The following is a 115,343-nucleotide window of genomic DNA, read 5'->3' on the forward strand; positions in this document are numbered from 1 at the left end:
TAAAGAGGATAATAAGAGTTTAGTTTTTGATGATGTTTTGGTCGAAGGGGTTAAAAATTATCAATCACACAACGGGAATACTGTAAATGGGAAAATTACATCGGAGCATATTGCAGAAATGAATATTCCGGTATCTGACAGGATTAAAACCATAATTGCTAATATGGAGCGTTGTAGATGGATTGATCCTGAACTCGAAAAAGGAAAAGAATATATAGAAGTTAATATTCCGGAGTTTAAATTGTATTTAATTCGTGATAACGAAATTGCGTTTGTATCGGCTGTTGTTGTAGGGAAAATGATGACTCAAACTGTTATTTTTAGCGGAATGATGAGTTATATTGTTTTTAGTCCGTATTGGAATGTCCCTACAAGTATCATTAATTCAGAAATAAAACCAGGAATGGCTAAAGACAAAAATTATTTGGCAAAGAAAAATCTGGAATGGAATAATGGAGCTGTTCGTCAGTTACCAGGAAAAAATAATTCGCTTGGTTTAGTGAAGTTTTTATTTCCAAACTCAAATAATATTTATTTGCATGACACTCCTGCAAAAAGTTTGTTCGAAAGAGAAAATAGAGCTTTTAGTCATGGTTGTGTGCGTGTAGCAAAACCAAGAGAGTTTGCAATTGAGTTATTAAAACAAGATCCTAAATGGACTCCTGAGCGAATTGATAAAGCAATGCATACAGGTAAAGAAAGTTGGTATACGCTAAAGAAGAAAATCCCTGTTTATATTGGTTATTTTACCGCTTGGGTAGATCGTGATGGGAATTTGAATTTTTATAAAGACATTTATAAAAGAGATGAAAGTCTTATAAAGCTACTTACAGAAGAATAAGGTTTTGTGTAGAATAGAACGCGAATCTGTGTCATCCGCGTTCTATTCTAGGCAATCCTAAATTAACACAATTTAATTAGGGAAGATTTGCAACAAAAACTTTATTTAGGCAATACATTAATACACTTATAAAAACGTTTGCTATAATGATCGGAGTCCAAATTACTAATGGTTACACTACCAGCTTTGCCAGAAGAGGCATGTATGAATTTTGATTTCATGCCATTGGCTTCACAAATAATCCCTACATGACCAACTATAGTTTTATTCCTGTAACCGTAAAAAACTAAAACGTCTCCAATTTTAAAGTCTTCGGCTTTTTTAGTAATTCCCAGACTTTTATAACCGCTTGAACTCCGCGGTACGCTCACATCAAAATGTTTAAAAACATAATTAACAAAACCGGAGCAATCAAAACCTTTATTTGGATTATTCCCTGCATATAAGTAAGGTGTTCCCAGATATTGTTTAGAATATGTAATAATAGAATCTCTATCTATTGCGGTTTGTATTTTCTCAACTTGATTTATTCTAATTTTTTCTTCTTTCTTTATAGTAAAAGAAGAGAATAAAATAGCTGCTGCAAATAATATATAAATTGGGGATTTCATTTTTTTGAGAGGGAAGTAATTTAATTTATAAAGATATGTGGTTACTTTTTAATATCAAAGAAATGCTAGATCAAAGGGTTGGAAAGCATTTTTTGAATAGGATTTATAAACTTATTTAAGAGAAGAATTAAAGGCTGCTTTATGAGTTATTTTTTACAAATAGGGGTTTTTATTTCTTATCTTTGAGAGACTTCGTAATAAAATAGCTTAAATATGGCTACTTTATGATGAGGTTAACCATTAAAGGTAAGCTGAAAACTTTATAGAGTAGGCGTGATTTAAAAATATACTTATGGAAAATTCTTTATTTAAAAAAGTAAAAAAAGCTATTGATTACTGGTACATTCCATTATTAGTGGGGTTGCTTTTTGTGGGAATCGGAATTTGGTCTTTTATAACTCCCTTAGCAGCTTATTTAACCCTTGCGTTTATCTTTAGTATCTCGTTTTTGGGAAGTGGAATTTTTGAAATTATTTTTGCACTTTCTAACAGAAAAAAAATTGATAATTGGGGTTGGACATTGGCTTCAGGAATTTTAGGATTAGTTGTAGGGATATTATTAATCTCTAATCCGTTAATTTCTATTACTATACTTCCGTTATATGTAGGATTTGTTATTTTATTCCGATCTATAATGGCAATAGTTATTGCTTTTGATTTAAAGAGTTATGCCGTACCTGATTGGGGGAACCTTTTGGCTTTAGGAATACTAGGGATTATATTTTCATTTATATTATTGTGGAATCCTATTTTTGCAGGACTTTCGCTAGTATATTGGACCGCTTTTGCTTTTATAGCAATTGGTGTTTTTTATATTTATTTCTCTTTCAAGTTGAAAAGAATACATGATATTCCTGAAAGGTTACATGATTTAGAAGATAAAATCAATTCATAGAGGATATTAAAAAGAAGCTAAGACAAAAGTTTTGGATAGAAATAACTAATAAATTTCTAAAATCATTAACTCATTATTTGATATAAATGATTTTATAATTTCCTTTTTTGAAATAAGAATTTCAGCAATTTGCTTAGTGTTCTTATTGAATGTTTTTAAAATTATTACTTTTGGAGGAACTCCCTTTAAGAGTAATAATTTTTCAAAATCATCATCGTGTGTGAGTATGGTAAAGCTATTTTTCCTTGCGTATTCCCAAATTTCTATATCTTTTGCAGGTTGATTTACGCTAGTAATATCTTTTGAATGAAATGTGCCTGAAAAATCATTCTCAACAAGTTTAAGAATTCTCCATGAAATATTTGCATCAAGAAGTAATTTCATTAAGCTGCAATTATTTTGGTGATGTTTTCTCTATTTGCGGCAAAAGCTAGCGCAGCAAGAATATGCTCTTTTTTTAATTCAGGAAAATCTTCAATGATTTCATCATACGACATTCCGTTAGCAAGCCACGAAAGAATATCAGAAACACAAATTCGAGTTCCGGTAATTATAGGCTTGCCAAATCGAATATCTGAATTTATTGAAATTAAATTTTGCCAGTTAGTATCCATAATTATTATATTTATACAAATTTACAAAAATAATACGCTAATTTGCTTTAAAATAAGTTTGATTGGTTTATAAGGAATTATATCAATAAAAAGAGTAAAATGGAATATAATAGATGCGGAAAAAGCGGATTGTTATTGCCGCAAATTTCTTTGGGATTATGGCATAATTTCGGTTCGGTAGATAATTTTGAAAATGGTGAAAGTATTATCAAAGAGGCTTTTGATAAAGGAATTACGCATTTTGATTTAGCTAATAATTACGGGCCAGTTCCTGGTTCTGCTGAAGAAAATTTCGGGAAAATATTGTGGCACAATTTTCAAGGAAACATGCGCGATCAAATCGTAGTTTCTACCAAGGCTGGTTATACAATGTGGGACGGACCTTATGGCGATTGGGGTTCTCGTAAATATTTGCTATCAAGTTTAGATCAGAGTTTAAAGCGGATGAAACTCGATTATGTAGATATTTTTTACTCCCACCGTTTTGATCCTGAGACTCCTCTGGAAGAAACGATGATGGCTTTGGATTATGCAGTAAGAAGCGGAAAAGCATTGTACGCTGGAATATCTAATTATAATGCGGAACAAACTCGAGAAGCAACATCAATTTTAAAACAATTAGGTACGCCTTGTTTAATACATCAGGTAAAATATTCGATGTTTGTACGTGAAGCCGAAGCTGGTTTACTTGATGTTCTCGAAGAAAAAGGAGTAGGTTGTATCGCGTTTTCCCCTTTGGCACAGGGGCTTTTAACGGATAAATACCTGAAAGGAATTCCAGAGAACTCCAGAGCATCAAATCCGAATGGACATTTGCAACTCGAGGAAGTATCAGAGCAAAAAGTACAAAAGATAATTGCTCTAAATGAAATTGCTCAAAACAGAAATCAGTCTTTGGCACAAATGGCATTGGCTTGGTTATTAAAAGATAATCGAATTACATCAGTTTTAATTGGCGCAAGCTCAGTAGGACAGTTAAATAACAATATAGATAGTTTACAAAATCTGGATTTTTCTCAAGAGGAATTAAAAGCAATTGAAACTATTTTAGGATAGGAGTACTGTAGAGGATGTATAATTTTTTAGTATTCAGTTGCAGTTTTCAATCTAAAATTAAAAGCAAAAATCCCAATCTAAAAATTTTCAGATTGGGATTTTTTATTGGTTTTTGGCTTAAGCCAAATTAAATTATTTCTTTTTTGCAGGTTTTGCAGGCACATCAAAAATACCCGGAATTGCAGTTAACTCAGCAATTTTTACAATAACATCAGTTGCTTTTTGCATGCTTTCTACAGGAACGTATTCGTATTTACCATGAAAGTTGTGACCACCAGCAAAAATATTAGGGCAAGGCAATCCTTTGTATGATAATTGAGAACCATCAGTTCCGCCTCTAATAGGTTTTATTAATGGTTTTATATCTAATTCTCTCATTGCTTTCTCTGCAATATCAACAATATGTTTTACAGGCAAGACCTTTTCTTTCATATTGTAGTATTGATCATTTATTTCGGCAATTACGATTGGTTCTCCGAATTTTTTGGCAAATTTATGATTGATTTTTTTCGTAATTCTCTCAATCAATTTTTTACGTCTTTCAAATCTTTTTGCGCTATGATCTCTAATGATAAGCTCCAGAACAGTTTCTTCAATACTTCCGGTTAAGTGGTGTACGTGAAAAAATCCTTCATAACCTTTAGTTTCTTGAGGTGTTTCTCCTTTTGGTAATTCATTAATAAACTCATTAGCAATAAGCATCGAGTTAATCATTTTTCCTTTGGCATAACCAGGATGTACGCTTTTACCTTTAAAAGTAATTTTTGCACCAGCAGCATTAAAGTTTTCATATTCAAGTTCACCAATTTGGCTTCCGTCCATGGTGTAAGCCCATTCGGCACCAAACTTATCTACGTCAAAATGATGTGCTCCACGACCAATTTCTTCATCGGGTGTAAAACCAACTCTAATTTTTCCGTGTTTAATGTCTGGGTTTTTAATTAGGAATTCCATTGCCGAAACAATTTCTGTAATTCCTGCTTTATCATCGGCACCTAATAAAGTAGTTCCGTCGGTTGTTATTAAGGTTTGTCCTTTATATTGTAATAAATCTTTAAAGTAACTTGGAGATAGAATTATGTTTTGCTCAGCGTTTAATACAATGTCTTTACCGTCATAATTAGGAATAATTTGAGGTTTTACATTAGCTCCCGAAAAATCTGGAGAAGTATCAAAATGTGAGATGAAACCAATAGTAGGAACTGTATGTTCTACATTGCTTGGTAAAGTTGCCATTATATAAGCCTTGTCATCTATAGTAACATCTTGCATACCGATGTTTTTTAGCTCTTCGACAAGTTTATTAGCAAGATCCCATTGTTTTGGAGTACTTGGTGTAGTTTGTGAATTTGGATCAGACTCTGTATCAATTGTTACATAACTAATAAATCGATCTATAATATGTTGCATTTTTATTTTTTTAAGCAACAAATATAGACATTTTTTTTAGCTGTCTTATTTTAGATTAAAACATCCTATTACAAACAAAAAAGGATTCTATTTAAGTAGAATCCTTTTCGTGTTAATTTTAATTTTTAAATGCTTTTAACGCATCTAAACCCAAGATGATTTGCTGCAGATCGTACTTCGCCTTTTCCTCTTGTGCCTACCATATAGCGAGTACAATATTGGTCGGTACATAAAAATGAACCACCACGATGTACTTTTTTTAGCTGTCCTGGTTCAGATGGGTCATTGCTTGCAGTTGGTCCCTGAGGATTTTTAGCAACATTGCCATTTTCTGATAATGATTTGTAATAATCTACGCTATACCAGTCATTAACCCATTCCCATACATTTCCTGCCATATCGTATAATCCATATGCATTTGGGGCAAATTGTGCTGTTGGCGCAATTCCTTTAAAGCCATCTTCGCCAGTATCACCATCCTTAATAGGGAAATGACCTTGATATATATTAGCTTGGAACTTTCCTTTAGGTTTTAAAGTGTTTCCCCAAGCATATAATTCTCCTGTTTTGCCGCCTCTTGCGGCAAATTCCCATTCAGCTTCGCTAGGAAGTCTTTTTCCTGCCCATTTTGCGTAAGCAGTAGCATCTTCATAAGCGATTTGTACAACAGGGTATTTTTCTTTTCCTTTTATAGTACTTTCTGGTCCTTGAGGATGTCTCCAATCTGTTCCGCCTACGTAAGACCACCATTGCAGGAAGTTGTTTAAGTTTACAGATGTTGGAGTAGGAGTAAATACAACAGATCCAGTAATTAAATCTTCTTCGTTAGCGGTAGGAAATTCTTCTTTCGTAGGTTTTTGTTCGGCAACGGTTATATAGCCAGTTGCTTTTACAAACTGCTCAAATTGTTCATTAGTAACCTCAGTTTCATCCATCCAATACCCATCTACATATACACGATGTATTGGGGCAGCGTCTTTGGTAACTCCTTTTATACTACACAAACTTTCGTCAGCAACATTACTTCCCATCGAGAATTCTCCGCCCGGAATCCAAACCATGCCTTTTGGAGCTTTGGATGGAGCTGCTTTTTTATTAACGATTGTAGGTTCAAATTTAGATTCTGATGAAACCATTTGAACTTCATTACAATCCTGAGTTGTTTTTTCTGTAGTTGGCTTTATAAATTTTGCATAGCCAAAGCTAATAAATAGAATACCAGCGGCTATTGTTCCAAATAACCAATATTTGTTTATTTTTTTCATTAATTCGACTGTTTTTGTATAGTTTGTGTTTTCAACAATAAAAATACAATAAAAAGTTAAAACAGATCAAATTAAGAAGTTGTTTTTTTATATAAATTGGGTGCATTTTAGCATATAATAGCTAAATTTGCACCCACAAAAACAACAACACACTTATGTACAAATTGCTTATTCGTCCGATACTTTTTAGGTTTGATCCAGAAGAAGTTCATTATTTTACTTTTTCATTTGTTAGATTTATTTCAAAAATACCAGGAGTTTCATCGATTATAAAAGCAATTTATAAAGAAAATGACCCTCGATTAGAGCGAGAAGTTTTCGGGATAAAATTTAGTAATCCCGTTGGTCTTGCAGCAGGATTTGATAAAGATGCTAAACTATATAAAGAACTTTCAGATTTTGGTTTCGGATTTATAGAAATAGGAACTGTAACACCAGTAGGACAAGAAGGAAATCCTAAAAAGAGATTATTTCGTTTAAAAGAAGATCAGGCAATTATTAACCGTATGGGATTTAATAATGGTGGTGTTATCGAAGCTGTAGAACGCTTGAAGCAAAATAAAGGAGTTTTAATTGGTGGAAACATTGGGAAAAACAAAATAACCCCAAATGAAAATGCAGTCGATGATTACATCATTTGTTTTGATGCCTTATTTAGTCATGTAGATTATTTTGTGGTGAATGTAAGTTCTCCAAACACGCCAAACTTAAGAGCGTTACAAGATAAAGAACCATTGACGCAATTATTGCAAACGTTACAAAATAAAAATCTAACGCATGCAAAACCAAAACCGATATTATTAAAAATTGCTCCAGATTTAACCGATGAGCAATTATTGGATATTATCGATATTATAAAAACGACTCAAATTGCTGGTGTAATCGCAACCAACACTACTATTTCCAGAGATGGATTACAATCGGTAAATAAAGAAGAAATGGGAGGTTTGTCGGGTAAACCGTTAACCCAAAGATCAACCGAAGTAATTCGTTTTCTTTCTGAAAAAAGCAACAAAGCATTTCCTATTATAGGAGTAGGAGGAATTCATACTGCACAAGATGCTATCGAAAAATTAAATGCAGGTGCAAGTCTGGTTCAGTTATACACAGGTTTTATTTACGAAGGCCCAGCTTTGATTAAAGAAATAAACAAAGAGATTTTAAAAGGTTTGTAATAACATAACTTGAGCGATCAAGCCAGTAAGTAATGCAATACCAAAGCTTAAAAGAGTTCCTATAAGAACATATTCTGTTAGTTTACGATCTTTGGCTTCTTTCAAATCGCCAAACCTGAAAATAGATTTTGCTGCCAGTAAAAAACCAATGGCTTCAAAATGTCCAGTGATTATAAAACAAAATACAAATAGACGTTCTAGTATGCCAATGTAATTTCCTGCATTGGCAAGAGAATCGTCGGTTCCATTTTTATTTTCGGGAGTCCAAATCGAGATCAGGTTTCTGATGCAAATAGAAGTTGGTTTTGTTAAAAATAAAACCCCCGTTACTATAATCCAGAATTGACTGTTAAGCCAATGCAAGTATATTCTTTGCTGACTGTATAAAAATGCAATGGCTATCAAAACTATCAAATGTGCAATTTGGTCACCAATAAACCAAGCTCTTTTGGTAGTATCTTTTTGGAAATGAAGTTTTAAAAAATCAATAAAACCATGTGTTATTGCTAATAATAGCGCATACCACCCAAAGGACAATTCACCAACCAGAATCCAGGCTATAATACCATGCAAGGCTATATGTATATATAGGTAAATGCTTTTTTGTTTTTTGGTTTCTTTATCAATAACCCACAAATTAGGCTGAAATATAAAGTCACCAAGTAAATGTGCCAAAAATAATTTTACAAATAGTATCATAAAGTAAATTCTTTTATTTGTGATCTAAAATATTGGTCTAGATCCATCATTAAATCATATTGTGCACGTTTCTGTCTTCGACTTACGGCTGCTTGGTTAATGCCTAATTTTATCCCGATTCCTTCCTGTGATAATGTCGGATTTTGAATTGCAATTACTATAAATTTAGCAGCAGGAACCAGCCAGTTATCCATAAAAGTAAGACTTAAACGTAACATTAAATTGAGTTTTGTATCAAAATCAAGATTTCCTGATTTTAATGCCAAAGTTGTTTTTTGTTTTTTCAAAGTTTCAAAAAGTTCTCCGGAATTTACAAAAGCAGTTCCGTTACTTTCGGATATTTTCTTTGCTGTATAGGTCTTGTCTCCAAAACCAATACTCATTCTGGCATCCAGTTTTATAGATCTCAAATAGGCTTTTATCAATAAAGTTGCTAATAGAGCTTCTTCAGGATTTTTAATTTCTATCTGGAATTCATCACCACGATAAATCTCCCATTCGCTCGGATTTTTGCCGAATTGAGAAAATAGTTTTTTTAAATTCTCAATCCAATCTTTGGATTTTAGTTGTCTGGAACCTATAATATCCCCTGTGATTACGCTTATCATATTCAAATATAATTAAAAATTAAATAGCTTTTTTGTTTCAATTGGCTACATTTCTTTGGTTTACCTATTATAAAATGTCCCTTCGACTCCGCTCAGCAAGACATATAAAAGTTTGTCAGGCTGAGCGTCCCGATCCCGAAACTTCGGGAGGGGAGAAGTCCACATTTATTATAAATGCTCAAATCGATTAACTTTTACTCATAGGAGTTTTAATATTACAAATATAAGGAATATTATTTATTATTACGTTTTTATGTAATATTTGTAATTATTACTTTTTTATGTAATAAAATAAACGAGGAAGATATTTTTTATTTATATAAAAAAGACAGTAACTTAGCATTCAGAAACAGAACTGCTTTGAGTAAAGAAATTAAGATTATCGAATGTCCGCGAGATGCTATGCAAGGCATCAAAACATTTATTCCTACCAAGAATAAAGTTTCTTATATCCAGTCTTTATTGCGAGTAGGTTTTGATACCATTGATTTTGGGAGTTTTGTTTCTCCAAAAGCAATTCCGCAAATGCAAGATACTGCTGAGGTTTTGGCACAACTAGATTTGTCTCAAACTACCAGTAAATTATTAGCAATTATTGCCAATACACAAGGAGCAGAAATAGCTTCGGAGCATAAAGAGATTCAGTATTTAGGATTTCCATTTTCGATTTCCGAGAATTTCCAAATGAGAAATACACATAAAACTATAGCCGAATCTATAATTACGCTTCAGGAAATATTAGAAATTGCTGATAAAAAGAACAAAGAAGTGATTACCTATCTTTCGATGGGATTCGGGAATCCGTATGGAGACCCTTGGAACGTTGAGATTGTTGGGGAGTGGACAGAGAAATTATCCAAAATGGGTGTGAAAACACTCTCACTTTCTGATACCGTAGGAAGTTCAACTCCAGATATTATTACGTATTTGTTTTCGAATTTAATTGCACAATATCCTCAGATCGAGTTTGGCGCACATTTGCATACCACACCCAATACTTGGTTCGAAAAAATAGATGCTGCTTTCCTTGCAGGTTGTCGCCGTTTTGATGGAGCGATTCAAGGTTTTGGAGGATGCCCAATGGCAACCGATAAACTAACAGGGAATATGCCAACAGAAAAAATGGTATCGTATTTTACAGCACAAAAACAAGATACCAATGTAAGAGCTATGAGTTTTGAAAGTGCTTATAATGAAGCATCTAAATTGTTTGGAGCATATCATTAAATCATTAATGTCTTTTTCTTTTAATTACAACAATTAATCAAAATCGTTGTTCTCATTACATCAAATTAAAATAATTTTGCAATGAAATTATATCAATATAATATGTTTTTCAGGCTCATAATCGTTGCGTTATTGTTTTGTTCGTGCGCTAGTGATTTAGATTTTGACCAAACCAAAGATCTTAAATTAGAGCCCGTTTTTGTTGCCAATTTAACCTATTTTGATGTTAAAGCAAATACATTTGTTGATAATGGAGAAGAACAAGATGTTGTTTTTAACGTGCAGGATTTCGATGTGTTTAGAGATAGTTTTTTTAGAGACAATTTAAAGAAAGCCGAGTTCAATTTCGAAATTGATAATACGATAGCTAGAGCCTACATAGTTAATTTTGTTTTTCTTGATGTCGATAATCAGGTGGTTCATCATACCGAAATAGATGTTCCAGCTTATGCAAATACACCAAATATTGTAAAGTATACAGATGTTTTTGAAAATGAGACATTAGATTTATTAAAAAAATCAGTTAAACTAGAAATAGGAATTACCATGCTGCCAGGAACTCCATTAACTCCAGATAGCCCAGGAAGATTAAAATTACGTTCGGGAGCAACTGTTTACTTCGAAATAAAATGAGAAAAATCTATTTAATTTTCTTGTTGGCAATGACTATTTCAGGATTAGCACAGAACAAACAAGTGTTGTATAATTTCTCTTCAATTCCGCAATCGTTGCTTGTAAATCCAGGAACAGATATTTCGTATAAGTATTATTTTGGAGTCCCGTTGTTATCTGGTATTTCGGCAAATCTTGGTTCAAGCAGTTTTTCGGCTTACGATTTGTTTGCAAATAACGGAGTCGACTTTAATACCAAGTTAAGAAATGCAGTAAACAAAGCATCCAAAAATGATAAGGTTTCTGTTAATCAGCAAGTCGAATTGTTTTCAGGAGGATTCAAGGTTGGAGGTAGAGAAAGTAAAGCTTACGTTTCATTTGGAGTGTATCAAGAAGCCGATTTTTTTATGTATGTACCTAAAGATTTAGCATTATTAGCATTAGATGGAAACAAAAATTATATCGGAAAATCGTTTGATTTAAGTCAGTTAACCGCCAAGGCCGAAGTAATTTCTGTTTTTCATGTTGGATATCATAAAAAAGTAAGTGATAAATTAGTTTTAGGAGGTAGAGCAAAGTTGTATTCTAGCGGATTAAATGCGACTACTACCAAGAATTCAGGATATATTTATACAGGAAACTCTAATTCAACAATGTATAATCAAATTATATCTTCTAATTTAGAACTAAAAACCTCAGGAATTGCCGAATTTCGTAAAGATGATTATAATGGAAGCGTAGCTTCGGATATTGCAAAAAACACTTTTTTGGGTGGAAATTTAGGACTTGGTTTTGATGCAGGAATAACCTATTATCCTAAAAAAAATATTCAGCTCACAGCAAGTGTAATCGATGTTGGTTTTATTCGCCACAGCAAAGATGTCGAAACGATTACTTATAAGGGGTATTATCAATATGAAGGAGTAAATCCTAATTTTACCAATCCCGAAAAACCAGAAAATGTATTCGATGAGTTCGAAGCAGCAATTCCGCGTGACACAGTTTATGGTAAATACACTACTTGGCGACCAGTAAAATTTAATGCATCATTTCAGTATTCTTTCGGTGAATCCAGATCCGACGAAGAATGTAATTGTGTGTCAAAAGGAGAAACTGAATATCTTAATGGGGTAGGAGCGCAATTATTTGCAATGTCTACACCAAGAACACCATTGGTAGCTTTAACGGCTTTTTATAGACGTACTCTTTTTGAAAATCTTCAAGTAAAAGCAACTTACACCATAGATTCTTTTTCTTCAAAAAACATAGGATTTGGACTTTCAACAAATCTGGGTAAGTTCAATTTATACGCCATGGTCGATAATATTCTGGAATACAAGGATATCACAAAAGCCAATAGTGCTACGTTTCAATTTGGACTTAATTTTATTTTCAAAGAAAATTCTGAATACTATTAAGTTATTTTTTATAAGAAGCTAATCCGGCTATTCGCTATAATCTTTATTGTTTTAAAGGAAAACAATAAAGGATTTCCGCTGCTATCCGGGCTAGGAACGAGGTAGATTTCAGGAGCTTTTTTTAATAGAGATTAACTATAGGAATTTATCCCGAAGCGTCGGGACTAAAAATTTCTGAATAGTATAATGTAAAAGTTTTCAATTTATTCACTATATTTGCACGCAATTCAACTAGAAATTGCACCATGATAGCACACAACTCCAAGATTATCGGCGAAGGTTTAACTTACGACGATGTATTATTAGTACCTAACTACTCGAATGTGCTTCCTCGCGAAGTGAGTATCCAATCAAAATTTTCTCGAAACATAACGCTAAACGTTCCAATCGTATCTGCTGCTATGGATACCGTTACCGAAAGTTCAATGGCAATTGCTATGGCGCAAGAAGGTGGAATTGGTGTTTTGCATAAAAACATGACCATCGAGCAACAAGCTGCCAAAGTACGTAAAGTAAAGCGTGCAGAGTCAGGAATGATTATCGATCCAGTTACATTACCATTAAGTTCTACAATTGCAGATGCTAAAATGGCAATGAAAGAATTCGGAATTGGTGGAATCCCAATCGTTGACGAAAACAGAATCCTTAAAGGAATTGTTACCAACCGTGACTTACGTTTCGAAAAAAATGGAACAAGACCAATTGTTGAAGTTATGACAAGTCAAAACTTGGTAACTGTAGCCGAAGGAACTTCACTAGAACAAGCCGAAGTAGTTTTACAAGGTCATAAAATAGAAAAATTACCAGTTGTTAATGCAAACTATGAACTAGTTGGATTAATTACTTTTAGAGATATTACTAAACTTACACAAAAACCAATTGCTAATAAAGATGTTTTTGGTCGTTTAAGAGTAGCTGCCGCAATTGGAGTTACTGGTGATGCAGTTCAAAGAGCAGAAGCATTAGTTGCTGCAGGAGTAGATGCCATTATCATTGATACCGCTCACGGACATACAGAAGGTGTTGTAAATACCTTAAAAGAAGTAAAATCAAAATTCCCACAAATAGATGTAATTGTTGGAAACATTGCAACTCCAGAAGCTGCTAAATATTTAGTAGAAAATGGTGCCGATGGTGTAAAAGTAGGAATCGGACCTGGTTCAATCTGTACAACACGTATCGTAGCAGGAGTTGGATTCCCTCAATTCTCGGCAGTATTAGAAGTTGCTGCAGCAATAAAAGGATCTGGTGTACCAGTAATTGCCGATGGAGGAATACGTTATACAGGAGATATTCCTAAGGCTATTGCTGCTGGAGCCGATTGTGTAATGTTAGGTTCATTACTAGCAGGAACAAAAGAATCTCCAGGTGAAACGATTATCTTCGAAGGAAGAAAATTCAAATCTTACCGCGGAATGGGTTCTGTTGAAGCTATGCAAACGGGATCAAAAGATCGATATTTTCAAGATGTTGAAGATGATGTTAAGAAACTAGTTCCAGAAGGAATTGTAGGTCGTGTTCCTTACAAAGGAGAATTAAACGAAAGTATGCTTCAGTTTATTGGAGGACTTCGTGCAGGAATGGGATATTGCGGTTCAAAAGATATTCCGACATTACAAGAGTCAGGACGTTTTGTTAGAATCACTTCTAGCGGAATCACAGAGAGTCATCCTCACAACGTTACAATTACTAAAGAAGCTCCAAATTACTCAAGATAATCAAGAGATTTCTATATAAAACAAAAGGCATAAGATTTAGTTTCTTATGCCTTTTTTGCGTTTGATGGTTTTTATTAAAAAATAAATAAATCATTGTTTATCATTTTCGTAAAGAAAATTAAAGAGCTTTACAAAGAATTATTTTACTGCAAAACATCCACAATGGTGTCTTTCTGACGCAGGAAGACACGAGTTTTCAATGTCATTAAGTTAAGTTTTTGAGTTATTTTTTTTAAAAGAAGTAAAGATTAAACATAATATTGTCATCTCGACGGAGGAGAAATCTCAATAAGTAACTCCGCAATGAGAATCCAATCTTTGTAGAGTTTCTCGCGGAAATTTCTCCTCAGTCGAAAAGACAAACCTTTGCTCCCGAAGCCTTAGGATTGCATCTTTGTGAGAGATTTATTTGGTAAAGTATTACAATTGTTTCCCTAGCTTAATGACATTGCACAAGCGCTAGCTTCTGACTAAGATTCTTTCTGGGTCAGAAAGACAAGTTGATGACGGCTACTCTACAGGTTTTAGGATTGACCTCTTTTATTTTAAAAAAGCAACTATTATATCTTAATCTAGGTATTAACAAATTCTAGGTAATTGTTCCCCAATTAATGGAGATAAAACCCTTTTACCGCCAAATGCACTCTCAGTGATAATTTTTAAAGGATGGTCCTCGGTTATAAAACCTATGCAAGAAGCATGAGGATTCGTTTTTTGTAAAATTGCTAAAGCTCCGTCTTTAATTTCAGCATCAACAATACACACAAATATGCCTTCATTGGCAACATACAAGGGATCTAAACCCAGTAATTCACAGGCACTATTTACTTGATTTTCTACTTTTATATTTTCATCATAAAGATTCACTCCAAAATTGCATTCAGTTACAATTTCGTGTAATACCGATGCTAGACCTCCACGTGTTGCATCTCTTAGAAAATGAATTTTAGCACCATATTTTTCTATTAATTCAAGTGTAATTTCGTTTAAGTTTGTGGTGTCACTCAATATATCACTGTCAAACTGAAGACCTTCTCGTTCAGACATGATTGCCATTCCGTGTGATGCTATAGGACCATTTATAAGTATAGCATCGTTTTTAAGAATATTCCCAATTTTTATATTTGCTTTTTCATGTACAATTCCAACTCCAGAAGTATTGATGTAAATTTTATCTCCTTTTCCTCTTTCGACTACTTTAGTGTCTCCGGTAACAATAAAAACACCAGCTTTGTCGGCAGCCGATTTTATAGATTTAATAATCTGGGTAAATTCGTCTAAATTAAAACCTTCTTCAATTATTAATGATAAAGAGAGATATTTAGGAATTGCTCCACACATAGAGAGGTCATTTACGGTTCCGTTTACAGCAAGCTCTCCAATGTTTCCTCCTTTAAAGAAAATGGGAGAAATAACATAACTATCGGTAGAAAAGGCTAAATTTCCTTGTAAATTTATAAAGGCACCATCATGTCGAACATCTAAAATATCGTTTTTTAAAATCTTTAAAATAACATCATTTAATAATTGCGTCATGTGTTCTCCACCGCTTCCGTGATGTAGATAAATTGCTTCTGAATTTTTAGAATTATTCATTTTTAGAATTTAAATTTCTTCCCCCATTTCCTTTAAAATTGCCATAGTACGTTTGGCTTCTTCTTCGTCTATAATACCTATAGCAGCACCAACATGTACTAAAACATAATCGCCTTCTTTTGCTTCGGGAACAAGCGTTAGATTGACTTCTTTAATAATTCCTTCAAATGAAACGTTTCCAATTCTAAAAGTTTCATCGAGTTGCATTGTTACTTTTTTAAGTTGACCAGGGACTGCTAAACACATACTATTATTGGTTTATTGATTGAGTTAAATAGGTATACCATGCTTCTAACCCTTCTCCAGATGTGGCCGAAACTTCAAAGAATTCTAATTGAGGATTTACTTTTCTGGCATATTCTTTTAATTTTTCTAAATCAAATTTTAAATATGGTAATAAATCTATTTTATTGATAATGCATATTTGCGAACCATAGAACATATCAGGATATTTTAAGGGTTTGTCCTCACCTTCGGTCACAGATATAATTACAATACGTTTAGATTCTCCTAAATCAAACATCGCTGGACAAACTAGATTTCCAACATTTTCAATCATCATAATCGAATCTTGTTTAGGTTTCAATTCTTTAACAGCTCTTGAGATCATTTCGCTATCAAGATGACATCCTTTTCCAGTATTTATTTGAATTACAGGCACATTAAGTTTGTGAATCCTGTCAGCATCATTTGTGGTTTGTTGATCCCCTTCGATAACTGAAAAAGTTATTTTACTTTTTAAATCAGTAATTGTTCGTTCCAGTAATGATGTTTTTCCTGATCCGGGAGAACTCACCAAGTTGATTGAGAAAATATTTAAAGCTTCAAAGAAACCTCTGTTTCTCTCGGCAGTTAATTGGTTTTTATGTAAAATATCTTTTTCTAATTGTATCACACTTATCTCGTGACTATGATCATGACTATGACTATGATGATGGCTGTGGTTATGATTATGGTCATGAGTATGTTCGTGGTCATGTTCATGATCATGTTGTAGTTCATTATCATGATGGTGATGATGAAAATTACTATTGTTAGAATGATTCTGTTTTTCGCCCATTTTAGTATATCTTATTTCATTCTCATCAGAGCTACATCCGCAGGTGGTACACATAATTTTCTATTTTATAATTAATTTTTTAATTTTTAGTTCTTTCCCTTCTAAAATTTCTTTAAAAGGACTGTTGCAATTGGGGCAGGAATCAAATATTTTTTTGATAATAAAGGTGTGATTACATTCTGCACATTTTGCCCTCCCGACAGGTTCTTCAACAAATAATTTGGAACCATCCAGCACACTGTTATTAGTGCACAATGGCCATACGAAATGAAAAGAATCCATCTCGACGCCAGATAATTTTCCTATTTCGAGATAAATTTCTAAGACCTTTTTTCCTTTTATTTTCTCTACTTCTTGATGAGCAGTTTTTACAATAGAGGAAACAATAGAAAGTTCATGCATATTGAGTTTGCTTTTAGGACAAAATTTAGGGGTCAATTTAAGTTTATTAAACCTTTCAGAACATGATAATTATCATAAAATTGTAGGAAAAATAAAATAAAATTTGAAGTATTGATATTTAATGAAACTATTGGTCTGCAATGTTGAGTATTCTAAATCAAATAGGCCATGAAGTGTTTTAAAAACTAACTTAAGGATGGAGGATAAAGTCAAAAAGAATGAGACCTATTATAATAGTATCGAAAGACAAGGTTATAGTAGGAGAGATTTTTTAAAATTTGTAGCATATATAGGGGCTTATATGGGTGTAGAAAGTTCTGCAATAGGACAAATCACAAAAGCATTAGAAAGGACACCCAGATTACCTGTTATTTGGGAACATTTTCAGGAATGTACCTGTTGTAGTGAGTCGTTTATTCGTTCGGATCATCCTATTGTTGCCGATATTATTTTAGACAAAATATCATTAGATTATACGCTAACACTAATGGCTGCTTCTGGGCATCAAGCCGAAGCAGCTAAACAAGCAACAATGAATAAATACAAAGGAGAATACATTCTTTGTGTTGAAGGCTCTATACCTCTTGGTGCCGACGGAAATTATTGTTGTATAGGAGGCCGTAGCGCTGTTGATATACTAAAAGAATCTGCTGCAGGGGCAAAAGCGATAATTGCTTGGGGAAGTTGTGCAACATCTGGTTGTGTACAAGCAGCAAAACCGAATCCTACAGGAGCAGTACCTATAAACAAAATCATTACCGACAAACCAATTATCAATGTTCCGGGATGCCCTCCTATAGGAGAGGTAATGGCTGGTATTATTGTGCATATTGTTGCTTTTGGGAAATTACCAGAACTAGATAATGCAGGTAGACCAAAAGCATTTTATTCTAAAAGAGTCCATGATAGTTGTTATCGCCGACCTTATTTTGATGCAGGGTTATTTGTCGAAAATTTTGATGATGAGAATGCAAAAAAAGGATATTGCTTATACAAAGTTGGTTGTAAAGGACCTAGTACCTACAATGCTTGCGGTAATATGAAATGGAATGGAGGGGTAAGCTACCCAATTCAATCCGGACATGGCTGTTTAGGCTGTAGTGCCAAAGATTTCTGGGACGCAGGAAGTTTTTATTCAAGGGACTCTTCTGTATCAGCGGGAGATATAGAAGCAAATGCCGATACAATAGGTAAAATTGCCCTTGGTGGAGTTGCTGCAGGTATTGGGGTTCATGCCATCCTCTCTAATGTATCAAAACGAAAAGAGCTAAATCAAAGAATTAATCAGGCAACTGAAAACGAAAAACACTTAGACGATTTATAATCTATAAAAAAATAAAGAATGGCAGAGAGAATAGTGGTAGACCCAATTACTAGAATAGAAGGACATCTTAGAGCCGAAGTAGAAATTTCGGATGGAACTATACAAGAAGCTTTTTTATCTTCGACTATGGTTAGAGGTCTTGAAAACATTGTAAAAGACAGGAATCCAAAAGACGTTTGGGCTTTTGTACAACGTACTTGTGGGGTTTGTACAGCTTCCCATGCTACCGCATCAATACGGGCTGTCGAAGATGCACTTGGAATTGTAGTTCCTCCAAATGCAGAAATGGTTCGTAATATTATGCTAGGAGCTTTATACTTACATGATCACGTAGTTCATTTTTATCATCTCCACGCATTTGATTGGGTAGATGTAATAAGTGGCTTGAATGCAGATCCTGTAAAAACTTCTCATATAGCACAATCTATTTCAAATTGGCCAAAAAGTTCACCAGGTTATTTTTCGGATTTACAAAAAAGATTGAAAAAATTTGTAGAGAGTGGTCAATTAGGAATTTTTGCTAATGGTTATTGGGGACATCCACAAATGAAACTACCACCCGAAGTTAATTTAATGGCAACTGCACATTATTTGGAAGCCTTAGAGTGGCAAAAAGAAATTGTGAAAGTGCATGCTATTTTTGGCGGTAAAAATCCACACCCCAATTTTTTAGTTGGAGGAATGGCTTGCTCTATTAACCTTGATGATGCAAGTGGATTAAATGCCGAAAGACTTGCCCACGTAAGACAACTTTTAGAAGAAGGAAAACAATTTGTAGAACAAGTATATGTTCCAGATGTTCTTGCCATTGCAGGATACTATAAAGACTGGGGGGCTATTGGAGGGTTTCATAATTTTATGTCTTCTAGAGAATTTCCAATGCAGGGGCATAATAATACAAACGATATTAATTTTAAATTCCCGTCGGGAGTTATTTTGAATAAAGATTTATCTAAACTTCATGACTTAGATTTAAGAGATTTAAAAACAGTAGAAGAGTATGTAAATAATTCCTGGTATGATTATGAAGGAGATGGTAATTTAGGAAGACAACCGTGGAGCGGAGAAACCAAAATAAATTACACAGGTCCTAAACCACCTTATACACATTTGAATGTTGATGAAAAATACAGTTTTATCAAAACACCAAGATGGAAAGGTCATGCGATGGAAGTAGGTCCGCTTGCTAGAATGTTAGTTGGATATGCGTCCGGAAGAGAAGAATTTAAAGAGACTATTGATTCTACATTATCAAAATTGCAAGTTCCAGCCGCAGCACTATTCTCGACTTTAGGAAGAACTGCTGCTAGGGCTTTAGAATCAAAATTAGTGGCAAACTGGAATCTGGAATTTTTTGATACTTTAATTGAGAATATTAAAAAAGGAGATACCAATATCGCAAATACAGAAAAATGGGAAACATCTACCTGGCCAAAAGAGGCTAAAGGAGTAGGTATTGTCGAAGCACCACGAGGCGCTTTGAGCCATTGGATTGTTATAAAAGATGCAAAAGTGGCTAATTATCAACAAGTAGTTCCATCGACATGGAACGCTTCTCCCAGAGATCCAAAAGGGCAACGATCTCCTTACGAAAGTAGTTTGCTAAATACACCAGTTGCAAATCCAGAATTACCATTAGAAATCATTAGAACGATACATTCATTTGATCCTTGTATCGCTTGTGCAGTTCATTTATACGATGAAAATGGAGACATTATTAAAGAAGTAAACGATATCACAATTTGTAATTCTTAATTTAAATTGTAAAGCATGCCAACAAAAACCAACGATTATAAAAGAGCTTATATATGGCAATTACCCGTGCGTATTTTTCATTGGGTAAATGCTTGGGCTATTACAGGATTAGTCGCAACAGGATTTATTATTGCAAATCCGCCCGGAATTATCTCCAGCAAAGAAGCTACAGAACAATTTTGGTTTGGCTACGTTCGTGAAATCCATTTTATATGTGCCTATCTATTGGTAGCAGTGATGATTTTGAGGGTTTATTTTGCTTTCAAAGGGAATAAATACGCTAATTGGCGTGTATTTCTTCCTTTTAAGAAAGAAGGATTTAAAAGGATGTGGCACGTTATTAAATACGATATTTTTTTGCAAAATGAAGAAACAAATAATTCTCCTACAGGAGCTGTAGGTCATAATAGTGTCGCTGCAGCTTCTTATTTGGTTATGTTTTTTATGGGACTTGTTATGATAGCGACAGGGTTTGCAATGTATGCTCCGACATCGACCTGGTTTTTACCAAAGATGTTTGGTTGGGTAGTAAACTTGTTAGGAGGAGATTTTAATGTTAGGACTATTCATCATATTACTACCTGGGCTTTTATCTTGTTTGCAATCGTTCATGTTTATTTGGTATTCTTTCATGATTGGTTGGAAGGATTAGGTGAGACATCGGCTATGGTAAGTGGATATAAATTTGTACGAACCGAAAGGGTTAGAAAAGATGAAATTGCCAACGATGTAAAAGAAGTTGTGATAAATACTGGAAATCAAGAAGAAAATAAAAAAATATAAAAGCAAAGATGATTACAGAAAAAGTCAATATGCCATATAAATATGATGAGTTTCACTCTAATGGAAATGAAATTTTAGTACTTGGTATTGGTAATTATTTAATGGGGGATGAGGGTGTTGGAGTACATTTTATTAACAGGATTGAGAAGACCGATTTCCCCGAAAATATCTCTTTTATTGATGGAGGAACAGGAGGATTTACATTAATTCCATGCATTGAGAACCATAAAAAAGTAATTATTGTAGATGCAACAATGGATGGAAAAGAAGAAGGGACTATTACACTCTTAACACCCAGATTTTCTAATGATTTTCCGATTTCTTTAAGTGGTCATAATTTTGGATTAAAGGACATGGTCGAAATTTTGACTATGCTTGATACGATGCCCGAAATTTATTTGTACACAATTACGATTTCTAAAATGGAACCAATGCTTATGGAGCTTTCTCCAAAAGTCGATGGTGCGATAAAAGAAGTAACAGAAAAAATTATTCAATTAATTGAAAATTTTAATAAAAACTAAACCTTGAATCATTCTTTTCAAATAATCATTTCTGGACGTGTACAAGGTGTTGGTTTCCGCCCTTTTGTTTATAATTTAGCTACTGAATTTGGACTGACTGGTTATGTTTCAAATAATGAATTGGGAGTGATTATAATAGCAAGTGGAGAGCCCGAAAGAGTATTTGAATTTCACAAAACGATTAAAAAAAAATATCCTAAGAATGCTAAAATAACAGCGATTAAGGTTTCAGAATTTACTACAAAAGAAAAATTTGAAATTTTTTATATAAAACCAACAGCAGAAAATATTTCGGCAAATTTACCTTTAACACCAGATTTTGCAATTTGCGAAAGTTGTAAAGATGAGGTTATAGATTCTGAGAACAAACGTTATTTTTACCCTTTTACTACTTGTACACAATGTGGTCCTCGTTACGCTATCACCAGGAAATTCCCTTTTGAAAGAGAAAATACGAGCATGAATGAATTCCGAATGTGCCAAGCATGTTCTGAAGAATATCGTAATCCCAAAGATATTCGTTTTCATTCGCAAACAAGTTCATGTCCCGATTGCGGGGTTCAACTTTCTTTTACTGATAAAGAAAATCAGAAAATTATAGGTACAAATTTGCAAATTTTCAAACGTATTTCAGATGAATTAAAAAAAGGGAAAATTATAGCTGTAAAAAATATTTCGGGATATTTATTACTATGCGATGGTAGGAACTCAGAGGCTATAATGGAATTAAGAAGTCGGAAAAGACGTTTAAAAAAACCTTTTGCAGTTTTATTTCCAAATTTCAGTCAGGTTGTTGCTAATTTGAATTGTAATAAAATAGAAGAGAAACAATTAAAATCTGTTGAAGCACCTATTGTTATTTTAAATTTAAAAGATCAAAGCAATCTGGCAGTAGGTGAAATTGCTCCAGAAATGAGAACAATTGGAGCGCTGCTTCCTAATTCAGGCATTTTGCAATTAATTTCATTTGTTTTTAATGCTCCTTTAATAGCTACTAGTGGTAATTTTCACGGGGCACCAATTTGCACAAACGAAAAAGAGGCTACGACTATTTTAAAACCTATTGCAGATTTTTTTCTCCATCATAATTTAGAGATAGAACATCCTCAAGATGATAGTGTAATTAAATTTTCGGAAAAGAACAAAGTAAAAATAATCCTGAGACGATCCAGAGGTTTTGCTCCAAATTTTAAAACAGATTTTTGTAATGATACCAATCAAAAAATAGTTTGCTTAGGCGGAGATTTGAAAAATACTATTACTATTAGTCCTAACAATCAATGTTATGTTAGCGAATATAATGGAGATTTAAGTAATTATGATGCTTATGAACGATTTGATAAAAAAATAAAAAAGTATCTGCAAATTTTTGATTTCTTGCCAGAGGTTATCATTTGTGATAAACATCCAAATTATCATAACAGTCAAATTATTAGTGATTTTACAGATGCGAAAAATCAAAAAGAAATTCTGAAAGTTCAGCATCATGAAGCTCATTTTACAGCAATTTTAGGAGAGAAAAAGCTATGGGGGAGAAAGAATATTTTAGGTGTTATTTGGGACGGAATGGGTTTTGGAAATGAAAATGAAATTTATGGAGGAGAGTTTCTACGCTACAATGCTAATAAGATTAAAAGAGTTGGTCATTTAGAATATTACCCATGGATTATGGGAGATAAAATGTCAAAAAATCCAAAAATTGCTGCATTTTCTATAAGTGGGAATAATACTTTTTTACGAAATTTTTTTGATGAAAACGAATTGAAAATTTATAAAAATGAGATAGGGCTCGCAAAAATAAAAACATCTTCTATGGGGAGATTATTCGATGCTGTTGCCTTTACTTTAGGCTTTCTGGATAATATATCATTTGAAGGAGAAGCAGGTTTATATCTTGAAAATTTGGCCCAAAGAGGATATAACAAACCTGTTTTAGGATTAGAAGATTATTTAAAAAATGAAATAATTACCAACCTGGTTCCTGTAAGAAGAATTTTACTGCAAATTATTACAGCTCGTAAAAAGAATGTTGATCTAGAAATTATCGCTCTTAATTTTCATTATACTTTGGTGAAATGTATTGAAAAAGTTGCAAAATTTTCAAAAGCAAAAGAATTAGCATTTAGCGGAGGAGTTTTCCAAAACTCAGTACTTATAGATTTGATTGTTGATCATTTAAAACCAAAATATAAACTTCATTTTCATAAAATAGTTTCTCCCAATGACGAAAATATTTCATTTGGACAACTCAATTACTATTTACATATAAAAAAATAAATCATGGATATTTTAGAATTATTAGGGCATGTTGGTAAAACAGAAGAGAAAGATAAAATCTCTTATTCTGCGGGAGTGGTGATGGCATTAAGTCTAAAAGATATAGGTTTTGACGAAATAAAATACGAAGATTTTGTAGACGGAATGCAATCTGTATTTGGAAAAGCAAGTTCGAAGATTTCTCCTAAACGATCTATCGAGATCTTTAATAATTATGTAGCACTTTTACAAGAAGAATTGAAGATTACGAATGCAGAAATTGGAAAAGAATTTTTGGATAAAAATTCTAAAAAGGCAGGAATAATTTCGCTTTCAAGTGGATTGCAATACGAAGTTTTAGTTGAAGGAAATGGAAGTATTCCTAAAAGAACAGATACTGTAAATGTTATTTATGAAGGCTATTTGCTGAATAAGAATGTTTTTGATTCGACTAAAGAAACTGGTGCGCAGAAAATTAAATTATTGCAGACTATACAAGGTTGGCAAGAAGCATTGCAATTAATGCCAGAAGGCTCTCGCTGGAAAGTTTATATCCCACATCATTTGGCATACGCCGAAATTGGAGCACCTCCGATGATTCAGCCCAATTCAACCTTAGTTTTTATAATTGAACTTTTAAATATTGTTTGACATGAAGTATCTCTCAGAGTATAGAAATCCTGAATTGGTAAAACAGTATATTACCGAATTGCATAAAATAACCACAAAGCCTTGGAATATAATGGAAATTTGTGGTGGACAAACGCATTCATTAGTAAAAAACGGTTTGTTGGATTTATTGCCTTCAAACATAAGAATGATTCATGGGCCTGGTTGCCCTGTATGTGTAACTCCAATTTCTTTAATAGATAAGGCAATAGAATTGATGAAGCAAGATGTAATTTTGTGTTCATTTGGGGATATGACCCGAGTACCAGGTTCTTCTCAAAGTCTGTTGCAAGCTAAGGCAGAAGGGGGAGATTTACGTATTCTATATTCCCCACTGGAGGCGGTAAATATAGCTGCACAAAACCCTGATAGGGAAATTGTATTTTTTGCAGTAGGATTTGAAACGACAGCTCCAAGTATTGCTTTAGCAGTAATTCATGCTCAAAAATTAGACTTGGATAATTTTAGTTTATTAGTCTCGCATGTACTTGTTCCGCCTGCTATGGAGACTATTTTATCTGATGAGTTTTGTACTATTGATGCTTTTTTGGGAGCCGGACATGTATGTACAATAGTAGGGCTGGAAGAATATTATCCCATTTCTGCAAAATATAAAATTCCGATTGTAATTTCTGGATTTGAACCTGCCGATTTGCTTCGGGCTATTTATCATGCTGTACTACAATTAGAAGAAGGAAAATTTGAAGTTGAGAATCAATATACCCGACTAGTAAAAGAAGAAGGGAATGTAAAAGCTAAAGAGGTTGTAGACACTGTTTTTACAATTGGAGATCAAGAGTGGAGAAGTATTGGCGTAATCGAAAATAGTGGATTGGTGATGAGAGAAAACTATAGAAAATATGATGCTAATTCTCGATTTTCGATTAACAGTAGTAATAAAAAGACTGACCAAAATTGTATTGCAGGAGAAATTTTAAGAGGAACTAAAAAACCAAACCAATGCCCCGAATTTGGGAAAAAATGCAAACCGTCTAATCCATTAGGAGCACCAATGGTTTCTTCCGAAGGGGCTTGTGCTGCATATTATAATTATTTGTAGTTGTTATGATTGGAATAATAATAACACTTTATGCCGGATTAGAACATGCTCTTGAAATGGATCATTTATTGGCTGTTAATAGTTTAGTAACTAATAGAAAAAATATAAAGAAAGCTGCCAAAGATGGGATGTATTGGGGAATAGGACATACCCTTACCATTTTTGTGATAGGTGTTGTTATGATTGGTTTTAAGGTAATTATAAAGGAGAGTGTTTTTAGTTATCTTGAAGGAACTGTTGGTTTAATGTTGATTATACTAGGTGTTTTTCGTTTGTTTAAGTTATTTAAAAAAAATACCCATACTCATACCTACACGCACTCACATGAACATACCCATAGTAATGGCGTTACTCACACCCATTTGCATTCTCATACATATACCCATTCTCATCCCATAGATTTGTTTGAGCATGAACATCCAGATGAATCTAAGGGATATCGGGCAGCATTTGGTGTAGGATTAATTCACGGATTGGCGGGTAGTGGCGCTTTGGTCGTATTAGTAATCTCTCAGATGAAAACGGTTTTAGAAGGATTAATGTATATCTTAGTTTTTGGATTGGGTTCAATTTTCGGGATGTTTTTAGCCTCTGGATTGTTCAGTATTCCTTTTGCTAAAAATGTACTCAAATCTCAAAAACTACAATATGTATTAATTATAATTTCCTCGCTGCTTTGTATTGCTTATGGATTTAAAGTAGTGTATGAAAACTTTTTTGCATAAGGAGCAAATATTAAATTAATCCTTTTATCTTGGCGTGTTGCAATAATAAAATTGTTTTGGCATCTTTTATTTCTCCAGTTGCAATCATATTATAAGCTTCGTCAAAAGTCATTTCTAGTACTTCGATATTTTCATTTTCGATATCCAGTCCTCCGCCTTCACTAACTTTCATGCTTTCGTCATATTCTCCTGTAAACAAATATAGAATTTCGGTTACCGATCCTGGTGACATATAGGTTTCGATTACTTTATCTACATTCTTTAATCGATATCCGGTTTCTTCTTCCGTTTCACGGATGATACATTCTTTAGGATTGTCTTTGTCTAAAAGTCCAGCACAAACCTCAATCATCATTCCAGATTCATTTCCGTTAAGATAAGTTGGCATGCGAAACTGTCTTGTAAGGACTACAGTTTTCTTTTCAGAATTATAAAGTAATATTGCTGCGCCATTCCCTCTGTCATATACTTCTCGAGAATGGATTTCCTGCTTTCCGTTATTCTTTTGATAATCAAACGTTACTTTGTTTAATACATACCAATTATCAGATAATAATTTAGTCTCAGTTATATTTATTTTAGGATTGCTCATGTGTAAAATATTTTTTTGGCAAAAAAAACGCCCTGGATTTCAGAGCGTTTAATGTTTTTATTTAAGTATCGTTTGTTTTCTGTCTGGACCTACAGAAACAATCTTGATAGGCACTTCGACTTCTTTCTCGATAAATTCGATATATTCTTTTAATTCAATTGGTAATTGATCATAAGTTGTCATTCCAGTTAAATCAGCTTGCCATCCTTTAAACTCTTTGTAAACAGGAGTTACATTTTCTGGCTCTATATTATAAGGGAAATGAGAAATGTTTTGTCCTTTGTAGTTGTATTCAGTACACACTTTTAAAGTTTCGAATCCAGAAAGTACGTCACCTTTCATCATCATTAATTGTGTAACACCATTTACTTGAACAGCATATTTTAAAGCTACTAAGTCTAACCATCCACAACGTCTTTGTCTTCCTGTAACAGATCCAAATTCGTTTCCGATTTTTGCCATTGTAGCTCCAACTTCGTCAAAAAGCTCAGTTGGGAAAGGACCGCTACCTACACGAGTAACGTATGCTTTAAAAATACCGTAAACTTCTTTAATTTTGTTTGGCGCAATACCTAAACCAGTACAAGCTCCTGCAGCAGTAGTATTAGATGAGGTAACAAATGGATATGTTCCAAAATCTACATCAAGTAAAGATCCCTGAGCACCTTCGCATAAAATAGATTTACCAGCTTTTTGAGCTTGGTACATATATTCTTCACTATCAATAAAATCTAATTTTTTTAGTTCTTCGATAGCTTCAAAGAATTCTTTTTCAAGTTCTGCTAAGTTGTATTGAATAGCAACATCATAAAAAGCAATCATGGCTTCATGCTTGTCTGCCAATGCTCTGTAACGCTCTGTAAAATCTTCTAATTCGATATCACCAACACGTAAACCGTTTCTACCAGTTTTGTCCATGTAAGTTGGACCAATTCCTTTTAATGTAGAACCAATTTTTGCTTTTCCTTTTGATGCTTCAGAAGCTGCATCAAGTAAACGGTGTGTTGGTAAAATTAAGTGTGCTTTTCTAGATATAATTAATTTGCTTTTGATGTCTAAATTAAATTTCTCTAGACCTTCAATTTCTTTTTGGAAAACCACTGGGTCAATTACAACTCCATTACCAATAATGTTAATAGACTTTTCATGAAAAATCCCTGATGGAATTGTTCTTAAAACGTGTTTTATTCCGTCGAATTCTAAAGTATGTCCTGCATTTGGTCCACCTTGAAAACGAGCAATAATGTCATAATTAGAGGTAAGAACGTCTACAATTTTCCCTTTACCTTCATCTCCCCATTGTAATCCTAGTAATAAATCTACGGTCATTCTGTTTTTAATTTTAATGTCGAGGCAGTTTTTACCGCCTGCTCAGATTAATTTGTTATCTATTTTTATTTAAATATTTTCGAGAACAATCTTTTTTAACGATTGTCTATTTCTGTTTTTTGTTTCCGTAAAAATATAAGGAATGATTCGTGATTTCGATATCAAATATTTCTTCGATTGTTTTTTTTATGGTCTGAATTCTAGGGTCGCAAAATTCGATTACCTCACCAGAATCAGTCATAATGATATGATCGTGTTGCTTGTCAAAATACGATTTTTCGTAGTAGGCTTGATTTTGCCCAAATTGATGTTTACGAACCAAAGCACAATCTAATAATAATTCGATTGTATTATATAAAGTGGCTCTACTTACACGATAATTTTTGTTTTTCATTTTGATATACAAGTTTTCAATATCAAAATGTTCTTCACTATCGTATATTTCCTGAAGTATTGCGTAGCGCTCAGGTGTTTTACGATGCCCTTTTTGTTCAAGATATAATGTAAAAACATTTTTTACAATTTCTTGATTTTTGTTGTTGTCAGTTGAAATGAGTGTCATATCCTGCAAAGATAATTTATTATTTTTAAATGAATAAAAGTTTCCTGTTTAAAGTTTCACGTTCAAATGTTTAATCGTGAAAATTCAGACACTTATGTTCTATATTCTCTGGTTACTTTATCTACACCATCAATTTTTTTGATATTATTAATCATTTTCTTTAGTATAGAATTATTTCGTACGATTACTGCAATCTGACCATGAAAAATTCCTGCATCGGTACTCAAAGAGATGCTTTGAATGTTCACGTTCATATTGTTGGAGATCACTTTTGTTAATTGGTTTGTAAGTCCTAAAACATCCATTCCTGTAATATTGATGATGGCTTTAAATTCTTCTTGAGATGAATCAATCCATTTAGCAGTCATTATACGATACGCATAGTTGGATTGCATTCCAATAGCGTTTGGACAGTCTTTCTTATGAACTTTTATCCCTTCGTTTATCGTTACAAATCCAAAAACATCATCTCCAGGAATTGGGTTACAGCATGGAGATAATTTATAATCTAGTTTATCGTGCTCAGTTCCAAAAACCAACATATCATAATTACTGCTGATTTCAGGTTTATGAATATCAGTATCAGCTGTATTGCTGTTATTACGTTTTATTTTGTTTTTGAAGAAATTAATAAACGTGTTACCTTTTTGGGCAGCATAGTCTTTTAATTGTTGATTTTCGATTGCGCCAACACCAACTCTGTAAAATAAATCTAAACTCGTTTTAAGTTTAAAGAAGTTAACCAACTCGTTTATAACTTGTTCGCTAATCGTAATTTTTAAGTGTTTAAGTTTGCGAGTAAGTAATTCTTTTCCTTCTTCGGCAATCTTTTTGGTGTTTTCGTTTAAAACGTTTTTAATTTTATTTTTAGCTCGGGATGTGGTAACATAATCCAGCCAGTTGACGGTTGGCTTTTGGTTTTGAGAAGTAATAACTTCTACCTGATCACCACTTTTTAATTCGTAGTTAAGAGGAACTAATCGTCCGTTAACACGAGTTCCACGAGTTTTTATTCCTATTTCGGAGTGAATACTAAAAGCAAAATCTAATGAGGTTGCACCTTTTGGCAATGATTTAATTTCTCCTTTTGGAGTAAATACAAAGATTTCTTTTGAATATAAATTCATTTTAAAATCCTCAACAAAATCTACCGCATTGGTTTCGGAATTTTCTAAAGCTTCACGAAGTAAGTTTAGCCAAACATCCAGACCACTTTCTTCGGTGGCTCCGTTTTTATATTTGTAATGTGCTGCATATCCTTTTTCTGCAATTTCATCCATACGTTCGCTTCGAACTTGTACTTCGACCCAGCGTCCTTTTGGTCCCATTACTGTTATGTGCAAAGCTTCGTATCCAGTAGATTTTGGTGATGAAATCCAGTCGCGTAATCGGCTAGGGCTTGGTCTGTAATGATCTGTTACGATAGAATATATTTTCCAGGCAAGAAATTTCTCGTCATGAGGGTTGGATTTATAGACGATTCGAAGTGCAAACTTGTCATAAACTTCGTCGAAGCTTACGTTTTGCGCACGCATTTTTCTTCGAATAGAATAAATAGATTTCGGACGACCTTTTATAATATAATCGATTCCTTCTTCGTCCATAGATTTTTTAAGAACATCAGAAATATCTTTGATATAAGCATCTTGTTCTTCTTTGGTTTCGCGAATTTTGCTTACAATATCATTGTAAACTTCAGGTTCAGTATATTTTAATCCTAAATCTTCAAGTTTAGTTTTAATGTTGTACAATCCCAATCGATGTGCAAGTGGAGCATAAATGTATAATGTTTCGGATGCAATTTTGGTTTGTTTGTATTCAGCCATCGAATCCATAGTCTGCATATTATGCAAACGGTCGGCTAATTTTATCAAAATAACACGAACATCATCATTTAAGGTAAGGATCATCTTGCGGAAGTTTTCCGCTTGCATTGATGCATTTAAATCCCTTTGAACCATCGAAATTTTAGTTAATCCCTCTACAAGTTGTGCAACTTTAGGATTAAATAAACGCTCAATGTCCTGAACAGTCAGTGGAGTATCTTCGACAACATCATGCAATAAGGCAGCAGCAATCGAGGTGGCTCCCAAACCAATTTCGGAAGCTACAATTTTTGCAACAGCAATAGGATGGAAGATATATGCCTCGCCTGATTTTCGTCGTTGTTCTTTATGAGCATCAACAGCAACATCAAAAGCCTTTCGGATTAGTTTTTTATCTGTAGGACTTAAAGTCTGATAACTAATTCGAAGTAATTCTTTGTATTCCTGTGCAATTGCTTTATTCTCTTTTTCAATATCTATCTCTATCATATATTCGCCTGGTTCAATTCCCTAAAAATAAGAATAAGTTTCAATATACACAAGGGAATGGGGTATTGATTTTAGATTTCTGACTTTAGATTTTAGAAGGAGAGATTGACGATTTTATCTAAAAAAATGATTATTTCAAAGTTTCAGAAAGAGACGCCAAATTCTGCAAAGTTTTTCCCCTTTGCTCCTTTATACCTTTGTTCCTCTGAACCTATAAAATTTACGGAATTTTAATAAAGTCTAAGTCTTGAAAATCGTAACTAAAATCAGTTAATTCTGAGATTGCTTGCATTTTTAAATTAGTAGCTTTTCCGTTAGAATCATATTTAAAGAAAAGGTGTGCGTCTGCATGAAAATAGGCATTATCCCATTTTACTACATAATTTCCATCTTTATAAAAGAATGCTTCACCTACTAATTGTGGAGAACGTTTTGAAGCAAAATATACCTTTCCTTTTTTTTCTGTAATGGTAACTTCTCCAAACCAATTGTCTTTGTAAGTTCCAGTAATTTTGGTAAAATCAGTTTTTAGTTTATCTTTTTTATTTTTAGCAACAACAGCCCAAACTTCATCGGTTACTTTGTCTGCTGTTTCTTCATTTGCTTTCATTTTGCTGCTGTATAATGCAACATAATCTTCAGATTTAATGCCTAAATAGCTGTCTTTTATAGTATTTGTAATTGCAGTAAATGCTGCACCAGATTGCTGATTTGTTAAGACGATAATTCCTAATTGTAGCTCGGGAATTAAAGTTACCTGAGTTACAATGCCCTCTAATCCACCAGTATGAGTAACCTGTTTGTATCCTTTTACATCGCTAAGGAACCAGCCTAAACCATATCCGCTAAAATGAGTATTGTATGGGGCTCTGGTTCTTGCAGGAATAATAGTTTGCAATTGCCACATCTCGTCATGTTCTTTTTCTGAAAATAATTGTTTATTGTCAGATCCATATTTACCGTTATTCATTTGCATAATTGCCCATTTGCTCAAGTCATTTACGCTTGAATAAATACCAGCAGCTGCATCAAAAAGTTGATTTTTATATCTGCTAATCACTTTTAATTTTCCGTCAATAGGTACGTGTGGAGCAATAATATTTGTGGAGTCTTTTAAACGCAAAAATGAAGCTGCACTATGATTCATTTCTAATGGTTTCATGATGCGTTCTTCAATAAAATCGCACCAGCTTTTTCCGCTTACTACATGCACAATTTCGCCGGCAACGATATACAATAAATTGTCATAATCGTATTTGGTTCTAAAGCCTGAAACAGGTTTTAAATACTGTAAGTTTTGGGTAATATCTTGTGCAGTAAAGTCACTACCGTCAGGCCAAATCATTAAATCTCCTGCTCCAAGACCAAGCCCGCTACGGTGAGTTAATAAATCACGAATCGTAAATTCTTGCGTCACGTATTCATTGTACATCTTAAAATTTGGAAGATATTTTATCACTTTATCATCCCATTTTATCTTTCCTTCATCAACTAACATTGCAAGGGCAGCACTTGTAAAAGCTTTACTGTTAGACGCAATTCCGAAAAGGGTATTTGCATCAACTTTTTCTTTTGTTATGATAGATTTTACACCATAACCTTGAGCCTGAACGATTTTTCCATCTTTAATAATAGCAACAGCAATTCCAGGAACGTTAAATGTTTTTAGAGTATTTTCTACCAGTGCATCAACTTCTTGATTGGTGATTTGTGCAGAAACCGTAAAACCGAATAATAGTGTTAAAAGTGATAATTTATAGTTCATACTTTAAATTTTATAATTGATTAAAACCTCGTTGTCTTTTTGCTTCAAAAATTAATATGGCTGCTGCAACCGAAACATTCATGCTGTCTATTTCACCTTCCATCGGAATAATGATATTTTGTGTCGCTGCATCTCTCCATTCCTGTGTTAGTCCAGTGGCTTCAGTACCAACAACCAAAGCGGTTGGAGTAGTGAAATCCTGTGTGTGATATGAAGTTGAGTTTTGTAATGTAGCACAGTAAAAATTGATTTTATTTTCTTTTAAAAAAGTAATAATTTCAGAAGTTGTTCCCGTTGCAATCTGGTTGGTAAATAAGCAACCTACACTTGAGCGAACAATGTTTGGGTTGTATAAATCACTTTTTGGGTTGGCGATAATGACTGCATTCAAATTTGCTGCATCGGCAGTACGTAATAATGCTCCAATGTTTCCTGGTTTTTCCGGAGCTTCGGCAACAAGAATTAACGGATTATCAGATAACTTTAAATCAGATAATTGCAACGATTTGGTTTTGGCTATAGCCAAAACACCTTCGGTTGTGTCTCGATAAGCTAGCTTTTGATAAACTTCTTTATTGATTTCGATTAAATTAACTTGTTTACCAGTTAATTTATTGATTTCATTTTCAGAAATTAATTCGGGTAAAAACAAAATCGTTTCTATCTCATAACCGCCTTTTATGGCCAATGAAATCTCGCGTTTTCCTTCAATTAAAAACGTTCCGGTTTGTTTACGTGCTTTTGCTTTTTCTTGCAATAACACTAATGATTTTATAAATGGGTTTTGTATCGAAGTAATTTGTTTCAAGGGAAAAAGTGCTGAGTTTGTAAGTGGCTAAGGTAATAAGATTTTTTAAATTTTAAATTCAATACTATTTTTTCAAAATGGCTACAATTTATTAATTGGGGTTAGCACCTATTTATAATGGGGATTTCTTTATTTTTGTCAGAATACTAGAATTTCATTTCATTTTAAAAGCATATAAATGTTTAGCTTATTAGATATCATTGGGACAATGGCATTTGCAATGTCTGGCGCGTTGACGGCAATGAATAAAAGATTGGATCCGTTTGGGGTTTTTATAATTGCCTTTGTTACTGCAGTAGGTGGGGGAACAGTGCGTGATGTCTTAATTGGGAGAACACCTGTGGGTTGGATGCTTGATTTAAAGTATGTGTATGTTATTATTTTAGGATTTATTTTATCTGTTATTTTCAGAAAAAAGTTTGATAAACTAAGAACATCATTGTTTTTATTTGATACTATTGGCTTAGGAGTTTTTACGTTAATAGGTTTGGAAAGAGGAATAATTACAGGTTTACACCCTATAATTTGTATTGCACTAGGTACTATGACAGCATGTTTTGGGGGTGTAACTCGAGATATTTTGTGCAATGAGATTCCAGTGATTTTCAGAAGAGAAATTTATGCCACCATTTGTATTTTGGGCGGAATTGTTTTTTTTGCATTGAAAAAATTGAATCTCAATGATGATATTTTGTACCTCGTAACTTGCGTTGTTATTATTATCGTTCGATTAATGGCTGTAAAGTATAAATGGTATTTGCCAGCTTTAGAGCATAAACGCTAAATGATTTCTCTAATGAATTCCAATAATAAATCGTGAAAAACTATACCGTAAAATTATATCAGGAAACAGATTATGAAAAGTGGAATGACTTTATCGGTCAAGCCAAAAATGCTACTTTCTTGTTTCATCGTGATTTTATGGAATATCATAAAGACCGATTCGAAGATTTTTCTTTATTAGTTTTTGAAAATGAAAAATTAGTTTCAATTTTACCTGCAAATAAAGTTAATGATACCGTTTATTCTCATCAAGGATTGACTTATGGTGGTTTGGTTTATTTAAAAAAAATAAAAGGAACAGAAGTAGAATTGATTTTAGATAGTCTTTTATCTTTTTTGAAGCATAATAAAATAAAAACATTCTATTATAAACCAATTCCAACTTTTTATCTTCCAGATGGAAATAGTGAAGTTGATTTTTTTATTTTTAAGAGAGGCGCTTTGTTAGAAAAGATAGAAATGAACTTAGCGATAAATATGTCAGTTCCATTAGATATTTCAAAAAGTAAACTAAAGCATTTTAGGAGAATCCAGGAAATGGATTTAGATATTATAGAAGAAAAAGATTTTAAACCTTTCTGGGAATTGGTTCTTGAGCCAAGATTATCAGAAAAATATAATGTGAAGCCTGTACATAATTGTACAGAAATCACTTTGCTAAAGCAAAAATTCCCAAAAAATATAAAGCAATATTCAGCGTATTATGAAGATGAAATCATTGCAGGAATAACCATTTTTGAAACCGATACGGTTGTGAAATCACAATATGGAGCAACAACAAAAAAAGGAGAAGAATTAAGAGCATTAGATTTTTTGTTTATCAGCTTGATACAGAAATATAAAGAAGAAGGAAAGTATTTTTTTGATATGGGAATTGTGGGTGATGATAATGAAAAAGGATACAATTCTGGGCTTTTAAAGCAAAAAGAAGAGTTAGGATGCTCAGTTTATAATCAGGATTTTTATAAAATAATACTATGATTTCTTTTTTAGATTTAAAGAAAATAAACGAACCATATAAAAAAGCATTTCAGGAAAAAACTGAAACTGTTTTAAATAATGGTTGGTATATTCTAGGAAAAGAGGTTAAGGTATTTGAAGCGTCTTTTGCAGATTACTGTGGTGTAAAATATTGTATTGGAGTAGGAAATGGTCTAGATGCATTAACCTTAATTTTTAAAGCATACATTCAGTTAGGGAAACTACAAAAAGGAGATGAAGTCATTGTTCCAGCAAATACATATATCGCGAGCATTCTAGCTATTTTACAAGCAGATTTAGTTCCTGTTTTGGTCGAACCAAAATTAGAAACATACAATATTGCCCCTGATTTGATTCAGGAAAAAATCACATCTAAAACTAAAGCTATTTTAGTAGTTCATTTATACGGACAATTAGCCGAAATGGATGCAATAAATAATATTGCAGCTCAAAATAATCTTTTAATTGTTGAAGACGCTGCGCAATCGCATGGAGCCGTCAGCAATGAGCTTTCAGCGATGAGCGATCAGAATTCAGCTGTAGCGTACAGTTTTTATCCTGGGAAGAATTTAGGTGCTTTGGGAGATGGTGGAGCAATTACGACCAATGATTCTGAGTTGGCTAAGATTCTGTTTTCGCTTCGTAATTATGGTTCCGAGACAAAATATTATAATGATTTTATAGGTGTAAATTCGAGACTGGATGAATTGCAAGCAGCATTCTTGAATGTAAAATTACCAAATCTGGATGCAGAAAATGAACGACGCAGAATTATTGCTAAACGATATTTGATTGAAATTAAAAATAAGAAAATAATTCTACCATTTTGGGATTTCTCAGATAATCATGTATTTCATTTATTTGTTATTAGAACTCAGGACAGGAATGATTTGCAAACTTATTTATTAGAGAATGATATTCAAGCCATGATTCACTATCCTGTTCCGCCACATAAGCAAAAAGCATTCCCACAATGGAATAATTTGTCTTTTCCTATTACCGAAAAAATACATAACGAAATTTTAAGTCTACCAATAAGTCCAGTTTTGACAGATGAGGAAGTCAGTTTTATTATTGAGATTTTAAATAAATACTAATCTTGAATTTCGTTAAAAAATATGCTCAAACGGATCTATTTAAAATTACTTCTTTAAATAGCTTGAGTGTAATATTGAAAATTTGTATTGGACTAATTACATCAAAATTATTAGCAGTTTTTATTGGGCCAAGTGGGATGGCATTGGTTGGGAATCTTCGTAATTTTATGACTTTACTGGAGAGTATTTCAACGTTGGGTTTTCAAAGCGGAATTGTAAAATACGTTGCTGAAAATGATAAAAATAAAGCGGAACTTCAAAAAATAATAGCCACAGTTTTTATCTCACTACTTGTTATTGCTGTTGTTTTAAGCGGACTTTTGTTTTTTTTAGCTTCATTTTGGAACAGTAGAATTTTTGGAAGTAATTTAAAATATGAATTAGTATTCAGGATATTAGCTTTGGCTTTGCCTTGGTACGCTATTTCAGTTTTTTTGCTTGCTGTAATTAATGGTTTGGGGAAATTTAAAAAAGTAATTTGGATTAATTGTATTGGTAATATTATAGGATTATTAGTTTCGTTGCTTTTAATCGTTCAATTAAAAACTTTAGGGGCTTTATTGGCTGTTGTAAGTTCCCCTGCATTGTTGTTCTTTGCGACGCTTTATCTTGTGAATAAAGAGATAGTTTTTTTTGAGATAATAAGATTTGGTCAGTTCGATTTTAAAATCATAAAAAATTTGTCTTCATACTCTTTAATGGCTTTGGTTTCATCAGTTTTCGGGCCTTTAGTTTTCTTGGCAATCCGAAATAATGTGATAGGGAATCTTGGAATAAATCAAGCAGGTTATTGGGAAACTATGACTCGTATTTCAACTTATTATATGATGTTTGTTTCGACTATTTTAAGTGTTTATTTTTTGCCGAGATTAGCAATTGCCAAAAATAATCAAGAAACGAAATCAATATTCTGGAGTTATTATAAAACGATTTTACCTATTTTTATTATTGGAGTTACGGTGATTTATTTTTTGCGTTTCTTTATAATAAAATTACTTTTTACATCAGATTTTCTTCCTGTAGAGAGTTTGTTCTTCTGGCAATTATTAGGTGATGTTTTTAAGGTTTGTTCTCTTATTTTGGGCTTTCAGTTTTTTGCAAAAAAAATGACAACTGCGTTTATAGTTACTGAGTTATTATCATTAATGACTTTGTATTTTTTAAGCTTATGCTTTATTGATATTTTTGGGATGGAGGGAATAGTTATGGCGCAGGCTTTGGGTAGTTTTCTTTATTTATTGGTGCTTTGTGTGTATTTTAGGAAAAGTTTGGTTTAATAAATTGATGTAATGAAAAAAACAATAAAAATTTTCTCTCTTATATTTATAATTCTATATGTTTTTAATAGTTTTTTCTTTGAGAAGATGATTGTAGGGACTTATTTTAATCGAAATTATGAAAATGGTTTCATAACGGATAATCCTCATGTTTCTGATAAGTTAGTTCTTTTGGATAATGGCACATTTATTAGTGGATATTATGGAAAAGGAAAGTATGAATTGTATCATTCTTTAGGCGGAACAGAAATTTCATTAAATCCTAATAGTAGTTTAATTATGCCATTTCGAACATCTGTTAATCGATTATATTTTTTAGGGAATATTAAAATTGATTTATATAAGGATTTAAAGCAATATTATGAGAGAATAGATTAGTAATCCTTTTAAATTTTTATATGTACACTGGTTTTATTGTAAGTGAAGGATTTAGTTTAATAAATTAAAAATATGTTATTTAATACTTTAAGTTTTGCACTTTTTTTTTCTGTAGTCTTTGTGTTATACTGGTTTGTGTTTTATAAAAGCTTAAAGTTGCAAAATCTGTTTTTATTGTTAGCTAGTTTGTTTTTTTATAGTTGCTGGGACTGGAGATTTACTTTCTTATTAGCTTTCTCTATAGGTTTAGATTTTTATATAGGAAAAAAAATATATGATAATGTAAGTGATACTTCTATAAAAAAGCGTTGGCTTTGGTTAAGTATAATTCTTAATTTGAGTTTCTTAGGTTTATTTAAATATTATAATTTTTTCATCGATAATTTTTCGGAACTTTTTTCAGTCTTAGGACTTAAGATTAATACTTGGACATTGCAAATAATATTACCAGTTGGAATTTCATTTTATACCTTTCATGGGTTATCATATGTAATTGATATTTATAATAACAAAATTAAACCAGTAAAAAGTATAATTGATTATTCTTTATTTGTTAGTTTTTTTCCTTTATTGGTTGCAGGTCCGATAGAAAGAGCCACGCATCTTTTGCCACAAATCCAAAAAAAGAGAAGTTTTAATTATGAAAATATTGTTTGTGGATTAAGGCAAATTTTATGGGGATTAGTGAAAAAGGTAATTATTGCAGATAATTGTGCAGAATATGTTAACCTAATTTTTGATAATCCGTCTAATTTTTCAGGAAGTACATTGGTTATTGGAGCAATTTTATTCTCATTCCAAATCTATGGGGATTTTTCTGGTTATACAGATATTGCTATCGGAACTGCTAGATTATTAGGAATTGAATTATTACAAAATTTTTCTTATCCGTATTTTTCAAGAGATATAGCTGAATTTTGGCGAAGATGGCATATTTCTTTATCAAGTTGGTTTAGAGATTATGTTTATATACCACTAGGAGGTTCTCGCGGTTCTAAATGGGAGCAGGTAAGGAATGTTTTTATCGTTTTTATGTTAATAGGTTTTTGGCATGGAGCTAACTGGACTTTTATAGTTTATGGTTTTATTAATTTTTTATACATTCTACCTTTGGTATTACTCCATCAAAACAGAAAAAATATTGAAATAGTTTCAACTAATGGTTTTATTGTAAATAGTAAAGTCTTTTTTAATATTATTTTGACTTTTGGATTAGTTTCATTTGCGAGGATTTTCTTTAGATCCAATACTATAGAGGATGCTTTTTTTTATATATCTAAAATATTTTCTCATACATTGTTTACTTTTCCTGAAATATTTCCTAAAACAATAATTGGATTTTTATTTTTATTTATGTGTATTGAATGGAGAGGAAGAAAAGATTATTTTGCAATTGAAAAATTTGGATTGACTTGGATGAAACCAATTAGAATAGGATTTTATTATGTTTTGGTAATGTTGGTTTTATATTATTCTGGTAAGGATTTACAATTTATATATTTTCAATTTTGATGAAAAAGTTAATCAAAAACCTAATGTTTTTTTTATTACCAATACTATTGGTATTGTCTCTTATAGAATGTTTTTATAGATTAGTTCCAAATAATTATACTTTAAAAAATACAAATATTCAAAAGATATATGATACAACTGAGGTATTAATTTTAGGAAACTCTCATACTTTTTATGGATTGAATCCATCTTTTTTTGATAAACAGACATTTAATTTGTCTAATATTAGTCAAACATTGTATTTTGATCAGCTTTTATTTGAAAAGCATATTAATAAATTTAAAAAACTAAAATATGTTATCTTAAATATTGAGTATACAAGTTTGAGTCAATTAAAAGATACTGAAGAAGATAGTTGGAGGAAATATTATTATAAGAGTTATATGGATTTAAATGTTCCAATAATTTCTAAGTTTGATTATGGTAATTATTTTTTATCATCTACAAGACCATTTAATAAAAATATAAAATTAGTAAATAGCTATTTTATCGAAGGGACAGTTATTGATTGTGATGTAAATGGTTTTGGGATTAATTATACTAAAGAAAAACGATTTTTAAATATAGATAAAATTGCGCCTAATACAATAAGAAAGCATGAGGATAATTTATTTGATTTTTCTGAAAATATTTCCAGAATTGAATCAATTATCCGCCAATGTAAAGAAAAAGAGATTGAAGTGATTTTAGTAACAATGCCAGTTTCTAAGGCATATTCTGTAAGGGTGAATAAGTTTAAATTAGATAAGATCGTTAAAACAGCTAAATTATTTGAAAACAAAAATTCAAATGTCAGATACTTGAATTTATTTAATGATTTTAAATTTACAAATAATGATTTTTATGACCCAGATCATTTACATACCGAGGGAGCAGAGAAGTGTTCTTTAATTGTAAGTACTTTTTTAGATAATAATTAAAATACACTAATAATTAGTTATATAAAAAATGGTTTAATTTTTATTCCAAATTTCCAGATATTTTTCAGCTATTTTTATGTAGTTGTGTTCTTTCTCTATGAAAGCTCTGGCTCGTTTTCCTATAGCTATTATTTCTTCGGGATTTTCAATTAAAAAAGATAATTCATCTACCAAATAATTTACATCGGGTAGTGCATTTATAGCAACACGTTCTCCAAGATTATAGTACTCTATGAATTCTTTTTCGGCTCCTGTAAAAACAACTTTCCCTTTGGCCATTGCTTCAAGAGCATTGTAACCTTGATCATATCCGTAAACTTGATCTAATACAACATGTGCTTTGTTATATAGGGTAATGTATTCATTATAAGGAACGCTTTCTACAGTAATGATTTCTATTTTAGCCTTATATTTTTCTTTGATAATTTCAAGGGCTTCTTCAAAAAAAAGACTTCCTTTTTTTATATAACTCCCTTTGTTTATTCCTATAAAAATGATAATTCTTTCATTAATAATTAGAGATTCAAAAGAGATTTTAGTTGTATTTATAGGGTTTGGAATTAATTTTTTTTCAGGTAAAGGAATTTTATAGTCTAAGTCGGAAACAATTATTTCTAAAACATTTAAGCTAACAAAATCAAACAGATTTCGATAGCTATCTTTCATGTATTTTAATGAAAATCTATAATCAGATTTTAATTTTGAATTTTTTAAGAGAGGAGTCATAATTGAATATTTCAATGTATCTCTCATTAAAAAATCAATTATAGGAGTATCTTCACCACAGACAAGAAGAAAGCTTTTTCCATTTTGTTTGAATGTTTTTTTTAATAAGTATGTTGATAGGAAAGGATAGGTTTCAATTGCATTTGAGTTAATCAATTGTACAATATCGTAATTTTTTAGTTTTGGTAAGAAAAACCAAAACCGAATACCTTTTTCTAGTAATTGTAAATCAATGTGAAAGATTTTGAATAGAACTTTATTTAAAAAAACACAAAATCTATTTGAGAGGAAATATTTTGGGGAAATAGAATAATCTACAGGAAATTGTTTGAAATTATCACCTGTGCCTATAATTTTAACTTCATGATTAAATGACTCTAATCCTTCTTTTAAGGAATTATGTAATCGACTATATTCACCTATTAAGAGTATTCTCATTATTATTAATAGAAATATTTATATTTACCTAAATATATATGAAAATGTCAGATATTTTTTCGGAAAATGACTTAGAGATTTTAATTGCTACCAAAGATAGGTGCAATTTTGATTTTTTGCTTAAAATGTTTCCTTTTAAACATTTTTCTAATTTTAATTTATTAATAGTTAATCAATCTAAAACTGAAATTTTACTATCAGAATATAATTCAGTAAGGGTAATAAATAGTAACGAAAGTGGCTTATCAAAAAGCAGAAATATTGCAATTAAAAATGCGGTAAAAAAGATTTGTCTTATTTCTGACGATGATGTGGTTTTTTCTGATACTTTAGAAAAATCTGTTTTAGATGCTTTTATGTTATATCAAGAAGCGTCGATTATTACCTTTAACCACATAAGAGTAGGTAATTCTTATCCAGAAAAAAAACTTAATAAAAAATTTGAGCATAATTTTAAAAGTATTTGGAATGTTAGTTCTATTGAAATAGCTTTTAAAGTGGATGATATTAGAAAAAATGAGATTTATTTTGATGAAAATTTTGGATTAAGTTCATTCTTTGAAACTGCAGAGGAATTCTTGTTTTTGAGGAGTTCTTTGATACAAAAAATAAAAGTGATTTATAGTCCCGAAATAATTGTTTCCCATCCTCAAGTATCTTCAGGAAAAGATGCTGGCGCTGATAATTTAATTTTTGCAAGAGGTGCTTTGTATTATAAAGTTAAAGGGAATTTTGCATATTTATGGTTACTCAAGTATATGTTGTTTTTGATATCGAATAACTATATCAATAAAGCGGATTTTATTAAAAAATATAAAAAGGGACTAGCAGGAATTTATAAATATAAAGAATTAACAAATGCATAAAGTAACAGCCAATTCTGATGTTCAATTAATTGAAATTCCTAAAATTCAAGACAGGAGAGGGAATCTTTCGGTTATTGAAGGAGAAACTATTCCATTTAATTTTAAAAGAGTGTATTATTTATATGATGTTCCTAGTGGGAGTAAGCGAGGAGGCCATGCACATAAAGAGCAACAAGCATTTTTGATAGCCTTAAGCGGTAGTTTTGATGTAGTTTTGAAAGATGGAAAATCAATAAAAACGGTAACGCTTAATAAACCTAATGTCGGTTTACTTATTGTTCCTGGAATTTGGAGAGAATTACGAAATTTTTCTTCTGGATCAGTTTGTTTGGTATTATCTTCTGATGAGTTTAACGAAGATGATTATATTCGGGAATATAAAAAGTTTAGGTTATTTAAAAACAGATGAACCTACACCTAAATGTGCAAGTTTTGTTTTTAGATTAATCAGCTTAACTAGTTCTGAAGCAGGTAATTTTAGTAAAACTCTTTTTCTTAAATTTAAATTTTGCAAATTAATGTCTTCGCAGTGTTTTTTGAAGAGAATATCTTCCTTTGCAATCTTACTTTTTATAGCTAAAGAAAACCGATTTAAATCAAGAAATTTTTTTAAGTCAGAATTTGATTTTTCATACTCTAAAAATTTTGTAAAATCCATTTTGCTAGCAATAAAATTTGTGTTTTTAGAAAGACTGTTTTCATCGTATACATAACGTGCTAATACTTTCCATGTAAATAAGACAGGATATTTTAGTCCAATTCTAACCCATAAATCAGTGTCTTGGCCGCTTTTTATATTAGTGTCAAAATTTCCTATTTCTGTAAAAATGCTTCTGTCAAACACAGCGCATGAAGTAAATATTACACTTTCTTTTAAACTTGCTTTAAAATAATTCACGATTTCATAATCGCCAGTTTTTATAATAGAATATTGTGATGGAATTACTTTTTTTGAAGTGTCTACTTCAATAGCAGCTGAGAATACTTTATAATCTGAGAGATTTGTAATATTTTCATACATCACTTTTAAAAAATCGGGGTACCAGTAATCATCTGCATCTATGAAAGTAATATAATTAGCAGAAGCTTTTTCTATTCCTAAATTTCTTGCACTTGATACGCCTGCATTTTCTTTGTGATAATACTGAATTCTGGAATCTTGAAATTGAATTAATTTTTCTTCACTTCTATCAGTAGATCCATCGTTCACAACAATAATTTCAAAATCTTGAAAAGTTTGATTCAAGATACTTTGCATCGTTTTTTCGATAAAATTTTCTTTGTTGTATAACGGAATAATTACTGAAAAAAATGCCATATTTTTTATTTTTTCAAAGTGAAATAATAACCCAATCGATATAGATCAAAGATAAAAAGTGACGGATTATCACTCAATAATTTTTTTTTTAGCGATGATTTAAATATTGAAAATAGCTTCTCTAAAAAAAGAGAGAGCTTATACTTTTTTACTATTTGGTAATAATACGAAAGTTTTACATATTCTACACCTATCAGTTTTTCGTCGACTAAGTATTTTAAACCTATAACTGATTCTTCCGATTTCTTTAAAAACGTTTTACTACTCTCAATACCTAAATGATAAACAGGGTTTTCAATGTGGATAACCTCAATCTTATTTTGCTTTAATTCAAAAGAAAACAAAGTGTCTTCATGCCTTAAATTTGGAATTTCTTCATTAAAACATACCTTTTTAAAAATTGATTTTTTTATCAGAAAGTTTAATGTTAATAACGAAAGATATGGGTTTATTTGCCTTTTTTCTACCGATAATGCTTCTCTGGATTTACCGTAAATCCATCTTAGAATTTCAGATTTTCTTGGTTCTTCTTTTTGGTATTGAATTCCGCCATAAATGACTTTTTCGTCTTTATTTATCTGAAGAATATAATTAGTAATAAAATTAGAATGAATTGGTAACGTATCAGCATCCAGAAAAAGCAAATCCTCGAAGTTGGCTTTCTGAGCTAATAAATTCCGGATAGCACTTCTTCCAATATTCTTATCTAAAATAGCATAAGAACAGTTTGTTAATTGATTTATTTTTTGATTTTCAGTTAAAAACTGAGAGGAAGCATCATCCAAACAAATAATTTCAAATTCGATTCCAGATTGTAAACATTGTTTATGTAGCTCAGTGATAAGAGAGCAAACATCATAATTGTATACTGGAATAAGAATAGAAAGCATTAATTGTCGTTTTTTAAAATATATTTGTAAAGAAAATACTTTTTATTAAGAAAATCTCTTTGTCGATAAAAATGATATCAAGTTTGTAAAAAAAAGTAAAACATTAAAAAATGAATTTAAGATCTGTTTATTATTTTATCTCTCCAAAATCAAGGCTTGTTGTTCGGAAAATTTATTATGCGCCCATTGATTTTTTAAATTCGATAAGTGGACGTAAAAATAAATTGATTCCTAATAAAGGAGATATTTTTATAGGTTCAGGTGATTTTGTAGAGCAAGGAAAGCATCATCTTAAACTCTTAATAGAATATGTAAAATTAAAACCCAATCATTCAGTTCTGGATATTGGTTGTGGTATTGGTAGAGTAGCGGTTCCGCTTACTAATTATTTATTAACCGATAGTAGATATGAAGGATTTGACTTGGTTAAGAAAGGTATTAATTGGTGTAAAAATAATATCACAAGTAGCTTTCCTAATTTCAATTTTCAACATATTCCTTTAAGTAATGATTTGTATAGTTTAACAAATCAAAAAGCCGAAAATTTTGTGTTTCCTTATAAAGACGATTCTTTTGAAACGGTTTTTTTGTTTTCTGTTTTTACACACATGCAACCATTAGAGGTTCAGAATTACCTTAATGAAATTTATAGAGTATTAAAACCAGGAGGAAAATGCCTAGCTACTTTTTTTGTGTATAATGAAAAAAATGAAGATATAATTTCAAAAGATAATGGAACCTATATTTTTCCATTCAAAAAAGAAGGATATAGATTGATGAATCAAAAAGTTCCTTCCGCTAATATTGCCTTTGATGAAGAATCTCTAAATAAAATGGTAGATTTGAGTAACTTAAAAGTTGAAAATAAAATATACGGAACCTGGTCTAAAAGAGGAAATAAACCTCTAGTAGACTTTCAAGATATCTTAGTTTTTGAGAAATAAAAATAATTACACCGTTCTCTGAACCACTTCAAAAATCCTGGCATCTTCACATTTTAATGTTTTCGAAGGGAATTTCATTAGTAAAGCATAATCATGAGTTGCCATGATAACAGTTTTTCCAAGTGCGTTGATGTTTCTTAAAACTTCAAGAACTTCTGAACTTGTTTGTGGGTCTAAGTTTCCTGTAGGTTCATCGGCAAGGATAAATTCAGGGTCGTTTAATAAAGCTCTTGCAATTGCAACACGTTGTTGCTCACCACCAGAAAGTTGGTGTGGCATTTTTTGAGTAAACTCTTTCATACCAACTTTATCAAGAACTTCGTCAATTTTACGTTCCATACCTTCTTTGTCAACCCATCCAGTTGCTTTTAGTACAAAAAGCATATTGTCTTTTACAGTACGGTCTGGAAGTAATTTGAAATCTTGGAATACGATTCCGATTTTACGTCTCAAATATGGAATCTCACTCTCTTTTAAAGTTGCCAAATCAAAATCAACAATATGACCTTCCCCTTCAGTTAAGGGTAAGTCACCATATAAAGTTTTCATGAAACTACTTTTTCCTGAACCTGTTTTTCCGATGATATAAAGAAACTCACCGTGTTTAACTTCTAAATTTACGTGAGATAAAATTTTTCTTCCTTCTTGATAAATAGTTACATCTTTAAGAGACAGTACGGTTTGTGACATGATAAAATTAATTTGAATGGTAAAAGTAATAAGTTAACGGCTGTATTCAAAATAAATTTTCCTCATTTAAGGAAATAGTCCTTTATATGTCTTTATTTAAGACAATAAGTGTGTGGTTGTTGGGTTTTATAAGTGTGTTAAATCATGATAGTTGGTTTTTTGTTCATAATAAATACCAAAATGGTTCCGTTATACCCAGTAGAAAATGATACATTTGAATATTAAATTAAAATAACAATGCATAAACTTTCACGGTTAATTTTTATACTAGTCCTTCTTTTATCGATTAAGGTTTCGGCACAAAAGTCGGCTATTTACACCTACGATCTAAAGGATTTCGACAAAGCACTTTCCTTATATAATGACAAACAATATAAATCGGCTCAGATTATTTTTGAAAAAGTAAAAGAAAAAGAGACGAGAGAAGAGGTAAAGGCAGACTGTGCTTATTACATCGCCAATTGCGCTATAAGAACCAATCAGCCAAATGCCGATGAACTTATGGAGCGTTTTGTTGAAGATTACCCAATAAGTACCAAGCAAAATCAAGCATATATAGAAGTTGCTCATTATTTTTTCGATCAGGCCAATTACCCAAAAGCATTGCAATGGTTTGATCGTGTAGATGAGAACTATATGAGTAAAAGTGATTTGGATAAATTCAACTTCCAAAAAGGATATAGTTACTTTAATTCTAAAAAGAAAAAAGAAGCTACAACCTATTTTAATAAAGTGGTAAATTCTCCCGAATATGGTTCACAAGCCAAGTATTATTTAGGCTTTATGGCTTATGAAGGTGATGATTACAAAGAAGCTACTAAATATTTTGATGAGGTTTCGGGCGAAGAAAAATACAAAGAGAAACTTTCGTATTATCAAGCTGATATGAACTTTAAATTAGGTAATTTCCAAAAAGCAATCGATTTGGGACAAAAAGCAATGCCTAAATCTAATGAAATCGAAAAATCGGAACTGAATAAGATTATCGGAGAAAGTTATTTTAATTTAAAAGCGTATGATAAAGCGATTCCGTTTTTAGTACAATATAAAGGTAAGAAGGGAAAATGGAATAATACCGATTTTTATCAATTAGGATATGCTTATTATCAGCAAAAAGATTATGAAAATGCTATTTCACAATTCAATAAAATCATTGAAGGAAAAGATTTCGTGGCGCAAAATGCATATTACCACTTAGGTCAGAGTTATTTAAATACCGATAAAAAGCAACAAGCATTAAATGCATTTAAAAATGCTGCCGAAATGGATTTTGATAAAGCAATTCAAGAAGATGCAAGTTTAAATTATGCTAAGCTGAGTTACGAAATCGGGAATTCATACCAAACTGTACCAGCAGTTTTGCTTGATTTCTTAAAGAAATATCCAAATAACTCCAGTAAATCTGAAGTTGAAAAATTATTAATAGACTCTTATATTTCTTCGAAAAACTACAGTGAAGCACTAACTTTATTAGAGAAAAATAAATCTCCAGAAAATAGATTGGCATACCAAAAAGTGCTTTTTTACAGAGGTTTAGAACTGTATAATGATAACAATTATCAGGAAGCTTCTAAGATGTTTATTAAGTCTCTTAACGAACAAAAAAGCCTGGAGTTTACAGCTCGTGCAACTTTCTGGAAAGGAGAAACGGAATATCTTAATGAAGATTTTAAAAACGCATTAATCAGTTATAAGCAATTTGCAGGTTTGGCAGCAGCCAAAACAACTCCTGAGTTTAAAAACGTGAATTATAATATCGCTTACACTTATTTTAAATTAAAAGAATATGATAATGCAGCAAATTCATTTCAGGCTCAAATCGATAATACCAAAGATGATGCTTCAAGATTACATGATTCATATTTAAGATTAGCCGATTGTCGATTTGTAACTTCTAAGTATACTTCGGCGATGGAAGCTTATACTAAAGTTATGACATTCAAAGGTGTCGATGCTGATTATGCCTATTTTCAAAAAGCCATTTGTTATGGTTTTATGAATAAAAATGATAAAAAAATCGAAGAACTTAACGGGTTTCTTCAGATGTACAAAAAATCTGAATATCGTGACGATGTCATGTTTGAGCTTGCAAATACGTATGCTGCCGAGAAAAAAACAGAGCAGGCAATTAAAACTTATGATCAATTGGTTGCAGAATTCAAGAATGGAGCTTTCACTGCGAAATCTATTTTGCGTGAGGGATTAATTTACTATAACTCCGATAGAGACCAATTGGCTTTGGTGAAATTTAAAAAAGTAGCTGCCGATTTCCCTAGAACTCCAGAAGCTCTTGAAGCAGTTTCTACAGCGAGATTAATTTATGTAGATAACGGAAAAGTAGATGAATATGCTACTTGGGTACGTACGCTGGATTTTGTTGCAGTTACAGATGCCGATTTAGATAATGATACTTTCGAAGGCGCAATAAAACAATATGAGCAAAATAATAACAAACAAGCTATTGCAGGTTTTAGTAATTATGTAAGCAAATTTCCTAAAGGGATTCATGCACTTGAAGCGAATTTTAAATTAGCACAAGCATATACTACAGAAGGTTCCGAGAATAAATCGATTCCTAATTATCAATATGTAATCGATCAGCCTCGTAGTGAGTACACAGAGCAATCATTGATGCGTTTGGCTCAGATATTCCTAAAAGCTAAAGATTGTGATAAAGCGATTCCTGTTTTATCCCGTATAGAAAACGAAGGAGATTCTTCGCAAAATAAAACATTTGCACAAGCTAACCTGATGAAATGTTATTATGATAAAAACGATTATAGTAACTCGGTTGTGTATGCAGAGAAAGTATTGCAAAACCCAAAAACAGATGAAAATGTAAAAAGCGATGCGCAAATTATTGTGGCAAGAGCAGCAATTAAATCAGGAGATGAGGATAAAGCTAAAACTGCTTACGCAAAATTAGCTACAACATCCAAAGGAGAATTGGCAGCAGAATCATTGTATTATGATGCTTACTTTAAAAATAAAGAAAATAAATACGATGCTTCAAATGCAGCTGTACAAAAACTAGCCAAAAACTATTCGTCATTTAAGTATTTCGGAGCAAAGGGATTGGTGTTAATGGCGAAAAATTTCTATGGATTAAAAGATAGCTATCAGGCGACTTATATTTTAGAGAATGTAATTCAGAATTTCACCGCTTATCCAGATGTAGTTTCTGAAGCCGAAAAAGAATTAAGTGCTATAAAAGCAGAAGAGTCTAAAACCAATTCATCGATTACAAAGTAGAAAATAGAACAAAGAATGTAGAATAAAGAGAATAGATATTGAAATCTATTTTCTATCCTCTTTTCTCTATTTTCTCTAAAATGATAAATATGAAAATCAATTTCCAAAATAAACATATCGCCTTTCTTTTGCTGCTAACTTCTCAGTTGGCTTTAGCGCAGAAAAAAGACGAAACAAAAAAGAAAGAAGAAACGATTGGTACTGAGGAAGTAAATGTGGTAAAAGCATATTCGCCTACAATCTCGGATGCCTTTAAAGTAAAAGAGATTCCATCATTAAATGATGAAGGGAATGCTGCAAAAGAAACGATTAAATACACCATTTTTTCTTTTCCTGTAGCTTCTACTTTTACACCTTCAAAAGGAAATGCTCAACTGGTTGATAAAGCTAAAAAAGAACATTTATTTACTAATTATGCTACTGCAGGAGTTGGTAATTACGGTAATTTAAATGCCGAATTATTTGTAGCACAGGAATTAGGAAACAATGATTATGTAGCAGGGATGTTCAAGCATCAATCTTCGCAAGGAGGTATTAAGGGCATAGATTTAAATGATAAATTTTACGACACCTCACTGGATTTAATTTATGGAGTAAAAAACAGAGATATGTCCTGGAATATTGATTTAGGATATCAAAACCAGATTTATAATTGGTATGGTTTGCCAGTAGATTTTGGATCTACCTTAACTCCGCAAGATCGCGGGATATTAATTAATAGTATAAGTCCAAAGCATTCGTATAACGGAATTAATCTTGGCGGAAATATCGATTTTAGCGATGGGATTTTTACCAAGGCTAGTATGAAATACAGTCATTTTTCGGATAATTTAAAATCTTCTGAAAATAGATTTTACATAAAGCCATCTTTTAAAGTCGAAATAATGGATCAGTCTATAAATACAGATGTAATTGTAGATTATGTTGGTGGAAGTTTTGAAAATAATTATGAAAAAACAAACTTACAGCCTATAAAATACGGATTTACTAATTTTGGACTATCACCAAGTTTTGTAATGCAGCAAGATGATTGGACGCTTAATTTAGGAGCTAAATTATTTTATAGTTTAGATAATGAAAATAGTAATAGTAAGATTTTAGTGTATCCAAATGTAACTGCTTCGTATAAAGTAGTTGGAGATTTAATGATTTTTTACGCTGGAGCGGAAGGGAATTTGGAACAAAATACTTATATGGATTTTGTAGATCAAAACCCGTTTTTATCACCAACACTAAATATTAATCCAACGGATATGCAATTCAATATTTTTGCTGGATTAAAAGGAAAATTAGCAAATAATGTAAGTTATAAAGTTCAGGGATCTTATGTAAACGAAAGAAACAAAGCTTTGTTTAAGAGTAATGACTATACAGAAGATATAACTAATGAAAATTACGCTTTCGGAAACTCTTTTCAAGTTGTATATGATGATATGACAACAATGCGTTTTTACGGAGAGTTAAAAGCTGATTTCTCAGAGAATGTTTCTTTTGGAATCAACGGAACTTTTAATAGCTACAGCAATGATCATCAAAGCGAGGCTTGGAATTTGCCAACAATGAAATTAAGTGCTAATCTTGATTTTAATATTACCAAACAATGGTACGCAGGATTCAATTTGTTTTATGTAGGAGAAAGAAAAGACGAACAAGTAAATACAAGTTTAGCTATTGATGCAAGTCCGATTACGCTAAAAAGTTATTTTGATTTAAATGCACATGTAGGATATAAGTACAGCGATAGATTAACATTTTATTTAAAAGCAAATAATATTACTAATCAAGCCTACCAGAGATGGTTAAATTACCCAGTTCAAGGTTTTCAGATTATGGGTGGAGCTAATTATAAATTCGATTTTTAGGTTTGTTTAACTGCAAAACTGTTTAACTGCAAAGAATGTAAAGTTTTACACAAAGTTCGCTAAGTCTGTTTAAGGATTTAGCGAACTTTGTTTTTTTAGCAATTGCTAAAATTTATTTCAATTAAGTGAGGCATTTTTTACGCACTTTATAGTTAATTCTCTAAAAATCTATATCGGATAGATAAATTCTTTTTTGCGACCTTTGCGTAAAACCTCGCGCACTTTGCGGTTAATATTTTATTATGACTTTCAAGCAAAAAATACACGCCTATTATTTACAAATGGTTCAGGATCGAATTGATGTTTTTAAAGACATGATTTCGGCATTGACCGAGGATTCTAAAAATGATGCCAAAGGTTCGGCGGGAGATAAGCATGAAACGGCTTTATCGATGATGCATATAGAGCAGGAAAAGCTAACCAATAAATTAAAAGAAGCGATTAGTCAAAAAGCTATTTTGGATCGAATAGATGCTGAGTCTGTGGCTTCGACTATTATTGTAGGGAGTTTGGTTAAGGCAAACGGTATTTATTTGTATCTAAGTGTTGCTCTGCCAAAAATAACTATCGATGGTATTAATGTAATTGCATTATCTCCTCAATCTCCACTTGGGAGTAAATTAATGGGGAATGCTGTAGGTTTTGAATTTGATATTAATACAACTCATTACATAATAGAGAGTATTTGCTAAGCTTAAACGCTTCAATTATTTATGACTTACTTTGGTTTAATGGGCTCAAATTAAAATCTATAACCAGCATTCTGTTTTTTGTATATCAAAAATTACATTTTTATTGTAAATAATTCATTTTGGTTTTAATTTATAACTAAAACAGCTATTTGTGTTTTGTATATGTAACTGTTATCGCATATTTGCCTTATCAAAATAAATAAAACATCAAAAATATATAGTTATGTGCGGAATAGTATGTGCCTTTGACCTAAAACAAAAAGCAGAAACCTTAAGACCTCAAGTATTAGAAATGTCTAAAATCATTCGCCACCGCGGACCAGATTGGAGTGGTATTTATAGTAATGATAAAGCAATTTTGTCGCATGAGCGTTTGGCAATTGTAGATCCTGCTTCAGGAAAACAGCCTTTGTTTACTGAAGATAAGAAATTAGTTCTGGCTGCAAATGGCGAAATATACAACCATAGAGAATTACGTAAACAATTCGAAGGGAAATATAACTTTCAAACAGAAAGTGATTGCGAAGTTATCTTAGCACTTTATAAAGAAAAAGGACCTCATTTTTTAGACGAAATGAATGGTATTTTCGGATTTGCAATATATGATGTAGAAAAAGATGAGTATTTTATCGCTCGTGATCATATGGGAATTATTCCGTTATATATTGGATGGGATCAACACGGAACTTTTTACGTAGCTTCAGAATTGAAAGCTTTAGAAGGATATTGTACAAAAATACAGTTGTTTCCTCCAGGACATTATATGACAAGCAAAGACGGCGAATTTGTACAATGGTACAAAAGAGACTGGATGGAGTATGATGCAGTAAAAGACAACGAGACTAGTATTCCTGCGATTAAAGAAGCGTTAGAAGCTGCGGTTCACAGACAATTAATGAGTGATGTTCCTTACGGAGTTTTACTTTCAGGAGGTTTAGATTCGTCTATTACTTCGGCTGTAGCCAAAAAATTTGCGCAAAAACGTATAGAGTCTGATGATACTACAGATGCTTGGTATCCGCAATTACACTCTTTCTCAGTAGGATTAGATGGTTCTCCTGATTTAGCAGCGGCTCAAATCGTAGCAAAACACATCGGAACAATTCACCACGAAATTAAATTCACCATTCAAGAAGGCTTAGATGCAGTTCGTGATGTGATTTATAACCTAGAAACGTATGATGTAACTACAGTCAGAGCATCAACTCCAATGTGGCTAATGGCAAGAGTTATTAAGTCAATGGGGATTAAAATGGTATTGTCTGGTGAAGGTGCAGATGAATTATTTGGAGGGTATTTGTATTTTCATAAAGCGCCAAATGCGAAAGAGTTTCATGAAGAAAACGTTCGTAAACTAGGTAAATTGCATATGTATGACTGTTTGCGCGCAAACAAAAGTTTAGCAGCCTGGGGAATTGAAGGACGTGTACCATTCTTAGATAAAGAATTCATGGATGTTGCCATGCGTATTAATCCACAAGATAAAATGATCAATAAAGAACATCCTATGGAAAAATGGGTTGTTCGTAAAGCTTTTGAAGATATGTTGCCGGAAAGTGTTGCTTGGAGACAAAAAGAGCAGTTTTCTGATGGAGTAGGCTATAGCTGGATTGATACTTTGAAAGAAGTGGTAGCAAAAGAAGTTTCGGATGAACAATTGGCAAATGCGAAATACAAATTCCCTTTGCAAACACCAACTTCTAAAGAAGAGTATTATTACCGATCTATTTTTGCAGAACATTTCCCGAGTGATGCTGCGGCTTTATGTGTACCTCAGGAAGCAAGTGTGGCTTGTAGTACAAAAATTGCATTAGAATGGGATGAAGCATTTAAAAACATGAACGATCCTTCAGGTAGAGCAGTTGCAAGTGTTCATGATGATGCTTATGTTAAAGCATAAAAAGGAGCAATTGTTTTAGAGTGAAATAATATAAAAGAAAACGCTCTCAATTTTGAGGACGTTTTCTTTGTGAATATAAAACTATTGATTCAATGGGGTGAAAAGAAATTTTAACCATATTTGTTATCGCAAAATTTTAAAAGTATTAAAAAGATATAGTTATGTGTGGAATATTAACCATTATTGGAAAAGGAAAAGACCCGCAACTTGTAAAAGAACTTTCGGAAAGAATGTCACATCGTGGTCCAGATGAAAGTGATTTGCATATAATGGAAAAAGGGCATATCATGAGTCATGAACGTCTTTCTATTATAGATTTACATTCGGGAAAACAGCCTATTCAGGGAACATCTTCTGCTTGGATGGTTCATAATGGTGAAATATACAATCATCAGGCTTTAAGAGATGGTGTTTTAAAAGGGCATACTTTTAGAACAAAATCAGATTCAGAAGTAATTGTTCATTTGTATGAAGAGTTTGGTTATGATTTTTGTAACATGCTGGATGGAGATTGGGCTTTTGTAGTGATCGATGGAGATGATTTTATTGCAGGAAGAGATCCGTTAGGAGTAAAGCCTTTGTATTATGGGTTGGATGAAAGAGGAAGAATCTATTTTTCATCAGAAATGAAACCTATTGCAGATCAATGTAAGTCATTTTCGACGTTTCCTCCAGGACATTATTACACACCAAAAACTGGATTTGTAAAATACTATCAACCAGAATATGAAGATTATTTAAAGGCAGATCAAAATTTAGATTTAGACTTAATCAGAGAAACTTTAACAGAGGCAACTCGTAAGCGTTTAATGAGTGATGTACCAATCGGAGTATTACTTTCAGGAGGGTTAGATTCATCTTTAACATCGGCAATTGCTTCAAGATTATTGGCTGAAAGGGGTGAGAAACTACATTCGTTTTCTATCGGATTAGATGCTGATGCTCCAGATGCAAAAGCAGCTAAAAAAGTGGCTGAGTTTTTAGGAACTGAGCACCACGAAATACATTTTACGATAGAGCAAGGGATTGAAATCCTCGATAAATTAGTTTGGCATCTGGAAACTTACGATGTAACATCAATTCGTGCAAGTACGCCAATGTATTTCTTGTCTAAAGCAATTGCTGATATGGGAATAAAAGTAGTGCTTTCAGGGGAAGGAGCAGATGAGATTTTTGGAGGATATTTATATTTTAGAAATGCTCCATCTGCTGAAGAATTTCAAAAAGAAACAATCGAAAGAGTTCAGAAATTATTTACTGCCGATTTGTTAAGAGCAGATAAGTCAACAATGGCTCACGGATTAGAGGCTAGAGTTCCGTTTTTAGACAAAGCTTTCCTTGATGTGGCAGTTCGTGTCAAACCAGAAGAAAAACAGCCTAAAACGTACAATGGTAGAGAAAAATATATTTTAAGAAAAGCTTTTGATACACCAGAAGATCCATATTTGCCTGCAGAAGTATTGTGGAGACAAAAAGAACAATTTTCTGATGGAGTAGGTTACAACTGGATTGATCAATTAATAGAGTATTGTTCATCTAAAGTTACAGACGAACAATTGGCTGGAGCAGCGGTTGAGTTTACTTATAACTCACCAACTACAAAAGAAGCTTATTTTTACAGATCAATATTTCATAAATACTACCCACAGGTTAGCGCAGCGCAAACTGTTAGAAAATGGATTCCAAAATGGCAAGAAAACCAGGATCCAAGTGGTAGAGCAAATGAAGCACACGTTAAAGCAGATACAGAAATTGCTAAATCGGGAGTTGCAGTTTAGTAAAACGAGTTTCATTTTGAGTTAGAAATATTAATTAAGTCAATTAGCAAAATTTCAAAACAACATTTTTAATGTGCGTTTTGGAATTTTGTCGTTTATAAGAGTTAGGGTTTTTGTTTTTTATGCTTTTAAAAACTTGATTTTTTAATAATATGTTAATAACTTAAGTGCTTTAAATGGTATTTTAACGGATATATAATTTGCGTTTTTATATATTTGCGTGTTAGACAAATATTACATTTTTTAGAATAAATTATATGAGCGAAGAAATCAAGAAGAGCAATTATTCAGCAGATAGTATTCAGGCATTAGAGGGAATGGAGCATGTAAGAATGCGTCCATCGATGTATATTGGAGATGTGGGTGTTCGAGGACTACATCATTTGGTTTATGAAGTAGTAGATAACTCTATTGATGAGGCCATGGGAGGGCATTGTGATACCATAGGTGTTGCGATAAACGAAGATGGATCTGTAAGTGTAGAAGATAATGGTCGTGGTATCCCAGTAGATATACATAAAAAAGAAGGTGTATCGGCATTAGAAGTTGTAATGACTAAAATTGGTGCTGGAGGTAAATTTGATAAAGATTCATATAAAGTTTCTGGAGGTTTGCACGGTGTTGGGGTTTCGGTAGTAAATGCCTTGTCAAATCATCTACGTGCAACTGTTCACAGTAGTGACGGAAAGGTATATGAGCAAGAATATGAGAAAGGAAAAGCTTTATATCCAGTTAAACAAATTGGAGAAACTACAAAAAGAGGAACTATTGTAACCTTTTATCCTGACGAAACAATTTTTACACAAACTACAGAGTTCTCATATGATACTTTGTCAGCTCGTATGCGTGAGCTTTCTTTCTTAAACAAAGGAATCACAATTACATTTACTGATAAAAGAGAAGTTGATGAAAAAGGCGAGTTTAAAACAGAAATATTCCATTCTGACGAAGGATTAAAGGAATATATTCGTTATCTGGATGGAAATCGTGAGCCGATTATTGCACACGTTATTTCTATGGATCATGAAAAAGGAGAAATCCCTGTAGAAGTAGCTTTAATTTACAATACAAGTTATACAGAGAATATTTTCTCTTATGTAAATAATATTAATACACACGAAGGAGGAACGCACCTGCAAGGTTTTAGAACTGGATTAACCAGATCGTTAAAGAAATATGCAGATGCTTCTGGAATGTTAGACAAATTAAAGTTTGATATTTCTGGAGATGACTTCCGTGAAGGACTTACAGCAATTATTTCGGTAAAAGTAGCTGAACCACAATTTGAGGGGCAAACAAAAACTAAACTAGGAAATAGAGAAGTTGTTTCGCCAGTAAGTCAGGCTGTGAGTGAAATGATTGAGAATTATTTGGAAGAAAATCCAAATGATGCTAGAATCATCGTTCAGAAAGTAATTCTTGCTGCTCAAGCACGTCACGCTGCTAAGAAAGCACGTGAAATGGTACAGCGTAAAACCGTAATGGGTGGAGGCGGATTGCCAGGAAAACTTTCAGATTGTTCTGAGCAAGATCCAGCACGTTGCGAAGTATATCTTGTCGAGGGAGATTCGGCGGGTGGAACTGCAAAACAAGGTCGTGATCGTGCATTTCAGGCAATTTTGCCATTACGTGGTAAGATCTTGAATGTTGAAAAAGCGATGCATCATAAAGTGTTCGAAAACGAAGAGATTCGTAACATATTTACAGCTTTAGGAGTTACAGTGGGTACTGCTGAAGATAGTAAAGCATTGAATTTAGAAAAACTACGTTACCATAAAGTAATTATTATGTGTGATGCCGATGTCGATGGTAGCCACATTTCTACTTTAATATTAACATTCTTCTTCCGTTTTATGAAAGAGCTAATAGAGGAAGGGCATGTATATATTGCTGCTCCACCTTTATACTTGGTTAAAAAAGGAAATAAAAAAGAATACGCATGGAATGATGTTCAACGTGATCAAGCTAACGAAAGAATGGGCGGAAGTGCAGCAATTCAACGTTATAAAGGTCTTGGGGAGATGAACGCAGAGCAATTGTGGGAAACTACAATGGATCCAAGTTTCAGAACATTACGTCAGGTAACAATTGATAGTTTAGCAGAAGCTGATAGAGTTTTCTCTATGTTAATGGGGGATGAGGTTCCGCCACGTAGAGAGTTTATCGAGAAAAATGCAGTTTATGCAAAAATTGATGCTTAAAAAAGTTTAATTGTTATATTTGTTTAATTGACTGTTGCTTATATTAGCAGCTAAGTAAATTGATTTAGAGTAAACAATTAACCCGAAAAAAAATTAACTAATAACCGAATAAATTTTAAAATATGAAAGTTACCATTGTAGGAGCAGGAAACGTTGGAGCCACTTGTGCAGACGTTATTTCTTATAGAGGAATTGCAAGCGAAGTAGTATTGTTGGATATCAAAGAAGGTTTTGCTGAAGGTAAAGCTTTGGATATTATGCAATGTGCTACAAATACAGGTTTTAATACCAAAGTATCTGGGGTAACAAATGATTATTCTAAAACCGCAGGTAGTGATGTAGTAGTAATTACATCAGGAATTCCTAGAAAACCAGGAATGACACGCGAAGAATTAATTGGAATCAATGCTGGAATTGTGAAAACAGTTGCAGAAAATGTATTGAAACATTCGCCAAATACTATTATTGTTGTAGTTTCAAATCCTATGGATACAATGACTTATTTAGCATTGAAATCAACAGGATTACCAAAAAATAGAATTATAGGTATGGGAGGAGCGCTTGATAGTTCTCGTTTTAGAACCTATTTATCTTTAGCTCTGGATAAACCAGCCAATGATATTTCGGCTATGGTAATTGGAGGTCATGGTGATACAACTATGATTCCGTTAACACGTTTGGCTTCATATAACGGGATTCCAGTAACGGAATTCCTTTCAGAAGAAGTTTTACAAAAAGTAGCTGCCGATACTATGGTAGGAGGAGCTACACTTACTGGACTTTTAGGAACATCGGCTTGGTATGCGCCGGGTGCTTCTGTTGCTTATTTGGTTGATAGTATTTTAAATGACCAAAAGAAAATGATTGCATGTTCTGTTTTTGTTGAAGGCGAGTACGGACAAAATGATATTTGCATTGGTGTACCATGTATTATTGGTAAGAATGGTGTAGAAGAAATTTTAGACATCAAATTAAATGATCAAGAAAAAGCATTATTTGCTAAGAGCGCCGATGCGGTTAGAGGAATGAATGACGCTTTAAAATCGATTTTAGTATAAGATTTACGAGTAAATAGGAAAAGACTGCACTTTTGCAGTCTTTTTTTTGAGATTAATTAATAAATAAATTGGTTAATCTTTTCGTTAATTATATATTTGCTCGGTTTAAAAAAAATAATGTAATTCGTGATTCCGTTATTTAGATATAAAAAACAGCTTAACGGCTTGATTTTGTGGAATTTAAAACAAAACAAACTATAAAACATAATTAATTTTTAGTAATAATGCAGAATAAAGGACTTATTAAATTTTTCGCAATTCTATTTGCATTGGTAAGTATTTACCAACTTTCCTTCACTTTTGTCGCTGATAAAGTAAAAAGTGATGCGAAATCTTTTGCAGGAGATAATCCTGATAAAGAATTAAAATATTTGGATTCTATTGGTAAAGAAAAAGTTTTCAATCTAGGATTTACTAGTTTTACTTTTAATGAAGTAAAAGAAAAGCAAATCAATAAAGGTCTTGACTTAGAGGGAGGAATCAACGTTATTCTTCAAATCTCTGTTAAAGATGTTTTAAAAGGATTGGCTAATAATTCTAAAAATCCAGTTTTTAATAAGTCATTAGCTGATGCAACTGCAAATCTAAAAGGAAATCAAACGTATTTAGATGCGTTTTTTGAAGCTTTTGAGGCAAACTCAAATGGAACAGTAAAATTAGCTTCTCCAGAAATTTTTGCTAACAGAAGTTTGCAAGGTGAAGGTGGTATCGATTTTCAAATGAGTGATGCTCAGGTGAAAAAAGTTATCAAAAGAAAAGTTGATGAGTCTGTAGAAAGTGCTTTTGGAGTACTAAGAAAACGTATCGATAAATTTGGTGTAACTCAACCTAATATTCAAAAAATTGGAGAAACAGGAAGAATTCTTGTTGAACTTCCAGGTGCGAAAGATGTTGATAGAATCAAGAAATTATTGCAAAGTACTGCTCAATTAGAGTTTTGGGAAACTTACAAAATTGAAGAATTGGGTAATTTCTTAATGGCTGCTAATGATGCCTTAAAGAAAACCGAAGTTAATAAAGTTGAAACTAAAGCTGTAGTAAAAGATTCATTAAATGATTTACTTACAGGTGGTAAAGATTCACTTGCTACTAAAAAAGGAAACAATCCTTTATTTGACAAAATGTTAGGTCAGGGTGGAGGACCAGTTTTAGGTCTTTTCTCTCCAAAAGATACTGCTGTTGTAAACGGTTATTTAAAAAGACCAGATATCAGAGTATTATTAGGTGCTGATCAACATTATGCAAAATTTGTTTGGGGAAAACCAACAGATATTAAAGATGCAAAAGGTAAAGAAATTGAAGCTGTAGAATTATATGCTTTAAAAGGAAATAGAGATAACATTGCTGCAATGGGCGGTGGTGTTGTAACTGATGCTAAAGATACTTTTGACCAAATGGGTAAACCAGCTGTTTCTATGCAAATGAACAGTCAAGGTGCAAGAGCTTGGGAAGAATTAACAGGTAGAGCTTATACTCAAAAAAGTAATATTGCTATCGTTCTTGATGATATCGTATATTCAGCTCCAGGAGTTTCTAGTGGTCCAATTTCAGGAGGAAGATCTGAGATTTCAGGTGTATTTGATGTTACAGAAACTAAAGATTTAGCTAACGTATTAAGAGCTGGTAAATTACCTGCTGCTGCAGATATTGTTCAGTCAGAAGTTGTAGGACCATCCCTAGGACAAGAGGCTATTGATAATGGAACAACATCGGCTATTGTAGGATTACTTTTAGTATCTCTTTGGATGATGATTTATTATGGTAAAGCTGGTTGGTATGCAAACCTTGCGTTAGCAGTTAACTTACTTTTCTTATTCGGTATTTTGGCAAGTTTAGGTGCAGTTCTAACTTTACCTGGTATTGCAGGTATCGTATTAACAATGGGTACAGCAGTAGATGCGAACATTATTATATATGAAAGAGCAAAAGAAGAATTGCGAGCAGGTAAAACACTTGATGAAGCAATTAAAACTTCTTATAGCTGGAGAGGTGCAATGTCATCTATTACAGATGCAAACGTTACACATATTTTAACAGGAGCGGTATTATTTATATTTGGTTCAGGACCAATTAAAGGATTTGCTACTACATTGTTAATTGGTATTATAACCTCTTTATTTACTTCTATTTTTATCGCTAGAATATTTATTGATAGAAATATTAGCGGAAAGAATGATTTAACTTTCGTTACTAATTTCTCTAAAAATATGTTTAACAACTTCCATTTTAATTTCTTAGGAGCTAAAAAATGGACGTATTTATTCTCAAGTATCGTTGTTGTAGTGAGTATTACATCATTATGTATTAACGGACTTGATCAAGGTGTGGATTTCGTTGGAGGAAGAACATTCCAAATACGTTTTGAAAAACCAGTAGAGGCAGAAGTTGTTAAAGATGAATTAGCAGTAGTTTTTGGTAGTGCCGAAGCAAAAGTTTTTGGTAGTGATAACCAATTAAAAATTACTACTAAATATAAAGTAGAAGAGCACGGTATTAAAGCTGACGAGGAAGTAAACAAATTATTGTTTGAAAACTTGAAAAAGCACTATTCTGAAGGATTAACTTATGATAAGTTTGTTAACTCTTTCGAAGGTAATGGAGGTAAGAAACTTGGTATCTTACAAGCTTCTAAAGTTGGACCTACTGTTGCAGAGGATATTAAAACAAATGCATATTGGGCTGTACTTGGAGCAATGGCAATTGTGTTCTTATACTTAATGATTAGTTTTAGAAAATGGCAATTTAGTTTAGGTGCGATTGCAGCTATTGCTCATGATGTTATCTTCGTATTAGGTATTTATTCATTATGTTACAAATTCATGCCGTTTGGTATGGAAGTAGATCAGCACTTTATTGCGGCGATCCTTACTGTAATTGGATACTCGATGAATGATACTGTAATTGTATTTGACAGGGTTCGTGAATTCTTAGCAGGGAAAACAAAAGGTTCTTTTGAACAAATTGTAAATGACTCTATTAATACAACAATGTCAAGAACAATCAATACTTCATTAACAATGATTGTGGTATTATTAATCATGTTCATTTTTGGTGGAGAATCAATTAGAGGATTTATCTTCGCTATGTTGGTAGGTATTATCGTAGGAACATATTCTTCGTTATTTATTGCAACTCCAGTATTGGTAGATTCTATTTCTGCAGCTGATAAATTATCAATTGAAGAAAGACATAAAAACGCATAACAGTTTTTATAACTATATATTTAAAAAGGATTCAATGAAAATTGAATCCTTTTTTTTTGTGAAAAAAATATAGTTTCAAAGGGGTAAAGAGATAAAAGATTAGTGATGTATGAGTAGCAAAGGTTAAAGGTCACAAAGGATTAAGAGGTTGGGTAAAGAATAATTAATATTTGAAATAGTAAAAAGCCTTGAGCTTTTGAGTAGTATGGAATGCTAATTTCATTCATAATACAACTCAATCTTATCTTTCTGCAGGAAGAATCTTTGCAAGTAGCTCGTTAATAGAAAAGGCATGTGCTTTCTTAGGGGGAATTAAAAGACAGCTTATCTGGCGAAGTCGTTGAGAGTAAAATTCAAAATAGGAGGAATGCTAAGTTTCTGAAATGGGTAATTAATGCTGAAGTAAAAAAAAAGACCCGATACATTCATATGAAAGTATCGGGTCTTCTTATTGAGTATATTTTATTTAGCTTTTTAAGGCTTTTTTATTGGCTCTAATCATAAAGTAAGCTCCAACTATTATAAAGGGAATACTTAGCCATTGTCCTGTTGAAAACAAGCCTAATTCGTTTTCAAAACCGCCTTGACTTCCTTTTACAAATTCGACTATAAAACGAACTACAAATAAAAGAACTAGAAACAAACCGAATAAAAATCCAGGTTTTTGGCTTGCATTTGTTTTCCAGTATAAATAGTAAAGGATTGCAAACACAAAGATGTAGCAAAAACCTTCATATAATTGTGCTGGATGTTTTACGGGAACTTGTGCTAATAAGTCGGCAAATTTTGGATCTGTAGCAATAGCAGTATATGCGTCTTTTGGATTGGCAATCTGAGTTTTGTTTACTGCATCATTTTTGCTGAAATATTCATGCAAAAAACGAATTCCAAAAATAGAGTCGGTCTCATTTCCTGTAATTTCTGAATTAAAGAAATTACCTAAACGTACAAATATTGCTCCACTGGCAACAGGAATTACCACCCTGTCTAATATCCATAACAAAGGACGTTTTAATATTTTTTTGCTGTAATAGTACATTGCAATTATAATTGCGATTGCTGCACCATGACTAGCTAATCCTTGGTATCCTGTAAACTCAAAATTTGGACTAAAGCGGAATGGTAAAAAGATTTCAGAAATATGATTTCTATAATATTCCCAATCGTAAAATAATACGTGACCTAAACGTGCTCCAATTAAAGTAGCTAAAACAGTCCAGATAAATAAAGAATCTAATTTGTCGATTGGTTCATTTTCACGTTCGAAAATTTGTTTCATTATGTACCATCCTAATCCAAAAGCAATTACGAACATTAGGCTGTAATAACGAATCATAAAAAAACCTAAATCAATTCCCTCCGAAGGATTCCAAACAATGTTTAAAGCGTGTATCATGTAGTAATATATTTTTATTTTGTAAAAATAAATATTTAAAGTAAAGTTATACTTTATAAAAAGTTAATGTTTGTGATTGCATTTCTTTTCAGGAACAGGATCGTAGCCACTTCTTCCCCACGGATGGCAACTCAATATTCGCTTGATGCCTAAATACCCGCCATAAAATAAACCATGGGTTTGTAATGCTTCAATCATATAACTCGAACAGGTTGGCTCAAAACGACAAGCTGCCGGAGTGAATGGAGAAATAGCATTCTGGTAAAACCGAACGAGTAAAACAAATGGATATATTAATATTTTTGATATCATATGCTCAGTAATTCAGTGTCGCTATTAAAAATATCAATACAAGACTATTTTCTAATGTTCATATGCAGAGTACTAAAAACTCTTTATTGAACACTAAATAAAGTTCCATCTTTACCATCTTTCAATTGAATACCTAGTTCAATCAATTGATCCCTGATTTGATCAGAAAGAGCAAAGTTTTTATCGGCTCTGGCTTGATTTCTCATTCCGATTAGCATAGTTACAACACCTTCTAATTTATCATTATTAGAGTCAGACATTTTCTCGTCTTTTAATCCTAAAACATCAAATACAAAAGCTCGTAAAGCAGTTGATAGGTTGTTTAAGTCTTCAGAAGTTATGGTTTCTTTATTGTCTTTTAATAAATTGACATAACGAACAGCTTCAAATAATTGTGCGATTAAAATAGGAGTATTAAAATCATCATTCATGGCATCGTAGCATAATTGTTTCCAACTTGCTATATTAATTGAAGAAGAAGTGCTTGGAACAATTGTATCCAATGAATCCATAGCCTCCATCAATCGTTTATATCCTTTTTCGGCAGCAACAATTGCATCATCCGAAAAATCTAAAATGCTTCTGTAGTGTGCCTGCAACATGAAAAAACGAGCTACGGAAGCAGAAAAAGGTTTGCTAAGGATAGTGTTTTCACCACTCAAAATCTCGCCTGGTAAAATATTATTTCCAGTAGATTTTGCCATTTTCTTTCCGTTTAAGGTAAGCATATTAGCATGCATCCAATAATTTACTGGACTTTGACCTGTACAAGCTTCATTTTGTGCAATTTCACATTCGTGGTGTGGGAATTTTAAATCCATTCCGCCACCGTGAATATCAAAATGATTACCCAAATATTTGGTACTCATTGCTGTACATTCAAGATGCCAACCAGGGAAACCATCACTCCAAGGCGAAGGCCATCTCATTATATGTTGTGGTTCTGCCTTTTTCCAAAGAGCAAAATCCTGTGGGTTTCTTTTGTCCGATTGTCCATCAAGATCACGAGTATTGGCTAACATATCTTCGATATTTCGTCCGCTTAATATACCGTAATTATTGGTTTCGTTATATTTTACAACATCAAAATATACAGATCCATTAGCTTCGTAGCCTATTCCTGTGTCGATTATTTTTTTGACAATCTCAATTTGTTCAATAATATGACCAGTAGCTGTAGGTTCAATACTTGGAGGTAAAAAATTAAAAGCTTTAAGGATATCGTGAAAATCTACAGTATAACGCTGTACAATTTCCATAGGTTCTAATTGCTCTAAACGCGCTTTTTTTGCAATTTTATCTTCACCTTCGTCAACATCATCCACAATATGACCAACATCAGTAATATTTCTTACGTAACGCACTTTATAGTCCAAATGCGAAAAATACCTAAAGATTACGTCAAAAGACATAAAAGTTCTAACATTTCCTAAGTGTACATTGCTGTAAACTGTAGGCCCGCAAACATACATTCCAACATTTCCCTCATGAATAGGATTGAAATTTTCTTTTTCACCCGAAAGTGAATTGTATATTTTTAGATGTTGACTTGTATATAAAGGCATATTTTTTTACTGTTTGATTGTTTATTTGAAGCTATTCCTGCTGTTCGCTATATCTTTTACTGGCTAAAGGAGCCAGAAAAAGGATGCCGCTTCCATCAGGGCTAGGTCATAAATATAGTTTGAAAAGATGTTATAAACTAGAATTGTGTTTCTAACTTAATGTAATCCAAAAATTCTCTTCTTGTTTGAGGGTCTTTAAATTTACCGCCAAATTCAGATGTTACTGTACTGCTTTCGATATCTTTAATTCCTCTTGAATTTACACAAAGGTGTTTTGCATCAATAACGCAAGCTACATCTTCAGTACCAAGAGCTTTTTGTAATTCCTGAACGATTTGCATAGTTAATCGCTCTTGAACCTGAGGTCTTTTTGAGTAATACTCAACAATTCGGTTCATTTTTGATAGACCAATTACTCTTCCGTTAGAAATATAAGCAACATGAGCTCTTCCTATAATTGGTAATAAATGGTGTTCACAGGTAGAATAAAGCGTAATGTTTTTTTCAACCAACATTTCGCCATATTTATAATTATTATCAAAAGTAGATGCTTTTGGTTTTCTTATAGGATTAAGTCCGCCAAAGATTTCTTTGACAAACATTTTTGCTACTCGGTTTGGAGTACCTTTTAAACTGTCGTCAGTCAAATCCATTCCAAGTGTAAGTAGAATGTTTTCAACATCTTTCTTTATTTTTTCTATTTTTTCATCGTCAGTAATTGCAAAAGCATCTTCTCTGATTGGATTTTGCGCACTTGAACCGATATGATTGTCACCTATTTCGTCTAAAAAATCTTCGTTATTTATCATTAAAAACTACTATTATATTGGGTATATCTTTTTGAGTGCGTAAAGATAATTAATAAAAGGGAAACATTTTCTATCGTTTCTACTATTTAATCTTCACTTTTTAGATTAGATGCACGTAGTTGCCTAAAACAGAAATGACAACAACTTTTGATTGTTGTTATCATTCACACTTTATTAACTAATTGTTTCTTTTGTTGTCTATTATTTTTAGCAATATAGGCTAAAATGTTTTGTTTTAAAGTATTAACTCTGCCCATTAATTCTTCTTTGTTCAAGATAAATGTAATTTGCATTTGGTTTAACCTCATTTTAATCTGGAATAAGAACCTACTGCAGATTTATAAAAAAACCTCTCAGAATTTAATCAGAGAGGTCTTTCTTTATTTATGCATTCTCCTGAAGAGAATTCCTTATTATTTTTTAATCAACTTATGAGTACTTACCGTACCATTGCTATTTACAATCTTTATAATATAAAATCCAGAATTTAGATTTCCAATATTTACAGTATTAGATTGACTTGTTAAGGTATTGTTCTGTACCAGTTTTCCATCGATAGAGTAAATACTCATCGTTGAATTTACAGAAGCTGTATTCTCTAAGTTTACATTAATTTCGTTATAAGCAGGGTTAGGGTAAATAATTACATGTTGAGCTTCGGTATTTAATAATTCTTCCGAAATATTTGCTGCTGAACGTTTAGTCATTACGCTACCTTTTACGTCTGCCTTAGACAAAGGCCCCCAGTTATTAGTGGTAAAAGCTCTCGATACCAACGAATAAGTACCCGAAGAAAGTGTAATACCTTTATTTGCATCGTACAGAAATGCCGATGGAGAAACAACACCATCTTTGCCCATAGGATCTGAACCATCGGTCGTATAATACACTTGTGTTCCTGTATTAGGATTGTTAATTGTAATATGCCCTGTAACAGTTGTATCAAATGGTGCTGCCAGCAAATTATGAACCATATTGTATTCTTGCCATTTTTGCAATGAATAAGATACCCTTTCAGGTACTTGAGCTATTACTCTGGGTACATCTATATTTTTCCAATAATTGTAGACTTCTCTGTCATAAGACATATAAGCTGCGTCCAGTTTATACACATTATTCAGTTCGGTCACTGTGGTTTTTATCTTAGTCTGCACATTACTCACAGAAAGAGGAGCTGCAACCGTACTTTTAGAATCTCCAAATGCTGCCTGTACATAATCTTTTACGAGTGTTTTAAATTCGAGGTTACCCGTAGTTTGATTTGTATTTGAGCCCATGAAGTTGCCGAATAAGCCACCAGGTCCTAATCTGGAATCATTTAAAATCCATTTTTGTTTGTAATTACCTCCGCCACCAGCAAAACCTATTGCTGGCATTGTTGTTGATGAAGTAGGGGCTGTGAATCCTCCAAAAAACGCACCATCGGTATCATTTATATTCATTTTAGCTTTCATAAAGGTCGGAGCGTAATTGTGTACTATAGCTGTTGCTTCATTCTCAGTGTCAGTAAACATAAACATAATCTGGAATTTGATTAAGTCCTCAACATCTACCCAATTTTTAAAACCTTGAAAATCTTTGGCTGCCGCGAGTTTTTTTATATTTTGCCAAATGGCAGTACTACCATCGCCTTCCTCAACAACACCTCCTGGGAAATTACCATCCTGTAAATTTACGGTTGTGTAATTATCAGCATCATCTCCAAATACTTCTTCTAAATTGTTGGAACTGAAGTCGTTTCTCATGGTCTTAACACCTCTGTATTTACCATTTATAAAGAAATTTACATAACGGGTGTCTAGCGCATATTTACCTATTTCTTTGCATAGGTTCATTGTCATTTTTTCATCAAAACGTAAGTAGCCAGTATTGTAAACATTATTCTGAGGACCATCTTCACCTTCTTTTAACTCGAGAACTTGTATCTTATTTGTAGTAGGATAAACTTCACCAGGATACGTATCAAAGAAAGGATAGTTTGCCTTTTTAACGGCTGCGTTTTTGTTAAATTTAAATTTAACTCCACCGTTATATTGTGCTAAACTTGCCTGTCCAAATTGCTTCGTAGTAGAATTTGAGAAAAAGTTGGTATGGTCGCTATAAATATGTTTATCTATATATTCAAACGAGCCTTGTACCCAAAGAGGAGATATTTCTGCATCTGTCGATATAGAAATAATAGGTAATTCAGCTATTGCTTTTGAATATTCGTCGGCTGTTAATATATAAGTTTTATTATACCATTGCGCATAACTGGTAGGTAGTTCGTTCTTATAATTGTCTTGCAATACGTAAGTGTGGGATGCTACTCCTGAATTACCTGTTGCGTCATAAGCATATACTTTAAGTACACATGATTGTTTTATAGAAACGGGAACGGTATATTTTGTTCCAACTGTTTTTGAAGGAAACTTACCATCTAATGTATAATTTACGGTAGTACCTGCGGGAGCTGTAATTGTAACATCAAAGCCTGTTGGGTATACACCTCTTTCTTTACTGAACGACAAAGCCAATGTTTGTTGCCCCACACTATTAGATATATTGTATGTAGGATTGATAAAAGCCGCTAAAGTAGTTGATGCATCTGTGCTTCGTCCGTAACTTGTATTGTATGGAGTTTCTAAGTATTTCAATTCATCCAAAGCAGTTGTTTTTTTACCTACTAAAGTCGATAAATAGAGTGTGCCTCCTGTATTTTTCAAATCGAAATTAAGATGGAAGTCTCCCTTTTCTGGTTTTTTATCTGCTATTAGTACAGCAAATCCTTTAGCAGGAACAAGAATGTTTTTTAGTATATTAAGATCTTTTTTAGTGTCTTTATTTGATACGGAAACATTACTATCGATAAGAACCATTTTATCAAGACTGTTATATATCTCTATCCAGTCTTCCTTTTGATCCATAGTACCTTGTGCCGATACCTCGTTAATAACAAGTCCGGTCATTTGCGATGGAGTAGTTATTACATTGTTTAGCGTACTGATTACTGCTGCTGCATTCGGTCCTTTTTGATTGTCTTTGTATTTAATTACTAGACGAGGTCTATACATATTACCTGCTTCGTAAGCGCGTACACGGGCAAAATTTGACGACACACCCTTGCCTTCAAATAAGAATGCTAAGCCTTGTCCGGATTCCCATCCTCTCAAACGGTTTTCGTCGATCAGTTTTTTAATATCTACTGTACGGTTTTGTGCATAATCGTTACGTGTGTCCGTATTCCATAATTCAGTATTTTCGGTATAAGTACGGCTTGAAATATTATTTTTTACCGGTGAATAAATTTGCGCATCGCCTATCTCTGATTTTATAGATACGGTAGTTGCATTACTTGAACCGTAGGCATAAAATTCGATGTATGCTTCTGTTATTTCGGCATTAGTAGGAAATTCAACAGCTTGAAAGCGAATACCTGTTTTATAAGAATCGGGTTGTCCAGCTAGTGATAAATAAGCGTCACCCAAATATATGTTACCATCCGTATTTTCGCGTCCATCATCATATCCATTGGTTACAATCGAAACAGAGGTTTGTGTTTCTGTTGGGTTTGTCACCATACTTGGTCCTGCACCATTGTTAGCATATTTTATTACTAAGCGTGGTTTATAAAGTACTGAACCTTCATAAGCATAAGCTCTTGCGCCATCGTTTATACCTAGTCCATTGAATTTGAATGCGATATTTTCGCCTGATTTCCATCCATTTAAACGAATTTCATCGATAATATTTCTCAGATTAGGAGTTCTATTTTTTGCAAGATCGGTAGTCCAGGCTTCGGTTACCCAGTTGATTTTATTATTGGAGTATTGGCGAGCCGTAATGCTTTTAGGGTCATATGTATAAGGTGTTTTTTGGTTTACCTCGGCATATATATCTACAGTTGTAGCGGGGCTTGTGGCGTAAGCGTAAAATTCAATATAAGCATCTTTAATTTCTGAATTTGCCGGAATTTGAGCATTGCGAAAAATATAACCACTGTCGCTACCATCAGTACGTCCGCTCAAAAACATATAACCATCTCCTAAAGCCATATTGCCGTTGGTAAATTCTCTTCCATCATCATTTCCGGTAGATACAATCGAAGCTTCAGTTTGTATTTCGTTAGGGTCAACCACTATACTTGGTCCAGCACCGTTAAGAACATATTTTATCACCAAGCGTGGTCTGTAAAATGATGATCCTTCGTATGCATAAGCTCTTGCCCCATCGTTTAAGCCTATTCCATTAATCTTGAATGCGATATTTTCGCCAGATTTCCATCCGTTCAAACGAATTTCGTCAATAATATTTCTCAGATTTGGAGTTCGGTTTTTTGCAAGATCGGTAGTCCAGTTTTCGGTTACCCAATGGATTTTATTATTGGAATATTCACGAGCCGTAATGTTTTTCGGGGTATAGGCATAAGGTGATTTTTGGTTCATTTCAGTATATATATCTACAGTTGTAGCAGGGCTTGTGGCGTAAGCGTAAAATTCGATATAAGCATCTTTAATTTCTGCATTTGCGGGAACTTGGGCATTGCGAAAAGTAAAACCACTATCGCTGCCATCAATACGTCCGCTTAAAAACATAGCACCATCTCCCAAAGCCATATTACCGTTGGTATATTCTCTTCCATCATCATTTCCTGTATTGATAATGGAGACATAGGTTTGTACTTCGTTCGGGTCAACCACAATACTTGGCCCTGCACCGTTGTTAACATATTTTACTACCAAACGTGGTCTATAAAGTGTAGATCCCTCGTATGCGTAAGCTCTTGCGCCGTCATTTAAAGCTTGTCCATTGAATTTAAATGCAATATTTTCGCCCGATTTCCATCCGTTTAAGCGGATTTCGTCTATGATATTTCTCAGGTCAGGGGTTCTTTTTTTCGCAAGATCGGTAGTCCAGGCTTCAGTCGCCCAGTGAATGTTATTAGTGGTATATTCGCGAGCCGTAATACTTTTCGGATTATAGCTGTAAGGTGATTTTTGGTTCTTCTCGGCATATATATTTACTGTTGTAGCAGGACTTGTGGCGTAAGCGTAAAATTCGATATACGCTTCTTTAATTTCTGCAGTTGCTGGAATTTGGGTATTGCGAAAAGTAAAACCGCTGTCGCTGCCATCCGTACGTCCGCTTAGAAAGATAGCGCCGTCTCCCAAAGCCATATTACCGTTAGTATATTCTCTTCCGTCATCATTTCCTGTAGACACAATCGAGGCAGAGGTTTGTATTTCGTTCGGGTCAACTACTATGCTTGGGCCCGCACCGTTGTTAACATATTCTACGACCAAGCGTGGTCTGTAAAGTGTTGATCCCTCGTATGCATAAGCTCTTGCTCCATCGTTTAAGCCAGTTCCATTGAATTTGAATGCGATATTTTCGCCCGATTTCCATCCGTTTAAACGGATTTCGTCGATAACATTTCTTAGATTAGGTGTTCGGTTTTTTGCCAAATCACTAGTCCATGCTTCGGTTGCCCACTGAATGTTGTTATTGGTATACTCGCGAGCTGTTATGCTTTTAGGATTATTTGTGTAAGGCAAATTTTTGCTTTTCTCAGCATATATATTTACGGTTGTAGCAGGACTTGTGGCGTATGCATAAAATTCGATATAAGCATCTTTGATTTCTGCATTTGCTGGAATTTGGGTATTTCTAAAAATAAAACCGCTGTCGCTGCCATCAGTACGTCCACTCAAATGCATATAACCATCTCCCAAAGCCATGTTGCCATTGGTATATTCTCTTGCATCATCATTTCCAGTTGATATAACGCTTGCTGAAACTCCATTTAACGGATTTGTTTCGACATTAGGTCCATTTCCTTCTGTTTTGTACTTGATTACAAGACGAGGTTTATATAATTCGCCCATTTCATTAGTACTTGCAGTAGCTCCATTATTTTGCAAAGTCCCAACAAATTTAAACCCGATTGCTTGACCTGATTGCCATCCTGATAGACGAGTTGCATCAATAATGTTTTTAAGATCTGGTGTTTTATGTTGTGTGTTACTAATAGTCCAAGATTCAGTAAACCAATTGACTGTGTTTGCAGAATAGTTTCTTTTGGTAATATTGCCTGAAGTGGTTGCGTATGTAGCAGCATTTGCCAACTCAGTATAGATGTTTACGGTACTTGCAGGGCTTGTTCCGTATGAATAAAACTCTATGTAAGCTTCTGATATTTCTGCTTTTTCTGGTATTTCGACAACAGGAAATCTTACAACACTATTACTAGAGTCAGATCTTCCTCCTAGGTTGATGTAGCCATCTGTTAGGTACATTGATCCGTTGGTATTTTCGCGACCATCATCGGTATTAGCTAACACGGTAGTTGTAAAAGTGCCGTAAGCCGATGTAAAAGTTATTTGTAACTTGGGAGCCATAGCAGCGTTTCCGTCAAAAGACCACATAACAAATGAGCCTTTTTGATTTCCTGCTAGTTTAAAAGATATATTGGCATTTCCAACACCTGCAGGAAACATATCTTGTAACAAGTTTGTTACATCGGGTGTTGTGTACTCTTTATTTGCTACACAAGCAGGGGTATTCCATGTCACGGAATCGAATGTGTATTGGCGCCCTTTTATTGAAGTAGCGGTGGTTGTTGCGGTAGAGGTAGGATATGCATCCGAATTTCCTCTTTCGCCAAAAATAGTAACGGTTGTACCCACTGTACTGGCAGTTCTTCCATAAAATATAAGATTAGCACTCTGTATAACAGCATCTGCTGGTAATGAAATTCCTTGGAAACGGATGTATGTTTCTGTAGGTGCAGCGGCAGTTCCGCCTTCTAAATATAAACCTGTACTCGTATAGTTTACAGCGTTAGATGAAGTTGTAATTGCAACATCATTGTAGCTGCCCTTGATAGGGAGCTGTGTCTTTTGTTGGGCATTTAAGTAGCCACCAATGAGACACAGTGAAGCAAGAAAAAGGTGTAGTTTTTTTTTCACGATGATTTTGTATTTTGTTGTAAATCAATATTTTGAGTATCGTGCAAAGGTATAAATATGCTCATGTGGTGTTTTCCCAGATAAGTTTTTATTGTAACATGATAAGTTTTTATTGTATCATTTAGAGCAGAAGATAAAAAGATTGTTGTATAAGGTTAAAATTAAACACACAGGATGATTAATTTTTTTTTTGTAACTGATCTAGTAAACAAGATTTGTTTAAGATTATGATTTAAATTTTGGATAAAAAAAAGCTAGGAATTCACAAATTAACATTGGCTAATTTGCGAATTCCTAGCTAAAGGATTTGAAGATTATTTTATTACTTCTTGTTATAAACTAAAAGCGCTTCTTTTAATATGTTTACTGCAGTAATTAAGTCTTTTTTATTTAAGACGTAAGCAATTCTTACCTGATTTAATCCCATTCCGGGAGTCGAATAAAATCCTGCGGCAGGAGCAACCATAACAGTTTCTCCGTTTAAATCATAGCTTTCTAAAAGCCATTGTGCAAAATCATCGGCATTTTCTATTGGTAATTGTGCGATGCAATAAAATGCTCCTTTTGGTTTTGTCACAATTACGCCATCAATTTTATTTAATTCGGTTATTAGAGTATCGCGACGACTTTTATATTCTGATATAACTTCATCAAAATAACTTTGTGGTGTGTCTATAGCAGCTTCACAGGCAATTTGTTCTATTGTTGGCGGACTCAAACGTGCCTGAGCAAATTTCATTACTGTTGCCAGAACATCTTTGTTCTTGGTAACCAAACAACCAATTCTTGCGCCACACATACTGTAGCGTTTGGAAACTGAATCGACCATAATTACATTTTGCTGTACATCTTCAAGATTCATTACTGAATAATGTACATCGTCTCCGTCGTATAAAAACTCACGATAAACTTCATCGGCGATTAAATACAAATCGTGTTTTTTAATCAAAGTAGCCAATTGTTTAATTTCGGCTTCAGTATATAAATAACCTGTTGGATTACCAGGATTGCATATTAAAATTGCTTTAGTTTTAGGCGTAATTAATTTTTCGACAGTTTCAATGCTTGGTAAAGCAAAGCCGCTTTCGATTGTAGAAATTACAGGAACTACAGTTGCACTTGTTGATGATGCAAAAGCATGGTAATTAGCATAAAAAGGTTCTGGAATAATAATTTCATCACCAGGATCTGTTATCGTGGCCAGTGCAAACAATAAGGCTTCAGAACCACCTGTAGTAACAATGATGTCTTCTGAGTTAACGTTTACATTTTGGCGTTGGTAAAATTTTGCTAGTTTTTTTCTATAACTTTCATATCCCGCAGATGGACTGTATTCAATAATAGTTAAATCAATATTTTTTACCGCCTCGATGGCCACTTCGGGTGTCTTGATATCCGGTTGACCAATGTTTAGATGATACACTTTGTGTCCTTTTTGTTTTGCAAGATCTGCAAAAGGAGCAAGTTTACGTATCGGTGATTCGGGCATGTTTCTGCCTTTGTGTGAAATTGTTGGCATGTGTTTTATTATTGAAGTGCAAATTTGCATTTTTTTTTCGAATTTAACGTGAACAATATTAGCACATGCTTATTTGTATTAATTAACTAAAATTTTAGTATTTTTATAAGAAATACTCTTAATGAAAAGAAAAATTACTTTGTTTTTTTTGCAAATAGTCACCTTTACTGCATTTGCACAAGATGGATTTGTTATCGATGGACATACTAACAAGATTAGTATTCCCTTTAAATTAATAAATAATTTAATATTTGTACCTATAAAGGTAAATGGAGTCGAATTAAATTTTTTATTAGACTCTGGAGTTGATGACACTGTGCTTTTTAGTTTAGAAGATAAAAAGGAAGTAAATTTTTTTAATGTCGAAAAAATAAGGCTTAGAGGTTTAGGAGCCGAAGAAGCAATCGAAGGTTTAAAATCGACAAATAACACATTAGATATAAATGGATTAAAATCGACCAATCATTTATTGTATATAATATTGGATCAGGATTTTAATTTGTCTTCTCATATAGGTATTCCTGTAAATGGTATTATAGGATATCAGTTTTTTAGAAATAATTTAGTTGAGATTAATTATCAGAAGAAAAAAATTATTGTCTTTAAATCGAATGAACAAAATCGAATTAAATTTGAGAAAAAATTCAAGTCTATTCCTATTACTATAGAGAAATCCAAACCATATCTTTATTCTACAGCAGTTATAGACAGTGTTGAAACCCCTGCTAAACTTTTAATTGATATTGGTAATAGTGATGCTTTTTGGGTTTTTCAAAACTCAAGAATAAAAATACCTAAGAAAAACTTTGAAGATTATTTAGGAAAAGGATTTAGTGGAGATATTGAGGGAAGGCGAGCCAGAGTTTCTTCGTTTTCTATTGGAGATTTTACTTTTAAGAATCCTATAATTGCTTTTCCAGATTCAAGTTCTATTCGTAATGTAAGGATGGTTCCAGATAGGATAGGTTCTGTAGGAGGGGAGATCTTAAAAAGGTTTACATTGGTTTTTGACTATGCTGATAAAAAAATATACCTCAAGAAAAATAGAGATTTCTCTCATCCTTTTACTTATAATAAAAGCGGAATTATAATTCAGCACAATGGCTTGCAATGGGTACAAGAAACTGTACATCTTGAAACTGTCCCTATGATGGGAGATTCATTTGATTCTAAAGGAGAAAAAATGAGTAATGATTTTAGATATAAATTTCAATTAAAACCCGTTTTTGAAATAGCTAATATTCGAAAAAAATCTGCTGCTGAGCTTTCAGGTCTAAAAAGCGGAGATATTATTATTAGCATCAACGGAAATAAAGCCTATAAATACTCTTTGCAACAAGTAAATGCATTGCTAAAATCGGAAGATGATATTTGGATAAATTTAGAAGTTGAGAGAGAGAGTCAAATTTTTAAATTTCGTTTTAAATTAACAGATGAATTATAAGGCGCCTGGATTTTGATAATTGTTATTGTTGGATATTGATACTTAATATGTTAAAATGTATTGTTTTTAGGTGCTAAATTGCTAAATAAATATGTTTTTTTGGTGTTAAGGAATTGTTTTGTTAGTTTTATTAGAAATTTAATAATAATATATGGTCAAAAACTACCTTGTTGCATTAAAAATACTTTTATTTTTTATTGTTTTATTCTTATTACCATCCCAAAGTATTGCACAATGTGCAGGTATAGATACTGACGTAAAAATATGTGATATTGAGAATCCAGTACATGAATCAATTAATCTACTAGGATTATTAGATGGTAATCCAACTGCTGGAGGAAAATGGACAGATGATAGTAACACTCAAGAACTAGATACTATAACGGGTATTTTATATGCGCAAAATATTAGTAGGGGTGGTGTTTATCAGTTTACCTACACAGTTCCAGCTACTCCTGGATGTGTAAGTACTACAGCGAAATTAAGAATTACTATAGGGGCTTATGCAGGAGTACCAGCTCCTTATGCTACGCCATGTAGCGATAGAGAGACTTATAATCTTTTTGAAGCATTTAATGGTACCGTTATGGGGCCACATAAAAACGGAACCTGGACTAACGGTGCAGGTCAAATTGTTCCCTCTGGATTTCCGATTAAAGGATTACAAGGAACCTTTAAATTTACGTATACAGTACCTCCAGTACCCGGCTGTATATTACTAATACCATCAGTAACGGTATGGATAACGGTTGTTAGAGCACCCGAACCAGGAAACGCAAAGGATTTATTGTTGTGCGGAAGTACAGATTTAGCCACTTATACCAATTTTGATTTGCATGGTTTACTTGTTGGTCAAGATCCTGGAGGCGAATGGAGTGGTCCAGGGATAGTAGCGCCAGGGTATAAAGTCAATCTTCAGAAAATATTTGATACGCAGGGAGCAGGAGATTATGAGTATACTTATACCGTTTTAGCACCAACTCTTAATGGTCATAGGCCATGTTCTAATAAATCGGTATCAGCAGTAATTACACTCGAAAAAAGTTTAGATTTTACAGGAGCTACTCTTGTTGTTGATTCAGATATATGTGAGACCGAAATTGCCAGTGCGACTTATTTGGCAACACTTACAAGAGGACCAGAAGTTATTCCTAATGGTAAATATAACATTACTTATACCATATCGGGACCAACAGCGACATCAGTTAAGACCGAATCAGTAATCTTTAATAATGGTGTAGTAACTTTTCCATTAGAGGCTGTTAATTTTCAGGAAGTTGGGGCTTTTAAAGTTGAAATTACGAGTATAGTTGCCGAATGGAACAAAGGTGTTTGTAAAAATATAGTGGATAATCTATCGGATATTTTAAATGTTTATCCAATTCCCAATTTAGATTCTGCAAAATTAAAAATTGACCCAATCTGTCAGAAAGAAAATGCTGTAGTACAGATTACTGGAGCTTCAAAACTTTTAAACGGAACTTATGATATTGTCTATAAACTTAGTGGAGCCAATATTGCAAATGCCCAAGGAGCATCAATAACTGTTGTTAATGGAGTTGTGCCTGATTTTATAATTCCAGCAGCTTTAATTAGTAAAGATGGAAATACCTCTGTGGTAATTACAAAGATTACAAATAGCGTTACTAAATGTACTAATACAGCCAATGTTATAGGTAATATTGTGGTTAAGCCTTTGCCTAATGCAACTAATTTTAAGGTACAAATAGATGATTTCTGTTTAAATGAACCTGTTTCTGTTACTATTTCCGGATTAGGAATTTTAAAAGATATTGCAATTTCGTACACGATTTCGGGAAGTAATTCGGCAACGACGCAAAGAATCAATTTATTAGTAACAAATGCAAAAGCGAGTTTTATAATTCCGCAAAATTTACTCTTTAATACAGGTACAACCAGACTTACAATTACAAAAGTTACCAATAATGAAACTACTTGCGGTATTGCACCTACAGGCTTATTAGATGATTTTTTAATAAATGCTATTCCTACTGCACCAACAACTAATCCCCAGTTTTTTTGTAAATCAGATGAAGCAACAGTTGCCAATTTAGTGCCAAACGGGACTCAATATAAATGGTATGATTCAGTCACGGCTACGACTCCTTTAGGAGCCTCAACCATATTGGTATCGGGAAATTACTATGTTAAAGTAACGGCACCTGGAGGATGTGTATCACAAGAAAGTTTAAGTGTTGTTACTGTAAATGATACACCTGCACCAGTATTAATACCTAAAGGACAAGATTTTTGTGGAATAAATAACCCTACAATTGCCGATTTATCTAATAATACAAATGCTTCGGCTTCGATAGTTTGGTATGATGCTCCAGACAATGGAAATCAGTTAACTAAAGCAACTTTATTAGAGGACAATGCAACTTATTATGGGTTTGATTTCTCAAGTACTACAAATTGTTTTTCTAATGAGGTGCTGATAGCAAAAGTTTCACTTACAAATTGTACTAATGAAGAAGAGTATGCTGATTTCTTCATTCCCGACGGATTTTCGCCAAACGGAGATGGTACAAATGATACTTATACAATTCCAGATATAGACTTTTTATACCCCGATTATACCCTCGAAATTTATAACAGATATGGAAACTTAATGTTTACAGGTAATAAAAATAAACCAGAATGGGATGGTAAGAATTCCGATTCCAAAGTAATTGATGGAGTTGCACCAAATGGCGTTTATTTTTATGTTGTCCATTTCAATAAAGATAACAGATCGCCTTTGCAAGGTCGTCTTTATTTAAATCGATAATTCCTATTTAATATAATTTTCAGATGAAAAAAATAATACTAATTATAAGTTTTCTTTTCTATATCGTTCACGCTTCTGCGCAGCAAGATCCCGAATACACACATTATATGTATAATATGAGTATTGTGAATCCAGCCTATGCAACAGGAACACCAGCAATGCTAAATTTAGGAACTTTATATAGAACACAATGGGTAGGAGCAGTTGGCGCACCTAAAACATTTAACTTTTTTGCACATACTTCTTTAAGTGATAAAATAGAAGTGGGAGCCTCATTAATATCTGATGATATAGGTGATGGAGCCAAAAAAGAGAATAATTTCTATGCCGATTTTGCCTATATACTAGAGTTAGGAGGAAACAATAAACTTTCGTTAGGACTAAAAGCGGGATTAACTTCTTTGCAAACTAATTTTAATGGATTTCAACTTCAGAGTGGAGATGTTACTACCGATTTAGCTTTTGCTGAAAATGTAAATGTTACCAAACCTAATATAGGTTTAGGAGCTTATTATTTTACAGATAAATTTTATGTTGGATTATCTGCACCAAATTTATTGAAGTCTAAACATATCGAGGAGAAATCAGGAATAAACGCGTATGGTTCCGAAGATATTCATACGTTTTTAACTGCAGGATATGTATTTCAGCTTAGTGATGCGTTCAAACTAAAACCAGCTTTTATGTCAAAATTTGTGGTTGGAGCACCAGTTTCTGTAGATATTACTGCGAATGTTTTGTACAACGAACGATTTGAACTAGGTGCCGCTTACAGGGTCGATGATGCAGTAAGTGTCTTGATGAATGTAAACGTTACCAAAGCAATTAGAGTAGGTTATGCTTATGATTATACCACAACTAATTTTGGACAGTTTAATTCTGGAACGCACGAGATTATGCTTCTTTTTGACTTGGATTTATTAGGCAAGGGATATGATAAATCACCAAGATTCTTTTAAAATGAAAAATATGAAAAAATTACTAGTTATTATATTCGTATTTTCAATACAGTTTATAAATGCTCAAGATCAAGATTTGGCTCGAGCAAAACGTTTCTTTGATAAAACATATTACAGCGAAGCTATTCCGTTGTACGAAAAAATAGTCTCCGAAAAGCCTTCGGCGGAAGCCATAAAAAACTTAGCCGATTCGTATTATTATACCAATGATTTAAAGAAAGCGCAACAATATTATAGACTTCTGATTAAAAGTTATGATAAGGATTTAGATAGAAACTACTATTTTAAATATGCTCATACGCTTAAAGCGACCAATAGTTATGAAGAAGCAAATGAAGTTTTAAAACAATATTATTCTAAAAACAGTCAGGATTATTTAGACTTTGAAAATGCTACTAAAGAATTAGAGAATATTACGGCTATTGGAGAGAGATTTATTATTAAAAATCTAGCGATAAATACCAAAAACTCCGAGTTTGGAGCAGTAAAATATAAAGATAGTTTAGTTTTTGCAGCAGTAAAGAAGAGACCAGGAATATTTGATAAAATGTACAAATGGGATAATGAAACGTATCTTAACCTAGTTTCGGCACCTATAAATAAGATAAAAGCAGGAGATTCGATTGCGTATTATTTTGCAAAAGAATTAAAAACAGGAATGCACGAATCTAATGCTGTTTTTACAAAAGACGGTAAAACTATTTATTTTACACGAAATAATTATAAAAACGGACGAAGAGGAAAAAACGATGATAAAATTTCGAATCTTCAGATTTTTAGAGCCGAACTTATAAAAGGAAAATGGAAAAATGTGATTTCACTTCCGTTTAACAGCGAAAATTATTCAGTAGAACATCCAGCATTAAGTGCAGATGAAAAAACATTATACTTTGCTTCGGATATGCCGGGAACATTGGGCTCATTTGATATATTTTCGGTAGCAATATATGATAAAGTGTATGGGAATCCTCAAAATTTAGGAGCATTAATAAATACCGATAAAAGAGAACAGTTTCCGTTTGTATCAAATGATAATAAACTCTATTTCTCTTCTGATGGACATTTGGGTTACGGATCACTCGATGTTTTTGTATCCGAGATTAAAGAGGGAACATTTACTAAACCCTTGAATGTTGGTTTGCCATTAAATTCAAATTTAGATGATTTTTCATTTAACATAGACTCCGATACTAAAGAAGGATATTTTGCCTCGAACAGAGTAGGAGGAAAAGGGAGTGATGATATCTACCAATTAAACGAAATTAAACCATTGCTGATTGAAGATTGCAAGCAACTTATTGCAGGGATAATTACCGATGTTGATACAAAATTACCGCTAGAAAATGTGGTGGTTATACTTCAGCAGGAAGAAAGCAAACAATTGCGTACGATTGTAACGGCTGCCGATGGAAAGTTTAATTTTAAAGTAGCTTGTGAGTTAGCCTATACAATTTCGGCATCTAAAGAAAATTATACGAGTAATTCCAGAATCTTAGTTCTTGATAAAACAAGAGGGAAAAGTAACGATGCATCGATGGCGCTTAAATCTCTTGAGGTCGTAAAACAAGAAGAAAAAGAACTTGAAGAGCAGAAGAAACAAAAAGAAGCTCTAGAGTTGGTAGCTTTAAAAGCAAAAGAGGCAAAAACTAAAGCAAATGAACTTGCACAAGCTGAAATCAAGAAAAAAGAGAAGGCAGAGAAAGCTATTACAGATCAAAAAGAAAAAGTAGAGAAGATTATTGCACAGGAAAAAGATGTTATAAGAGATAAAGACCGATTAATTATCAAGACCGATCCTATTTATTTTGATTACGATTTATGGTATATAAGAAAAGAATCTAAAGTTATCTTAAACAGAGTTTTAGAATTAATGAAGAAATATCCTGATATGGTTATCGAGATTGGGTCTCATACAGATTCCAGAGGTAATGATAAGTACAATGCCGATTTATCTCAAAAACGAGCACAATCAACCAAAGAATATCTGGTAGACTCCGGAATTGATACAAAGAGAATTGTAGCCAAAGGTTATGGAGAATCTGTGCCGATTATAAAATGTAAAACCGATGATGCTTGTAACGAAGAACAACATGAGTTAAACCGTCGAAGCGAATTTGTGATTAAGGATTTATAAGGATTATTTATTTGGTGGGGAAATTAACCGCAAAGTTAGCAAAGGTTTACGCGAAGCTCGCAAAGCTTTAAATCTATTTAATCCTTTTAATCTGTGGCAAAAAATTAACCGTAAAGGTTCAAAAAAAGGCTCTTAGGTTTTGAGGTACAAAGTGACAAAGGTTTGGTTTGCGCGTAAAAGGGAACGCGGATGAAACGGATTCGCTATCGCGAAAACACAGATAAAAACGGATTTTCTATCTATTGTTTTTAAAAATCTGTTTTATCAGCGTCTTTACTTTAGTAAATCCGTTTCATCCGCGTTCCTTTGTAGCCAATTCGTGCCAAACTAAATACAAATCGCTTCCTAAAATTTAGGAAGCGATTTGTATTTATAAGAAGTTTGATTTGAACGTTAGTTCGCTACTTCTCCTCTAATTTTTAAAGCTACACGACCCTCAGGGTAGTTTACTGCATTAGTTTCTACAGTAATTGTTTTTCTTATTGGCCCTGGAGCCATATTAAATTTAACTTCAATTTTCCCTGATTTTCCAGGCATAATTGCCGCACTTGGTTTAGATACAATACTAATACCTGCTGTAGACTGTACTGATGTAATCATTAATGGTGCATCTCCAGAGTTAGTAAATTCAAAGGCTTTGGCCCCGTTATCACCTTTACTTACTGTACCATAATCAATCGTATTGTCCTTGGCAGCAAAATCAATTTTTGGGCCGTTTTGAGCAAGACCGATGGTTGTTACCATAAGGATTGCTATAAATGAGGCTGCTTTCTTCATTTGAAATTGTTTTAAGTTATTAAGTAAATATACTTTCTTTTAATTAATACACAAATTATTAATTCGCTTTTTATAGTGTACTTAATTATTTACTTTTGTTCTCTATTATAAATACAAAAATCAAACCAAAGTATAAAAGGGTTATTTGTTAAGCTGCCTGATCGGTTATTTTACTGAGGTAAAAACGATTAGACAATTTAGTAATTAAACAAATTAACGATAAAACATATCCAAGATAAAATGACAATTCCAGCACAATTTGACGCTAAAACAATCGAGAACAAATGGTATGACTATTGGATGAAAAATAATTATTTTCATTCAGAGCCAGATCATAGAACACCTTATACTATTGTAATCCCTCCACCTAACGTTACTGGAGTCTTGCACATGGGACACATGCTTAACAATACCATTCAGGATGTATTGATAAGAAGAGCGCGTCTTAAAGGACTCAATGCTTGTTGGGTACCGGGAACAGACCATGCATCGATTGCTACTGAAGCTAAAGTTGTTGCTAAATTAAAAGCCGAAGGAATCAATAAAAATGATTTGACTCGTGAAGAATTCTTGGCTCACGCTTGGGAATGGACAGATAAATATGGGGGTGTAATCTTGGATCAGTTAAAAAAACTAGGAGCTTCTTGCGACTGGGAAAGAACTAAGTTTACTATGGATCCAGATATGTCAGCATCTGTAATTAAATCATTTGTTGATTTATATAACAAAGGATTGATCTATAGAGGTTACCGAATGGTAAACTGGGATCCTGAGGCAAAAACAACTTTATCTGATGAAGAAGTTATTTATGAAGAACAGCAAGGAAAATTATTTTTCCTTAAATATAAAATCGAAGGAACTGAGGAATTTTTGACCGTTGCCACAACGCGTCCAGAAACTATTTTTGGAGATACTGCTATTTGTATTAATCCAAATGATGAGCGTTTTACACATTTAAAGGGTAAAAAAGCTATTATTCCTATTTCAGGAAGAGTTATTCCTATTATAGAAGATGAATATGTAGATGTAGAGTTCGGAACAGGATGTCTTAAAGTTACTCCTGCGCACGATATGAATGATAAAGCGCTAGGAGAGAAGCATAATCTGGAAATTGTAGATATCTTTAATGAAGATGCTACGCTTAATAGTTTCGGATTGCATTATCAAGGAAAAGATCGTTTTGTAGTTCGTACTGAGATTGCAAAAGAATTAGAAGAAATTGGTGCTTTGGCGAAGACCGAAATACATCTTAATAAAGTAGGAACTTCTGAAAGAACGAAAGCAGTTATCGAACCAAGATTATCAGATCAATGGTTTCTTAAAATGGAAGATTTAGTAAAACCAGCAATTAAATCTGTTTTAGTTGATGGTGATATTAAATTACACCCAAAACGTTTTGAAAATACCTACGCGCATTGGTTAAATAATATTCGCGATTGGAATATCTCTCGTCAGTTATGGTGGGGACAACAAATTCCGGCTTATTTTTATGGAGACGGAAAAGAAGATTTTGTTGTTGCAGAAAACATCGAGGACGCTTTAAAATTAGCTCAAGAAAAAACGTCTAACAATTCACTAAAGACATCTGACTTAAAACAGGATGTTGACGCACTAGATACTTGGTTCTCCTCTTGGTTATGGCCAATGTCGGTTTTTGGTGGAATAATGGACCCGGAAAGCGAAGATTTTAAATATTATTACCCAACAAATGACTTGGTTACAGGTCCGGATATTTTGTTTTTCTGGGTTGCCAGAATGATTATTGCTGGTTATGAATATGCAGGCGAAAAGCCATTTACAAATGTATATTTAACAGGTTTAGTACGTGATAAGCAACGTCGTAAAATGTCTAAATCATTAGGTAATTCACCTGATCCTTTAGATTTAATAGATACATTTGGTGCTGATGGAGTTCGTGTAGGATTACTTTTAAGTGCATCTGCAGGAAACGATATCATGTTTGATGAAGAATTATGTAACCAAGGAAAAGGGTTCTCTAATAAAATATGGAATGCCTTTAAATTGATCAAAGGATGGGAAGTTTCGGATGCTATTCCGCAACCAGAATCATCAAAAGTAGCAATCGAATGGTACGAAGCTAAATTGCAACAAACATTGGTTGACATTGAAGATAATTTTGACAAATATAGAATTTCAGATGCTTTAATGGGGATTTATAAATTGGTTTGGGATGATTTTTGCGCATTTTTCCTGGAGATGATCAAGCCAGCATACCAACAACCTATTGACAGCGTTACTTTTGCGAAAGCAATAGAAATGTTAGAAAGCAACTTGAAGTTATTACATCCTTTCATGCCTTTCTTAACGGAGGAAATTTGGCATATAATTGCTGACAGAACTCCAGAAGAAGCCTTGATCGTTTCGACTTGGCCAGAATTAAAACCATTTGATGCTAAATTAATTGCTGATTTTGAAAGTACAATTGAAGTAATTTCTGGAATAAGAACAATTCGTAAAGAAAAAAATATTGCATCTAAGGATAGTATCGAATTAAAAGCGATAAATAACGAGAATCTAACGACTTATTTTGATTCCGTTGTAACTAAATTAGGTAATATTTCAGCTTTCGAGTATGTTTCGGCTAAAGTTGACGGAGCATTATCTTTCCGTGTAAAATCAAATGAATATTTCATTCCAATTTCAGGAGGAAACATAGATGTTGAAGCCGAAATTTCAAAACTTACTGCAGAGTTGGTTTATACACAAGGATTCTTGAAATCGGTTCAGTCTAAATTGGCAAATGAGAAATTTGTTGCAGGTGCGCCAGAGAAAGTTTTGGCAAACGAAAAACAAAAGGAAGCTGATGCATTAGCAAAAATTGCTACAATCGAGCAAAGTATTGCTGGTTTGAAATAAGAACTAGATTTTCTTTTAAAAATAAAAAATCCCAGTACTAGTTTTAGTATTGGGGTTTTTGCATTTAAGGAGGCTTTATTTTACAGGTTCTCTTAGTATTGTTCTCAATTTTTCAGGAGGTGTTTTTCGGAAATCCGATAAATAGATTTCATGATGCATTCCGTTTTTCTGCAAATTATTTTCCTTAGAAAATTCCTGAATTTGTTTAAGAGTTTCGGGCTCATTAGCAAAAGGTCCAATATGAAGAATTTGTATTACTTTGCCTTCAGTCATTTCATAAAATTCAATTGTACTTGCTAGTTTTATTTGTTTTTTGATGGCAATATCAATAGCAGTTTCAACTTGTTCTTTGGTGACAAAATCTGGCATTCTAATCATGATTCTGTAATTCCATTCGCTTCTTGGGATTTTTAATGGTGCTTCATCAATAGATACGTTATTGTATTTTTCTTCATCAAAACTCCATAAAGCTTCAAGTTTAGGAACAACAAAGTCATTGTTTAATGCTTTGCACATAAACTTTATCGCATAAGCTGTTGGATACAACGCCTGGATATTATTTGCAAAAGCTTCTCCAGAAGGATCGCCTTTACCTACAATTGATAAATAATGTGCTTTTTCAATATAAACTATCTGAGGTTCAGTTTTAGCAGTATAATATATCTTATCTGTCTTTGTTAAATCTAATTTATTCATTTTTTGTATGTTTAGATTACAAAGTAAATTACATCTGGTGACAACCCTATGTCATCAGTAATTCTGCTTTTATTTCTTCTTTCTTAAAATCAAAAATAAAGGATAAGAAATCAAGGTGATACCAACTATAATTATAAAGCTTTTAGGATCGCTATATATAAATCCTATTAATAGTGCTAACGATACCAAAATAGCCAAAATAGTAGTCCATGGATACCAAAAAGAACGATAAGTTCTTGGTAAATCAGGTTCTGAAATTCTTAGTTTAAGAAGCGAAAAATAAGCTAATCCCCAAACAATAATAGAGGTAAAAGCAGCAAAGGAAAATAAGACTTCGAATGAGCCAATACAAATCAAGAATAAACTAAATAATGAAGAAACCAAAAGTGCAACAATTGGAGTTCCGCCTTTGTTTACAGCTGTTCCTTTATTGATAAAAAAACCATCACGACTTAATCCGTATAGAATTCTTGGCGGTATCATCATAAATGCGTTCAGGATGCTAATTAGAGAGAAAATAGAAATGACGGTGACAATTATAGCTCCATTTTTCCCGAAGATAATGTTTGCTACATCGGCTGCAACCAGATTAGATTTTGCCACAGTTTGTAGCGGTAAAACATGTAAAAAAGCAATGTTTACTAAAACGTAAATAGCAATTACAAGTAGTACGCCACTAAATAATGATTTCGGAATGTTTTTGCTCGGATCATCATTTTCTTCTGCAAAAAAGCAAACGCTATTCCAGCCATTATAGGTTCCGATAATGAGCTGAAGAGATTTAAATAATCCAAATAAAATACCAATCTGAAAGACGGAACTGTCTTTTTGAATCGGAGCTAATTTTACTCCCGAATACATAAAACAAGCAACAACTAAGGCAACAAAACAGATTACTTTAATGAAACTGGTAATTTGCTGGATAATGCTTCCGTTTTTTACGCCGCTTAAATGTAATAATACAAATGCTATTAATAAGGAGATAGCAATTGTTGTTGAGTAGCTATGCAGACTCGGAAATAAAATAATGATATATTCACTGATAACGATGCAGTAAAAAGCAGGCGGAATTACATTGGTAATATAATCAAACCAACCTGAGAGAAAACCCGCATAATTACCAAAAGCCCTTTTTATATAATTATAAGATCCTCCCGCTTTAGGGAGCATAGTAGCTAGTTCGGCATAGGAATTGGCTCCTATTAAGACAAATAATCCACCAAAAAGCCAAGAAGCAATAATGAGCCAGTAATTGTCTAATAATCCCGCAATCGTACCTGGTGTACGTAAAATTCCAACTCCGATTGTGCCTCCAATTAATACCGCAATATTAAAACTTAGTCCTAGACTTTTTTTTAATTGGTTCTTTTTGGAGTCTATCATATTTAGAATTTTTGTCGGATGTTGAGGTTTGGATTATTTACTTGGCAAAAGTAATACAATTAATGTACTTTTCTTTAAAACAAAAAACCTCGTTTAGTAATACACGAGGTTTGATTTTATAATAACAAATAGGGATTGAGCGAGTAAAATAAGAATAGTATAGGGAATAAAATTCCGGCTATGGGGAGTTTTTAATCTCTGTGCTTAATGCTAATCTTGATTGAATATTTTACTAAAAATAAAAAACCTTTTTCTGATTTTCATTAAATGAATTTCAGAAAAAGGTTTTTATAAAGAGAAACGAAATGTTTCTTAGAATTTATATCTTAAACTTGTCATTACTTGACGAGGCGCGATTGGATTCACACTATAGTTCTCGTGAACTGTATAGTTTAATTCGTTTGTAATGTTTGATAATTTACACAAGATTGAAATTTTTCTCCAAGTGTAACCTGCAGATACATCAATTGTAGTGTAGGCATCTAAAGGAATTTCTCTGTCGTTGATTCCGTTTGGTTTTGTTGAGTCGTATTGACTGTTCCAACCACCAAATCTATCTCCAATGTAATTTCCGATTGCTCCAACAGAAACACCTTTAAGTAAACCGTCTTGTACAGTATAAAAGAAGCTTAAGTTTGCAGTATTGGCAGGAGTTCTTACTAAACGATCTCCTTCGATAAAACTACCGTTTGCTCCTGAAGTTTTTGTGTAACGCATATCGTTATAGCTATAACCAGCTATGATACTTAAACCATCAACAGGTTTAGCAGTAATATCAATTTCGATACCTTTACTTTTTGTTCCTCCGCTTAATACTTTTAAATTCGTATTTGTATTTATTGTTCCGTCAAGATTAAACTCAGCAGTTTGAACTAGATTATCATTTGTAATTTGGTATAAAGTAACATTAGTACTTAATAAGCCTCTCCAGAAATCTTTCTTAATACCAACTTCATATTGATCTATAATTGAAGGGTCAAGAGGTGCGTTATTGTATGTAAATCCTGTATTTGGTGTAAATGAACTTGAGTAACTTGCAAATAGAGACATGTCTTTAGTAGGCTGATAAATTAATCCTACTTTTGGAGAGAATGCCTGATCAGTAAGTTTATCTGCTTTTGTAATTGTATTTTTATCATAATCTGTTGTTTCAGCTTCAGATTCTTGCCAAGACCAACGTAATCCTACCAAAACTTTAAACTGTTCAGTTACCGAAATTAAATCCTGGAAATAAACTCCAAAACGATTTGAATCTGTGTTTACAAGTTTAGTTGCTTTTGCATTTGGGATGTCCATACGTTGTCCTACATAAGTAAGATCGTAAATATTTACACGATCGTATGCACCTGGAATGTATTTTCCTTTAGCATCTTTTATTGCCTCTTCACTGAAAGCATAAGTATACGCTTGTGCAAATGAATTTTCGAAATCAACACCTGTAAAAAGTTGGTGTTTTATTCTTCCAGTATTGAATGTTCCTTGTAAGCTTAATTGGTCTCCCATTATTTGTTCAAAACTATCATTTTGGCCTAATGGACGAATATAATCACCATCTATATAATTTGGGATAGTAGTATCAATAGATATACGCTCTGTACCTTTAGAAGTTCTGTGGTAATTTTGGAAAGAAGTATTAAAGTTTAATTTCCAATTATCATTAAAATCGTGGTTAACTAAAGCCGAAACACTCGTTTGAGTCGTTTTTCCGTTTGACCAAAGTGCTCCTAAATATTTACCTCTTGGTACATCTGCAAGTTCTTTTCCAATTATTCCTGTTCCAAAATCTGGAGTCCAGTCGTAGCTTAAATAATCTCCTTGTAATGTAATTTGAGTTTTGTTGTTTACTTTAAATAAGAACGAAGGATTTATGTAATAACGCTCATTTTTTACAATATCTCTAAAGCTTTCAGAGTTTTCGTAAGTACCTGTAAAACGATACGCAATGTATTTGTTTAAAGGTCCGTAAACATCTACAGATGGTTTGTAAAAAGAGTTACTTCCCATTTGCATAGATACCTCACCACCATGTGTAAACTGTGGTGTTTTAGTAACCATATTAATAATTCCTCCAGGAGCAACGTTTCCGTATAATAACGCAGCACTTCCTTTTAAGAATTCTACTTTATCTAAAGAAGAAACCTCTGGCATAGAACCACTGCTGTAACGAAATCCGTTTTTGAACATATTATTTGTTGACATGTCGTAACCTCTAGAGAAAAAAGATTCCTGAGCACCACCACGAGCCGATCCTACATAAACACCATTCATGTTTTTTGTAACATCACTTAATCTAATAGCTTGTTGTTGTTCGATTACTACATTGTCTATTACTTGTACACTTTGTGGAAGATCCATAACTTTGATGCCTGAACGTACTGCAGTTACGGGTTTTCTTTGTTTATTGGCTGTAATTACAACTTCGTTAAGAATTTCTCCTTTTTTGTTTTTTACAGTATCAGTAATTGCTGTGGCTGTATCACGATTTTCGACTGTGTTTGCTCTCCCTTGTGCAAAACCTGTTAGACCGAATAATAAGCCTAGAGTAGGCAATAAAATATGTTTCATGTTTGTTTATTTGGAATAAAAAAAAATAACGCCGCAAAAGTAATGTCTATGATTGAATAATCAAAGCTTATTTAGATTAATTACGCATAGTTTTTAACAAATTTTTAAGGTTTGGTTTAGCGTATAAATAACAAAACCTTGTTTATACAAACAAGGTTTTACTTTTTTTATATAAAAAGATGCTATAAAAACTCCTTTTTAAGGAATTAAGTTATTTAACTTCAATTGAGTAAGTTGCCATTTTCCAGATTTCGTCATACTTTTTTCCATTGTGTTCTCCAGCACTTGTTTCTGTATGAGCAAATTCTACCATATATTGTCCAGACCAAATAGGAGTAAATTCAAATTGTCCTTTTTCGTCAGTATATAATTCTTTTTCCCAACCGTTTGGAGCAATTACTTTAATTTTTTGTTTTTTGGCAGCAGCACCTTCATATAATGCAAATCCAGATATTTTTACATTTTTCTTAGCTACATCAACACTTTCAGAAAATACACCGATTGTATTTTTGTTTGCTGTAGCATTATTACCTGCAGTTTTGTTCCCAACAACAACATTGGCGCTTGAGTTATAATCTAATTTCATTGTACCGTATACATCCTTTACAGTATGTTGCATTACTACTGTATAAACTCCATCTTCCTCTGGAGTAAAAAAGGCTTGGTATTTTTTCTCTAAAGCTGTTGGAGTTAATTTGATTTCTTTTTTAGATGGGCTTATCAATACTAAAGAGAAATCTTTTAAATCCGAAAACCATTTAGCAGCAGGAGTAATATCATTATCTGAGAATTCACCAAAGTATATTGAAATTTCTTGTGGTTTCCCTTTTGTTCCAGTTGCTTTAGTTTCGATCCAAAGAGCGTGAGCAAATAATTGTGGGCTTAGTATAAGGGTTAATAATACTAATAGCGTTTTTAAAGAGCTTAATTTCATGATGTAAAATATTTAAGTTAATTTTTGTTTTTAATTTTTATGGGGATTAAAATTTATAGGCAACAGTTAAACGTGCATTGGTTCCTGCTTCGGTTTGCCAATCATAGTAACCGTTATAGATTCCTCCTGAATATAGATATTTGTTTAAAATGTTGTTTACTATTACGTTAAAAGAGATTTTTCCTTTTTGGTAAGTAACACCACCATCTAAACGGAAATAATCTGGTAAGTTTTGTTGAGAACTATTAGATACAAACCAAGGAGATCTGTCTATTTGATATTGGTATCCTAATGAAAGTCCAAAACCATTTAATACGCCGTGATCCATTTTATAGTTAATCCAAGTGTTTTGGATGTGTTTTGATGTACCTGGAACTTGTGTGCCTACTAAAGCGGGGTCTGAATCTTGAGTAACTTTTGCTTGAGTAAAGGCATAATTGATAACTACATCTACATTACGGATAATTTGCCCTCTGATATCAAGGTCAAATCCTTTTACTTTTTGTTGTCCGCTTTGTCTGCTATACTGTTTAGCACTAGTCGAATGTTCAGGATCTGCAGTTAGTACATTATTTTTAGTGATTTGGTAAGCCGAAATTACAGAATTCCATTTACCGTTTAACCAGTCTCTCTTTAATCCTAACTCTATGTTTGTCCCTGTTTGAGGGTCAAAACTATTCCCTTGCCAGTCGGTTCCGTAGTTTTCGGTAAAAGCTTCGTCTCTTACAAAGTAAGCGGCAGTATTTTTATCTATAGAATAACTAATCCCTAAACGTGGAGTAAATTTACTATCTTTAAAAGAACCTGTATAAGCAGTTGAAGTTTTTAAAGTTGTATAACGTCCTGCAACTGTTACACGAAGTTTATCTTCAAACATTCCAAGTTCATCTTGTACATAAAATCCAGTGTATCCATTTTGGTATTGAACACCTCTTTCTCTGATATCTTTGCTTCTGTCGAATTTAGGCATTTTATCTGCAGGAACATTTCCATGTATTGGGTTGTAAATATCAAAAGGAACAATATTACCATCGGCATCATAACCATCAAGATCCGCAGATTGGCTCCAGTCATGATAATATAATTTATCGCTCATGTCTAGCCCACCTAATATTTTGTGGTTTATAGGTCCAGTTTTTACTTCGCCATTTACAAACATTTGTCCCGTTTTGGTTATTCCTAAAACATCCCATATAGAAACTTTACGATGCAAAATACCACTTTTAACGCCTAGGCTAGGATCTGGATCGAATGCATTCCAAGCTGGCCACATCGACATTCCTTCTTGCTTGTAATTAAAATAAGCACCTTGAGCAGTGAATTTCCAATTTTGATCAAGTTTATGTTCTAAAATAGCCAAAATGCTTTTGTCATTCATGTTGGTTGGGTCAAAATTAGGTTCCCCAGTTGTGAAACTCCTAGGCAATTCGGCAAACTGTTTATTAGAGAAAACATAGTTAGAACCAATTATATTTACTTGCGAGAATTGTTGAGTATATTCTAAAGTAATAGATGTTTTATCGTCAACAAGATATTTTAATACAGGCGCAATAGAGTAGCGGTTGTTGTAATCATAATCACGGTGACTTTCTTTCATTTGTCCCATTACATTGATTCGATACAATAATTTCCCATCCTTAGATAATTTTCCATCAAGATCAAGAGTTCCTCTATACATATCAAAGCTTCCTAAAGTAAGATTCATTTCTCCTTTTGTACGTCCGCTTGGTTTTTTGGTAACCACATTATAAAATCCGCTTGGGTTTCCGTTAGCCATCATAAATCCAGCTGGTCCTTTTACAAATTCAATACGTTCTACCATACTCATATCTTCAGTAAGAGGTCCCCAATCGGTACTTACGTTCATACCATTTCTAAAAGCTGCAACCTGGCTACCTCTCATCATGATATTGGCATAAGTGTCCCAATGTTCTACCCTTGTTACACCACTCACATTACGAGTAACTCCTTCGAGCATATCATAAATTTGTTGGTCTTGAATTAATTTCCCTGTAATAACCTGAATGTTTTGCGGGATTTCTATAATTGCCGATTGTAAGCGAAGTGATGATGAAACCCTGTTAGTCTTAAAAGCACTTTTATTACTTAAAACCACAACTTGGTTTAGCTCCGTATTAGATAAAGTAAGTTGAACATCTGTAGTAATCGTTTCTCCAGTGGCAACAGTAACTTCTTGCTCAACATCATTATATCCTACCAAGGTTATAATTAACGTTTGTGTTCCTACAGGTACCTTTTTTATTTCGAAAACACCATCATTATCTGCGATAGTTGCTTTGTTTACCCCTTTAATAGAGATAGATACTCCTTCGGCAGGTTTGTTGTCGTTTGTAAGGACTTTTCCTTTGATGTTACCAGATTCCTGAGCATAAACGGCTGTTATTGCAAAGAAAAATAAAACTACAATAAATAATATTTTAGTTATTTGTTGGTTTAGATATTTCATTATTTAAAATATAAAATTTGGTTTTAGGTTTAAATTGTGTTTGGTTTTTGAAATATGCAGCAAATGTAAAATTTAATATTTGTTTAACAATGCTTATTTAGACTAATTATTAATAATATTTTGAAATATTTATATAAAAATTTTAATGTTGAATTAAAAAAATAGGCGAATTATATTTTTATTTATGAGTTAGTTACTTCTTTTACTTTCAGTAAGCAATGGGATAACACTTAATAAAGCTTAATTTTGCAGCTTTTATAAATTGAAATTTGCAAGATGATTGTATCTTATTTTAAGAAATTACAGAATTCCCCAAAAGGATTTAGACTAGCCAATACCGTATTTTTCTTTGTATCAGGATTCGGATATTCATCTTGGGCGTCTCGGATCCCAAATATAAAAGCACAATTAGGTTTGAGCGAAGCAGAATTTGGAGCTGTTTTATTTGCATTTCCGATAGGTTTAATGTTTACAATGCCATTTACAGGAAAGTTATTAAATAAATACAGTAGTAGGTATTGTATGCTTCTTGGGGCAGTTTTATTTAATATTGTTTTGGCATTACCTGGGTTTAGCGCTTTTGTTTGGCAGTTGGTAATTATCCTATTGATATTTGGAGCTTCACGAAATATTCTCAATTTATCTATGAATGCACAAGCTCTTGAGGTTCAGAAACTGTATCCAAAATCGATTATGACACGATTTCATGCCGTTTGGAGTTTGGCAGGATTTGCAGGAGCAGGTTTAGGATATGTTATGGTGGCTCAAAATATTGCAGCATCATATCATTTACTAGGAATAAGTATTGCTATGATGGCGATTACAGCCTGTTTTTACCCAATGAGTATTCATACAGAACCAATTCCGGATAAAAAGAAATTCTTTTCGATGCCAGATAAAAACCTGATAAAGTTTGCTTTAATCTGTTTTGTTTCGATGGCATGCGAAAATACGATGTATGACTGGAGCGGAATATATTTCCAGAATGTATTACACGCTTCTTCAAAACTTACTACGGCAGCATTTGTGTTTTTTATGACAGCTGTTACTTTAGGTCGTTTTTTTGGAGATTATGCAGTACAAAAACTAGGTGTAAAACGCATCTTGTTTTACAGCGGAATTTTTATCACAATAGGATTTTTAATTTGCTTTTTATTCCCTTTTATTTACCCAACAATATTTGGATATCTCTTAATTGGGATTGGAGTTTCTTGTGTTGTTCCGTTGGTTTTTAGTATTGCCGGACAATCAAAAACCTTGAGTAATGGCTCAGCATTAACCTCTATTTCGACTATTGGATATCTTGGTTTTTTAATAGTGCCACCAATGGTTGGTTTTATATCCGAATTTCTAAACATGAAATGGGCCTTCTTGATTATGGCTTGTCTAGGCGGACTTATGATTTTTATGGTCAATAAGATCGGGGAGAACGAATAGTTTTTTAAAGATGCTAAGATTCTAAGTTGCTGAGGTTCTAAGTGAGAAAGGTTTTTTTGAAGTATCAGAGGTACAAAGAATCTAAGCTATTAAACTACAATATCTTTGAATGCTAACTAACGATTTCAGATTTCGTGTGAATAAATAAAAAAAACATCTTCTTTACATATGAAATCAAAAATCGTTAGTCAAAAATCTTAAATCATTTCTTTAGCGCTTTAACAAGTTCGATGATTCCGTATATAATTAAGTGTAGTATTAGAAATACTAAACCATAAAATAAGACGGATAAGGAACCTCCATATTTAAAATTATTTTCATCAGAAAAAATATAAAGCATGAAAAGGGTATAGACTGAAAAGACTATTAAATTCAGTTTGAAGCTTTTTATTTTGGTCAAGAAGTAACCTAAACTAAAATAAAGAAACACAACAATATAGCTTAAATACAAAAATGAGAATTCGGAGTCAGTTGGAAACATTCAAAATGTATTTATTAATGTTGAATTTCTGTTTTTAAAACCTTAAAAAACTACTTCTTAACCATTACAAACTTCTCCGAAGATAATTTTCCTTGCAGTTTCCCTGAAATTTCTGCGGTTAAAGTATTGTTTGCGTCTTTGGTATAGCTAATTTTTTGTGGATAATCGTGTTTTGGATTTTCAAAAACTAATCCTTTTTCGGTCGAAGTAGTTAACTCAAAAGCGACTGCTTGATCATTATTTTGACCTTTTACAGTAGCGTTATAAGTTAAGTCTTCGCCTTTTTGTTGTAGTTTAATCGATTCAAAATGAATGGTATCTTTTCCTTTTATAAAATAAGAACTCCCTTGAAAAGTACTATCGTTTACTTTGCTCCATGTTTCGGTTAAGGTTCCTTGAGGAGAAACGTTTTCCCATTTTCCGATAAGCCAATCAGCTGTTTTTATTTTGTCTTTTTCTGGAGCTTCAGCATTTTTACAAGAAACAACAGCCAATAAAAGTAGTATGAGAGTAATTTTTTGAGTCATTATGTATTTATGTTTGATGTTATTTGGAAGTACTAAAGTATGAAAAAAAAGTTAGCCACAAATTTCACTAATTTATTTTGAAACTTGTCACAGATTTAAAGGATTAAAAGGAATTATTGTTTCACGCAGATTTTGCAGATTAGGGCAAATTTAATTTTGATTTAAAATTATATAAATCTGCTAGTATCTGCTTAAATCTGTAGTATCTGCGTGAAAAAAATCGTGACGAAAAAATCTTTTTAATCCTTTAAATCTGGTGCAAAAAACTAAACGTTTTCTTGTAAAATAGCGTAAACTAACTCTTTTGTAGGTTTTTGATCTTTTAGTTTTTCTCTAACTACATCAAAAGTCACTTTAAAATCACAACCCAATTTATAATCGCCACAACCATAGGCCGTTTTTCCTTTCATAATTGTTCCTTTTTTACATTTAGGGCATATTAATGAGTCGGGTGTAGCTGCTGAAGCTGCTTTTGGTGTTGCTTTCTTAGGTTCTAGTTTTAGTTTGTAATTTTCTTCAAAACGAATTAAACCTTCTACTGTACCAGCATCGGTTTTAAAGCCTTTTATATTTACTGTTGATCCTTTTTGGACTAATCTTAAATATTGGTTCTCAGATATTTTCTTGTCTGCAAAAGTATAAGGCAATACAAAATCGCAACCTGCTTTATAATTGCCACAACCGTAAGCAGATTTTCCTTTTATAAGTGTTGCTTTTTGGCATTTCGGACAGGTTTCTGCCAAGATTCCTGCTGCTTTCTTTTTCTCGACTGTCGCTACTTGTTTTTGAATACTTTGTGCATGCGAAATATTGGCGTGTCTGGTTTCGCTTCGTACTTCATATACCAAGGCTTCAACCATGCGTTTCATATTGATAATAAAAGCACCAGCGGTAAAAGTTCCTTTTTCGATATCTTTCAACTGTTTCTCCCAAGAACCGGTAAGTTCTGCCGATTTTATTAATTCATTCTGAATCGTATCAATAAGCTGAATTCCTGTTGGTGTTGGTAAAACCTGTTTTTTATTTCGAACAATGTATTGACGTTTAAACAGCGTTTCGATAATATTAGCTCGGGTAGATGGACGTCCGATACCGTTTTCTTTCATTAATTCGCGTAAATCTTCATCATCAACCTGTTTTCCTGCAGTTTCCATGGCACGTAATAATGTTGCCTCAGTAAACTGGTTGGGTGGTTTGGTTTCTTTTTCTAGAAATGAAGGTTCATGCGGGCCTTTTTCTCCCACAACAAAACTGGGTAATAAATCGGCTTCCTTTTCTTTTGCGTTAGGATCTTCAAAAACAACACGGAATCCCTTTTTTAAGATTTCTTTTCCTGTGGTTTTAAAGTGCACTTCGGCTGCTTTTCCTATTACTGTTGTATTGGCAACCAAACAATCATCATAAAATACGGCAATAAATCGTCTTGTAATAATATCATATACTTGCTGCTGATTGTATTGCAAATTAGATTGTACGCCAGTTGGGATTATCGCGTGGTGATCCGTTACTTTTTTATCGTTGAAAACCTTAGGCGATTTTTTAATCTTTTTTTCTAAAAGTGGTTGGGTCAATGCAGCATAATTGCTTAAATTTTGCAGAATACCAGGTACTTTTGGATAGATATCATTTGGTAAAAATGTAGTATCAACTCTGGGATAGGTAACTACTTTTTGTTCGTACAAAGTTTGCACAATCTTAAGCGTTTCATCTGCCGAGAATCCAAATTTGGTATTGCAATATACTTGTAAACCTGTTAAATCAAATAGTTTAGGTGCAAATTCGTTTCCGTTCTTTTTTTCAACCGAAACAATTTCAAACTCACTTTCTTTGACTTTATTGGCTAAGAGTTCTCCATCTTCTTTTTTTAAGAAACGCCCTTCTTCATAGCTAAAAAGTGTTTCTCTATATAAAGTTTGTAGTTCCCAATAGGGTTGAGGTTTAAAATTCTCGATTTCTTTCCAGCGATCTACAACCATTGCCAGTGTTGGCGTTTGTACCCGACCAATAGACAATACTTGTTTGTAACCACCATGCTTTACGGTGTACAAACGAGTGGCATTCATACCCAATAACCAGTCGCCAATAGCTCTGGAAAATCCGGCATAAAATAAATTATCGTAGTTGGCAGATGGTTTTAAGTTTTCAAAACCTTCTTTTATGGCTTCGGTTGTTAAGGACGATATCCATAAGCGTTGTACTTCGCCTTTATAGTTGGCTTCATTCATCACCCAACGCTGAATGAGTTCTCCTTCTTGTCCAGCATCCCCGCAGTTTATAACTACTTCGGCTTTGTCAAATAAACTTTTTACAATCTTAAATTGTTTCTGGATTCCTGAATTTTCCACCACTTTGGTTTCAAATTTCTCGGGAAGCATAGGCAGGTTGTTCAAATCCCAGCTTTTCCAGTGTGGTTTGTAATCGTTAGGTTCTTTTAAGGTACATAAATGCCCAAAAGTGTAAGTTACGGCATATCCGTTGCCTTCATAATACCCATCGTGTTTGGTATTGGCTCCTAAAACGGATGCGATTTCGCGTGCTACACTTGGTTTTTCAGCAATACATACCTTCATTTTTCTCCTTCTTATTTGAGAGCAAAATTAACGATTTTTTATAAGAAAGGGGCAAAGGTTCTTAGGAACAAAGGCACAAAGGTTCTTTTTAAATATCGTAGAGGCGCAATTTTTTTGTTTCACGCAGATTGTTAAAAGATTAGAGCAGATTTACTCTGTGAAGACATGGATTAATTACGGATTTTTATCTAAACATCATTAAATCTGTTTAATCCGCGTTCCATTTTATGCGTAACAATTTGTAAATAGGCGTCGGACTTCGAAAAGCATTTATTGCACAAAAAAATATTAAGCATTTTTCTTTTCTGCCATTACGAGGTAGTATCCCCATTTACCATTTTCGTAGGCTTTCTTTTGAGCAATACCAGTCTTATAATGCACCTTCGAAAATTCGCTTACGTTTTTGAATAAATTATATATTTTGGATGCTACCATACCAGCCAATGATAGAGAATAAAGTCTTTCGACAGATTTTTTAACATCTTTTGTTACGTCGTTTATTTGAGGAGTTTCAAAGTTGTGATCCTGTGCTAGTTTGGTTAATTCTTCGAGAGATAATATATCCGAAATTGCCCAGCCATTAAGCATTATTTGCATATCAATTTCTTGGTCGATATCATATGAATACGGTTTAAATGTATCGGCAAACAAGATTTTCCCACCAGGTTTTAAGATTCGTTGCATTTCTTTAAAGAAAAGTTGTTTGTCAAAAGAAGAACCAAAACTTTCCATTGCCCATATTTTATCAAAGGATTGATCTGCAAAACCAGTTTCAAGATAGTTTAGCTGATAAAAAGATACCAATTGGTCAACAGAATTTTCTATTGCCAGTTTTTTTGCCGTAGCAACTTGTTTTGCGCTTAGTGTTACACCAGTAACTTGACAGCCTACTTTTTTTGAAAGATATATGGCTGATCCGCCAATGCCACAACCACAATCTAATACGGAATCTGATGGTTTGATTTCACCAAATTTCATGAGTAAAAAGTTGGTATTGATTATCGACTCATGAAGTGTTTTAGTCGATTTATCCCATATGCCGTAATGAAGTCCCATTGATTTTTCTAGTTCCCAATGCAATTTATAGTGAACTTCTGTTTGGTCGTAATAATTTTCGATGTCTTTACTGGTAAATGTTTTCATTATTTAGTGAGGTATTAATTACTGAATAAATTGAACTGAAGTTTACGCTAATAAGTGTGGTATTTCTCTTTATAAAAAGAATGCATTATTCTATCAAATATAGAAAATAATAACGAAAGTATTGATGGAAATGGATGGTTTTTATATCTTTATTCTGTGTTAACTCGTTTGTTTGTAAGTGTTTAGTTTTTGTATTGCTGGAAAGTAGATCGGTTTTTTATTCAAACTTCTTGTAGTTTTTATTCCAATAGTTCTCTATATAATCCCATTTGTCGCTGTAATAACCAGGTTTTCTTTTTTCAGAGAAAATTCTTTTTCTCGAATCTCCTTTTGTTTTATAAATGAATATGCCATTTTCTTTTTCTTCTTCACATCCAATTCCTTCAATTTCTCCAATCTTGATTACTTTAAAGTTTTCAATCTTAAATAATTCACTTCCCCAGTTTATATCAGCACAGCCGCTTCGATGGTAAGAATACCAATATTTTGTGTTCTTGATTTTAGTTGGATTTGGATAATTAGAAAAGTCTTCGACTGCTTTAAAAATTTTATTGTTTTTGTCATAAAAAATCAACTCACTAACTCCACCAACATTAGTGATTTGGTCAAGTCTTATGTCTAGCATGCCATTATTATCAAAATCTTCAAAGTTAAAACCATTTGTAGCATAAGTATCATGCACATAAATGGTATCCTTTTTACTATTTAATATAGAAAGGTTCATTTGTTTATCGTCTCTTGGGTCATTTTGGATAACAATAAACGTTTGCAAATCAATTTTTAGCGTATCAATTACTAGCGGATATGTTTCATGCGTAGAATCTGGTTTTCTTTCAGCCACATTTTTTATCGGTTTACTATCTAATTTTTGAAAGGCCTTAGCGGCTTGCTTATTTTGATTTTGATGGCAAGATGCTAATATGAATAAAATAAGGACGCTATATATCTTTATCATTTCTAGATTATAATGGTTTGTTATGCTTTAATTTTTTCAAGTTGTTCAATGTCTAATACGTCACTCAATTTATTTAGGCTTGATTTAGAAAATCTTCTGAAAGCTAATTCAATAAAAAAATATCGAATCATAACTACTTGAAGAATAGCCACGACAACAAAAATGATTGTGAATTTTTCTTCACTAAATATAATTTGAGAAATTATACCTAAAAAAGGAAAGCATAAAAATATACTTAATATAATTCGGAAGGCTTTATTTATTTCTACATGTACTTGTCCGTTTTGGTTCTTAATTTCTCCTGTTAAAACACAAAAAGCGCCTCTTCCAATTTCTGATGAGATTATCCTAAATGTATTATTTTTAACGATTCCTCGAAATGATTTATCGGTTATTTTTGAAGTCAAGCTTTCAGAAAATTCTGTTCTTCGTTGTAAACGATCAAGAGCATTAGTTTCTTCTCCAATTATTTTGAAAGTGTAATCGCTTGTTGGAAATAGTTTCATTTTTTTATTTATAATTGAGTTTAGCATTGTGATGTTTTCGCGAAGGCGAAAAGCTTCAAGGTCTTTAGAAATTGTTTTATCCTGTCTTGACGTTTTGGTATGTTCTGCCGACAATATTGCAAAAAATATTCTGATGAAAACCGAAGACCTAGCCCTGATGGGAACGGCATCCTTTTTCTGGCTTCTTTAGCCAGGAAAAGATACAGTGGACGACAGGAAATAGCTCCTTAAGGTTTTAAAAGGGAGAACGTTTTAAGTTAACAATCGGTTTCTAAAATTACTCTTTTTTTCTTCTATCTGTTAGATATTTTCGAACCGGAATATCATATAAAACCATTGTAAGATAGGCGATACCCACCAGAAGAATTGTTCCTATGATTATAATAAAAGTGAGTTGGCTTGTATCTGGTTTGTATTTTGTGTAATAGCCTGCAAACATCCACATTACGGCATAATGCGTCATGTATAAAGGATATGATATTTTCCCGAAGAAGATACATAGTTTTTTGAATACTGGTGCCAGCGTTGCTCCTGCTCCTAATACGATTAATAAAGGGAAATAGAGTAATACAACGATAGGTTCTGTAAGCCAATTCCAGCTTGAAAACGGTACTAAAAAGGCTAGAAGCAGTAATACGGATAAACCTATGAATCCTAGTTTTGATTTAATAATCCAATTAGATCGATAAATGAGCATTCCTGCCAAAAAGGAATACGAAATACGAGCACAGCCATCCCAAAAGTTTTCTCCGCTCCATCCGCCCATTAACGAACCTCCCGCACGGTGACTGACAAAACAGATTCCTGCTGCGGCAAAAATGGCTAGTAAAAACAGGGAACGACGGCTTAATTTATATAGGAAAAGTGCATATAGAATATTGGCTACATATTCCCAAAACAGAGACCAACCTGGTGCATTTAAACCAAATAGATTAAAATAACGATCTGCCATTACGGGGAAAGGAATTAGGAAAACGGAAGCCAGAAATATCAAAATCAGTTTGCTTGTTTCGTAAGTTCCAGATTGACTGCCAAAAGGGTCGAAAAGGAAAGCCAACAATCCTAATACGGATCCAAAAATAACCAAAGGATGTAACCTGATAAGTCTTAATGTGAAAAAATCAGTAATTTTCATTTTATCAATTCGGTCATGATACGCATAAGCAATAACAAACCCAGAGAGACAAAAGAAAAAATCGACGGCTAGAAATCCGTGGGCGATGAAGTTTTCGTTGGGAGGATAAACTATTTCCATAAAATGAAAAATTACTATTGCCACTGCGGCTATTCCTCTTAATCCATCAAGGATTTCAAAATGTTGTTTTGGTTTTAAAACGTTGGTTTCTGGTTTTGTCATGGTTAATAGTGTGGTATTTTAATAATGTGGTTTATTATTTTATATGTGGCGTGTATAAATTTTACGGGTCAAATTTAATGTTTTTTCTTACAGTTAAGTGATTGCTTATAGTTTATTACCAAGAGGTAAGGAACTTAGTTTTTATGTGTTAAAGGACTCTAATTTATTAAGTACCGCCACAGAATAAAGGGTATTGTTCCTTTTGTTTCTTTGATTTTATCCTATTTTGGTCATAGCCCACGGTTTCAACCGTGCGGTACGAATTGTGAAAATGCATTGCGCTCCAACGGTTGAAACCGTTGGCAATGTTTATAAAATGTTTACAATCTGTGTTTTTGGTTTGATTTGCATTGTTTGTTCAATATTGTTTAAGTTTCCTCATATCAAAAAGGCAAGATTGTGTATGGTTCTATTAAAGAGCGTAAGGAAATTTCGAAAGAAAGTTCCTTACGCTCTTAGTTTTTTGGTTGGTTTTTAATTTTTAGGCTAGCGCCAATTAGGAAATATACAAAAGCTTTTATTCTGAAAAGCTTTCTCGAAAATGAAAATATTGCAATAAAGATTGATGCTGTATTATACTTTAAAAACATCAAGTTTTTTAATCCAGAAAATTCCTGATTCTAGAAACGTAAGTTTTGTTTTAATTACCTGATCTGTTTTATCTTTAGGATTTTTGGTTATAAATCTCGCTTTAGAATTATTAAAATCCAATGTATATTTTTCATCAAAGTCTTCTTTTTTATCCGAAGTAAAAGTGATTACATTGTCTTTTGCATTCCATTTTCCTTTTCCGTATTTATCTACTTCAGGAGGATTTCCGCCTTTAATTTTTGAATAGGAATGAAACAAGAAAGTTCCGTCTTGATTTAAGGTTAGTTTATATTCGATTTCATGTTTTCCTTCTTCACTAAGTGTGCGATTATAATCGCCAACGAACGGAGTCGATTGTGCGAATAAAGTCAGGTTGAAAATTAAAAGTAAGGTGGTAATTAATAGTTTCATTGGTTTGGTTTTATTGGTGTTAAAATGGATTGTTTATGTTGTCGTATTATTTTGATTTGGTGTTAATAAATAAAAAAAAGCCTATTTTAAGAGGTTTCATATATCTGAAATCAAAAATCGTTAGTCAAAAATCTTAAATCATTTTAAAATTATTGCTTAGCTTAATGACTGCTCACGCCAAGAGTCATCATTATGGACTTTATTTTTTATCCGTTAGATATAAATTTGCAATATCTTCTATAAAACGTTGTGGATTTCCTCCTTGTAAATTGGTTAAAATAACTACTGAAACATCATCTTTCGGATAAATATATAAAGCGTTTCTAGCCCCGCCTAAAGCAGTAATTACAGGGTTTTGATCTCTTAAATTGGTATCAAAACCAATTGCGGTTCCATTGGTTGAGTCGGCTGGACCTGGTTTTTTTCCGTTGTTCAATAGAGTAGGAGTCCAAAGTGTTTTTAGGGTTTCGGCTTTAAGTAAAGTATTGTTTTGTAAGGCAATAACCCATTTTGCCATTTCGCTTGCGGTAGAATATATACTTGCTGCGGGATATAAATTTGTTGGTATAACTTCATAAACATTGGTTAAACTACCATTTCTAAAATAAGAATAAGGTCTGGCTGAGTGATTCACTATTTTATAATAATCTCCTAAACCAGCTTTGATGGTATTTTTCATACCTGCTTTTTCAAATTGATTTTCTACAAGGAATTGCTCATACGATTTTCCGCTTATTTTTTCGATAATCATTCCAAGCAGCATGTAATTTGTTTGATTGTATCTTCGATCTTCTCCGGGCTGAAAAACCACAGGTAATTCTGTTATCTTTTTGAATAAAGTTTTACTGTCTTCAGACAACATATGTTCTGGCGATTCCCAAATATCTGGAACTCCAGATGTGTGGGTTGCTATTTGTTTTACCGTAATGTTTTTCCAGGAGTTTGGCAGGCTGTCCAGATATTTAGAAATAGGATCTTCTAGTTTTAATTTACCATTTTCTACCAATTGCATAATGGCAACACCTGTAAATGCTTTCGCCATCGAATTAATGCTAAAAACAGTTTTATTGTCAACACGTATGGAATCCTGAATACTCGCTAAACCATAATGGTTTTTTTTAACGATTTTATTGTTTTTGATTACTGCCAATTGTAAACCCACAATTTTATTTTTTTGCATCAGCTCTTTTATTGCAAGATCAACCTCGTCTGATTGGGAATGAATGGAATTGCTAAGGGCAAAAAATGATAGTAAAAACAGTTTTTTTTTCATGGTTTTGGTTGGTTTATTTGGTTAGTTTTTTATGGTTTTAAAAACTGATTGTTTGCGGAGGGAAGAAACTATTTTAGAAGTTGAATAACTTCATTATTCTTTGTTTCTTCTGCGGCTTTTAAAGCAGTCATTCCGTTATCATCTTTGATGTTTTTATCGGCACCTTTATTTAATAATAATTTTGTTAGCTCTATGTTTTGGTTTGCTGCTGCCCACATTAAACATGTCATTTTAAAACCATCTGTTTTATTGATATCAGCACCATTTTCGATTAAAAATTTTGAGATTTCAAACTCATCATTCATTACAGCTTGCATTAATACTGGGATGTAAAAGGAATCGTTTATTTTTCGGATATAATTAGCTTGCGATTTATCTTTTTCGACAATAGCTTTTACAGCATCTAAATTATGGTCAAAAATGGCTTTAAAAAGTTTTTCTCCTGATTCCTGAGAATATGTGCTTATTGAAAATCCTAATAAAAATAAAAGTAATAATTTCTTCATCGAAATGGTTTTTGTGAGGTTTGTAAAGTGTTGGTTAATGTTTGGTTTGGATAGCTTAATTAGTCACGACTTTAGGAAAAAACTCCACATATCTAATTTTATAAGAATACAGGTGTTTATTTTTTTTCAAGTTTAAGTTTGATATTTTCGGCTATTTCACTTTTGTCTTTTACTTTTTCATAATGTTTTTTTGCCTTTTTTAACATTTTCTCATCATTTGTTACAGTTCCTACTTCATAAAGACTGGCTGCGTAACAACTATTAAAATTATCATCTTTAGAAAATTTTGATTGCACTTTTTCATAATATTTGAGAGATTCCATATGTTTGTTGCTTAGCGTAAGTAACATTGCTTTTAAAAATTGTGTATCTTTATTTTCTCCTGTATATATTTTCTCTGCAATTTTTATATTCTCGAGGCCATTATCAAAATCCCCAATAATTGTGCTAGTAAGAGCAATACCATAATACCCTTCAGGGTTTTCAGGAAAAAACGTGATAATTTCTTTAAACTTTTTTCTAGCTAGATCTACTTTACCAACCATCATACTTGTGGTAGCTAAATTTTGCTTAAATTCTATTGATTTATTTTGTGATAAACTGTCTGCTATGTAATACATTGCCACAGCTTCTTTGTTCATATTACTTAACCTAAATGTATAACCAGCGAAAAAATAAGCGTCACAAAAAGTTTTATCTTTTTTTATTAAGTCCTGAAAAATTTGATTTGCAGCTCCTATATATAAATTGTGTTTAATACAATCTATACCTAAATCAAAAAGTTTTTTAGTTTCGCTATCCGTAGGCATTTCGCAATATGTTCTTTTACCAAAAAAATAATCAGTTTGAGCAAATACATTAGTCTGTAAACTTAATATTAATGCTATTATTAAAAATCTTGTTTTCATTGTGTTTTTTCTAAAATGAGATTACACACAAAGATTAATTTTTTCTCTTTATAAATGTTAAAAAGCTACAAAAATATTTTCTTGTAGCTTTTATTTTATCTAAAAGTTCACTGTTAAGAACATAGATATTGATTTCAGTTGAATACAACCGATTGTATACAATCACATAAAAGTAATCTGTTACTTGTAATTTCGTTTCGATGGAAAATAAAATACGAATTAACTAAAATTCAATAATGGAAATAAAACATAAAGAATCAGTCGCAGAATTGTTAGAATTAATGAATAAAGGAAAATATTTTACAAAACTAAAACCTGAGAATAATATTGACAATTCGTTTAGTGTAACACTAAAAGTATCTTGTTATGATGAACTTAATCTAATGGTTTCGGATTTGCTTAAAGCAAGTATTTTGATACTTAAAACGGAGAATTTGTCAAATCTTACAGCCAATGTTGATATTAATGTAATGACTTTGCTTGAAATTGCATTGCAGCTTCTACCTGAGGAAGAAATGGAATTATTGGATGATTTGCATAAGATTCATTTGAGGGCTAATGCAGAATAAGTATTCTTGAAAGGCAAATCATTAAAATTTAGAATGCTGTACGAAGTCCGAAGACTTCGTACAGAGATTCCGATATTAAAAAAAGGAATACTTCGCAGAGCAGAGGCTATTTAGAAGGTTTTGGTGCTGAGGGTCTAGAAGGGGAACTTGGAGGGTTGTTTCCTCTTCCTGGTCCTGATGGGTTTCCTGTTGTACTTGGTCCGTTGGGTGGTCTTTGATTGCTCATAGTTATAAAATTTTTAAAAGTTAGATATTCAGTATTGTTATTTTATAATGTGTTGCGTTTCACTGTTACGGGCACGGATTGCAAATCTGCACTATCGAACTCGCATCAGGGGAATGAAATATTTTTCTTCCACCAAAATATATTCCAATTATATCTAATTCCGCCCAATTCCCAATTAACATCAAATTTATTTTTTTTGTTATTTAAATATGGAGGTATTGCTATTTTACAATGCAACATTGGTGGATTGTTAACTATTGTTTTTAGATAATCAGGAGATAGTTCGCTTTTAAGAAAATATCTTATTTCGATTATGGTTCGATGCTTTTCTGATTTATAAACATATAGATTTATATCATAAATCAAATCGTAAATTTCTTTTAGGCTAATTATTATTTCATTAAAGCTTTTTGGTATTTTCTTCTTATTGAGCTTATTTCTATTACTACGTTGAATAAAAAAGTTTTCTCCTTCTACTTCAGAAATATTCGAGAGAATGAATATTAAATTTCTTGAAATATCATTCCAACAATTTAGATTTACCAGATCAAGTAATCTCATTGTTAGATTTTCTATTTCTTCTTTAATATTCTTTTCCATATTCAAATGCTTGATTATATATTATATTCTCCAGTGCTATATTTCGCATTGATGTAATTTTATCTCTTTATGGTTATAGAAACGGGTACGAAGTCGTGAGACTTCGTACAGCAATTGCGGATTTTTAATAAAAAATACTTCGAAGAGTGGGTTAGTCTTATGTCGATTTGAAATCAATAAAAACTACAATAATTGCAATCGCAAATGTCCACCATAAAATTGATAACATTGCTAAAATAGTTAAATACCCAAGTTCTCTTATAGTAGAAATATTATTGCCTTTGATGTAAAACATTTGCTTAAAAAAAATCTTAAAAAAATATAAAACTATCCATATAGTTCCACGGAAGCCTAGACCACCATTTTTTAACCAAGTATTTATTGTGATAGGAATTTTATGGCTTAGAAATGTGAAATAAAGAAAACTAGTGGATAAACCACCTAAAATGTATATTCCCACACAAACGATTCTTAAAAATATAAAATTATCACTAAAGATTACACTTGCAGCGATTGCGGTAATTGCCAAACTAACTCCAATAACTCCAACTTCATCGGAATCAGCTTCAATGGATTTCTTAAGTAAACTTTCGTCAAGTTTCAAATTTATTTTTTTTTTCGACATTTTATCTATTTAATGGAAAGATTATGTAAAGTCTTCCCATGGTTTGTTGCTGTTGTGAACTTATTAAAAGGAAGTATTTTTTTGCTTAATGTAGATACAATTAAAAAGGGTAACTTCATAAATCCTCATTGCTGTGCGAAGTCTCCGACTTTGTACTCACTGCTATTGTTTTTCTTATTTTATATTTAGCTTGATTACATAAAATATTGACTTGATATTTGCTGCTTATTTAAACGGGTATGAAGTCGGGAGACTTTTACAACAGCAACCATGGCTTTTAATAAGGAACACTTCGGGGAGCTGGGTAAATATTCCATTTCAATAGGCGTTTTTTGTTAATTTTTTTCTGTTTTTTAGCATCTTGAAATTTAAAATACTATTAGATGTATAGAATATTTTTTATATTTTATCTGACCAACCATCAGTGTAACTCTCTTGTTTGTCATTTTTTGTTTTAAGTGTAATCTCTACTTTATTCCAATCGGGATTTATTTGATGTACTCTACATTTATCCTTCGATTCATAAATTATTTCAATTTTTCCTTGAGTATTCTCAATTAAGTATTTCCTTTTTAGAAGAGTTGAACCTGTTGCTTCTAATTCTTCAATAGTTATTGTCGCATTTTCAATTTTCGGTAGAGTAAAATAATCCTGTTCAGCTGAAATCTTCTTTGTATTTTCGACTATTTGGTTGAATATTTCTTTCATAAATTTCGTTTAGTCTTTAGTGTATAATTCTAAAAGTGTTAATAATTTTTGATAGCTCTAATTTTTAATCCTGGCTCGCAAAGATTTTTTTGGTTTTGAAATGCTATTATTTTTTTCATTGTTGCGGGCACGAATTAAAAATCTACACTAGTTGAGTTAGATTATTTTTTATTTATTTAAACTCTCCATTCTTTTCCATAGGTCTTTGACTGCTTCGATCCATTCTGTACTTCCAATTTTTGTAGCACATTCAAGTAGAATTTCTTTTTTTGAATTTTCATCGTTTTCTTTAAGTAATTCTAAAATTTTATTTACTTTTTCTTCCATAATTTTGTTTGTCTATTTTTATTAATACTTTACGAGCTAATGATTAGATTTACTATTTGCTTTTCTCTGAAAAGAAACTTTTTTGCCAGTTTTTTGTTATAAAATATATAATAACCGTAAATTTTAATAAGGAACAATTCACAGAGCGGCACCTTCAATAATTTAAACCTCTAAAAGATCATCTGTATCGCTGTTTTCTTTTTCCAAATCTTGTTTCATAGCTTCTAAATTGAGTAAAAGTGTTTTAAAAAAAACAATAATATTTTCTTTAATTCCAGTTTTAGATAAAAATTCAAGAAGTTTTTGTTTTGGTAAGTCTTTAGATAAATTGATGGTTTTTACATTAAAGTTTTTTGTTTTGTCTAAAGCGTTTAAGATTAAATGAGAGTGCTTATCTAAAGTCTCAAATTCAGGGAAGTAATTTTTTACACCAAAAAAAGATAAGAAGGAATCTTCAATATATATACCTTGTGAATAGGCAGAAATTTTATTATTACTGAACATAAAAAAAGGAGAAGCAACATTAAAAAAACTTAAAACTAAATTATTATCCGAAGTAATATCTAATTTTGAAATAAAATTTTCGGCTTTTGGAATTAGAAACATTTTTGAAAAATATATCTTGTCCATTTCTTGACAAAGTTTATATAAATTAATTTTGCCTCCAGTGCTGAAATTCTCTATCTGTTCAAATTTTTCGGAATAAACTTTTTGTTTTTGCGGGTCGTTTAATCCTTTAATTAGTGAAGCAGTAAAATATTCTTGTAAAGATTTATGAGGAAAAGTATAATCCGTTCCATCTTGAATTATAATAGATATTGAAACCGTTAAGTCATAGATTAAATTGTCCAGTTCACATTTTAGTCCAAGTTTGGAGAGAATTTCTAATAGTGTTTTTTTGAAATATTCATAATCAAAGTTATATTTTCCTTTGAAAATTGTAGCATATGACAGCCATTTTAATATATTTTCAAAATCATCATTTAAAAGATTTGATTTGCGTTCATGGAGCCAAAATCCTTTTTTTGTAAATGAGTCATGTTTAGTGCACAATGTATCAAATACATTCCAATAAAATTTACTTTTATACTTAGGGAGTTCTGGATACGCGTTGAAGGTAAATATAAACATCGACAACAGTAGAGGATTTGTTAAGTAATCACGATAATCTTCATTTTCAGTTTTTTTAATTACAGAAAGTATTCTTTCTAGAGATTCTTCATTTTCATGATTTTTAAACTGTTGCTTAATGAAATCATCAATTTGGACAGAATCTAAGGCTTGAACATAGTAATTGTCAAATCTTTGTAATGATTCTGCATTTGAGCCTGGTCTAGATGTTAAAACGAAAATGTTTTTAGAATACATATCAACGAATTCTTCAATGTCATTTGTTATTCTATTCTTTGCGGAAGAATAAATTTCATCATATCCATCTAGTAGAAAAATAAAGTTGCCCTCTTTTAGTATTCTATCAACAATTCTCGGGCTTTTGCCTAGTTGATTTCTAGTTAAAATTGAGCTAACATAGTCAGTTATGTTACCATTAAAATCCGTCAAGTTTCTTAATTCAATTACAATTGGAATTCTAAATGACTGTTTGACTGTTGATAGAAAAATATGCTTCATTAGCATACTCTTACCGCTACCAGCAGATCCAATTATAGTTATATAATTTCCTTTTTTAAAGAGAACTTTTAAATCACCTATTAAGTCAAATATTTTAGTATTACTCTTAATATTTACAGGGAAAAAGATGTCATAAAAATTCACTTTCTCATCGCGATAAATAAAAGTTTTTGTTTTAGAATATTTATCATAAAAATTATCAATATATTCAGGAAGTCCATTATTGAAAACATGTAGAAATTCATCTTTCAAATCCTTACTTATTTTAGATAATGGATCTTTAAATGTTCCTAAGAGTTGAATTCCTATTGCTGTTGTCATTTTTTTTATGGTTAAATATTTGCTAATATCTTTAATTTCAAGTAGAAGAAACGCTATTTGTTGTTTCTTCAAATATATAAATTAACAACGATAATACTAATAAAAAGAATTTAATTTAAGTTATTCCCCAAAACTACCTCCTTTTAATTCAAGAATTTTACTGAAAACCGTAAATGCTCTTTTATTACGAATGTCCTAGCCCTGATAGAAGTGAAAATACTTTTGTGAAGCTTTAGCGGAACAAAAGATTGAAGCGGATAGCAGGAAATAGCTCCTAAAAAAGACTATAATCAAGCTAAATTTCATCATGAAATTGTGGTTAAAAAACTCAGAACTTTAATGATAGAATTTTAAACAAAAATTTTGTAATTTTGCAGTCCAAATAAAGGACTTATAAAATGTTAGATAGACTTCAAATAGTAAAACAACGTTTCGACGAGATTTCGGATTTAATCATCCAACCGGATGTTATTGCGGATCAGAAACGTTATGTGCAATTGAATCAAGAGTACAAGAACTTAAAAGCATTGGCCGAAAAACGCGACGAATACGTGCTTTTGATGGCAAATATAGAAGAGGCAAACGAAATTATTGCAGACGGTAGCGATGCCGATATGGTCGAAATGGCCAAAATGCAATTAGACGAAGCTAAGGATAGATTACCAGAACTGGAGGAAGAAATTAAGTTTATGTTGATTCCTAAGGATCCTGAAGATGCCAAAAACGTAATGGTAGAGATTCGTGCTGGTACGGGTGGAGATGAGGCGAGTATTTTTGCTGGAGATCTTTTCCGTATGTACACTAAATATTGCGAAAACCGCGGTTGGAGAACTTCGGTTGTAGATATGAACGAGGGTACATCAGGTGGATTTAAAGAGGTTATCTTTGAGGTTACTGGTGAGGATGTTTACGGAACGTTGAAGTTTGAAGCTGGTGTGCACCGTGTACAACGTGTTCCTCAGACAGAAACTCAAGGTCGTGTGCATACATCGGCAGCTACGGTTATGGTACTACCAGAAGCCGAAGAGTTTGATGTACAAATTGATATGAACGATGTACGTGTTGACTTTTTCTGTTCGTCAGGACCTGGAGGACAATCGGTTAATACTACTAAATCGGCTGTGCGTTTAACGCATATTCCAACTGGTTTGGTGGCTCAATGTCAGGATCAGAAATCACAACACAAGAATAAAGATAAAGCGTTAAACGTATTACGTTCTCGTTTGTACGAACAAGAATTAGCCAAAAAAGAGGCTGAAGATGCTACTAAGCGTACTTCGCAAGTAAGTTCGGGTGACCGTTCGGCTAAGATTCGTACGTATAACTATGCGCAAGGTCGTGTAACCGATCACCGTGTTGGTCTTACTTTATACGATTTGGGTAATATCATGAATGGTGATATCCAAAAAATTGTAGATGAATTACAATTGGTAAACAATACTGAGAAATTAAAAGAAGCTTCGGAAGTTTTTTAAAAAAAAAGCTACTGAGGTACTAAGTTTCTGAGTTTCTAAGATATGAAAAAGCCGAATTACTTTGTAATTCGGCTTTTTTTTTGGTGGTATTTTTTCTTTTAAGGTACTAAGGTTCTGAGGTTTTTTTTAAAGGTTCAAAGGTGCTGAGTTGCAAAGGGACAAAGGTTTTTTTAAAAAGGTTCTATCCCGAAGCTTCGGGACTGAGTTGCTAAAACGAAAGCTTTGCGACCTTTGCGTATCCCGATAGCTATCGGGACTGCGTACTTTGCGGTTAAAAAAACTTTGTGGTTAAAAAAACTTTGCGTTTAATCTTTACTATGCGCAGCGGTTTTTCTCGAAATAAAATTAGTTACTACTAACTGAAATATCGAGCCAAAGAATTTTGTAACCTTATTATGTGTGGTTCCTACCAATATGCGTTTGGATAAATATCCTGCGCCAATACTAAAGATAGATTGAAGTAAATTACTTTTTATATCGATACCGCTATTAATTTCCTCTAAGGTATCTTTTATTATATTCAGTGGTTTTAAATGCTCTTTTAGGTCATGAAATTTATCTTTTAAATCAATCCATTCGGCTTCTTGCTGATTTTTTAATTGCAAAATCATCTGATTTAAATCATCGGTTGCGTTATTGGTTTTCATGATGAATTATTTTAAAAATTAATTTCAAATCATTTAACTCCTGTTTTTTAATAAAAGCGAAATTATGATGTTTCCTATAGGTTTCTTAATCCATTTATTCTGATTTTTATACAGTACGATTGCAAGAATTAAATAAGCAAATGCTAGTACAAAAAAGCCATAATAATATTCGCCAAGGAGCTGGCCAATTAATAAACTAAGTCCAATGTTGAGGAATAAACTAAAAAAAACAACAACAACAGCAACAATAATTTGTGATGTTAGGGATGATAGTACATCGGCGGATACAGATACCGATTTAAGTTTGAAAAGTTCAAAGCTTGTTTTGGTATAATTTTCGGCCTTATCAAAAAGTGTATCTGTTGTTGTTGTCGTTTTAGTTTCCATCTGATTGTGTTTGCTTATTAAATAAAATCACACTTCTTCTTAATTAGTTACGTGCTCAATTCCGTCGCTTACTTCGGTTTTGGCATTATTGTATTTGGCTTTTCCTTGATTCATAAGGTCTTTTCCAGTACTTACGATATTATCTAATTTGCCTTTAAAATCGTCTTTGTAATCTTTGCTTTTGTCAGCTATTTTTTGTCTCGTTTTTGATCCTTTATCTGGTGCAAACAATACTCCTAATAATGCTCCTGCTGCTGCAGCTCCGATAATTCCTAAAATGGTGTTACTAGTTTTCATAATATTTGTATTTAGTGTTTAATAATATAACTTGTTTCTAAACTTCTTTGCCTTTAATTAATCTGAACAATACTGCGATAATTGCAATAACCAATAAAATATGAATAATACTTCCCAGGCTATAAACAAAGAATCCCAGAGCCCACATAATGACTAAAATAACGGCGATGGTGTATAATAAATTCGACATGGCATTTATATTTAAGGGTTAATAAATGGGAAATACTTAGCTTAACTTGTTGTGCAATTATGTAACACATAGAAGCATAGTTTTAAAATATAGAAAAGACATTTTACTCAAAAATAAATGCAGAAAATTATAATTTTATAAGAACATCTTAACGCTATGTTTCTATATGTTAGATAACTTTTTTAACAAATTATACCTAGTGGTTTAATTTAATTTGTATGCAACATATAAACTTAAATTGCTATTCTTGGCATCAGGAAAAGTATAGTTGGTTCCTAAGAAACTGCGTTCTTTTCCTACGGTTGTTAATCCGTAATTATAACGTAATCCTATGCTAAGTGGGTCAAAGTCGACACCGACACCTGCTGATAATCCAGCATCAAATCGATTAAAATCATCGGCATTGATATTTTCTTCAAAGTCAAAAGCAGTACCAGCACTAGATTCGTTGGTAACTTTTCCGTCTACCAGATAAGAGGCGTAACCTCCTACATGTACATTGAAGTTTTGTGTTACTTTAAATTTTACTAATAAAGGAACTTCGATATAGTTAAGTCTAAAACGACCTACACCGCTTACGAAATCACTATTGTATTCTAACTCAGCACCTTTTGTGGTATATAATATTTCGGGCTGAATAAAAATATTATCTGTAATTGGGA

At 32.7% G+C, this 115,343-nt stretch carries 95 protein-coding genes (2 of these 95 only partly in view); 42 read left to right on the forward strand and 53 right to left on the reverse strand.

Annotation, left to right across the window (positions count from 1 at the left end; genetic code table 11):
- Positions 1-841: the 3' portion of a L,D-transpeptidase family protein gene (locus SHI72_RS02695; protein WP_323488972.1), read on the forward strand. Its footprint begins 740 nt before the window's first position; the window shows 841 of its 1,581 coding nt (coding positions 741-1,581); its start codon lies beyond the left edge, outside the window; the stop codon is at positions 839-841.
- A 101-nt stretch (positions 842-942) separates the two neighbouring features.
- Here the strand turns inward: SHI72_RS02695 and SHI72_RS02700 are convergent, their stop codons facing one another.
- On the reverse strand, positions 943-1,452 hold the full coding sequence (locus tag SHI72_RS02700; protein ID WP_323488973.1) for a C40 family peptidase: 510 nt from the start codon (positions 1,450-1,452) through the stop codon (positions 943-945).
- A gap of 292 nt (positions 1,453-1,744) precedes the next feature.
- Here SHI72_RS02700 and SHI72_RS02705 point away from each other — a divergent pair, with 292 nt between their 5' ends.
- Complete coding sequence (locus SHI72_RS02705; RefSeq protein ID WP_323488974.1) at positions 1,745-2,347, forward strand: HdeD family acid-resistance protein; 603 nt, start codon at positions 1,745-1,747, stop codon at positions 2,345-2,347.
- 45 nt (positions 2,348-2,392) lie between these two features.
- Here SHI72_RS02705 and SHI72_RS02710 read toward each other — a convergent pair whose 3' ends face one another.
- Both SHI72_RS02710 and SHI72_RS02715 read right to left on the reverse strand, forming a co-directional pair.
- Positions 2,393-2,731 carry a DUF5615 family PIN-like protein gene (locus SHI72_RS02710; protein ID WP_323488975.1) on the reverse strand — a complete coding sequence of 113 codons (339 nt, stop codon included), beginning with the start codon at positions 2,729-2,731 and terminating at the stop codon, positions 2,393-2,395.
- On the reverse strand, positions 2,731-2,961 hold the full coding sequence (locus tag SHI72_RS02715; protein WP_086894095.1) for a DUF433 domain-containing protein: 231 nt from the start codon (positions 2,959-2,961) through the stop codon (positions 2,731-2,733). The genes SHI72_RS02710 and SHI72_RS02715 overlap by 1 nt, the downstream gene beginning before the upstream one ends.
- 99 nt (positions 2,962-3,060) lie before the next feature.
- Between SHI72_RS02715 and SHI72_RS02720 the strand changes: the two genes are divergently transcribed.
- Positions 3,061-4,017, forward strand: a complete 957-nt coding sequence (locus SHI72_RS02720) for an aldo/keto reductase (RefSeq protein ID WP_323488976.1) — start codon at positions 3,061-3,063, stop codon at positions 4,015-4,017.
- 132 nt (positions 4,018-4,149) lie between these two features.
- On the opposite strand, the gene pepT is transcribed toward SHI72_RS02720, so the two are convergent.
- Both pepT and SHI72_RS02730 read right to left on the reverse strand, forming a co-directional pair.
- A complete protein-coding gene (gene pepT, locus SHI72_RS02725; RefSeq protein ID WP_086894097.1) occupies positions 4,150-5,427 on the reverse strand; it encodes a peptidase T in 1,278 nt (425 codons plus the stop codon).
- A 125-nt stretch (positions 5,428-5,552) separates the two neighbouring features.
- Positions 5,553-6,692: a formylglycine-generating enzyme family protein gene (locus SHI72_RS02730; RefSeq protein ID WP_323488977.1), complete on the reverse strand. Its 1,140-nt coding sequence runs from the start codon at positions 6,690-6,692 to the stop codon at positions 5,553-5,555.
- Positions 6,693-6,847: 155 nt separating this feature from the next.
- On the opposite strand from SHI72_RS02730, the gene SHI72_RS02735 reads away from it, so the two are divergent.
- Positions 6,848-7,867: a quinone-dependent dihydroorotate dehydrogenase gene (locus SHI72_RS02735; RefSeq protein ID WP_323488978.1), complete on the forward strand. Its 1,020-nt coding sequence runs from the start codon at positions 6,848-6,850 to the stop codon at positions 7,865-7,867.
- On the opposite strand, the gene SHI72_RS02740 is transcribed toward SHI72_RS02735, so the two are convergent.
- Positions 7,853-8,566, reverse strand: coding sequence for a DUF3307 domain-containing protein (locus tag SHI72_RS02740; protein ID WP_323488979.1), 714 nt, complete (start codon positions 8,564-8,566; stop codon positions 7,853-7,855). The genes SHI72_RS02735 and SHI72_RS02740 overlap by 15 nt on opposite strands.
- Positions 8,563-9,174 (reverse strand): hypothetical protein, encoded by a 612-nt coding sequence (locus SHI72_RS02745; protein ID WP_039111183.1) that lies wholly within the window; start codon positions 9,172-9,174, stop codon positions 8,563-8,565. Before SHI72_RS02745 ends, SHI72_RS02740 begins: the two co-directional genes overlap by 4 nt.
- Positions 9,175-9,534: 360 nt before the next feature.
- Between SHI72_RS02745 and SHI72_RS02750 the strand changes: the two genes are divergently transcribed.
- From SHI72_RS02750 to guaB, 4 genes are all read left to right on the forward strand, one after another.
- Positions 9,535-10,401: a hydroxymethylglutaryl-CoA lyase gene (locus SHI72_RS02750; protein ID WP_086894101.1), complete on the forward strand. Its 867-nt coding sequence runs from the start codon at positions 9,535-9,537 to the stop codon at positions 10,399-10,401.
- 81 nt (positions 10,402-10,482) lie between these two features.
- A complete protein-coding gene (locus SHI72_RS02755) occupies positions 10,483-11,034 on the forward strand; it encodes a hypothetical protein (RefSeq protein ID WP_039119946.1) in 552 nt (183 codons plus the stop codon).
- Positions 11,031-12,431, forward strand: a complete 1,401-nt coding sequence (locus SHI72_RS02760; protein ID WP_323488980.1) for a DUF5723 family protein — start codon at positions 11,031-11,033, stop codon at positions 12,429-12,431. Before SHI72_RS02755 ends, SHI72_RS02760 begins: the two co-directional genes overlap by 4 nt.
- A 245-nt stretch (positions 12,432-12,676) precedes the next feature.
- Positions 12,677-14,149, forward strand: coding sequence for an IMP dehydrogenase (gene guaB, locus SHI72_RS02765; protein WP_039111178.1), 1,473 nt, complete (start codon positions 12,677-12,679; stop codon positions 14,147-14,149).
- A gap of 579 nt (positions 14,150-14,728) precedes the next feature.
- Here the strand turns inward: guaB and hypE are convergent.
- The 4 genes from hypE to SHI72_RS02785 are packed head-to-tail and all read right to left on the reverse strand — an operon-like array spanning position 14,729 to position 17,207.
- A complete protein-coding gene (hypE, locus tag SHI72_RS02770; RefSeq protein ID WP_323488981.1) occupies positions 14,729-15,745 on the reverse strand; it encodes a hydrogenase expression/formation protein HypE in 1,017 nt (338 codons plus the stop codon).
- Positions 15,746-15,754: 9 nt separating this feature from the next.
- Positions 15,755-15,991 carry a HypC/HybG/HupF family hydrogenase formation chaperone gene (locus tag SHI72_RS02775; RefSeq protein WP_323488982.1) on the reverse strand — a complete coding sequence of 79 codons (237 nt, stop codon included), beginning with the start codon at positions 15,989-15,991 and terminating at the stop codon, positions 15,755-15,757.
- A gap of 4 nt (positions 15,992-15,995) precedes the next feature.
- On the reverse strand, positions 15,996-16,859 hold the full coding sequence (hypB, locus tag SHI72_RS02780) for a hydrogenase nickel incorporation protein HypB (RefSeq protein WP_086894105.1): 864 nt from the start codon (positions 16,857-16,859) through the stop codon (positions 15,996-15,998).
- Positions 16,860-16,865: 6 nt separating this feature from the next.
- Complete coding sequence (locus SHI72_RS02785; RefSeq protein ID WP_039111173.1) at positions 16,866-17,207, reverse strand: hydrogenase maturation nickel metallochaperone HypA; 342 nt, start codon at positions 17,205-17,207, stop codon at positions 16,866-16,868.
- 196 nt (positions 17,208-17,403) lie between these two features.
- Between SHI72_RS02785 and SHI72_RS02790 the strand changes: the two genes are divergently transcribed.
- The 8 genes from SHI72_RS02790 to SHI72_RS02825 are packed head-to-tail and all read left to right on the forward strand — an operon-like array spanning position 17,404 to position 26,303.
- Entirely contained in the window at positions 17,404-18,531 is a 1,128-nt protein-coding gene (locus tag SHI72_RS02790) for a hydrogenase small subunit (RefSeq protein ID WP_039111172.1), read from the forward strand.
- Between the two features lie 18 nt (positions 18,532-18,549).
- Complete coding sequence (locus tag SHI72_RS02795; protein WP_323488983.1) at positions 18,550-20,286, forward strand: nickel-dependent hydrogenase large subunit; 1,737 nt, start codon at positions 18,550-18,552, stop codon at positions 20,284-20,286.
- Positions 20,287-20,301: 15 nt separating this feature from the next.
- The gene (cybH, locus tag SHI72_RS02800; RefSeq protein ID WP_323488984.1) at positions 20,302-21,069 is read left to right on the forward strand and encodes a Ni/Fe-hydrogenase, b-type cytochrome subunit; all 768 of its coding nucleotides are present in this window, start codon (positions 20,302-20,304) and stop codon (positions 21,067-21,069) included.
- A gap of 8 nt (positions 21,070-21,077) precedes the next feature.
- The gene (locus SHI72_RS02805; RefSeq protein WP_240474642.1) at positions 21,078-21,593 is read left to right on the forward strand and encodes a HyaD/HybD family hydrogenase maturation endopeptidase; all 516 of its coding nucleotides are present in this window, start codon (positions 21,078-21,080) and stop codon (positions 21,591-21,593) included.
- A 3-nt stretch (positions 21,594-21,596) separates the two neighbouring features.
- Positions 21,597-23,870, forward strand: a complete 2,274-nt coding sequence (hypF, locus tag SHI72_RS02810) for a carbamoyltransferase HypF (protein WP_323488985.1) — start codon at positions 21,597-21,599, stop codon at positions 23,868-23,870.
- 3 nt (positions 23,871-23,873) lie between these two features.
- Positions 23,874-24,500: an FKBP-type peptidyl-prolyl cis-trans isomerase gene (locus tag SHI72_RS02815; protein WP_052250167.1), complete on the forward strand. Its 627-nt coding sequence runs from the start codon at positions 23,874-23,876 to the stop codon at positions 24,498-24,500.
- 1 nt (position 24,501) lies between these two features.
- A complete protein-coding gene (hypD, locus tag SHI72_RS02820) occupies positions 24,502-25,578 on the forward strand; it encodes a hydrogenase formation protein HypD (RefSeq protein ID WP_039111169.1) in 1,077 nt (358 codons plus the stop codon).
- A 5-nt stretch (positions 25,579-25,583) separates the two neighbouring features.
- Positions 25,584-26,303 (forward strand): sulfite exporter TauE/SafE family protein, encoded by a 720-nt coding sequence (locus SHI72_RS02825; protein WP_052259328.1) that lies wholly within the window; start codon positions 25,584-25,586, stop codon positions 26,301-26,303.
- A 10-nt stretch (positions 26,304-26,313) separates the two neighbouring features.
- Here SHI72_RS02825 and nudK read toward each other — a convergent pair whose 3' ends face one another.
- The 6 genes from nudK to SHI72_RS02855 all read right to left on the reverse strand — a co-directional run bounded on the left by nudK (position 26,314) and on the right by SHI72_RS02855 (position 33,674).
- Positions 26,314-26,895 (reverse strand): GDP-mannose pyrophosphatase NudK, encoded by a 582-nt coding sequence (gene nudK, locus SHI72_RS02830; RefSeq protein WP_039111168.1) that lies wholly within the window; start codon positions 26,893-26,895, stop codon positions 26,314-26,316.
- A 57-nt stretch (positions 26,896-26,952) separates the two neighbouring features.
- Positions 26,953-28,224 (reverse strand): adenylosuccinate synthase, encoded by a 1,272-nt coding sequence (locus tag SHI72_RS02835; RefSeq protein ID WP_323488986.1) that lies wholly within the window; start codon positions 28,222-28,224, stop codon positions 26,953-26,955.
- A gap of 106 nt (positions 28,225-28,330) precedes the next feature.
- Complete coding sequence (locus SHI72_RS02840; RefSeq protein ID WP_035618963.1) at positions 28,331-28,786, reverse strand: Fur family transcriptional regulator; 456 nt, start codon at positions 28,784-28,786, stop codon at positions 28,331-28,333.
- A gap of 92 nt (positions 28,787-28,878) precedes the next feature.
- Complete coding sequence (locus SHI72_RS02845) at positions 28,879-31,101, reverse strand: RelA/SpoT family protein (protein WP_039111166.1); 2,223 nt, start codon at positions 31,099-31,101, stop codon at positions 28,879-28,881.
- Positions 31,102-31,321: 220 nt separating this feature from the next.
- Positions 31,322-32,866 (reverse strand): serine hydrolase, encoded by a 1,545-nt coding sequence (locus tag SHI72_RS02850; RefSeq protein WP_323488987.1) that lies wholly within the window; start codon positions 32,864-32,866, stop codon positions 31,322-31,324.
- Positions 32,867-32,876: 10 nt separating this feature from the next.
- The gene (locus tag SHI72_RS02855) at positions 32,877-33,674 is read right to left on the reverse strand and encodes a TrmH family RNA methyltransferase (protein ID WP_039119935.1); all 798 of its coding nucleotides are present in this window, start codon (positions 33,672-33,674) and stop codon (positions 32,877-32,879) included.
- Positions 33,675-33,852: 178 nt separating this feature from the next.
- Between SHI72_RS02855 and SHI72_RS02860 the strand changes: the two genes are divergently transcribed.
- The 7 genes from SHI72_RS02860 to SHI72_RS02890 all read left to right on the forward strand — a co-directional run bounded on the left by SHI72_RS02860 (position 33,853) and on the right by SHI72_RS02890 (position 40,622).
- Positions 33,853-34,458, forward strand: a complete 606-nt coding sequence (locus tag SHI72_RS02860) for a trimeric intracellular cation channel family protein (RefSeq protein WP_039111163.1) — start codon at positions 33,853-33,855, stop codon at positions 34,456-34,458.
- Between the two features lie 32 nt (positions 34,459-34,490).
- Positions 34,491-35,438, forward strand: coding sequence for a FemAB family protein (locus SHI72_RS02865; RefSeq protein ID WP_323488988.1), 948 nt, complete (start codon positions 34,491-34,493; stop codon positions 35,436-35,438).
- The gene (locus SHI72_RS02870) at positions 35,435-36,535 is read left to right on the forward strand and encodes a DegT/DnrJ/EryC1/StrS family aminotransferase (protein WP_323488989.1); all 1,101 of its coding nucleotides are present in this window, start codon (positions 35,435-35,437) and stop codon (positions 36,533-36,535) included. The genes SHI72_RS02865 and SHI72_RS02870 overlap by 4 nt, the downstream gene beginning before the upstream one ends.
- Before the next feature lie 2 nt (positions 36,536-36,537).
- Entirely contained in the window at positions 36,538-37,812 is a 1,275-nt protein-coding gene (locus tag SHI72_RS02875) for an O-antigen translocase (RefSeq protein ID WP_323488990.1), read from the forward strand.
- Positions 37,813-37,824: 12 nt separating this feature from the next.
- Positions 37,825-38,190: a hypothetical protein gene (locus SHI72_RS02880; protein ID WP_323488991.1), complete on the forward strand. Its 366-nt coding sequence runs from the start codon at positions 37,825-37,827 to the stop codon at positions 38,188-38,190.
- Positions 38,191-38,262: 72 nt separating this feature from the next.
- Positions 38,263-39,702, forward strand: coding sequence for an MBOAT family O-acyltransferase (locus SHI72_RS02885; protein ID WP_323488992.1), 1,440 nt, complete (start codon positions 38,263-38,265; stop codon positions 39,700-39,702).
- Complete coding sequence (locus SHI72_RS02890; RefSeq protein ID WP_323488993.1) at positions 39,702-40,622, forward strand: hypothetical protein; 921 nt, start codon at positions 39,702-39,704, stop codon at positions 40,620-40,622. The genes SHI72_RS02885 and SHI72_RS02890 overlap by 1 nt, the downstream gene beginning before the upstream one ends.
- A gap of 33 nt (positions 40,623-40,655) precedes the next feature.
- Here the strand turns inward: SHI72_RS02890 and SHI72_RS02895 are convergent, their stop codons facing one another.
- On the reverse strand, positions 40,656-41,786 hold the full coding sequence (locus SHI72_RS02895) for a glycosyltransferase (protein WP_323488994.1): 1,131 nt from the start codon (positions 41,784-41,786) through the stop codon (positions 40,656-40,658).
- A gap of 44 nt (positions 41,787-41,830) precedes the next feature.
- Here SHI72_RS02895 and SHI72_RS02900 point away from each other — a divergent pair, with 44 nt between their 5' ends.
- Both SHI72_RS02900 and SHI72_RS02905 read left to right on the forward strand, forming a co-directional pair.
- Positions 41,831-42,652, forward strand: a complete 822-nt coding sequence (locus tag SHI72_RS02900; RefSeq protein WP_323488995.1) for a glycosyltransferase family A protein — start codon at positions 41,831-41,833, stop codon at positions 42,650-42,652.
- On the forward strand, positions 42,645-43,061 hold the full coding sequence (locus SHI72_RS02905) for a sugar 3,4-ketoisomerase (RefSeq protein ID WP_039111154.1): 417 nt from the start codon (positions 42,645-42,647) through the stop codon (positions 43,059-43,061). The genes SHI72_RS02900 and SHI72_RS02905 overlap by 8 nt, the downstream gene beginning before the upstream one ends.
- Here SHI72_RS02905 and SHI72_RS02910 read toward each other — a convergent pair.
- Together SHI72_RS02910 and SHI72_RS02915 are read right to left on the reverse strand one after the other, a co-directional pair.
- Entirely contained in the window at positions 43,044-43,970 is a 927-nt protein-coding gene (locus SHI72_RS02910; RefSeq protein WP_323488996.1) for a glycosyltransferase family A protein, read from the reverse strand. The genes SHI72_RS02905 and SHI72_RS02910 overlap by 18 nt on opposite strands.
- Positions 43,971-43,975: 5 nt before the next feature.
- Positions 43,976-44,860 (reverse strand): glycosyltransferase family A protein, encoded by an 885-nt coding sequence (locus SHI72_RS02915; protein ID WP_323488997.1) that lies wholly within the window; start codon positions 44,858-44,860, stop codon positions 43,976-43,978.
- 110 nt (positions 44,861-44,970) lie between these two features.
- Here SHI72_RS02915 and SHI72_RS02920 point away from each other — a divergent pair, with 110 nt between their 5' ends.
- Positions 44,971-45,804, forward strand: a complete 834-nt coding sequence (locus tag SHI72_RS02920; protein WP_323488998.1) for a class I SAM-dependent methyltransferase — start codon at positions 44,971-44,973, stop codon at positions 45,802-45,804.
- Between the two features lie 6 nt (positions 45,805-45,810).
- Here the strand turns inward: SHI72_RS02920 and SHI72_RS02925 are convergent, their stop codons facing one another.
- The gene (locus tag SHI72_RS02925) at positions 45,811-46,494 is read right to left on the reverse strand and encodes a cell division ATP-binding protein FtsE (RefSeq protein WP_039111151.1); all 684 of its coding nucleotides are present in this window, start codon (positions 46,492-46,494) and stop codon (positions 45,811-45,813) included.
- 237 nt (positions 46,495-46,731) lie between these two features.
- On the opposite strand from SHI72_RS02925, the gene SHI72_RS02930 reads away from it, so the two are divergent.
- The 8 genes from SHI72_RS02930 (at position 46,732) to secDF (ending at position 62,440) form a co-directional block, all read left to right on the forward strand.
- Positions 46,732-49,746, forward strand: a complete 3,015-nt coding sequence (locus SHI72_RS02930; protein WP_323488999.1) for a tetratricopeptide repeat protein — start codon at positions 46,732-46,734, stop codon at positions 49,744-49,746.
- Between the two features lie 89 nt (positions 49,747-49,835).
- Complete coding sequence (locus SHI72_RS02935; RefSeq protein ID WP_323489000.1) at positions 49,836-51,608, forward strand: TonB-dependent receptor; 1,773 nt, start codon at positions 49,836-49,838, stop codon at positions 51,606-51,608.
- Between the two features lie 242 nt (positions 51,609-51,850).
- Complete coding sequence (locus tag SHI72_RS02940; protein ID WP_323489001.1) at positions 51,851-52,300, forward strand: hypothetical protein; 450 nt, start codon at positions 51,851-51,853, stop codon at positions 52,298-52,300.
- Between the two features lie 223 nt (positions 52,301-52,523).
- Complete coding sequence (gene asnB / locus SHI72_RS02945; protein ID WP_323489002.1) at positions 52,524-54,200, forward strand: asparagine synthase B; 1,677 nt, start codon at positions 52,524-52,526, stop codon at positions 54,198-54,200.
- A gap of 161 nt (positions 54,201-54,361) precedes the next feature.
- Positions 54,362-55,978 (forward strand): asparagine synthase B, encoded by a 1,617-nt coding sequence (gene asnB / locus SHI72_RS02950; RefSeq protein ID WP_323489003.1) that lies wholly within the window; start codon positions 54,362-54,364, stop codon positions 55,976-55,978.
- A 257-nt stretch (positions 55,979-56,235) separates the two neighbouring features.
- Positions 56,236-58,179, forward strand: a complete 1,944-nt coding sequence (gene gyrB / locus SHI72_RS02955) for a DNA topoisomerase (ATP-hydrolyzing) subunit B (protein WP_039111145.1) — start codon at positions 56,236-56,238, stop codon at positions 58,177-58,179.
- 122 nt (positions 58,180-58,301) lie between these two features.
- Positions 58,302-59,237 (forward strand): malate dehydrogenase, encoded by a 936-nt coding sequence (gene mdh / locus SHI72_RS02960; protein WP_035619016.1) that lies wholly within the window; start codon positions 58,302-58,304, stop codon positions 59,235-59,237.
- Positions 59,238-59,461: 224 nt separating this feature from the next.
- Complete coding sequence (gene secDF, locus SHI72_RS02965) at positions 59,462-62,440, forward strand: protein translocase subunit SecDF (RefSeq protein WP_323489004.1); 2,979 nt, start codon at positions 59,462-59,464, stop codon at positions 62,438-62,440.
- 466 nt (positions 62,441-62,906) lie between these two features.
- Here secDF and lgt read toward each other — a convergent pair whose 3' ends face one another.
- The 6 genes from lgt to SHI72_RS02995 form a co-directional block, all read right to left on the reverse strand.
- Positions 62,907-63,836 (reverse strand): prolipoprotein diacylglyceryl transferase, encoded by a 930-nt coding sequence (gene lgt / locus SHI72_RS02970; protein ID WP_039111143.1) that lies wholly within the window; start codon positions 63,834-63,836, stop codon positions 62,907-62,909.
- Between the two features lie 63 nt (positions 63,837-63,899).
- Complete coding sequence (gene yidD, locus SHI72_RS02975; protein WP_082001743.1) at positions 63,900-64,148, reverse strand: membrane protein insertion efficiency factor YidD; 249 nt, start codon at positions 64,146-64,148, stop codon at positions 63,900-63,902.
- Between the two features lie 83 nt (positions 64,149-64,231).
- Entirely contained in the window at positions 64,232-65,713 is a 1,482-nt protein-coding gene (gene cysS / locus SHI72_RS02980; RefSeq protein ID WP_039111142.1) for a cysteine--tRNA ligase, read from the reverse strand.
- A gap of 137 nt (positions 65,714-65,850) precedes the next feature.
- A complete protein-coding gene (folE, locus tag SHI72_RS02985) occupies positions 65,851-66,522 on the reverse strand; it encodes a GTP cyclohydrolase I FolE (protein WP_039111141.1) in 672 nt (223 codons plus the stop codon).
- 413 nt (positions 66,523-66,935) lie between these two features.
- Complete coding sequence (locus tag SHI72_RS02990; RefSeq protein ID WP_323489005.1) at positions 66,936-73,469, reverse strand: FN3 associated domain-containing protein; 6,534 nt, start codon at positions 73,467-73,469, stop codon at positions 66,936-66,938.
- 322 nt (positions 73,470-73,791) lie between these two features.
- Positions 73,792-74,988 (reverse strand): pyridoxal phosphate-dependent aminotransferase, encoded by a 1,197-nt coding sequence (locus SHI72_RS02995; RefSeq protein ID WP_039111139.1) that lies wholly within the window; start codon positions 74,986-74,988, stop codon positions 73,792-73,794.
- Positions 74,989-75,109: 121 nt separating this feature from the next.
- Between SHI72_RS02995 and SHI72_RS03000 the strand changes: the two genes are divergently transcribed.
- From SHI72_RS03000 to SHI72_RS03015, 4 genes are all read left to right on the forward strand, one after another.
- The gene (locus SHI72_RS03000) at positions 75,110-76,432 is read left to right on the forward strand and encodes a retropepsin-like aspartic protease (RefSeq protein ID WP_039117697.1); all 1,323 of its coding nucleotides are present in this window, start codon (positions 75,110-75,112) and stop codon (positions 76,430-76,432) included.
- Positions 76,433-76,583: 151 nt separating this feature from the next.
- Positions 76,584-79,223 (forward strand): gliding motility-associated C-terminal domain-containing protein, encoded by a 2,640-nt coding sequence (locus SHI72_RS03005; RefSeq protein ID WP_323489006.1) that lies wholly within the window; start codon positions 76,584-76,586, stop codon positions 79,221-79,223.
- 23 nt (positions 79,224-79,246) lie between these two features.
- Entirely contained in the window at positions 79,247-80,182 is a 936-nt protein-coding gene (locus tag SHI72_RS03010; protein ID WP_039111136.1) for a type IX secretion system membrane protein PorP/SprF, read from the forward strand.
- A gap of 10 nt (positions 80,183-80,192) precedes the next feature.
- Positions 80,193-82,316 carry an OmpA family protein gene (locus tag SHI72_RS03015; RefSeq protein ID WP_323489007.1) on the forward strand — a complete coding sequence of 708 codons (2,124 nt, stop codon included), beginning with the start codon at positions 80,193-80,195 and terminating at the stop codon, positions 82,314-82,316.
- A gap of 393 nt (positions 82,317-82,709) precedes the next feature.
- Here SHI72_RS03015 and SHI72_RS03020 read toward each other — a convergent pair whose 3' ends face one another.
- Positions 82,710-83,093, reverse strand: coding sequence for a DUF1573 domain-containing protein (locus tag SHI72_RS03020; RefSeq protein WP_035619044.1), 384 nt, complete (start codon positions 83,091-83,093; stop codon positions 82,710-82,712).
- A 240-nt stretch (positions 83,094-83,333) separates the two neighbouring features.
- Between SHI72_RS03020 and SHI72_RS03025 the strand changes: the two genes are divergently transcribed.
- On the forward strand, positions 83,334-85,970 hold the full coding sequence (locus tag SHI72_RS03025; protein ID WP_323489008.1) for a valine--tRNA ligase: 2,637 nt from the start codon (positions 83,334-83,336) through the stop codon (positions 85,968-85,970).
- Between the two features lie 75 nt (positions 85,971-86,045).
- Here SHI72_RS03025 and SHI72_RS03030 read toward each other — a convergent pair whose 3' ends face one another.
- The 5 genes from SHI72_RS03030 to SHI72_RS03050 all read right to left on the reverse strand — a co-directional run bounded on the left by SHI72_RS03030 (position 86,046) and on the right by SHI72_RS03050 (position 94,015).
- Complete coding sequence (locus SHI72_RS03030) at positions 86,046-86,666, reverse strand: GyrI-like domain-containing protein (RefSeq protein ID WP_039117701.1); 621 nt, start codon at positions 86,664-86,666, stop codon at positions 86,046-86,048.
- A gap of 69 nt (positions 86,667-86,735) precedes the next feature.
- Positions 86,736-88,049, reverse strand: a complete 1,314-nt coding sequence (locus SHI72_RS03035; protein ID WP_323489009.1) for an APC family permease — start codon at positions 88,047-88,049, stop codon at positions 86,736-86,738.
- 312 nt (positions 88,050-88,361) lie between these two features.
- Positions 88,362-90,614 carry a TonB-dependent receptor gene (locus SHI72_RS03040; RefSeq protein WP_323489010.1) on the reverse strand — a complete coding sequence of 751 codons (2,253 nt, stop codon included), beginning with the start codon at positions 90,612-90,614 and terminating at the stop codon, positions 88,362-88,364.
- Positions 90,615-90,825: 211 nt separating this feature from the next.
- Complete coding sequence (locus tag SHI72_RS03045) at positions 90,826-91,548, reverse strand: DUF4198 domain-containing protein (protein ID WP_323489011.1); 723 nt, start codon at positions 91,546-91,548, stop codon at positions 90,826-90,828.
- A 46-nt stretch (positions 91,549-91,594) separates the two neighbouring features.
- Positions 91,595-94,015, reverse strand: a complete 2,421-nt coding sequence (locus tag SHI72_RS03050; RefSeq protein WP_323489012.1) for a TonB-dependent receptor — start codon at positions 94,013-94,015, stop codon at positions 91,595-91,597.
- A 276-nt stretch (positions 94,016-94,291) separates the two neighbouring features.
- On the opposite strand from SHI72_RS03050, the gene SHI72_RS03055 reads away from it, so the two are divergent.
- Complete coding sequence (locus SHI72_RS03055; RefSeq protein WP_039111130.1) at positions 94,292-95,452, forward strand: MFS transporter; 1,161 nt, start codon at positions 94,292-94,294, stop codon at positions 95,450-95,452.
- Between the two features lie 531 nt (positions 95,453-95,983).
- Here the strand turns inward: SHI72_RS03055 and SHI72_RS03060 are convergent.
- From SHI72_RS03060 to SHI72_RS03105, 10 genes are all read right to left on the reverse strand, one after another.
- The gene (locus SHI72_RS03060; protein WP_039111129.1) at positions 95,984-96,460 is read right to left on the reverse strand and encodes a DUF6265 family protein; all 477 of its coding nucleotides are present in this window, start codon (positions 96,458-96,460) and stop codon (positions 95,984-95,986) included.
- A gap of 266 nt (positions 96,461-96,726) precedes the next feature.
- Positions 96,727-99,030: a DNA topoisomerase 3 gene (locus SHI72_RS03065; protein WP_323489013.1), complete on the reverse strand. Its 2,304-nt coding sequence runs from the start codon at positions 99,028-99,030 to the stop codon at positions 96,727-96,729.
- Between the two features lie 288 nt (positions 99,031-99,318).
- Positions 99,319-100,173, reverse strand: coding sequence for a methyltransferase domain-containing protein (locus tag SHI72_RS03070; protein ID WP_323489014.1), 855 nt, complete (start codon positions 100,171-100,173; stop codon positions 99,319-99,321).
- A 217-nt stretch (positions 100,174-100,390) separates the two neighbouring features.
- Positions 100,391-101,128, reverse strand: coding sequence for an XAC2610-related protein (locus SHI72_RS03075; protein ID WP_323489015.1), 738 nt, complete (start codon positions 101,126-101,128; stop codon positions 100,391-100,393).
- 20 nt (positions 101,129-101,148) lie between these two features.
- Positions 101,149-101,634 (reverse strand): hypothetical protein, encoded by a 486-nt coding sequence (locus SHI72_RS03080; RefSeq protein ID WP_323489016.1) that lies wholly within the window; start codon positions 101,632-101,634, stop codon positions 101,149-101,151.
- Positions 101,635-101,911: 277 nt separating this feature from the next.
- Positions 101,912-102,991, reverse strand: coding sequence for an acyltransferase (locus SHI72_RS03085; protein WP_323489017.1), 1,080 nt, complete (start codon positions 102,989-102,991; stop codon positions 101,912-101,914).
- Positions 102,992-103,564: 573 nt separating this feature from the next.
- On the reverse strand, positions 103,565-103,993 hold the full coding sequence (locus SHI72_RS03090) for a copper resistance protein NlpE N-terminal domain-containing protein (RefSeq protein ID WP_323489018.1): 429 nt from the start codon (positions 103,991-103,993) through the stop codon (positions 103,565-103,567).
- Positions 103,994-104,192: 199 nt separating this feature from the next.
- Entirely contained in the window at positions 104,193-105,266 is a 1,074-nt protein-coding gene (locus tag SHI72_RS03095) for a serine hydrolase domain-containing protein (protein ID WP_323489019.1), read from the reverse strand.
- 68 nt (positions 105,267-105,334) lie between these two features.
- A complete protein-coding gene (locus tag SHI72_RS03100) occupies positions 105,335-105,772 on the reverse strand; it encodes an ankyrin repeat domain-containing protein (protein ID WP_323489020.1) in 438 nt (145 codons plus the stop codon).
- A gap of 116 nt (positions 105,773-105,888) precedes the next feature.
- Positions 105,889-106,680 (reverse strand): hypothetical protein, encoded by a 792-nt coding sequence (locus SHI72_RS03105; protein WP_323489021.1) that lies wholly within the window; start codon positions 106,678-106,680, stop codon positions 105,889-105,891.
- Between the two features lie 236 nt (positions 106,681-106,916).
- Between SHI72_RS03105 and SHI72_RS03110 the strand changes: the two genes are divergently transcribed.
- Positions 106,917-107,249: a hypothetical protein gene (locus SHI72_RS03110; RefSeq protein ID WP_323489022.1), complete on the forward strand. Its 333-nt coding sequence runs from the start codon at positions 106,917-106,919 to the stop codon at positions 107,247-107,249.
- Positions 107,250-107,580: 331 nt separating this feature from the next.
- Here SHI72_RS03110 and SHI72_RS03115 read toward each other — a convergent pair whose 3' ends face one another.
- The 5 genes from SHI72_RS03115 to SHI72_RS03135 all read right to left on the reverse strand — a co-directional run bounded on the left by SHI72_RS03115 (position 107,581) and on the right by SHI72_RS03135 (position 111,685).
- Positions 107,581-108,075: a hypothetical protein gene (locus SHI72_RS03115; protein ID WP_323489023.1), complete on the reverse strand. Its 495-nt coding sequence runs from the start codon at positions 108,073-108,075 to the stop codon at positions 107,581-107,583.
- Positions 108,076-108,232: 157 nt separating this feature from the next.
- Positions 108,233-108,700: a hypothetical protein gene (locus tag SHI72_RS03120; protein WP_323489024.1), complete on the reverse strand. Its 468-nt coding sequence runs from the start codon at positions 108,698-108,700 to the stop codon at positions 108,233-108,235.
- Positions 108,701-109,099: 399 nt separating this feature from the next.
- Positions 109,100-109,408 carry a hypothetical protein gene (locus SHI72_RS03125; protein ID WP_323489025.1) on the reverse strand — a complete coding sequence of 103 codons (309 nt, stop codon included), beginning with the start codon at positions 109,406-109,408 and terminating at the stop codon, positions 109,100-109,102.
- Between the two features lie 168 nt (positions 109,409-109,576).
- Positions 109,577-109,735 (reverse strand): hypothetical protein, encoded by a 159-nt coding sequence (locus SHI72_RS03130; RefSeq protein ID WP_323489026.1) that lies wholly within the window; start codon positions 109,733-109,735, stop codon positions 109,577-109,579.
- 162 nt (positions 109,736-109,897) lie between these two features.
- Positions 109,898-111,685, reverse strand: a complete 1,788-nt coding sequence (locus tag SHI72_RS03135) for an NACHT domain-containing protein (RefSeq protein ID WP_323489027.1) — start codon at positions 111,683-111,685, stop codon at positions 109,898-109,900.
- Positions 111,686-112,083: 398 nt separating this feature from the next.
- Here SHI72_RS03135 and prfA point away from each other — a divergent pair, with 398 nt between their 5' ends.
- A complete protein-coding gene (gene prfA, locus SHI72_RS03140; RefSeq protein ID WP_323489028.1) occupies positions 112,084-113,160 on the forward strand; it encodes a peptide chain release factor 1 in 1,077 nt (358 codons plus the stop codon).
- A gap of 305 nt (positions 113,161-113,465) precedes the next feature.
- On the opposite strand, the gene SHI72_RS03145 is transcribed toward prfA, so the two are convergent.
- The 5 genes from SHI72_RS03145 to SHI72_RS03165 form a co-directional block, all read right to left on the reverse strand.
- Positions 113,466-113,807, reverse strand: coding sequence for a hypothetical protein (locus SHI72_RS03145; protein WP_039111111.1), 342 nt, complete (start codon positions 113,805-113,807; stop codon positions 113,466-113,468).
- 33 nt (positions 113,808-113,840) lie between these two features.
- Entirely contained in the window at positions 113,841-114,194 is a 354-nt protein-coding gene (locus tag SHI72_RS03150; RefSeq protein WP_039111110.1) for a hypothetical protein, read from the reverse strand.
- Positions 114,195-114,233: 39 nt separating this feature from the next.
- Positions 114,234-114,491 carry a YtxH domain-containing protein gene (locus SHI72_RS03155; protein ID WP_323489029.1) on the reverse strand — a complete coding sequence of 86 codons (258 nt, stop codon included), beginning with the start codon at positions 114,489-114,491 and terminating at the stop codon, positions 114,234-114,236.
- 37 nt (positions 114,492-114,528) lie between these two features.
- A complete protein-coding gene (locus tag SHI72_RS03160; RefSeq protein ID WP_117590099.1) occupies positions 114,529-114,681 on the reverse strand; it encodes a lmo0937 family membrane protein in 153 nt (50 codons plus the stop codon).
- 204 nt (positions 114,682-114,885) lie between these two features.
- On the reverse strand, positions 114,886-115,343 hold the 3' portion of the coding sequence (locus SHI72_RS03165) for a porin family protein (RefSeq protein ID WP_039117722.1). Its footprint extends 196 nt past the window's final position; the window shows 458 of its 654 coding nt (coding positions 197-654); its start codon lies off the right edge, out of view; it ends in the stop codon at positions 114,886-114,888.

The sequence above is a fragment of the Flavobacterium sp. PL02 genome, assembly GCF_035013205.1.
Lineage (GTDB): Bacteria > Bacteroidota > Bacteroidia > Flavobacteriales > Flavobacteriaceae > Flavobacterium.

Bases quoted from the DNA above. Each gene is read 5' to 3' on its own strand.
- SHI72_RS02700 (WP_323488973.1), bottom strand. From the start codon at position 1,452: ATGAAATCCCCAATTTATATATTATTTGCAGCAGCTATTTTATTCTCT.
- SHI72_RS02705 (WP_323488974.1), top strand. From the start codon at position 1,745: ATGGAAAATTCTTTATTTAAAAAAGTAAAAAAAGCTATTGATTACTGG.
- SHI72_RS02710 (WP_323488975.1), bottom strand. From the start codon at position 2,731: ATGAAATTACTTCTTGATGCAAATATTTCATGGAGAATTCTTAAACTT.
- SHI72_RS02715 (WP_086894095.1), bottom strand. From the start codon at position 2,961: ATGGATACTAACTGGCAAAATTTAATTTCAATAAATTCAGATATTCGA.
- SHI72_RS02720 (WP_323488976.1), top strand. From the start codon at position 3,061: ATGGAATATAATAGATGCGGAAAAAGCGGATTGTTATTGCCGCAAATT.
- pepT (WP_086894097.1), bottom strand. From the start codon at position 5,427: ATGCAACATATTATAGATCGATTTATTAGTTATGTAACAATTGATACA.
- SHI72_RS02730 (WP_323488977.1), bottom strand. From the start codon at position 6,692: ATGAAAAAAATAAACAAATATTGGTTATTTGGAACAATAGCCGCTGGT.
- SHI72_RS02735 (WP_323488978.1), top strand. From the start codon at position 6,848: ATGTACAAATTGCTTATTCGTCCGATACTTTTTAGGTTTGATCCAGAA.
- SHI72_RS02740 (WP_323488979.1), bottom strand. From the start codon at position 8,566: ATGATACTATTTGTAAAATTATTTTTGGCACATTTACTTGGTGACTTT.
- SHI72_RS02745 (WP_039111183.1), bottom strand. From the start codon at position 9,174: ATGATAAGCGTAATCACAGGGGATATTATAGGTTCCAGACAACTAAAA.
- SHI72_RS02755 (WP_039119946.1), top strand. From the start codon at position 10,483: ATGAAATTATATCAATATAATATGTTTTTCAGGCTCATAATCGTTGCG.
- SHI72_RS02760 (WP_323488980.1), top strand. From the start codon at position 11,031: ATGAGAAAAATCTATTTAATTTTCTTGTTGGCAATGACTATTTCAGGA.
- guaB (WP_039111178.1), top strand. From the start codon at position 12,677: ATGATAGCACACAACTCCAAGATTATCGGCGAAGGTTTAACTTACGAC.
- hypE (WP_323488981.1), bottom strand. From the start codon at position 15,745: ATGAATAATTCTAAAAATTCAGAAGCAATTTATCTACATCACGGAAGC.
- SHI72_RS02775 (WP_323488982.1), bottom strand. From the start codon at position 15,991: ATGTGTTTAGCAGTCCCTGGTCAACTTAAAAAAGTAACAATGCAACTC.
- hypB (WP_086894105.1), bottom strand. From the start codon at position 16,859: ATGTGTACCACCTGCGGATGTAGCTCTGATGAGAATGAAATAAGATAT.
- SHI72_RS02785 (WP_039111173.1), bottom strand. From the start codon at position 17,207: ATGCATGAACTTTCTATTGTTTCCTCTATTGTAAAAACTGCTCATCAA.
- SHI72_RS02790 (WP_039111172.1), top strand. From the start codon at position 17,404: ATGGAGGATAAAGTCAAAAAGAATGAGACCTATTATAATAGTATCGAA.
- SHI72_RS02795 (WP_323488983.1), top strand. From the start codon at position 18,550: ATGGCAGAGAGAATAGTGGTAGACCCAATTACTAGAATAGAAGGACAT.
- cybH (WP_323488984.1), top strand. From the start codon at position 20,302: ATGCCAACAAAAACCAACGATTATAAAAGAGCTTATATATGGCAATTA.
- SHI72_RS02805 (WP_240474642.1), top strand. From the start codon at position 21,078: ATGATTACAGAAAAAGTCAATATGCCATATAAATATGATGAGTTTCAC.
- SHI72_RS02815 (WP_052250167.1), top strand. From the start codon at position 23,874: ATGGATATTTTAGAATTATTAGGGCATGTTGGTAAAACAGAAGAGAAA.
- hypD (WP_039111169.1), top strand. From the start codon at position 24,502: ATGAAGTATCTCTCAGAGTATAGAAATCCTGAATTGGTAAAACAGTAT.
- SHI72_RS02825 (WP_052259328.1), top strand. From the start codon at position 25,584: ATGATTGGAATAATAATAACACTTTATGCCGGATTAGAACATGCTCTT.
- nudK (WP_039111168.1), bottom strand. From the start codon at position 26,895: ATGAGCAATCCTAAAATAAATATAACTGAGACTAAATTATTATCTGAT.
- SHI72_RS02835 (WP_323488986.1), bottom strand. From the start codon at position 28,224: ATGACCGTAGATTTATTACTAGGATTACAATGGGGAGATGAAGGTAAA.
- SHI72_RS02840 (WP_035618963.1), bottom strand. From the start codon at position 28,786: ATGACACTCATTTCAACTGACAACAACAAAAATCAAGAAATTGTAAAA.
- SHI72_RS02845 (WP_039111166.1), bottom strand. From the start codon at position 31,101: ATGATAGAGATAGATATTGAAAAAGAGAATAAAGCAATTGCACAGGAA.
- SHI72_RS02850 (WP_323488987.1), bottom strand. From the start codon at position 32,866: ATGAACTATAAATTATCACTTTTAACACTATTATTCGGTTTTACGGTT.
- SHI72_RS02860 (WP_039111163.1), top strand. From the start codon at position 33,853: ATGTTTAGCTTATTAGATATCATTGGGACAATGGCATTTGCAATGTCT.
- SHI72_RS02870 (WP_323488989.1), top strand. From the start codon at position 35,435: ATGATTTCTTTTTTAGATTTAAAGAAAATAAACGAACCATATAAAAAA.
- SHI72_RS02880 (WP_323488991.1), top strand. From the start codon at position 37,825: ATGAAAAAAACAATAAAAATTTTCTCTCTTATATTTATAATTCTATAT.
- SHI72_RS02885 (WP_323488992.1), top strand. From the start codon at position 38,263: ATGTTATTTAATACTTTAAGTTTTGCACTTTTTTTTTCTGTAGTCTTT.
- SHI72_RS02890 (WP_323488993.1), top strand. From the start codon at position 39,702: ATGAAAAAGTTAATCAAAAACCTAATGTTTTTTTTATTACCAATACTA.
- SHI72_RS02895 (WP_323488994.1), bottom strand. From the start codon at position 41,786: ATGAGAATACTCTTAATAGGTGAATATAGTCGATTACATAATTCCTTA.
- SHI72_RS02900 (WP_323488995.1), top strand. From the start codon at position 41,831: ATGTCAGATATTTTTTCGGAAAATGACTTAGAGATTTTAATTGCTACC.
- SHI72_RS02905 (WP_039111154.1), top strand. From the start codon at position 42,645: ATGCATAAAGTAACAGCCAATTCTGATGTTCAATTAATTGAAATTCCT.
- SHI72_RS02910 (WP_323488996.1), bottom strand. From the start codon at position 43,970: ATGGCATTTTTTTCAGTAATTATTCCGTTATACAACAAAGAAAATTTT.
- SHI72_RS02915 (WP_323488997.1), bottom strand. From the start codon at position 44,860: ATGCTTTCTATTCTTATTCCAGTATACAATTATGATGTTTGCTCTCTT.
- SHI72_RS02920 (WP_323488998.1), top strand. From the start codon at position 44,971: ATGAATTTAAGATCTGTTTATTATTTTATCTCTCCAAAATCAAGGCTT.
- SHI72_RS02925 (WP_039111151.1), bottom strand. From the start codon at position 46,494: ATGTCACAAACCGTACTGTCTCTTAAAGATGTAACTATTTATCAAGAA.
- SHI72_RS02930 (WP_323488999.1), top strand. From the start codon at position 46,732: ATGCATAAACTTTCACGGTTAATTTTTATACTAGTCCTTCTTTTATCG.
- SHI72_RS02935 (WP_323489000.1), top strand. From the start codon at position 49,836: ATGAAAATCAATTTCCAAAATAAACATATCGCCTTTCTTTTGCTGCTA.
- SHI72_RS02940 (WP_323489001.1), top strand. From the start codon at position 51,851: ATGACTTTCAAGCAAAAAATACACGCCTATTATTTACAAATGGTTCAG.
- asnB (WP_323489002.1), top strand. From the start codon at position 52,524: ATGTGCGGAATAGTATGTGCCTTTGACCTAAAACAAAAAGCAGAAACC.
- asnB (WP_323489003.1), top strand. From the start codon at position 54,362: ATGTGTGGAATATTAACCATTATTGGAAAAGGAAAAGACCCGCAACTT.
- gyrB (WP_039111145.1), top strand. From the start codon at position 56,236: ATGAGCGAAGAAATCAAGAAGAGCAATTATTCAGCAGATAGTATTCAG.
- mdh (WP_035619016.1), top strand. From the start codon at position 58,302: ATGAAAGTTACCATTGTAGGAGCAGGAAACGTTGGAGCCACTTGTGCA.
- secDF (WP_323489004.1), top strand. From the start codon at position 59,462: ATGCAGAATAAAGGACTTATTAAATTTTTCGCAATTCTATTTGCATTG.
- lgt (WP_039111143.1), bottom strand. From the start codon at position 63,836: ATGATACACGCTTTAAACATTGTTTGGAATCCTTCGGAGGGAATTGAT.
- yidD (WP_082001743.1), bottom strand. From the start codon at position 64,148: ATGATATCAAAAATATTAATATATCCATTTGTTTTACTCGTTCGGTTT.
- cysS (WP_039111142.1), bottom strand. From the start codon at position 65,713: ATGCCTTTATATACAAGTCAACATCTAAAAATATACAATTCACTTTCG.
- folE (WP_039111141.1), bottom strand. From the start codon at position 66,522: ATGATAAATAACGAAGATTTTTTAGACGAAATAGGTGACAATCATATC.
- SHI72_RS02995 (WP_039111139.1), bottom strand. From the start codon at position 74,988: ATGCCAACAATTTCACACAAAGGCAGAAACATGCCCGAATCACCGATA.
- SHI72_RS03000 (WP_039117697.1), top strand. From the start codon at position 75,110: ATGAAAAGAAAAATTACTTTGTTTTTTTTGCAAATAGTCACCTTTACT.
- SHI72_RS03005 (WP_323489006.1), top strand. From the start codon at position 76,584: ATGGTCAAAAACTACCTTGTTGCATTAAAAATACTTTTATTTTTTATT.
- SHI72_RS03010 (WP_039111136.1), top strand. From the start codon at position 79,247: ATGAAAAAAATAATACTAATTATAAGTTTTCTTTTCTATATCGTTCAC.
- SHI72_RS03015 (WP_323489007.1), top strand. From the start codon at position 80,193: ATGAAAAAATTACTAGTTATTATATTCGTATTTTCAATACAGTTTATA.
- SHI72_RS03020 (WP_035619044.1), bottom strand. From the start codon at position 83,093: ATGAAGAAAGCAGCCTCATTTATAGCAATCCTTATGGTAACAACCATC.
- SHI72_RS03025 (WP_323489008.1), top strand. From the start codon at position 83,334: ATGACAATTCCAGCACAATTTGACGCTAAAACAATCGAGAACAAATGG.
- SHI72_RS03030 (WP_039117701.1), bottom strand. From the start codon at position 86,666: ATGAATAAATTAGATTTAACAAAGACAGATAAGATATATTATACTGCT.
- SHI72_RS03035 (WP_323489009.1), bottom strand. From the start codon at position 88,049: ATGATAGACTCCAAAAAGAACCAATTAAAAAAAAGTCTAGGACTAAGT.
- SHI72_RS03040 (WP_323489010.1), bottom strand. From the start codon at position 90,614: ATGAAACATATTTTATTGCCTACTCTAGGCTTATTATTCGGTCTAACA.
- SHI72_RS03045 (WP_323489011.1), bottom strand. From the start codon at position 91,548: ATGAAATTAAGCTCTTTAAAAACGCTATTAGTATTATTAACCCTTATA.
- SHI72_RS03050 (WP_323489012.1), bottom strand. From the start codon at position 94,015: ATGAAATATCTAAACCAACAAATAACTAAAATATTATTTATTGTAGTT.
- SHI72_RS03055 (WP_039111130.1), top strand. From the start codon at position 94,292: ATGATTGTATCTTATTTTAAGAAATTACAGAATTCCCCAAAAGGATTT.
- SHI72_RS03060 (WP_039111129.1), bottom strand. From the start codon at position 96,460: ATGACTCAAAAAATTACTCTCATACTACTTTTATTGGCTGTTGTTTCT.
- SHI72_RS03065 (WP_323489013.1), bottom strand. From the start codon at position 99,030: ATGAAGGTATGTATTGCTGAAAAACCAAGTGTAGCACGCGAAATCGCA.
- SHI72_RS03070 (WP_323489014.1), bottom strand. From the start codon at position 100,173: ATGAAAACATTTACCAGTAAAGACATCGAAAATTATTACGACCAAACA.
- SHI72_RS03075 (WP_323489015.1), bottom strand. From the start codon at position 101,128: ATGATAAAGATATATAGCGTCCTTATTTTATTCATATTAGCATCTTGC.
- SHI72_RS03080 (WP_323489016.1), bottom strand. From the start codon at position 101,634: ATGAAACTATTTCCAACAAGCGATTACACTTTCAAAATAATTGGAGAA.
- SHI72_RS03085 (WP_323489017.1), bottom strand. From the start codon at position 102,991: ATGACAAAACCAGAAACCAACGTTTTAAAACCAAAACAACATTTTGAA.
- SHI72_RS03090 (WP_323489018.1), bottom strand. From the start codon at position 103,993: ATGAAACTATTAATTACCACCTTACTTTTAATTTTCAACCTGACTTTA.
- SHI72_RS03095 (WP_323489019.1), bottom strand. From the start codon at position 105,266: ATGAAAAAAAAACTGTTTTTACTATCATTTTTTGCCCTTAGCAATTCC.
- SHI72_RS03100 (WP_323489020.1), bottom strand. From the start codon at position 105,772: ATGAAGAAATTATTACTTTTATTTTTATTAGGATTTTCAATAAGCACA.
- SHI72_RS03105 (WP_323489021.1), bottom strand. From the start codon at position 106,680: ATGAAAACAAGATTTTTAATAATAGCATTAATATTAAGTTTACAGACT.
- SHI72_RS03110 (WP_323489022.1), top strand. From the start codon at position 106,917: ATGGAAATAAAACATAAAGAATCAGTCGCAGAATTGTTAGAATTAATG.
- SHI72_RS03115 (WP_323489023.1), bottom strand. From the start codon at position 108,075: ATGGAAAAGAATATTAAAGAAGAAATAGAAAATCTAACAATGAGATTA.
- SHI72_RS03120 (WP_323489024.1), bottom strand. From the start codon at position 108,700: ATGTCGAAAAAAAAAATAAATTTGAAACTTGACGAAAGTTTACTTAAG.
- SHI72_RS03125 (WP_323489025.1), bottom strand. From the start codon at position 109,408: ATGAAAGAAATATTCAACCAAATAGTCGAAAATACAAAGAAGATTTCA.
- SHI72_RS03130 (WP_323489026.1), bottom strand. From the start codon at position 109,735: ATGGAAGAAAAAGTAAATAAAATTTTAGAATTACTTAAAGAAAACGAT.
- SHI72_RS03135 (WP_323489027.1), bottom strand. From the start codon at position 111,685: ATGACAACAGCAATAGGAATTCAACTCTTAGGAACATTTAAAGATCCA.
- prfA (WP_323489028.1), top strand. From the start codon at position 112,084: ATGTTAGATAGACTTCAAATAGTAAAACAACGTTTCGACGAGATTTCG.
- SHI72_RS03145 (WP_039111111.1), bottom strand. From the start codon at position 113,807: ATGAAAACCAATAACGCAACCGATGATTTAAATCAGATGATTTTGCAA.
- SHI72_RS03150 (WP_039111110.1), bottom strand. From the start codon at position 114,194: ATGGAAACTAAAACGACAACAACAACAGATACACTTTTTGATAAGGCC.
- SHI72_RS03155 (WP_323489029.1), bottom strand. From the start codon at position 114,491: ATGAAAACTAGTAACACCATTTTAGGAATTATCGGAGCTGCAGCAGCA.
- SHI72_RS03160 (WP_117590099.1), bottom strand. From the start codon at position 114,681: ATGTCGAATTTATTATACACCATCGCCGTTATTTTAGTCATTATGTGG.